At 65.2% G+C, this 111,872-nt stretch carries 113 protein-coding genes, 1 tRNA gene and 3 pseudogenes (1 of these 117 only partly in view); 56 read left to right on the forward strand and 61 right to left on the reverse strand.

The features are described 5' to 3' along the window. Positions 1–983 carry the 5' portion of a nucleobase:cation symporter-2 family protein gene (locus tag BN940_RS02490; protein WP_242404254.1) on the reverse strand. 391 nt of this gene lie to the left of the window's left edge, so the window shows 983 of its 1,374 coding nt (coding positions 1–983); it begins with the start codon at positions 981–983; its stop codon lies off the left edge, out of view. Positions 984–1,331: 348 nt separating this feature from the next. On the opposite strand from BN940_RS02490, the gene BN940_RS02495 reads away from it, so the two are divergent. Beyond that, positions 1,332–2,807, forward strand: coding sequence for a sensor domain-containing diguanylate cyclase (locus tag BN940_RS02495; RefSeq protein WP_173424573.1), 1,476 nt, complete (start codon positions 1,332–1,334; stop codon positions 2,805–2,807). Positions 2,808–2,937: 130 nt separating this feature from the next. On the opposite strand, the gene BN940_RS02500 is transcribed toward BN940_RS02495, so the two are convergent. Next, on the reverse strand, positions 2,938–3,555 hold the full coding sequence (locus tag BN940_RS02500; RefSeq protein WP_043679785.1) for an FmdE family protein: 618 nt from the start codon (positions 3,553–3,555) through the stop codon (positions 2,938–2,940). 355 nt (positions 3,556–3,910) lie between these two features. Between BN940_RS02500 and acnA the strand changes: the two genes are divergently transcribed. From acnA to BN940_RS02510, 3 genes are all read left to right on the forward strand, one after another. Then, a complete protein-coding gene (acnA, locus tag BN940_RS02505; protein ID WP_043679788.1) occupies positions 3,911–6,586 on the forward strand; it encodes an aconitate hydratase AcnA in 2,676 nt (891 codons plus the stop codon). Between the two features lie 107 nt (positions 6,587–6,693). Next, the gene (locus BN940_RS20065) at positions 6,694–6,816 is read left to right on the forward strand and encodes a hypothetical protein (RefSeq protein ID WP_276808529.1); all 123 of its coding nucleotides are present in this window, start codon (positions 6,694–6,696) and stop codon (positions 6,814–6,816) included. Continuing rightward, complete coding sequence (locus BN940_RS02510; RefSeq protein ID WP_043679791.1) at positions 6,813–8,207, forward strand: MFS transporter; 1,395 nt, start codon at positions 6,813–6,815, stop codon at positions 8,205–8,207. The genes BN940_RS20065 and BN940_RS02510 overlap by 4 nt, the downstream gene beginning before the upstream one ends. Before the next feature lie 61 nt (positions 8,208–8,268). Here BN940_RS02510 and BN940_RS02515 read toward each other — a convergent pair whose 3' ends face one another. Then, positions 8,269–9,108, reverse strand: a complete 840-nt coding sequence (locus tag BN940_RS02515; RefSeq protein ID WP_043679794.1) for an aldo/keto reductase — start codon at positions 9,106–9,108, stop codon at positions 8,269–8,271. Between the two features lie 94 nt (positions 9,109–9,202). Here BN940_RS02515 and panB point away from each other — a divergent pair, with 94 nt between their 5' ends. The 5 genes from panB (at position 9,203) to BN940_RS02540 (ending at position 15,010) form a co-directional block, all read left to right on the forward strand. Further along, on the forward strand, positions 9,203–10,030 hold the full coding sequence (panB, locus tag BN940_RS02520; RefSeq protein WP_043679797.1) for a 3-methyl-2-oxobutanoate hydroxymethyltransferase: 828 nt from the start codon (positions 9,203–9,205) through the stop codon (positions 10,028–10,030). 172 nt (positions 10,031–10,202) lie between these two features. Then, positions 10,203–11,174, forward strand: a complete 972-nt coding sequence (locus BN940_RS02525) for a LysR family transcriptional regulator (RefSeq protein ID WP_052355545.1) — start codon at positions 10,203–10,205, stop codon at positions 11,172–11,174. Between the two features lie 88 nt (positions 11,175–11,262). Then, a complete protein-coding gene (gene rmuC / locus BN940_RS02530) occupies positions 11,263–12,687 on the forward strand; it encodes a DNA recombination protein RmuC (protein ID WP_084330467.1) in 1,425 nt (474 codons plus the stop codon). Then, positions 12,684–13,790: a 5'-methylthioadenosine/S-adenosylhomocysteine nucleosidase gene (locus tag BN940_RS02535; protein WP_242404255.1), complete on the forward strand. Its 1,107-nt coding sequence runs from the start codon at positions 12,684–12,686 to the stop codon at positions 13,788–13,790. Before rmuC ends, BN940_RS02535 begins: the two co-directional genes overlap by 4 nt. A 140-nt stretch (positions 13,791–13,930) precedes the next feature. Then, complete coding sequence (locus tag BN940_RS02540) at positions 13,931–15,010, forward strand: magnesium and cobalt transport protein CorA (protein ID WP_084330468.1); 1,080 nt, start codon at positions 13,931–13,933, stop codon at positions 15,008–15,010. Between the two features lie 136 nt (positions 15,011–15,146). Here BN940_RS02540 and BN940_RS19485 read toward each other — a convergent pair whose 3' ends face one another. Genes BN940_RS19485 through BN940_RS02570 form a run of 7 tightly spaced genes read right to left on the reverse strand, consistent with a single transcriptional unit; the run spans position 15,147 to position 22,963 of the window. Beyond that, on the reverse strand, positions 15,147–15,272 hold the full coding sequence (locus BN940_RS19485; protein WP_198408286.1) for an MFS transporter small subunit: 126 nt from the start codon (positions 15,270–15,272) through the stop codon (positions 15,147–15,149). A 9-nt stretch (positions 15,273–15,281) separates the two neighbouring features. After that, positions 15,282–16,700: an L-lactate MFS transporter gene (locus tag BN940_RS02545; RefSeq protein ID WP_043679800.1), complete on the reverse strand. Its 1,419-nt coding sequence runs from the start codon at positions 16,698–16,700 to the stop codon at positions 15,282–15,284. Further along, positions 16,697–17,083 carry a formate dehydrogenase subunit delta gene (locus BN940_RS19645; protein WP_084330469.1) on the reverse strand — a complete coding sequence of 129 codons (387 nt, stop codon included), beginning with the start codon at positions 17,081–17,083 and terminating at the stop codon, positions 16,697–16,699. The genes BN940_RS02545 and BN940_RS19645 overlap by 4 nt, the downstream gene beginning before the upstream one ends. After that, positions 17,080–17,943, reverse strand: a complete 864-nt coding sequence (fdhD, locus tag BN940_RS02555; protein WP_043679802.1) for a formate dehydrogenase accessory sulfurtransferase FdhD — start codon at positions 17,941–17,943, stop codon at positions 17,080–17,082. Before fdhD ends, BN940_RS19645 begins: the two co-directional genes overlap by 4 nt. A gap of 10 nt (positions 17,944–17,953) precedes the next feature. Next, positions 17,954–20,827, reverse strand: a complete 2,874-nt coding sequence (gene fdhF, locus BN940_RS02560) for a formate dehydrogenase subunit alpha (protein ID WP_043679804.1) — start codon at positions 20,825–20,827, stop codon at positions 17,954–17,956. Positions 20,828–20,836: 9 nt separating this feature from the next. Beyond that, positions 20,837–22,477 (reverse strand): formate dehydrogenase beta subunit, encoded by a 1,641-nt coding sequence (locus BN940_RS02565; RefSeq protein ID WP_148304865.1) that lies wholly within the window; start codon positions 22,475–22,477, stop codon positions 20,837–20,839. A gap of 3 nt (positions 22,478–22,480) precedes the next feature. Further along, positions 22,481–22,963, reverse strand: a complete 483-nt coding sequence (locus BN940_RS02570) for an NAD(P)H-dependent oxidoreductase subunit E (RefSeq protein WP_043679810.1) — start codon at positions 22,961–22,963, stop codon at positions 22,481–22,483. A gap of 194 nt (positions 22,964–23,157) precedes the next feature. Here BN940_RS02570 and BN940_RS02575 point away from each other — a divergent pair, with 194 nt between their 5' ends. Both BN940_RS02575 and BN940_RS02580 read left to right on the forward strand, forming a co-directional pair. Beyond that, a complete protein-coding gene (locus BN940_RS02575; protein ID WP_043679813.1) occupies positions 23,158–24,279 on the forward strand; it encodes a substrate-binding domain-containing protein in 1,122 nt (373 codons plus the stop codon). A 44-nt stretch (positions 24,280–24,323) separates the two neighbouring features. Further along, positions 24,324–25,271 carry an AEC family transporter gene (locus BN940_RS02580; RefSeq protein WP_043679815.1) on the forward strand — a complete coding sequence of 316 codons (948 nt, stop codon included), beginning with the start codon at positions 24,324–24,326 and terminating at the stop codon, positions 25,269–25,271. A gap of 72 nt (positions 25,272–25,343) precedes the next feature. Here BN940_RS02580 and BN940_RS02585 read toward each other — a convergent pair whose 3' ends face one another. From BN940_RS02585 to BN940_RS02605, 5 genes are all read right to left on the reverse strand, one after another. Next, a complete protein-coding gene (locus BN940_RS02585) occupies positions 25,344–25,862 on the reverse strand; it encodes a cupredoxin domain-containing protein (RefSeq protein ID WP_043685611.1) in 519 nt (172 codons plus the stop codon). 194 nt (positions 25,863–26,056) lie between these two features. Beyond that, positions 26,057–27,100, reverse strand: a complete 1,044-nt coding sequence (locus BN940_RS02590; RefSeq protein WP_043679818.1) for a YcjF family protein — start codon at positions 27,098–27,100, stop codon at positions 26,057–26,059. 96 nt (positions 27,101–27,196) lie between these two features. Further along, positions 27,197–27,607, reverse strand: a complete 411-nt coding sequence (locus tag BN940_RS02595; protein ID WP_043685614.1) for a YgiW/YdeI family stress tolerance OB fold protein — start codon at positions 27,605–27,607, stop codon at positions 27,197–27,199. 152 nt (positions 27,608–27,759) lie between these two features. Further along, on the reverse strand, positions 27,760–29,151 hold the full coding sequence (locus BN940_RS02600; RefSeq protein WP_043679821.1) for an ATP-binding protein: 1,392 nt from the start codon (positions 29,149–29,151) through the stop codon (positions 27,760–27,762). Then, positions 29,148–29,816 (reverse strand): response regulator transcription factor, encoded by a 669-nt coding sequence (locus BN940_RS02605; RefSeq protein WP_043679824.1) that lies wholly within the window; start codon positions 29,814–29,816, stop codon positions 29,148–29,150. The genes BN940_RS02600 and BN940_RS02605 overlap by 4 nt, the downstream gene beginning before the upstream one ends. Before the next feature lie 162 nt (positions 29,817–29,978). Between BN940_RS02605 and queG the strand changes: the two genes are divergently transcribed. Then, positions 29,979–31,028, forward strand: a complete 1,050-nt coding sequence (gene queG, locus BN940_RS02610) for a tRNA epoxyqueuosine(34) reductase QueG (RefSeq protein ID WP_043685617.1) — start codon at positions 29,979–29,981, stop codon at positions 31,026–31,028. Between the two features lie 6 nt (positions 31,029–31,034). Here the strand turns inward: queG and arfB are convergent, their stop codons facing one another. Further along, complete coding sequence (arfB, locus tag BN940_RS02615) at positions 31,035–31,445, reverse strand: alternative ribosome rescue aminoacyl-tRNA hydrolase ArfB (RefSeq protein WP_043679827.1); 411 nt, start codon at positions 31,443–31,445, stop codon at positions 31,035–31,037. Next, positions 31,442–32,122: a pseudouridine synthase gene (locus BN940_RS02620; protein ID WP_084330471.1), complete on the reverse strand. Its 681-nt coding sequence runs from the start codon at positions 32,120–32,122 to the stop codon at positions 31,442–31,444. Before BN940_RS02620 ends, arfB begins: the two co-directional genes overlap by 4 nt. 170 nt (positions 32,123–32,292) lie before the next feature. On the opposite strand from BN940_RS02620, the gene BN940_RS02625 reads away from it, so the two are divergent. Then, a complete protein-coding gene (locus BN940_RS02625) occupies positions 32,293–33,201 on the forward strand; it encodes a LysR family transcriptional regulator (RefSeq protein WP_043679831.1) in 909 nt (302 codons plus the stop codon). A gap of 56 nt (positions 33,202–33,257) precedes the next feature. Here BN940_RS02625 and BN940_RS02630 read toward each other — a convergent pair whose 3' ends face one another. The 4 genes from BN940_RS02630 to BN940_RS02645 are packed head-to-tail and all read right to left on the reverse strand — an operon-like array spanning position 33,258 to position 36,251. Then, on the reverse strand, positions 33,258–33,980 hold the full coding sequence (locus BN940_RS02630) for an amino acid ABC transporter ATP-binding protein (protein ID WP_043679834.1): 723 nt from the start codon (positions 33,978–33,980) through the stop codon (positions 33,258–33,260). Beyond that, complete coding sequence (locus BN940_RS02635) at positions 33,981–34,682, reverse strand: amino acid ABC transporter permease (RefSeq protein ID WP_043679837.1); 702 nt, start codon at positions 34,680–34,682, stop codon at positions 33,981–33,983. A 10-nt stretch (positions 34,683–34,692) separates the two neighbouring features. Then, positions 34,693–35,394 carry an amino acid ABC transporter permease gene (locus tag BN940_RS02640; protein ID WP_043679840.1) on the reverse strand — a complete coding sequence of 234 codons (702 nt, stop codon included), beginning with the start codon at positions 35,392–35,394 and terminating at the stop codon, positions 34,693–34,695. A 26-nt stretch (positions 35,395–35,420) separates the two neighbouring features. Beyond that, positions 35,421–36,251 (reverse strand): ABC transporter substrate-binding protein, encoded by an 831-nt coding sequence (locus tag BN940_RS02645; protein WP_043679844.1) that lies wholly within the window; start codon positions 36,249–36,251, stop codon positions 35,421–35,423. Positions 36,252–36,825: 574 nt separating this feature from the next. On the opposite strand from BN940_RS02645, the gene BN940_RS02650 reads away from it, so the two are divergent. Further along, positions 36,826–38,106, forward strand: coding sequence for an aminotransferase class V-fold PLP-dependent enzyme (locus BN940_RS02650; protein ID WP_043679847.1), 1,281 nt, complete (start codon positions 36,826–36,828; stop codon positions 38,104–38,106). A 378-nt stretch (positions 38,107–38,484) separates the two neighbouring features. Here the strand turns inward: BN940_RS02650 and BN940_RS18210 are convergent, their stop codons facing one another. Both BN940_RS18210 and BN940_RS02655 read right to left on the reverse strand, forming a co-directional pair. After that, the gene (locus BN940_RS18210; protein ID WP_242404256.1) at positions 38,485–38,991 is read right to left on the reverse strand and encodes a DUF6088 family protein; all 507 of its coding nucleotides are present in this window, start codon (positions 38,989–38,991) and stop codon (positions 38,485–38,487) included. 174 nt (positions 38,992–39,165) lie between these two features. Further along, positions 39,166–40,680, reverse strand: a complete 1,515-nt coding sequence (locus tag BN940_RS02655) for an IS5 family transposase (RefSeq protein ID WP_148304855.1) — start codon at positions 40,678–40,680, stop codon at positions 39,166–39,168. Positions 40,681–40,877: 197 nt separating this feature from the next. Between BN940_RS02655 and BN940_RS02660 the strand changes: the two genes are divergently transcribed. The 6 genes and pseudogenes from BN940_RS02660 to tnpC all read left to right on the forward strand — a co-directional run bounded on the left by BN940_RS02660 (position 40,878) and on the right by tnpC (position 43,388). Then, positions 40,878–41,183 (forward strand): type II toxin-antitoxin system RelB/DinJ family antitoxin, encoded by a 306-nt coding sequence (locus tag BN940_RS02660; protein ID WP_043679849.1) that lies wholly within the window; start codon positions 40,878–40,880, stop codon positions 41,181–41,183. Next, positions 41,180–41,470, forward strand: coding sequence for a type II toxin-antitoxin system RelE/ParE family toxin (locus BN940_RS02665; RefSeq protein ID WP_043679852.1), 291 nt, complete (start codon positions 41,180–41,182; stop codon positions 41,468–41,470). The genes BN940_RS02660 and BN940_RS02665 overlap by 4 nt, the downstream gene beginning before the upstream one ends. Before the next feature lie 191 nt (positions 41,471–41,661). Continuing rightward, entirely contained in the window at positions 41,662–41,994 is a 333-nt protein-coding gene (tnpA, locus tag BN940_RS18215; RefSeq protein WP_148304866.1) for an IS66-like element accessory protein TnpA, read from the forward strand. Beyond that, positions 41,991–42,326 carry an IS66 family insertion sequence element accessory protein TnpB gene (gene tnpB / locus BN940_RS02670; protein ID WP_043679855.1) on the forward strand — a complete coding sequence of 112 codons (336 nt, stop codon included), beginning with the start codon at positions 41,991–41,993 and terminating at the stop codon, positions 42,324–42,326. The genes tnpA and tnpB overlap by 4 nt, the downstream gene beginning before the upstream one ends. A gap of 218 nt (positions 42,327–42,544) precedes the next feature. Next, positions 42,545–42,688 (forward strand): annotated as a pseudogene (locus BN940_RS20200) (transposase domain-containing protein); the annotation flags it as partial. Between the two features lie 92 nt (positions 42,689–42,780). Continuing rightward, positions 42,781–43,388 (forward strand): annotated as a pseudogene (tnpC, locus tag BN940_RS20205) (IS66 family transposase). Here tnpC and BN940_RS19300 read toward each other — a convergent pair. Then, positions 43,315–43,641 (reverse strand): hypothetical protein, encoded by a 327-nt coding sequence (locus BN940_RS19300; RefSeq protein ID WP_162177827.1) that lies wholly within the window; start codon positions 43,639–43,641, stop codon positions 43,315–43,317. The pseudogene tnpC and the gene BN940_RS19300 overlap by 74 nt on opposite strands. A gap of 449 nt (positions 43,642–44,090) precedes the next feature. Here BN940_RS19300 and BN940_RS02680 point away from each other — a divergent pair, with 449 nt between their 5' ends. From BN940_RS02680 to BN940_RS18230, 9 genes are all read left to right on the forward strand, one after another. Further along, on the forward strand, positions 44,091–44,279 hold the full coding sequence (locus BN940_RS02680; protein ID WP_338075599.1) for a type II toxin-antitoxin system RelE/ParE family toxin: 189 nt from the start codon (positions 44,091–44,093) through the stop codon (positions 44,277–44,279). Positions 44,280–44,281: 2 nt separating this feature from the next. Next, positions 44,282–44,569 (forward strand): HigA family addiction module antitoxin, encoded by a 288-nt coding sequence (locus tag BN940_RS02685; RefSeq protein ID WP_043679858.1) that lies wholly within the window; start codon positions 44,282–44,284, stop codon positions 44,567–44,569. A gap of 19 nt (positions 44,570–44,588) precedes the next feature. Then, complete coding sequence (locus BN940_RS02690; protein WP_043679861.1) at positions 44,589–44,879, forward strand: HigA family addiction module antitoxin; 291 nt, start codon at positions 44,589–44,591, stop codon at positions 44,877–44,879. 44 nt (positions 44,880–44,923) lie between these two features. Next, positions 44,924–46,603, forward strand: coding sequence for a hypothetical protein (locus tag BN940_RS02695; protein WP_043679864.1), 1,680 nt, complete (start codon positions 44,924–44,926; stop codon positions 46,601–46,603). Continuing rightward, positions 46,600–48,087 (forward strand): hypothetical protein, encoded by a 1,488-nt coding sequence (locus tag BN940_RS02700; protein WP_043679866.1) that lies wholly within the window; start codon positions 46,600–46,602, stop codon positions 48,085–48,087. The genes BN940_RS02695 and BN940_RS02700 overlap by 4 nt, the downstream gene beginning before the upstream one ends. A gap of 81 nt (positions 48,088–48,168) precedes the next feature. Further along, positions 48,169–48,384, forward strand: a complete 216-nt coding sequence (locus BN940_RS02705; protein ID WP_052355549.1) for a plasmid partitioning protein RepB C-terminal domain-containing protein — start codon at positions 48,169–48,171, stop codon at positions 48,382–48,384. Further along, positions 48,381–48,653, forward strand: coding sequence for an integrase core domain-containing protein (locus BN940_RS18225; RefSeq protein WP_158386223.1), 273 nt, complete (start codon positions 48,381–48,383; stop codon positions 48,651–48,653). The genes BN940_RS02705 and BN940_RS18225 overlap by 4 nt, the downstream gene beginning before the upstream one ends. Before the next feature lie 94 nt (positions 48,654–48,747). Then, complete coding sequence (locus tag BN940_RS18775; protein WP_148304867.1) at positions 48,748–49,332, forward strand: hypothetical protein; 585 nt, start codon at positions 48,748–48,750, stop codon at positions 49,330–49,332. Positions 49,333–49,733: 401 nt separating this feature from the next. Next, entirely contained in the window at positions 49,734–50,690 is a 957-nt protein-coding gene (locus BN940_RS18230) for a DNA-methyltransferase (protein WP_162177836.1), read from the forward strand. Here the strand turns inward: BN940_RS18230 and BN940_RS18235 are convergent, their stop codons facing one another. The 11 genes from BN940_RS18235 to BN940_RS02760 form a co-directional block, all read right to left on the reverse strand. Beyond that, positions 50,691–51,353, reverse strand: a complete 663-nt coding sequence (locus BN940_RS18235) for a hypothetical protein (protein ID WP_084330474.1) — start codon at positions 51,351–51,353, stop codon at positions 50,691–50,693. A gap of 539 nt (positions 51,354–51,892) precedes the next feature. Next, the gene (locus BN940_RS02715) at positions 51,893–52,573 is read right to left on the reverse strand and encodes a membrane protein (protein ID WP_043679871.1); all 681 of its coding nucleotides are present in this window, start codon (positions 52,571–52,573) and stop codon (positions 51,893–51,895) included. Beyond that, positions 52,570–52,833: a hypothetical protein gene (locus tag BN940_RS02720; RefSeq protein ID WP_043679874.1), complete on the reverse strand. Its 264-nt coding sequence runs from the start codon at positions 52,831–52,833 to the stop codon at positions 52,570–52,572. The genes BN940_RS02715 and BN940_RS02720 overlap by 4 nt, the downstream gene beginning before the upstream one ends. Positions 52,834–52,904: 71 nt before the next feature. Beyond that, the gene (locus tag BN940_RS02725; protein ID WP_052355550.1) at positions 52,905–53,270 is read right to left on the reverse strand and encodes a hypothetical protein; all 366 of its coding nucleotides are present in this window, start codon (positions 53,268–53,270) and stop codon (positions 52,905–52,907) included. 16 nt (positions 53,271–53,286) lie between these two features. After that, entirely contained in the window at positions 53,287–53,748 is a 462-nt protein-coding gene (locus tag BN940_RS18780) for a DnaT-like ssDNA-binding protein (protein WP_043679877.1), read from the reverse strand. Between the two features lie 257 nt (positions 53,749–54,005). Next, on the reverse strand, positions 54,006–55,154 hold the full coding sequence (locus BN940_RS02735) for a major capsid protein (RefSeq protein ID WP_043679880.1): 1,149 nt from the start codon (positions 55,152–55,154) through the stop codon (positions 54,006–54,008). A 107-nt stretch (positions 55,155–55,261) separates the two neighbouring features. Next, positions 55,262–56,017, reverse strand: coding sequence for a DUF6651 domain-containing protein (locus tag BN940_RS02740; RefSeq protein WP_043679882.1), 756 nt, complete (start codon positions 56,015–56,017; stop codon positions 55,262–55,264). A gap of 349 nt (positions 56,018–56,366) precedes the next feature. Next, positions 56,367–57,419: a phage minor head protein gene (locus tag BN940_RS02745; RefSeq protein ID WP_043679885.1), complete on the reverse strand. Its 1,053-nt coding sequence runs from the start codon at positions 57,417–57,419 to the stop codon at positions 56,367–56,369. 10 nt (positions 57,420–57,429) lie between these two features. Then, positions 57,430–58,827, reverse strand: coding sequence for a DUF4055 domain-containing protein (locus tag BN940_RS02750; protein WP_043679889.1), 1,398 nt, complete (start codon positions 58,825–58,827; stop codon positions 57,430–57,432). Positions 58,828–58,829: 2 nt separating this feature from the next. Next, the gene (locus BN940_RS02755; RefSeq protein WP_043679891.1) at positions 58,830–60,083 is read right to left on the reverse strand and encodes a terminase large subunit domain-containing protein; all 1,254 of its coding nucleotides are present in this window, start codon (positions 60,081–60,083) and stop codon (positions 58,830–58,832) included. 15 nt (positions 60,084–60,098) lie between these two features. Further along, complete coding sequence (locus BN940_RS02760) at positions 60,099–60,614, reverse strand: HGGxSTG domain-containing protein (RefSeq protein ID WP_052355551.1); 516 nt, start codon at positions 60,612–60,614, stop codon at positions 60,099–60,101. Between the two features lie 127 nt (positions 60,615–60,741). Between BN940_RS02760 and BN940_RS02765 the strand changes: the two genes are divergently transcribed. Genes BN940_RS02765 through BN940_RS02770 form a run of 3 tightly spaced genes read left to right on the forward strand, consistent with a single transcriptional unit; the run spans position 60,742 to position 61,765 of the window. Continuing rightward, positions 60,742–60,954: a hypothetical protein gene (locus BN940_RS02765; RefSeq protein WP_043679894.1), complete on the forward strand. Its 213-nt coding sequence runs from the start codon at positions 60,742–60,744 to the stop codon at positions 60,952–60,954. A gap of 29 nt (positions 60,955–60,983) precedes the next feature. Then, on the forward strand, positions 60,984–61,148 hold the full coding sequence (locus BN940_RS19185) for a hypothetical protein (protein WP_158386225.1): 165 nt from the start codon (positions 60,984–60,986) through the stop codon (positions 61,146–61,148). 44 nt (positions 61,149–61,192) lie between these two features. Continuing rightward, positions 61,193–61,765 carry a DUF3489 domain-containing protein gene (locus BN940_RS02770; RefSeq protein ID WP_043679896.1) on the forward strand — a complete coding sequence of 191 codons (573 nt, stop codon included), beginning with the start codon at positions 61,193–61,195 and terminating at the stop codon, positions 61,763–61,765. Between the two features lie 25 nt (positions 61,766–61,790). On the opposite strand, the gene BN940_RS18240 is transcribed toward BN940_RS02770, so the two are convergent. From BN940_RS18240 to BN940_RS18785, 17 genes are all read right to left on the reverse strand, one after another. Next, positions 61,791–62,261 (reverse strand): DUF6998 domain-containing protein, encoded by a 471-nt coding sequence (locus tag BN940_RS18240; protein ID WP_084330477.1) that lies wholly within the window; start codon positions 62,259–62,261, stop codon positions 61,791–61,793. Between the two features lie 30 nt (positions 62,262–62,291). Beyond that, a complete protein-coding gene (locus tag BN940_RS02775) occupies positions 62,292–63,545 on the reverse strand; it encodes a site-specific DNA-methyltransferase (protein WP_043679899.1) in 1,254 nt (417 codons plus the stop codon). 28 nt (positions 63,546–63,573) lie between these two features. Continuing rightward, positions 63,574–64,974, reverse strand: coding sequence for a site-specific DNA-methyltransferase (locus BN940_RS02780; RefSeq protein ID WP_043679902.1), 1,401 nt, complete (start codon positions 64,972–64,974; stop codon positions 63,574–63,576). Between the two features lie 70 nt (positions 64,975–65,044). After that, entirely contained in the window at positions 65,045–65,431 is a 387-nt protein-coding gene (locus BN940_RS02785; protein WP_043679905.1) for a hypothetical protein, read from the reverse strand. A gap of 221 nt (positions 65,432–65,652) precedes the next feature. Further along, positions 65,653–66,492: a DUF6694 family lipoprotein gene (locus BN940_RS18245; RefSeq protein ID WP_084330478.1), complete on the reverse strand. Its 840-nt coding sequence runs from the start codon at positions 66,490–66,492 to the stop codon at positions 65,653–65,655. Between the two features lie 83 nt (positions 66,493–66,575). After that, complete coding sequence (locus BN940_RS02790; protein WP_043679908.1) at positions 66,576–66,971, reverse strand: DUF6362 family protein; 396 nt, start codon at positions 66,969–66,971, stop codon at positions 66,576–66,578. Beyond that, on the reverse strand, positions 66,968–67,438 hold the full coding sequence (locus BN940_RS02795) for a crossover junction endodeoxyribonuclease RuvC (protein WP_043679910.1): 471 nt from the start codon (positions 67,436–67,438) through the stop codon (positions 66,968–66,970). The genes BN940_RS02790 and BN940_RS02795 overlap by 4 nt, the downstream gene beginning before the upstream one ends. Before the next feature lie 119 nt (positions 67,439–67,557). Then, a complete protein-coding gene (locus tag BN940_RS02800; protein WP_043679914.1) occupies positions 67,558–69,822 on the reverse strand; it encodes a phage/plasmid primase, P4 family in 2,265 nt (754 codons plus the stop codon). After that, on the reverse strand, positions 69,806–70,081 hold the full coding sequence (locus tag BN940_RS02805; RefSeq protein WP_052355553.1) for a hypothetical protein: 276 nt from the start codon (positions 70,079–70,081) through the stop codon (positions 69,806–69,808). The genes BN940_RS02800 and BN940_RS02805 overlap by 17 nt, the downstream gene beginning before the upstream one ends. Continuing rightward, positions 70,078–70,815, reverse strand: a complete 738-nt coding sequence (locus tag BN940_RS02810) for a hypothetical protein (RefSeq protein ID WP_043679919.1) — start codon at positions 70,813–70,815, stop codon at positions 70,078–70,080. Before BN940_RS02810 ends, BN940_RS02805 begins: the two co-directional genes overlap by 4 nt. Then, positions 70,812–71,294, reverse strand: a complete 483-nt coding sequence (locus BN940_RS02815; RefSeq protein WP_043679922.1) for a DUF6511 domain-containing protein — start codon at positions 71,292–71,294, stop codon at positions 70,812–70,814. Before BN940_RS02815 ends, BN940_RS02810 begins: the two co-directional genes overlap by 4 nt. Before the next feature lie 9 nt (positions 71,295–71,303). Next, on the reverse strand, positions 71,304–71,960 hold the full coding sequence (locus BN940_RS02820; RefSeq protein WP_043679926.1) for a hypothetical protein: 657 nt from the start codon (positions 71,958–71,960) through the stop codon (positions 71,304–71,306). A 6-nt stretch (positions 71,961–71,966) separates the two neighbouring features. After that, the gene (locus tag BN940_RS02825) at positions 71,967–72,794 is read right to left on the reverse strand and encodes an ATP-binding protein (protein WP_043679936.1); all 828 of its coding nucleotides are present in this window, start codon (positions 72,792–72,794) and stop codon (positions 71,967–71,969) included. Then, entirely contained in the window at positions 72,794–73,555 is a 762-nt protein-coding gene (locus tag BN940_RS02830; RefSeq protein ID WP_043679938.1) for a BRO-N domain-containing protein, read from the reverse strand. Before BN940_RS02830 ends, BN940_RS02825 begins: the two co-directional genes overlap by 1 nt. Before the next feature lie 2 nt (positions 73,556–73,557). Then, positions 73,558–74,034: a hypothetical protein gene (locus tag BN940_RS02835; protein ID WP_043685628.1), complete on the reverse strand. Its 477-nt coding sequence runs from the start codon at positions 74,032–74,034 to the stop codon at positions 73,558–73,560. An 11-nt stretch (positions 74,035–74,045) separates the two neighbouring features. Then, positions 74,046–74,282 carry a hypothetical protein gene (locus BN940_RS19650; RefSeq protein WP_043679939.1) on the reverse strand — a complete coding sequence of 79 codons (237 nt, stop codon included), beginning with the start codon at positions 74,280–74,282 and terminating at the stop codon, positions 74,046–74,048. Between the two features lie 141 nt (positions 74,283–74,423). Then, positions 74,424–76,694, reverse strand: a complete 2,271-nt coding sequence (locus tag BN940_RS18785; RefSeq protein ID WP_148304868.1) for a hypothetical protein — start codon at positions 76,692–76,694, stop codon at positions 74,424–74,426. 327 nt (positions 76,695–77,021) lie between these two features. Here BN940_RS18785 and BN940_RS02850 point away from each other — a divergent pair, with 327 nt between their 5' ends. Genes BN940_RS02850 through BN940_RS02870 form a run of 5 tightly spaced genes read left to right on the forward strand, consistent with a single transcriptional unit; the run spans position 77,022 to position 80,416 of the window. Further along, on the forward strand, positions 77,022–77,465 hold the full coding sequence (locus BN940_RS02850) for a DUF2924 domain-containing protein (RefSeq protein ID WP_043679949.1): 444 nt from the start codon (positions 77,022–77,024) through the stop codon (positions 77,463–77,465). Then, entirely contained in the window at positions 77,462–78,838 is a 1,377-nt protein-coding gene (locus BN940_RS02855) for a recombinase family protein (RefSeq protein ID WP_043679951.1), read from the forward strand. Before BN940_RS02850 ends, BN940_RS02855 begins: the two co-directional genes overlap by 4 nt. Beyond that, positions 78,838–79,197 carry a hypothetical protein gene (locus BN940_RS02860; RefSeq protein WP_043679954.1) on the forward strand — a complete coding sequence of 120 codons (360 nt, stop codon included), beginning with the start codon at positions 78,838–78,840 and terminating at the stop codon, positions 79,195–79,197. The genes BN940_RS02855 and BN940_RS02860 overlap by 1 nt, the downstream gene beginning before the upstream one ends. Before the next feature lie 9 nt (positions 79,198–79,206). After that, on the forward strand, positions 79,207–79,668 hold the full coding sequence (locus BN940_RS02865; protein ID WP_043679956.1) for a hypothetical protein: 462 nt from the start codon (positions 79,207–79,209) through the stop codon (positions 79,666–79,668). A gap of 55 nt (positions 79,669–79,723) precedes the next feature. Continuing rightward, positions 79,724–80,416: an SOS response-associated peptidase gene (locus BN940_RS02870; RefSeq protein WP_043679960.1), complete on the forward strand. Its 693-nt coding sequence runs from the start codon at positions 79,724–79,726 to the stop codon at positions 80,414–80,416. A gap of 17 nt (positions 80,417–80,433) precedes the next feature. Here the strand turns inward: BN940_RS02870 and BN940_RS18255 are convergent, their stop codons facing one another. The 3 genes from BN940_RS18255 to BN940_RS02885 form a co-directional block, all read right to left on the reverse strand. Further along, positions 80,434–80,646 carry a hypothetical protein gene (locus BN940_RS18255; RefSeq protein WP_043679962.1) on the reverse strand — a complete coding sequence of 71 codons (213 nt, stop codon included), beginning with the start codon at positions 80,644–80,646 and terminating at the stop codon, positions 80,434–80,436. 39 nt (positions 80,647–80,685) lie between these two features. Continuing rightward, a complete protein-coding gene (locus tag BN940_RS02880) occupies positions 80,686–81,561 on the reverse strand; it encodes a restriction endonuclease (RefSeq protein ID WP_043679964.1) in 876 nt (291 codons plus the stop codon). A gap of 301 nt (positions 81,562–81,862) precedes the next feature. Next, a tRNA-Phe gene (locus BN940_RS02885) sits at positions 81,863–81,938 on the reverse strand. A 134-nt stretch (positions 81,939–82,072) separates the two neighbouring features. On the opposite strand from BN940_RS02885, the gene hemA reads away from it, so the two are divergent. The 6 genes from hemA to BN940_RS02915 all read left to right on the forward strand — a co-directional run bounded on the left by hemA (position 82,073) and on the right by BN940_RS02915 (position 87,817). Then, positions 82,073–83,350 (forward strand): glutamyl-tRNA reductase, encoded by a 1,278-nt coding sequence (gene hemA / locus BN940_RS02890; RefSeq protein ID WP_043679966.1) that lies wholly within the window; start codon positions 82,073–82,075, stop codon positions 83,348–83,350. A gap of 83 nt (positions 83,351–83,433) precedes the next feature. Next, positions 83,434–84,513: a peptide chain release factor 1 gene (prfA, locus tag BN940_RS02895; RefSeq protein ID WP_043679968.1), complete on the forward strand. Its 1,080-nt coding sequence runs from the start codon at positions 83,434–83,436 to the stop codon at positions 84,511–84,513. Positions 84,514–84,591: 78 nt separating this feature from the next. Beyond that, on the forward strand, positions 84,592–85,413 hold the full coding sequence (gene prmC / locus BN940_RS02900) for a peptide chain release factor N(5)-glutamine methyltransferase (RefSeq protein WP_043679972.1): 822 nt from the start codon (positions 84,592–84,594) through the stop codon (positions 85,411–85,413). A 169-nt stretch (positions 85,414–85,582) separates the two neighbouring features. Further along, positions 85,583–85,924, forward strand: coding sequence for a Grx4 family monothiol glutaredoxin (gene grxD, locus BN940_RS19655; RefSeq protein ID WP_043679974.1), 342 nt, complete (start codon positions 85,583–85,585; stop codon positions 85,922–85,924). Then, a complete protein-coding gene (locus BN940_RS02910) occupies positions 85,921–86,529 on the forward strand; it encodes a UbiX family flavin prenyltransferase (protein WP_043679976.1) in 609 nt (202 codons plus the stop codon). Before grxD ends, BN940_RS02910 begins: the two co-directional genes overlap by 4 nt. A gap of 34 nt (positions 86,530–86,563) precedes the next feature. Continuing rightward, a complete protein-coding gene (locus BN940_RS02915) occupies positions 86,564–87,817 on the forward strand; it encodes an HD-GYP domain-containing protein (protein WP_052355554.1) in 1,254 nt (417 codons plus the stop codon). Here BN940_RS02915 and BN940_RS02920 read toward each other — a convergent pair. Together BN940_RS02920 and BN940_RS02925 are read right to left on the reverse strand one after the other, a co-directional pair. Further along, entirely contained in the window at positions 87,807–89,051 is a 1,245-nt protein-coding gene (locus BN940_RS02920; protein ID WP_052355555.1) for an MFS transporter, read from the reverse strand. The genes BN940_RS02915 and BN940_RS02920 overlap by 11 nt on opposite strands. Before the next feature lie 25 nt (positions 89,052–89,076). Beyond that, positions 89,077–90,267, reverse strand: a complete 1,191-nt coding sequence (locus tag BN940_RS02925) for an MFS transporter (RefSeq protein WP_043679979.1) — start codon at positions 90,265–90,267, stop codon at positions 89,077–89,079. Between the two features lie 245 nt (positions 90,268–90,512). Between BN940_RS02925 and BN940_RS02930 the strand changes: the two genes are divergently transcribed. The 3 genes from BN940_RS02930 (at position 90,513) to BN940_RS02940 (ending at position 94,023) form a co-directional block, all read left to right on the forward strand. After that, positions 90,513–91,601: a TRAP transporter substrate-binding protein gene (locus tag BN940_RS02930; protein WP_043679981.1), complete on the forward strand. Its 1,089-nt coding sequence runs from the start codon at positions 90,513–90,515 to the stop codon at positions 91,599–91,601. A gap of 119 nt (positions 91,602–91,720) precedes the next feature. Beyond that, on the forward strand, positions 91,721–92,332 hold the full coding sequence (locus BN940_RS02935; RefSeq protein WP_043679984.1) for a TRAP transporter small permease subunit: 612 nt from the start codon (positions 91,721–91,723) through the stop codon (positions 92,330–92,332). 2 nt (positions 92,333–92,334) lie between these two features. Beyond that, positions 92,335–94,023, forward strand: coding sequence for a TRAP transporter large permease (locus BN940_RS02940; RefSeq protein WP_043679987.1), 1,689 nt, complete (start codon positions 92,335–92,337; stop codon positions 94,021–94,023). 105 nt (positions 94,024–94,128) lie between these two features. On the opposite strand, the gene BN940_RS02945 is transcribed toward BN940_RS02940, so the two are convergent. After that, entirely contained in the window at positions 94,129–96,723 is a 2,595-nt protein-coding gene (locus BN940_RS02945; RefSeq protein WP_052355557.1) for an EAL domain-containing protein, read from the reverse strand. 330 nt (positions 96,724–97,053) lie between these two features. Here BN940_RS02945 and BN940_RS02950 point away from each other — a divergent pair, with 330 nt between their 5' ends. After that, positions 97,054–98,256, forward strand: a complete 1,203-nt coding sequence (locus BN940_RS02950; RefSeq protein ID WP_043679989.1) for a glycine C-acetyltransferase — start codon at positions 97,054–97,056, stop codon at positions 98,254–98,256. Between the two features lie 98 nt (positions 98,257–98,354). Next, the gene (tdh, locus tag BN940_RS02955; protein ID WP_043679991.1) at positions 98,355–99,380 is read left to right on the forward strand and encodes an L-threonine 3-dehydrogenase; all 1,026 of its coding nucleotides are present in this window, start codon (positions 98,355–98,357) and stop codon (positions 99,378–99,380) included. On the opposite strand, the gene BN940_RS02960 is transcribed toward tdh, so the two are convergent. Then, positions 99,381–100,382 (reverse strand): asparaginase, encoded by a 1,002-nt coding sequence (locus BN940_RS02960; RefSeq protein WP_043679994.1) that lies wholly within the window; start codon positions 100,380–100,382, stop codon positions 99,381–99,383. Continuing rightward, on the reverse strand, positions 100,382–101,671 hold the full coding sequence (locus BN940_RS02965) for a Glu/Leu/Phe/Val family dehydrogenase (protein WP_043679996.1): 1,290 nt from the start codon (positions 101,669–101,671) through the stop codon (positions 100,382–100,384). Before BN940_RS02965 ends, BN940_RS02960 begins: the two co-directional genes overlap by 1 nt. A gap of 264 nt (positions 101,672–101,935) precedes the next feature. Here BN940_RS02965 and BN940_RS02970 point away from each other — a divergent pair. From BN940_RS02970 to BN940_RS03005, 8 genes and pseudogenes are all read left to right on the forward strand, one after another. Next, a pseudogene (locus tag BN940_RS02970) lies at positions 101,936–102,631 on the forward strand (phosphoadenylyl-sulfate reductase); the annotation flags it as partial. Positions 102,632–102,846: 215 nt separating this feature from the next. Continuing rightward, positions 102,847–103,758, forward strand: coding sequence for a sulfate adenylyltransferase subunit CysD (gene cysD / locus BN940_RS02975; protein ID WP_043679998.1), 912 nt, complete (start codon positions 102,847–102,849; stop codon positions 103,756–103,758). A gap of 31 nt (positions 103,759–103,789) precedes the next feature. After that, positions 103,790–105,088 carry a sulfate adenylyltransferase subunit 1 gene (locus BN940_RS02980; protein ID WP_043680001.1) on the forward strand — a complete coding sequence of 433 codons (1,299 nt, stop codon included), beginning with the start codon at positions 103,790–103,792 and terminating at the stop codon, positions 105,086–105,088. A 104-nt stretch (positions 105,089–105,192) separates the two neighbouring features. Continuing rightward, the gene (locus BN940_RS02985; RefSeq protein WP_043680003.1) at positions 105,193–106,104 is read left to right on the forward strand and encodes a LysR substrate-binding domain-containing protein; all 912 of its coding nucleotides are present in this window, start codon (positions 105,193–105,195) and stop codon (positions 106,102–106,104) included. 143 nt (positions 106,105–106,247) lie between these two features. After that, on the forward strand, positions 106,248–107,462 hold the full coding sequence (locus BN940_RS02990) for an ABC transporter substrate-binding protein (RefSeq protein ID WP_052355559.1): 1,215 nt from the start codon (positions 106,248–106,250) through the stop codon (positions 107,460–107,462). 102 nt (positions 107,463–107,564) lie between these two features. Beyond that, positions 107,565–108,440: a branched-chain amino acid ABC transporter permease gene (locus tag BN940_RS02995; RefSeq protein ID WP_043680006.1), complete on the forward strand. Its 876-nt coding sequence runs from the start codon at positions 107,565–107,567 to the stop codon at positions 108,438–108,440. 7 nt (positions 108,441–108,447) lie between these two features. Beyond that, positions 108,448–110,385 carry a branched-chain amino acid ABC transporter ATP-binding protein/permease gene (locus BN940_RS03000; protein WP_043680008.1) on the forward strand — a complete coding sequence of 646 codons (1,938 nt, stop codon included), beginning with the start codon at positions 108,448–108,450 and terminating at the stop codon, positions 110,383–110,385. Continuing rightward, positions 110,379–111,098 carry an ABC transporter ATP-binding protein gene (locus BN940_RS03005; protein ID WP_043680011.1) on the forward strand — a complete coding sequence of 240 codons (720 nt, stop codon included), beginning with the start codon at positions 110,379–110,381 and terminating at the stop codon, positions 111,096–111,098. The genes BN940_RS03000 and BN940_RS03005 overlap by 7 nt, the downstream gene beginning before the upstream one ends. On the opposite strand, the gene BN940_RS03010 is transcribed toward BN940_RS03005, so the two are convergent. Continuing rightward, on the reverse strand, positions 111,080–111,796 hold the full coding sequence (locus BN940_RS03010) for a Crp/Fnr family transcriptional regulator (protein WP_043680013.1): 717 nt from the start codon (positions 111,794–111,796) through the stop codon (positions 111,080–111,082). The genes BN940_RS03005 and BN940_RS03010 overlap by 19 nt on opposite strands. Between the last annotated feature and the right edge of the window lie 76 nt (positions 111,797–111,872).

A 111,872-nucleotide genomic window follows, 5' to 3' on the forward strand; every position in this document is an offset into this window, starting at 1 on the left:
CTGGTGGCGACCACGTAGCGGCTTTTGACGCCGGTGACGGCGACCAGGCCCACGTTCTGGGCGAAGGCGCTTTGCGTGAAGGAGCCGAAGACCGGCGCCATCACGCTGGAGATCATGTCGGCGCGCAGCCCGTCGCCCAGGCGGTGCGAATCGATCCGGGTGTCGATGATGTCGCCCACCGCCAGGATGTCGGCCGAGGTCTCCACCAGCACCACCAGGATGACGATGAACATGGACACGATCGCGGCGGGGTGGAATTCGGGCCAGCCGAAATGGAACAGGGTCGGCAGGGCGAAGGCCGGGCCGTCGGTCGCCCGGGAGAAGTCGGTCATGCCGGCGCCCCAGGCGATGACCGTGCCCAGCGCCATGGCCAGCAGGATCGACAGGCGCGAGATCGCCGCGTTGCCCAGCTTGCTGAGCAGCAGCACGATGAGCAGGGTGACGGCGGCCAGGCCGATGTTGGCCGTGCTGCCGAAGTCGGCTGCGCGGGGATTGCCGCCCATGGACCAGTGCGCCGCCACCGGCATCAGCGACAGGCCGATGGTGGTGATGACCGAGCCCGTCACCAGCGGCGGGAAGAAGCGGATGATGCGGGAGAAGACCGGCGTGATCAGCAGGCCGAGCAGGGCCGCCGCCATGACGGCGCCGAAGACCGAGGGCAGGCCGCCGCCGGCCGTCAGGATGGCGACGATGGTGGCCACGCTGGCGAAGGACACGCCCTGGACCAGCGGCAGCTGGCAGCCGAAGAACGGGATGCCCAGCGTCTGCAGCAGCGTGGCCAGGCCGCCCATGAACAGGCAGGAAGCGATCAGCACGCCGATTTCCGCGCCGCCCAGGCCGGCCGCCTGGCCGACGATCAGCGGCACGGCGATGATGCCGCCGTACATGGTCAGCACGTGCTGGAACCCATACATGAGGTTGGCCGTCAGCCCCAGGGTTTCGTCTTCGGGGCGCGGCGGCGCGGTGCGGGCGGGTGTGTTCAAGGCGGTCTCCATCCTCGTCGTTCGTCGTGGACCGGATGCGGCGCGCGCCAAGGCGGCGGGCCGGTCCGGTGGCGCCGCCTCCGGCGGCGCCGGGACGGTCGGTCGTGCATGAGGTCGACGGGCTTATTGTGAACCGCGGGCCTGGATTCCGGATCGCGGCCCCTTCATATTGCCCATCTTCAAGTCTTTATTCGGGCCGCTGTCCATTGGTGTTTTCTCTAGGGGGCGGCGGGCGGAGCCTCGCGCGGAGGTCCAGCCGCACGGCGCTGGGCTTTCCAGCCGTCGCCGCGGGGTTTCCACAGGGTTTTCATTTAGAATGCCAGCTTTCCCTGTGTGAGCGGAACCAGGATGAACGAAGAGCGATCGGCGCCGGCCGGAGGGCGGTTCCCGGATGCCGGCATGCCGGACTTCTTCGAGGCCACGCCCATGGCCTTGTGGCTCGAGGACTACAGCGCCCTGCATGCGCAGTTCGAGCGCTGGCGCGCCGAAGGCGTCACGGACCTGCGGTCCTGGCTGCTCCTGGATCCCGATCGGCTGCGGCACTGCGCCGGCCTGATCCGCATCCGGCGCGTCAACCGCCAGGCGCTGACCCTGTTCGGCGCCGCCAGCCAGACCGAGCTGATGGACCGGCTGGGGGACGTCCTGCGCGACGACACCTTCGAGGGCCTGGCCGGCGAGCTCGACCAGCTCTGGCGCGGCCAGGGCGGCTTCCACAGCCAGACGGTGAACTACACGCTGGACGGCCGGCGCCTGGATCTTTCGCTCAAGGCCGTGGCGCTGGCCGACGAGAGCCGGCCCTGGGACCGGATCCTGGTGGCCATGGAAGACGTCACGCCGCTGCAGGAGGCCCGCCGCCAGGCCCAGGCGAGCGCGCGCGACGCCCGCGAATTCTTCCAGCAGGCGCCCGTGTCGCTCTGGGTCGAGGATTTCAGCGCCATCAAGCGCCTGTTCGACGAACTGCGCGAGCAGGACATCAGCGACTTCCGCACCTTCCTGGACGTGCATCCCGATTTCATCGACCGCTGCCTCCAGGAAATCCGCGTCATCGACGTCAACGACTACACGCTGGAGCTGTTCAAGGCCGATTCACGGGAACAGCTGATCGAGCGCGTGGGCGACATCTTCCGCGAGGAATCCCGCCTCTCCTTCGCCGAGCAGCTGGTCGAGCTGTGGCACGGCCGGCTGTTCCACCAGAAAGAGGTCCAGAACTGCACCCTGGCCGGCGACGTGCTGTACATCCACCTGCAGCTGTCGGTGTTCCAGGGGCACGAGGAGGACTGGAGCCTGGTGCTGGTCTCGCTGACCGACATCACCGCCCGCAAGAAGGCCGAGGCCTACCTGGAATATCTGGGCAAGCACGACGTGCTGACGCAGCTGAAGAACCGTTCGTTCTTCGTCGACGAACTGGGCCGCCTGCAGCGCAAGCGCGCGCCGCTGGTGTCCTTCATCGCCCTGGACCTGAACAACCTCAAGCAGGCCAACGACGAGGGCGGCCATGCGGTGGGCGACGACCTGCTGCGCCGCTTCGGCGAAGTCCTGAACAAGGCCGTGGACCGTCCCGGCCAGGCCGCCCGCATCGGCGGCGACGAGTTCGTGGTGCTGCTGCCCGGCTGCGACGAGGCGGCGACCCGCAAGGTGCGGGACAACATCCATTCCCTGATCGAGCTGAACAACCAGTATTACGGCGGCATCCCGCTCAGCGTCTCGGCCGGCGAGATCACCTGCCGCGATCCCGCCGCGCTGGAGCAGGCCTTGAGGGAAGCCGACCGGGCGCTGTACGAGGACAAGCGCCGCTATTACACCACCCACGAGCGGCGCCACTGACCGGCCCGGTATCCGGCCGGATCATGCCGCCGGTGCGCCTCGCCGTGCAACGGCATCGTCCCCGGCTTCCCGTCCCGTGCTCCGGCCGAATGAGCGGCCGCGGATCACGCCGCCGGTGCGCCTACGGCCATCAGGCGGCGCGCGGCAGCGGGCTGACCGAGATCAGGCCGGGCTGGTCCACGGCTTCCAGGATGCGGCGCACGCGGTCCTGCCAGAGGTGCGCGAAATCCTGCTTTTCCGTGTCGGTGGCGATGCCGGACAGGATCTTCTGCAGCATCGGCATGGCGGCCGGCGAGCCCGGCACGCCCTGGGCGCTGAAGGACACCGCCACGCGGTCGCCCGTGTCGCGGCGGGTGAAGACGATCTCGCCCGGGACGTCGCCCTGGAAATGCAGCAGGTTGCGCCGGTCGTGCTGGCCGGCCAGGCCCTTGAAGCCCGTGTCCGCGGTGGCGCCCGTGACCAGGCTGACCACGTTGGCGATGACGCCGGTGACGCCGTTGGTGGCGCCGTCGGCGAAGGTGACGTCGATGTCGCCGCGCTGCGGGATCGAGCCGGGGTACAGGGCGCGCAGCGCGCGCACCGTCATCAGCCAGGCGCCGGCGACGGTGGGGCAGGAATGGCCGGCCAGGCGGACGGCGTCTTCGTAGCCGTATTCGATCAGGCCGTCGTCGGATGCGCCCAGCAGCTGGGCGAGCGGGTCGTGCAGCGCGATGCGGGGGGCCTGGGCGAAGAATGCGGGAAATGCCATGGAAAGGGCTCCGGAAAAACGTGTATCGGACCAGTGTAGACCGGTGCCGGAAGGAAAGCCGGCTTAACCCTGGGCGGCATCCGGTCGTTGGGTCGTTGAGTCGTTGAGTCGTTGGTCGCGGGGCCGTCGGGCCGCCGGGTCGCCGGGCGCGCGGGCCGGATGCCGGGACTGGCTGCGAGGATTGGTCGCGGGGCCGCCGGCAAGGGATCGGACGCAAAGTCACCGCCGCCGGCAGGGCCGGGTAGCGGACGGGGGCGGGATGCGGTGTAAGATGAACCGGATCAAGAGCGGCCTGTGGCCTACGCCCGGAGACGGTCCGGCGGGTCCGGGCTGGAACCGACAAGGAGGACATGCCATGGCACACCCCAACAGTTTCGGCGCGCGCGCAACCCTGGATGTGGGAGGCAAGTCCTACCGCATCTGGCGGCTGGATGCCCTGAAGGACCACGGGCTCGATCCCGGACGCCTGCCCTACGGCCTGAAGATCCTGCTGGAAAACCTGCTGCGCACCGAGGACGGCGTGGCCGTGCGGCCCGACGAGATCCGCGCCCTGGCCGGCTGGGATCCCGCCGCCGAGCCCAGCCGCGAGATCGCCTTCACGCCGGCGCGGGTCGTGCTGCAGGACTTCACCGGCGTGCCCGCCCTGGTGGACCTGGCCGCCATGCGCGACGCCATGCGGGCCCTGGGCGGACAGCCCGACCGCATCAATCCCCTGGCGCCGGTGGAGCTGGTCATCGACCACTCGGTGATCGTCGACGACTTCGGCAACAACCAGTCCTTCCGCCGCAACCAGGAAATCGAATACCGGCGCAACGTCGAGCGCTACAAGTTCCTGCGCTGGGGCCAGACGGCCTTCGACAATTTCCGCGTCGTGCCGCCGGACACCGGCATCGTCCACCAGGTCAACCTGGAACACCTCGCGCGCGGCGTGTTCACGCGCGAGATCGACGGCGTGACCGAAGCCTATCCCGACACCTGTGTGGGCACGGACTCGCACACGCCCATGGTCAACGGCCTGGGCGTGGTCGCCTGGGGGGTCGGCGGGATCGAGGCCGAGGCCGCCATGCTGGGCCAGCCCATCTCGATGCTGATCCCGCGCGTGGTCGGCTTCAAGCTGTCCGGCGCCCTGCCGGAAGGCACCACCGCCACCGACCTGGTGCTGACCATCACCGACATGCTGCGCAAGCACGGCGTGGTGGGCAAGTTCGTCGAATTCTACGGCCCGGGCGTGGCCGCCGTGCCGCTGGCCAACCGCGCCACCATCGGCAACATGAGCCCGGAATACGGTTCCACCATCTCCATCTTCCCGATCGACGAGGAAACCCTGGCCTACCTGCGCTTCACCGGCCGTCCGGCCGAGCAGGTCGCCCTGGTCGAAGCCTACGCCAAGGCCCAGGGCCTGTGGCACGATCCCGCGCACGAGCCGCAGTATTCCGAGCGCCTGGAACTCGATCTGGGCACCGTGGTGCCCTCCATCGCCGGCCCCAAGCGGCCGCAGGACCGGATCGCGCTGACCGACGCCAAGCCCGCGCTCGCCAAGTCCCTGGCCGCGCTGCCCGGCGCGCCGAAGTCCAACCCCGCCGTCGTGCGCCTGCCGGACGCGGGCGAATTCCCGCTCGACCACGGCGCCGTCGTCATCGCGGCCATCACCTCGTGTACCAATACCAGCAACCCGGCCGTCATGATGGCGGCCGGCCTGCTGGCGAAGAAGGCCGTGGCGCGCGGGCTGCGCCGCAAGCCCTGGGTCAAGACCAGCCTCGCGCCGGGATCCCGCGTGGTCACGGACTACTACGAAAAGGCCGGCCTGACGGCCTACCTGGACCAGCTGGGCTTCAACCTGGTCGGCTACGGCTGCACCACCTGCATCGGCAATTCGGGCCCCCTGATCCCCGAAGTTTCCGAGGCCGTGCGCGCCAACGACCTGGCGGTCGTCTCGGTGCTGTCGGGCAACCGCAACTTTGAAGGCCGCATCCACTCCGAGGTCAAGCTCAACTACCTGATGTCCCCCCCGCTGGTGGTGGCCTACGCGCTGGCCGGCACCATGGACATCGACCTGCTCAACGACCCGCTCGGCCAGGACGCCGAAGGCCGGGACGTCCGCCTGCGCGACATCTGGCCGTCGTCCGAGGAAGTCCAGGAGGCGATCCGTTCGTGCATCTCGTCCGACATGTACACGCGCGGCTATGCCGGCGTGTTCGACGGCGGCGCGCTCTGGCGCGACCTGGACACCCCCGAGGGCAGCCTGTTCCATTGGGAGGAAGACTCCACCTACGTGCGCAATCCGCCCTACTTCGAGGGCATGCCGCGCCAGCCGCAGCCGGTGGCCGACATCCGCGGCGCGCGGGTGCTGGCGATGCTGGGCGATTCGGTCACCACCGACCACATCAGCCCGGCCGGCTCCATCGGCAAGGACACGCCCGCCGGCCAGTACCTGCGCGCGCACGGAGTCGAGCCGCAGGACTTCAATTCGCTGGGGTCGCGGCGCGGCAACCACGAAGTCATGATCCGCGGCACCTTCGCCAACGTGCGCCTGCGCAACCAGATCGCCCCGGGCACCGAGGGCGGCTGGACGCGCGACTTCACCCGCGACGGCGCACCCGTCTGCACGATCTTCGAGGCCTCGCAGAACTACCTGGCGGCGGGGACGCCGCTGGTGATCCTGGCCGGCAAGGAATACGGCTCCGGCTCCTCGCGCGACTGGGCGGCCAAGGGCACGGTGCTGCTGGGCGTGCGCGCGGTGATCGCCGAATCCTACGAGCGCATCCACCGCTCCAACCTGATCGGCATGGGCGTGCTGCCGCTGCAGTTCCCCGCGGGCCAGAACGCGGCCTCGCTGGGGATCCGCGGCAAGGAGACCTTCGAGATCACCGGGGTGGAGGCCTTCAACGGCGGCGTCACGCCCAAGACCGTGCACGTGCGGGCGGGCGACGTCGAATTCGACGCCGTGGTGCGCATCGACACCCCGACCGAGGCCGCCTACTACCGCCACGGCGGCATCCTGCAGTACGCCCTGCGGCAGCTGCTGGAATAACGCTCGGGGACGGGACCGCGCGGGCCGCGCGGCGGCGGCCCGATGCCGCCCGGGGCTCCCGGCGGGTCCCGGGCGTCTCGGGCGTCCCGGTGCGCCCGGCGCCTCCCATGGCGTTCCAGGGCGCCGGGCCGGCCGGGCTTGCCGGCCGCCTTGTCTACAATGCGGGCTTCGGCCCGCATTTTTCCGCCCTCTTTTCCGCCATCGGGCCGGCTTTTCCGGTCGACGCATGAATCCATCCCCTTCCGCTTCCTGGGGCGCCCTGCTGCGAGGCCGCAACGGCCTGCGCTCCCTCGCCCTGGCCGGCGGCGTGGCGGTGCACGCGGTCAACGTGTTCATCGCCACCACCATCCTGCCCTCGGTCGTCCGGGACATCGGCGGCCTGCCCTGGTACGCCTGGAACACCACCCTGTTCGTGGCGGCCTCGATCATGGGCTCCTCCTGCGCTCCGCTGGGCATCCGCTGGTACGGCCTGCGGCGCTCCTTCCTGCTGGCCCTGGCCGTGTTCATGGGCGGGACCGTGGTCTGCGGGCTGGCGCCCGGCATGCCCTGGCTGCTGCTCGGCCGGGTGGGGCAGGGCCTGGGCGGCGGCATGCTGCTCAGCCTGAGCTACGCCACCGTGCCCCTGGTCTTCGACCAGGACCTGTGGCCGCGGGCCATGGCGCTGATTTCCGGCATGTGGGGCGTGGCCACCCTCGCGGGGCCGGCCATCGGCGGGCTGTTCGCCGAGGCCGGACACTGGCGCTGGGCCTTCTGGGCGGTGCTGCCGGTGTGCGGGCTGCTGGGCGCGCTGCTGGTGACGCAGCTCGGGCCCGCGGGCCGGGACCGCGGCGCGCGGCTGGAGGCGCCGCTGCTGCGTATGGGGCTGCTGGTCGCCTCCGTGCTGGTGGTGTCGGCGGCCAGCCTGTCGCCGTCCTGGATCGCCCAGCTCGCCGGGGTGGCGGGCGGCGTGCTGCTGATCCTCTGGCTGGCGCGCATCGACGGGCGGGCGCGCCAGCGCTTCCTGCCCGGGGGCGCCTGGGTGCTGGGCCATCCCCTGGGCCGCCGCTACGCCATGATCGGCCTGATGAGCCTGGGCGTGACGACGGAAGTCTTCGTGCCCTATTTCCTCCAGGTCCTGCACGGGCAGTCGCCGCTGCACGCGGGCTACCTGTCGGCGCTGATGTCGGCCGGCTGGACCTCGGGCACCCTGGCGAGCTCGGGGCGCGGCCCGGCCTGCGTCGGCCGCCTGCTGGTGCTGGGGCCGATCCTCTCGGCGGCGTCCCTGGCGGGGCTGTACGTCTTCATGCCCGATCCGGCTGCGCCGACGGCGCTGCTGGCCGCGCTGCTGCTGGGAGTGGGCATGGGCATCGGGCTGTGCTGGCCGCATCTGCTGACCGGCGTGTTCCGGGCCGCGCCGCCGGACCAGCAGAGCATCGCCTCGGCGGCGATCACGACCCTGCAGCTGTACGCGATGGCGCTGGGCGCCAGCGTGGCGGGCATGGCCGCCAACGCCGCCGGCTTTACCGACCCGGGCGGCTGGCAGGGCGCGCGCCAGGCCGCCTGGGCGGTCTACGGCGTGTTCGTGTTCGCGCCGGCCCTGGCGATCCGCCTGGGATGGCGCGCGCGCCGCGACGGCATCTAGCGCGCCGGCGGCGCGAGCCGGCCGAGGCCGGCCCCGGCCGGGGCTTGGCTTGCCGTGGCAATCACTTCAGCAGGTGGAACGTTTCGGGATCGGGGCCGATGCGGCCGTCGGCGCGGTCCAGGGTGGCGATCCGCTCCATCGCGGCCTCGTCCAGGTGCAGGTTCCAGAGATTGAAGTTTTCCTGCAGCCGTTCGGGGCTGGAGGATTTCGGGATCACCATGTGGCCCATCTGGATGTGCCAGCGCAGGATCACCTGGGCCGGGCTGGCCTGCAGCCGATGGGCCAGTTCCAGGAACACGGGGTCGCGCAGCGCCTGGCCCTGGCCGAGCGGGCTCCAGGCCTCGGTGCGGATGTCGTGGTCGGCGTGGTAGGCGCGCAGTTCGGCCTGCTGGAAGCGGGGGTGCAGCTCGATCTGGTTGAGCACCGGCAGCACGCCGGTGGCGTCCAGCAGCCGCTGCAGGTGCTCCTGCTGGAAATTGCAGACGCCGATGGACCGCGCGCGGCCTTCGTCGCGCAGCTGGATCAGGGCCTCCCAGGTTTCCACGTAGCGCTTCTGCTTGGGTACCGGCCAGTGGATCAGGTAGAGATCGACGTAGTCCAGCCCCAGGCGGTCGAGGCTTTCCTGGAATGCCGCCTTGGTACTATCGTGGCCATGGCGGTCGTTCCAGACCTTGGTGGCCACGAACAGATCCTCGCGCGGCACGCCGCAGCCGGCGATGCCGCGGCCGACTTCGGACTCGTTGCCGTAGATGGCGGCGGTATCGATGGAGCGGTAGCCGGCTTCGACGGCGGCATGGATCGCCGGGACGACGGCATCGCCGGTCAGTCTCCAGGTGCCCATGCCCAGCTGGGGCGCGCGGCGGCCGTCGTGAAACGTGATATACGGTTGATTGGTGGACATGCAGGTCTCCTGTGAAGGCAGCCCCTTGGCTGCGGCAGGCCTGGTTGGCCAATGAGGGCCAACCGATGATGAACGAATCTTTGGAGTCAGTCGAATGAGTGTACATAGCCAGGCGCAGCGCGTCACCGTGCCCCAGCTCGTCTCTTTCAAGGGCGAGCGCAAGATCGCGGCGCTGACCGCCTACATCGCGCCCATCGCGCGCCTGCTGGACGAGGCCGTGGACATGCTGCTGGTGGGCGATTCCACGGCCATGGTCGGCTACGCGCTGCCCGACACGCTGTCGATCACGGTGGAGACGATGGCCGCGCACACCGCCGCCGTGGTCCGGGCCACCCATCACGCCTGCGTGATCGCCGACATGCCCTTCGGCAGCTACCAGCAGTCCCCGGCCCAGGCCTTCGCCAACGCCGCGACCCTGCTGGCGAACGGCGGCGCCGCGGGCGTCAAGCTCGAAGGCGGGCAGGCCCTGGCCGACACCACCCGCTTCCTGGTCGAGCGCGGCATCCCGGTGCTGGCCCACGTGGGGCTGATGCCCCAGTACGTCCACACCATGGGCGGCTTCAAGGCCCAGGGCATGAGCGAGGCCGCCGCCCGCCGCATCCTGGACGATGCCCGGGCGCATGCCCAGGCGGGGGCCTTCGGCGTGGTGCTGGAAGGCATCAGCGAGCCGCTGGGGCGCGAGATCACGGCGGCGCTGCAGATTCCCACCATCGGCATCGGCGCCTCGCCCGCGTGCGACGGCCAGATCCTGGTGACCGAGGACATCCTCGGCCTGAGCGGGGACCGGATTCCGAAATTCGCCCGGCGTTTCGCCGATGCGGGGCAGGTGATACGGCAGGCGGCGCAGGATTACGCCCAATCCGTGCGGGAGGAGACCTTTCCCACGCTAGATCATTGCTTTGGCGTACGAACCGGGAGGTAATATTCGGTATAACAGTCATTGCCAGATATTTCGCCTGGGCCGTCACCGGCTGATCCGGGCGGTTTCTGGCCGCCAGGCCGCCCAAGGCGGAACGCGCCCTTCGCGGACGCGAGCCGAAGGCGCGCCCGGTGAATTTTTTGGATGGGGGCAGGGACGGCCCGCATCGGGTGCCATGGAAATACGCCAACTCGAGGCTCTGAACGCCATCGTGACCAGCGGCAGCGTCACGGCGGCGGGCCGTATGCTGGGCCGTTCGCAGCCCGTCGTCAGCCGCCAGGTCAGCGATCTGGAAGCCGAACTGGGCTTCACGCTGTTCACGCGCACCCGGCCCGCCATCACCCTGACCGAGCAGGGGGCCGAGTTCTACCAGGAAGTGCGCGGCATCCTGGCCGACCTGCACCAGCTGGAATCGCGGGTCCAGGGCATGCGCAACGGCCAGGTCCGCCCCTTGCGCATCCTGGTGTCGGTCGATCTCGCGCGCAGCCTGCTGCCCGAGGCCCTGGCGCGGATGGACCGCTTCAGCCCCGTCTTCCGCCAGAAGCTCATCATCGAGGAAGTCGTCCACGAGGCGCCCGCCGGCGCCCTGGCCGAGGGCCGGGCGGACTTCGCGCTCATCAACCTGCCCATCGACGCCGAGGGCCTGCGCGCGCACTGGTGCGGCCAGGCGCCCTGCCTGCTGGCGCTGCCGGCCGCGCATCCGCTGGCGTCCCGGGACATGGTCCAGCTCGAGGAAATCCGCAACACCGACGTCATCACGCTGCTCAGCCGCTACCGCATGCGCTACCACCTGACCAGCAGCCTGGCGCAGGCCACGGCGGGCGAGGCGCGGCGCCACATCGAGGTCGGCAGCCAGCAGACGGCGCTGTCGCTGGTGCGGCTGGGGCTGGGCGTGGCGCTGATCGACCCGTTCTCGATCCGCGGCGCGCAGCTCGACGGCATCGTGCTGCGGCCCCTCCAGACCGACATCAGCTACATGATCGGCGCCGTTTCCCAGGCGACGCACGAACTGCCGGAAGGCGCCCTGCGCCTGATCCAGGGACTGCACCTGCATGTCCAGAGCAGCATCCCCCACTACGTCGATACCGATCCCAGCGGGCTGCGCCAGGGGATCTCCAGCAAGGCCGAGATCCTGCGCTCGGCCTGAGCGCCCCGCCGCTCTTCGGCCCGATTCCAGAGGCGTGCCGGCTTGTGCGATGATGTCGGGTCTTCTTCATGCGGCATAGGACGGCATCGTGATCCCGTTGTCCCCGGAAATCCTGGCGGCGCTGGCGCTGGCCCTGCTGGTCGGCGCGGCGGCCGGCGCCTGGCCCGCGCGGCGGCGCCTGCTGGCCCGCACGGCGGAGGCCGCCCGCCAGGCCGAGCGCGCCGACCATCTGCAGGAGCGGGTCGGGCAGCTCGAACGGGACCTGGCCGGCCAGGCCGGCGCGCTGGAGGACTGGCGCACCCGGGCGCAGGACGGCCGGCTGGAACTGGCCCGGCTGCAGGCCGCCCACCAGGAAAAGCTCGCCGCCCTGGCGGACCTGCGCCAGGCCTTCGAGCAGTCGCGGGCGGCCCTGAAGACCGAATTCCAGCAGCTCGCCAGCCAGGTGCTGGAGGAAAAGAGCCGCGGCTTTTCCCAATCCAGCCAGGACACGCTCGACGGCCTGCTGCGGCCGTTCCGCGAGCAGATCGACGGCTTCCAGCGGCGCGTCAACGAAATCCACGACGCCTCGGTGCGCGGCCAGGCCCGGCTGGACGCGGAAATCCGCCGCGTCCTGGACGTGGGCCTGAAGATGAGCGGCGAGGCCCAGTCCCTGGCCACGGCCCTGAAGGGCGACAAGAAGACCACCGGCAACTGGGGCGAAGTCGTGCTGGAACGCAGCCTGCAGCTGGCGGGGCTGATCGCGGGCGACCACTACCAGGCCCAGGCGCCCTTCCGCGACGAGGCCGGCAATCGGCGCCAGCCGGATTTCGTCGTGCACCTGCCCGACGGCAAGCACCTCATCATCGACAGCAAGGTCTCGCTGGTGGACTACGACCGCGCCGTGGCGGCCGACACGCCCGAGGCGCGCGAGGCCGCGCTGGCCGCGCATGCGCGCGCCGTGCGCCATCACATCGACGACCTGGGCCGCAAGGACTACAGCGGCCTGATCGGCATGAAAAGCCCCGGCTTCGTGCTGATGTACATGCCGATCGAGCCGGCCTACATCGAAGCCATGCGGCACGACCGCGAGCTGTTCGACTACGGCTACCGCCGCAATGTCGTCCTGGTGTCGCACACCACCCTGATGCCCATCCTGCGCACGGTGGCCACCCTGTGGATGCTGGCGCGCGGCAACGAGCAGGCCCGTGCGCTGAGCGAGCAGGCCGGCGGGCTGTACCGGCAGGTGGAGGTGGTGGCCGACCGCCTGCAGAAGCTCGGCCATGCCCTGGGGGCGGCGGCCACGCACTACAACAGCACGGTCACGGCGGTGACGGGGCAGCGCGGCCTGTATGGCAAGGTCGGCCGCTTCGCCGAGCTGTCGGCCAAGGCCGGCCGGTCGCTGCCGCCGCTCGAACCCCTGCATGCGGACTTCGAGGTCCAGCGGCTGGACGGCGTGGCGTCCGGCCCGGAATGCGTGCCTGGAGCGGGAAACCCGTCCGAACCCCTTCTTTCCCCCTCGGAGCCGAACCCATGATGTGTCATTCCGCCCCGTGCCCGGCACCGGAATCCGGCCGGCGCCCTCGTCCCGTTTCCCGGCTGCGGCCGGCGCCGCGCGCCGCCGCGTGCCGGGCCGCCGCCCTCCTGCTCTGGGCCTGTGCGTGGCTGGGCGCGGCGGCGCCGGCTGCCACGGCCGCCGCGCCCGCCGGGTCCGGTCCGGCGGCGGCCGTCCAGGCCGCCGGGCGGCTGGACGAAGCCCCGCGCATGGCGATCCTGTCCGCCTTCGCGCCGGAGCTGGAGCTGCTGCGCGCCCGTCTGCAGGACCCGCGCGTCCACGCCGTCCAGGGCGTCGAGTTCATCACCGGCCGCCTCGAAGGCAAGCCCGTCGTGCTGTCGCTCAGCGGCATCAGCATGGTCAATGCCGCCATGAACACCCAGCTGCTGTTCGACCGCTTCCACGTCACGCACCTGATCTTCAGCGGCATCGCGGGCGGCGTGAATCCGGATCTGCGCATCGGCGACGTCAGCGTCCCGGAGCGCTGGGGGCAGTACCTGGAAGTGGTCATGATGCGGGAAACCGCGCCGGGGCAGTATCGTGCGCCAGCGTCCAAGGGGACCTTCCAGTTCGCCCCCTACGGCATGATGCAGCCGCGCGCCGTGCGCGTGCGGCCGGGCGGGGATGCGGACGGCGTGGCGGGCGGTGTGGCGGACGCGCGTTCGGCGGGCGGCGGGACGGGCATCCAGGAAAAATTCTGGTTCGAGGCCGATCCGGGCATGCTGGCCGTGGCGCGCGGCATCCAGTCCGTGCCCCTGCGCGCCTGCGACCGCGAGGACCGCTGCCTGGACGAGCGCCCGCGCCTGGTGGTCGGCGGCAACGGCGTGTCCGGCCAGGCCTTCGTGGACAACGCGGATTTCCGCCGCTACGCCTTCCGCACCTTCCAGGCCAACGTGCTGGACATGGAAAGCGCCGCCTGCGCCCAGGTCGCCTGGCGCGCGGGCGTGCCCTTCATCGCCTTTCGCTCGCTCAGCGACCTGGCCGGCGGCGGGCCGGGCGAAAATGAAATGGACGCCTTCCTGCACATCGCCGCGGACAACGCCGCGCAGGTGCTGCTGGCATTCCTGCGCGCCTGGCCGGGCTAGAAGCCGCCCGCCGCCGGGCATGAGGCATGCGCCCGCGGCCGGGAAGCATTCCAGGAGCATTCCAGGAGTACGCAAGGAGCATCCCGGGAGTACGCGGGATGCATGCGCGGACCCTTCCAGGAGCATTCGAGGAGAGCACGATGAATCCGCCGACACCCGCCGATGAGGCGGCGGCCCGGCCGCCATCCGACGCCGGCGCCGCTGCCGCGGATGCTGCCGATACCGCCGGCGCCCGCCTGGAAGCGGCCTTCCGGCACGCCGCCGTGGCCTCCACCCTGTACCTGCCCGGGCAGCCGGACCGCGACGTCGGCCTGGCCGAACTGGGGACGGCCGCGGCCGGATCCGGCCTGCTGTGGGTCGGCCTGAAGGAGCCCGACGAGGCCCTGGTGCGTGACGTGGGCCGGCGCCTGGGTCTGCCCGGCCGCGCCATCGAGGAAATCATCTCCCCGCACCGGCGCCCGAAGATCATCGAATACGACCAGCTGACGCTGGTGGTCGTGGTGACGGTCGAGATCGTCCAGGACCGGCCCGGCTTCGGCGACACCCAGCTGCTGATCGGGCCGGGCTACCTGCTGACGATCCGCCGCCACGCGGAAGGATCGTACCGGGAACTGCGCAACCAGCTGGCCGAGTCGCCCGAATTCCTCAGCCGGGGCAGCGATTACGTCGCCTCCACGCTGCTGGACCTGCTGGCGGACCGTTATGTCGAGGCGCTTGACCACATGGAGGGCCGGGTCGAGAATGTCGAGCACCAGTTCCTGCTGCGCGGCTTCCGCGAAATGGACATCCGCCGCCTCTACCGCCTGCGGCGCGACCTGCTGCGCATGCAGACGGCGATCGCGCCGCTGGTGGAGATCTGCCGCCGCCTGGCCCGCGTGGACATGCGCAACATCGGCTCCGACAGCCGGGCGTATTTCAACGAGGTCGCCGACCGCATCCAGCGCATCGTCGAATCCATCGCCGGCCTGCGCGAGGCGCTCGCCTTCGCCTTCGAGGCCAGCATGATGATCAGCCAGATGCAGCAGACCGACATCACCCGCAAGCTGGCCGCCTGGGCCGCCATCCTGGCCGTGCCCACGGCGGTGGCGGGCATCTACGGCATGAATTTCAATCACATGCCGGAACTCGGCTGGACCTACGGCTATCCGGCGATGCTGGCCGGGACGGGCGCGGTCTGCGGGCTGCTGTACTGGAAGTTCCGCCGGATCAAGTGGCTGTAGGGTCCCGGGCTGCGGCCGCCAGGGCCGTCCACCGGCGAGGAGGGAACCGCCCGGCGGTGCGGCGCGCCGCCGGGCGAGGGTCGCGGGGCCCGGCGCCGCCGCGGAGGCCGGCGCCGGGCGTCCTCCCGGTCCGCGACTAGTGGAACAGGGCGCTCGCCTTGAGCAGGGTTTCCCAGATGCCCAGCGCCAGCGGGATGCCGACGTAGAGCCAGAACAGCGCGATCAGGGCGGGCGAAGGGGTGCGTGTCGTCGTGGCGGTCATGGAAGTCTCCTATTTCTGGTGGGCCATCTGATGGGCCAGGCCGGCGCCCAGCGGTGCGGCGTCGGCCTCGGCGGCCATGTGGTGGTGCGAGGCGACCGGACGGACCAGCAGGTTGCAGATGAAGCCGACGACCAGCAGGCCCGCCATCAGGTACATCGTGACCGTGTAGGACTGGCCCGGCGGGACGCCGTGGTCCACCTGGTACTGGCGGATGTAGTTCACCAGCACGGGGCCCAGCACGCCGGCGGCGGCCCAGGCGGTCAGGAGGCGGCCGTGGATGCCGCCCACGTAGCGGGTGCCGAACAGGTCGGCCAGGTAGGCTGGGATGGTGGAGAAGCCGCCGCCGTACATCGAGATGATGATGGCGTAGAACAGCACGAACAGGGCGACGTTGCCCGAGGCGCCCATGCCCGGCACCAGGAAGTACAGCACCGCGCCCAGCACGAAGAAGATCCCGTAGGTGACCTTGCGTCCCAGGTAGTCCGAGGTGCTGGACCAGAAGAAGCGGCCCAGCATGTTGGCCAGCGACAGCAGGCCCACGAAGCCGGCCGCCGCGGCCGGCGTGATGGCGCCGCGGAAGCTCTCCTGGATCATCACCGAGGCCTGGCCCAGCACGCCGATGCCGGCCGTCACGTTCAGGGTCAGCGCCCACCACAGCAGCCAGAACTGCGGGGTCTTCAGGGCCTGGTCGATGTGGACGTGGTTGCGCGAGATCATGGCCTTCTGCGTGGCCGGCGGCGTCCAGCCCTCGGGCTTCCAGTCCGGCGCGGGGATGCGGATGGCGCAGGCGCCGATCATCATGGAGGCGAAGTACAGCACGCCCATCACCAGGAAGGTCTGGGCCACGCCCAGCGAATCCGGCGTGCGGAAGTGCTCCATCAGCGCCACCGACATCGGCGAGGCGATGAAGGCGCCGCCGCCGAAGCCCATGATGGCCATGCCGGTGGCCATGCCGCGCTTGTCCGGGAACCACTTGATCAGGGTCGAGACCGGCGAGACGTAGCCGATGCCCAGGCCGATCCCGCCCAGGACGCCGTAGCCCAGGTACAGCAGCCAGAGCTGGTGGGTCGAGATCCCGACCGAGGACACGATGAAGCCGCCGCCGAAGCAGCAGGCCGCCACGAACATGGCCTTGCGCGGCCCGACGTCCTCCAACCACTTGCCGGCGAAGGCGGCCGACAGGCCCAGGAACAGGATGGCGAGGCTGAAGATCCAGCCCAGGGCGGGCAGGCCCCAGTCCTCCGGCGCGGGCTGCTGGATGCCGATGAGCCGGGTCATCGGGCCGTTGAACACCGAGAAGGCGTAGGCCTGGCCGATGCACAGGTGGACCGCCAGGGCGGCGGGCGGGATCATCCAGCGGTTGAAGCCGGGCGGGGCGGTGATGCGTTCCTTGCTGAAGAATCCGCTTTGGTTTGTTTCCGTACTCATGAAGTCTCCTCCTGGGTCGAATGCCCGGTATGTCTGCGTGGGTGCTGCTGAGGTCGGAAAGGGAGATCGGTGGCCGGCGGCGGACCGGAGGCCTGCGCGGTGGGGCCGGGCGGGGCGGGCGGCGGGGCGGGCGCCCTGCCCGGATGGAGGCGTTCGCGGTGCAGCGCGATGGCTTCCCGGCACAGGGGCGACAGCGCGGTGTCGCCCCATTGCCCGTCCGGGTGCGTGCCGAGATAGTCCAGCAGGGCGCGCCGCATGCGCGGGTCCCAGAATCGCCGGATGTGGTCGGCGATGCTGTCGATGCCGGCGGCCCGGTCGGGCATGGCCTCGAAGAACAGGCCGATGCGGTTGGCCAGGCGGATCAGGTGCTCGATGTTGGTCACGGGCGGCTCTCCTCCGGGTCCAGGTCCAGGTAATCGGGCCGGCTGTAGACCGTGCAGCGGCCATCGCGCGCGAAGCCGGCCAGCATCATGGGGGCCTCGCGGGCCAGCCGCACGGCCAGGGTGGTGGGGGCCGAGACGGCGACCAGCGCCCGGATGCCGGCGGCGTGCGCCTTCTGCACCATCTCGAAGCTGGCCCGGCTGGAGATCACCACGAACCCCAGGCCGGGGTCCACCGGCTCGCGCAGCAGGCGGCCGATGAGCTTGTCGAGCGCGTTGTGCCGCCCCACGTCCTCGTAGGTCCAGGCCAGGCGCCCGTCGGGTTCGGCCCAGGCGGCCGCGTGGGTGGCGCCGGTCAGGTTGTGCAGCGGCTGGCGCCGGCGCAACTGGTCGAGCGCGGATTGGACCGCCCCGATCGCCCAGGGCCGCCGCGGCGCGGCCAGGGGAGGCAGGTCGCGGCGGATCTGCGCCAGGCTCTGCACGCCGCACAGGCCGCAACTGGTGCTGCCCGCCAGGGTGCGCCGGCGCAGCTTCAGGGCGTGCAGCCGGGCGTTGACGATGCGCAGCCGCACCACCAGGCCGTCGGGCGCGGATTCGACGTCGATGTCCAGCACGTCGGCCGGCGAGCGGACGATGCCTTCGGTGTAGGAAAAGCCCAGCGCCAGTTCGTGGAGATGCAGCGGCGAGGCGAGCAGCGCGGCGTGCGCGATGCCGTTGTATTCCAGGGCGACCGCCTGTTCGCAGGCGATGGCGTCCTGCGCGGCCGTCGCCCGGCTGCCGCCGACGCGCAGGATGTCGTCCATCGCCAGGCCGGCGGACGGGTCGGGGAAGTCGGACAGGGGATCGAAGTCTGCGGGGTGCATGCGGATCTCCTCAGGCGCCGGCGGGCGCGGCCTGGGGCTGGCGGGCCTCCAGGAGCTCGTCCTGGCGCCGGTCGTGCGCCGCCCAGTCCCGCTGCCAGGCCGACGGCGCGGTGACCTTGCGCACCTGGACGGCGGTGACCTTGTATTCCGGGCAGTCGGTCGCCCAGTCGGTGTTGTCGGTGGTGAGGACGTTCGAGCCGCATTCCGGGAAGTGGAAGGTGGTGTACACCACGCCCGGCTGGATCCGGTCGGTGACGGTGGCGCGCAGCACGGTCTCCCCGGCGCGGCTCTCGATGGCGACGCGGTCGCCCTCGACGATGCCCCGGTCCTCGGCGTCGTGGGGATGGATCTCCAGCACGTCCTCGCTGTGCCAGGCGTTGTTGGCGGTGCGGCGGGTCTGCACCCCGGCGTTGTACTGCGACAGGATCCGGCCCGTGGTCATCAGCAGCGGGAAGCGGCGCGTGGAGCGCTCCTCGGTCGGGACGTACTGCGTGATCATGAAGCGGCCCTTGCCGCGCACGAACTCGTCCACGTGCATGATGGGCGTGCCTTCCGGGGCCTCGTCGTTGCAGGGCCACTGGACGCTGCCGCCCAGGGCGGCGATGCGGCCGAAGGACACCCCGGCGAAGGTCGGCGTCAGGCGGGCGATCTCGTCCAGGATCTCGCCCGGATGGGCGTAGTGCATGGGATAGCCCATGGCGTTGGACAGGGCGCAGGTGACTTCCCAGTCGGCCAGGCCGGCCTTGGGCGCCATCACCTGGCGCACCCGCGAGATGCGGCGCTCGGCGTTGGTGAAGGTGCCGTCCTTTTCCAGGAAGGACGAGCCGGGCAGGAAGACGTGCGCGTACTTGGCGGTCTCGTTCAGGAACATGTCCTGGACGATCACGCATTCCATGGCCTGCAGGGCCGCCACCACGTGGCGGGTGTTGGGATCGGACTGGGCGATGTCCTCGCCCTGGCAGTACAGGCCCTTGAACGAGCCGCCGTGGGCCGCGTCGAACATGTTGGGCAGCCGCAGGCCCGGCTCGGACTGCAGCGGGACGCCCCAGGCGCGCTCGAATTCGGCGCGCACGGCGTCGTCGGACACGTGGCGGTAGCCGGGGAACTCGTGCGGGAACGAGCCCATGTCGCAGGAGCCCTGGACGTTGTTCTGGCCGCGCAGGGGGTTGATGCCCACGCCCTCGCGGCCGATGTTGCCGGTGACCATGGCGAGGTTGGCGATGCACATGATGGCCGTGGAGCCCTGGCTGTGCTCGGTGACGCCCAGGCCGTAGTAGATCGCGGCGTTGCCGCCGGTGGCGTACAGGCGGGCGGCGCCGCGCAGGTCGGCCGCGGGCACGCCGGTGATGGATTCGGTGGCCTCGGGGGCGTGTTCCGGGCGGCGGATGAACTGCATCCATTCGTCGAAGGCCCGGTCCTCGCAGCGGGCGCGCACGAATTCGTGGTTCACCAGGTCTTCGGTGACGATGACGTGCGCCATGGCGTTGAGCACCGCGACGTTGGTGCCCGGGCGCACCGGCAGGTGGTAGTCGGCCTTCACGTGCGGCGCGTCGACCAGTTCGATGCGGCGCGGGTCGATCACGATCAGCCGCGCGCCCTGGCGCAGGCGGCGCTTCAGGCGCGAGGCGAAGACCGGGTGGGCGGCGCTGGGGTTGGCGCCCAGCACCACCGCCACGTCCACGTGCATCACCGAGTCGAAGGTCTGGGTGCCGGCCGATTCGCCGATGGTGGCCTTCAGGCCGTAGCCGGTGGGGGAATGGCAGACGCGGCCGCAGGTGTCGACGTTGTTGTTGCCCATGGCGGCGCGCACCAGCTTCTGGACGAGGTAGGTTTCCTCGTTGGTGCAGCGCGACGAGGTGATGCCGCCGACCGAGTCCACGCCGTACCGGGCCTGGATGCGCCGCAGTTCCGAGGCGGCGTGGCCGATGGCTTCGTCCCAGGAAACCTCGCGCCAGGGGTCGGTGATCTTGGCGCGGATCATGGGCTTGGTCAGGCGGTCGGCGTGGGTGGCGTAGCCCCAGGCGAAGCGGCCCTTGACGCAGGAGTGGCCGCGGTTGGCCTTGCCGTCCTTCCAGGGCGTCATGCGGATCACCCGGTCGCCCTTCATCTCGGCCTTGAAGCCGCAGCCCACGCCGCAGTAGGCGCAGGTGGTGATGACCGCGTGGTCGGCCTGGCCCTGCTCGATGACGGTGTTCTCGGTGAGCGCCGAGGTCGGACAGGCCTGGACGCAGGCGCCGCAGGACACGCAGTCGCTTTCCAGGAAGCCGTCGTCCTGGCCGGCGACGATGCGCGAATCGAAGCCGCGCGCCTGCACGGTCAGGGCGTAGGTGCCCTGGACGTCGTCGCAGGCCCGCACGCAGCGGCTGCAGACGATGCACTTGGACGGGTCGTAGGTGAAATAGGGGTTGGAAGCGTCGGCGGCGTCGTCCAGGTGGTTGGCGCCGTCGAAGCCGTAGCGCACGTTGCGCAGCCCCACCACGCCGGCCATGTCCTGCAGCTCGCAGTCGCCGTTGGCCGGACAGGTCAGGCAGTCCAGCGGGTGGTCGGAGATGTAGAGCTCCATCACGTTGCGCCGCAGTTCGTGCAGCTTGCCGGTCTCGGTGCGCACCACCATGCCGTCCTCAACGGGCGTGGTGCAGGACGCCGGATGGCCGCGGCGGCCTTCGATTTCGACCAGGCACAGGCGGCAGGAGCCGAAGGCCTCCAGGTTGTCCGAGGCGCAGAGCTTGGGGATCTGGATGCCGGTCTCGGCGGCGGCGCGCATGATCGAGGTGCCGGCCGGGACGGTGACGGTCTGGCCGTCGATGGTCAGGGTGACGGTTTCGGTGGACAGGGACTCGGGCGTGCCCATGTCGCGGTCGCGTTTCAGGACGGTTTCCAGCATGGCGGGCTCCTAGGCGGGCTGCGAGGCGGTCTGGGGAACGGAGGCGGGGGACAGGCCGAAGTCCTCGGGGAAATGGCGCAGGGCGGACAGCACGGGGTAGGGCGTCATCCCGCCCAGCGCGCACAGCGATCCGGCCATCATGGTGTCGCACAGGTCGCGCAGGAGTTCGGCCCGGGTCTCGCGGTCCCGGCCGTCGCGGATCGCGCGGATGACCTCGGTGCCGCGCACCGAGCCGATGCGGCAGGGCGTGCATTTGCCGCAGGATTCGATGGCGCAGAATTCCATGGCGTATTCGGCCAGGGCGGCCATGTCGGCCGTGTCGTCGAAGGCCACCACGCCGCCGTGGCCCAGCATGGCGGAAATCGCCAGGAAGGCCTCGTAGTCCAGCGGCGTGTCCCACTGGGATTCGGGCAGATAGGCGCCCAGCGGGCCGCCCACCTGGACCGCGCGCAGGGGACGCCCCGAGGCGCTGCCGCCGCCGAAGCCGTACAGCAGCTCGCGCAGCGTCAGGCCGAAGGCCTTTTCGACCAGGCCGCCCTGGCGGATGTTGCCCGCCAGCTGGAAGGGCAGGGTGCCCCGCGAGCGGCCCATGCCGAAGTCGCGGTAGGCCTGCGCGCCGCGCGCCAGGATGAAGGGCACCGTGGCCAGCGAGATCACGTTGTTGATCACGGTGGGGCAGCCGAACAGGCCGCGCACGGCGGGCAGCGGCGGCTTGGCGCGCACCAGGCCCCGGCGGCCTTCCAGGCTTTCGAGCAGCGAGGTTTCCTCGCCGCAGATGTAGGCGCCCGCGCCGCGCCGCAGCTCGATGTCGAAGGCGCGGCCCGAGCCCCGGATGTCGTCGCCTAGCCAGCCGGCCTCGCGCGCGGCGCGCAGGGCGCCGGCCAGGACCCGTTCGGCCTGGGGATATTCGGAGCGGACGTAGATGTAGCCCCGCGTGGCGCCCACGGCCAGGCCGGCGATCGCCATGCCCTCGATGAGCGCGCAGGGGTCGCCCTCCATCAGCAGGCGGTCGGAGAACGTGCCCGAGTCGCCTTCGTCGGCGTTGCAGACGATGTATTTCTGCGCCGCCGGGGTCTGCAGCACGGTGCGCCACTTGATGCCGGTGGGAAAGGCCGCGCCGCCGCGGCCGCGCAGGCCGGATTCGGTGACCGCGTCGACGATGGCCTCGGGCGCCATGTCCAGCGCCCGCCGCAGCCCGGCGAAGCCGCCGTGGGCCTCGTAGTCGGGGATGCTCAGCGGGTCGATCAGGCCGACCCGGGCGAAGGTCAGGCGCTCCTGGTTCTTCAGGTAGGGGATGTCTTCGGTCGGGCCGTGGCACAGGGGATGGGCGCCGCCCGCCGCGGCCGCGCCGCCTCGGGTGGCACCGCCCGGGGCGCCGTCCGTACAGGGAGTACAGGCCGCGTCCAGGATGGACGGGACGTCTTCCGGTGCGACGGAGCCGTAGGCGATCCGTCCGGCGGGCGTCTCGACCTCGACCAGGGGTTCGAGCCAGAGCAGGCCGCGCGAGCCGTTGCGCACGATGCGCAGGTCCAGGCCGCGGCGGGCGGCTTCCGCGCGGAAGGCGTCGGCCACCGCGTCAGCCCCCATGGCCAGGGCGGCGGTGTCCTGCGGGACGTAGAGGATGCGTTCCATGGTTCGGATGTGTTCCATGGCTCAGGCCTCCCGCGCCGCCGCCAGCAGGGCGTCCAGTTTCTCGGGGGTGACGCGCGCGTGGGGGCGGCCATCGATCATGACGGCGGGCGACTGGGCGCACAGGCCCAGGCAGTACACCGGGGCCAGCGAGACTTCGCCGGGATCCCCGGCGGCGACGCGCGCCCGGGCGTGCTCGTACAGGGCGTTGCCGCCACAGGCCTGACAGGATTCGGCGCGGCAGACTTCGAGCTGCGTGCGCGCCGGCGGCGTGGTGCGGAAGTGGCCGTAGAAGCTGATCACGCCGTGGACCTCGGCGCGGGACCGCTGCAGGGCGGCGGCGATCTGCGGCACGGCCGGCTCGGGAATCCAGCCCAGGGCGTCCTGCACGTCGTGCAGGATCGGCAGCAGGGCGCCGGGCCGGCCGGCGTGCCGGGCGAGGATGTCCCGCACCAGCGGGTGGGCGTCGTGCGGGGCTGCGTCGGCATCGGACCGGATGGTGTCCATGGCTTCGTCTCCGGCGCATGATCGGCGGGCATGCGCTTTAATAGGTTTATTCGTGCATATATAATTCAGTGCCGTTGATTTACTCTACTCTTGAAAATAATTTGATTTCAATAAGATAATAAAAACATATTTGGATCATGGTTGCTTTTTTATAGGCAATCGAATTCATATTAATAAGACTTTCAGGAGGAGACATGGCGGTTTACCGGTTCAAACCCCGGCTGCATTCCGAATGGGTGCTGGAAAAGCAATCCGGGGAAATACTGCCCATGGGCGAGGTGCTGCGGCTGCTGGCCGCCGTCGACGAGCACGGCCACATCGCGGGGGCCTGTCAGGCGCGCGGGATGTCCTACCGGCATGCCTGGGGCATCCTGCGCAAGGCCGAAGCGGAATTCCAGGCGCCGCTGATCGAAACCTCGCGGCGGCGCGGTTCGCGTCTGACCAGCTTCGCGCAGCACCTGCTGTGGGCCAACCGGCGCATCGACGCGCGCCTGGCGCCCACCTTCGAGAGCCTGGCGTCCGAGCTGCAGGAAGAGCTGCAGCGCCTGTATTCCGAGGAAATGTCCGTGCTGCGCCTGCATGCCAGCCACGGCTTCGCCGTCGAGGGCCTGATGCGCCTGGCCAACGACCACGACATGCTGCCGCTGGAACTGCGCTACCGCACCGGGATCGAGGCGCTGGCCTCGCTGGACCGCGGGGAATGCGACCTGGCCGGATTCCAGGTGCCGCTCGCGGAATACGAAAAGCCGATCCTGCAGCACTACAGGCGCTGGCTCGATCCGGACCGCATGCTGCTGCTGCACCTGGCGGAGCGCAACACCGGGCTGTTCGTGCAGCCCGGCAATCCCAAGCGCATCCGCTCGGTCAGCGACCTGGTGCGCCCGGACGTGCGCTTCGTGAACCGGCAGATCGGCTCCAGCACGCGCTTCCTGGTGCATCTGATGCTGGATCGCCTGGGCATCGACTCGAAGGACGTCACCGGTTTCGACAGCGGGGAATTCACGCACATGGCCATCGCCGCCCACATCGCCAGCGGCATGGCCGACGTCGGCATCGGGGTCGAGACCGCCGCCTGGCGCTGCGGGCTGGAATTCATCCCCCTGGCGCGGGAGCGCTATTTCTTCGGCATCAACAAGGAACTGGTCGGCACCCAGTCGCTGCAGCGGCTGCTGGACCTGATGAACGGCGACGCCTACCAGGCCTACGTGCGGGATCTGGTGGGCTACGACTGCAGCCTGCTGGGGCAGGTGCAGACCCTGGAACAGGCCTTCGGGCCGGATTTCCGCATCGCCGTGAGCGTGAAGCGGCCATTGTAAAATGCCCCACCCGGCGCTGCGCCCTCCGGCGATTCCTTCCCTCCATGCTGAACATCCTTGCCATCATCGGGCCGCTTTTTGCGGCCATCGCCATCGGCTTCGCGGCCATCCGGCTCGGCTTCTTCAGCAAGGACGACGTCCGGGTGCTGGGCCGCTTCGTCATCCAGCTCGCCCTGCCGGCCTTGCTGTTCAAGGCGCTGGCCGAACGCTCCCTGGACGAGATCTTCAACCTCGGCTACCTGGGCGCCTACGCGCTCGGTTCCGTGGCCTGCCTGGCGCTGTGCACGGCCGGCGCCCGGCTGTTCCTCGGTCCCCTCTCCCGGCCCGCGCTGGGCATGATCGCCGTCGGCAGCTCGCTGTCGAACAGCGGCTTCATCGGCTTTCCCCTGGTGCTGCAGTTCCTCGGCCACGATGCCGCCGTCGCCCTGGCGCTGTGCATGCTGGTGGAAAACCTCGTGGTGCTGCCCATCGCCCTCATCATCGCCGAGCCGGCGGGCGATGGCGGCGGCGGGCGCCTGCGCGTGCTGCTCGGCCTGCTCCGCGGGCTGCTGCGCAATCCGCTGATCCTGGCCATCCTGGGCGGCTTCGCCTGCTCGCTGCTGCAGCTGCGGCTGCCGCTGCCCGTGGCGCGGGTCGTCGATCTATTCGCCGGCGCGTCCGGCCCGGTGGCGCTCTTCGTCATCGGCGGCACGCTGGTCGGCCTGCGGCCGGGCGGCGACCTGCCGCGCATCCTGTGGGTCAGCGCCGGCAAGCTGATCCTGCATCCGCTGGCCGTCGCGCTGGCCCTCTGGGCGTTCCTGCCCGGCGACCCCCTGCTGCAGGCGGCCGGCGTCATCATTGCCGCCCTGCCCATGTTCAGCATCTTTCCCATCATCGCGCAGAAATACGACGAGCAGTCCTGGTGCGCCTCGACCCTGCTGGTTGCGACGCTCGGCTCGTTCGTGACCCTGAGCGTCGTGCTGTGGCTGGTGGGCGCGTCCCTGCGCGGGTGAGGGCCGGCGGAAGTCCTGGCGGGGACCTGTGCGTCCATGGGCTCGTGCGGCCGTTCGTTGCGGGGCGTCCGTCTATTCGATCAGGAACTGGCCGCGCATGCCGGCTTCGTAGTGACCCGGGATCGTGCACGCGAAATCGAGCGTGCCCGGCTGGCCGAACGTCCAGACCAGTTCCCCGCTGCGGCCTGGCTCCAGCGTGAGCGCGTTGGCCTCGTGATGCGCCGGCATGCCGGGGTGGGCGCGCATCTCCTGGGCGTGCGCCAGGATCTCATCGAGTTTTCCCAGGACGAATTCATGGGACAGCCTGCCGGCGTTGTGCAGCCGCAGCCGCACGGTCTCGCCCGGCCGCACCGGGATCCGGTCGGGGTGGAAGCGCATGGCGTCGTCCATGGCGATCTCGATGACGCGCTCGGGCTGGGCGTGTTCCTGCGCGTGCGCAGGCGTGTGGGCGGGCGCGTGCGCGGGCATGTGTGCCGCCGCCGGCGGGGGTGCCGGTGCCGCGTGCATGTCGTGCGGGGCGCCCTCCTGCGCGCGGGCGGCGCCCGTGGCGAGAAGGAGCGCGGCGAGGAGGACGAGTGGCTGGGTGCGCATGGGGAGCTCCTGGTGCGGGCCCGGCGAGCAGGCGGTTTCGACGCGCATGCGGGCTTGCCACGCGTGCGGGTTCGATGAGCGGGCGGCTGCGTCGAGCATGCGGTTCCGACGAGCATAAACCCTGTCGCCGCCGTGGGCGCGGGAATCCCCCGCGGACGAGTCGGGAACCGGGGCGGCGCGCCTCCGTTCCCCGGTCAGCCGCCGCGCACCATCTGCAGGATCCGGGTGGTCGTCAGGCCGCGCGACATGTCCTGCATCTGCGGCAGGTACCGGTCCTGCATCCGGCGGCCGTCCGCCATCACGTGCTGGTAGGCGTCGCGCAGCATCTGCGTGCTCAGCGTCCGGCCGCCGGCGTAGTACTGGTGCGCGACGTGGCCCAGCGCGTAGGTGGAGGCGAAGCTCATGCCGCTGCTGACCGCCTGGCGGCCCAGGCCGCCGAGCAGGCCCCCGCCCACCTTGCCCAGCAGGCCGCCGAGCAGCTTGCGGCCCGCCTGTTCCAGGTACTGCGAGGTCAGGCCCACGCCCAGGGTGGCCAGCAGGTCCTTGATGTGGCCGCGGTCCAGCTCGTAGCCGTGGCTCTGGCCGATCTGGTAGACCAGCCGCATCTGCAGCGGGATGATGGCCAGCGTGGACAGGTTCTCGGGCAGCAGTTCGATGGCGCCGTTGAGGATCGCCGCATTGAGGATCTTGCCGTCCATCTCCGCCGCCGACAGCGCGCCGGGGCGGCGTTGCGCGGCGGTGCCGGACGGCGCATCGGGCATATCGGTCGCATCGGGCGCGGTGGTCGCATCGGACGCAGCGGGATGCGGCGCTTCTCCCCCCGCCACGGTTGCCGGCGCCGCCTCGGCCATCACGGACGCCGCGTCCAGCGGCGCGGCCGCCAGCGCGTCGGCCTGCGCGTCGAATTCCGCCGGCGCCTGGCCCAGCGCCTCGCGCAGGCGGGCGAGGAAAGCCTGTTCCGGCGCGCTGGTCCGGCCGTCGGCCTCGCATACGCAGACGGCCATTTCATAGGCCAGCTGGCGCGCCTCGCCGCTCGCCAGGCTGGGCAGCACGTCGGCGAGCTGCACCCGGCGCATCAGCACCTCCTGGTACAGGCCGGGCAGGTTGATCCGCTGGTCCTGCGCCAGGCCTTGCGCCACCTGGCGGATCTGTTCGCGTTCGCGATCGTGCTTGTCGCCGTCGGCGTACGAGGCCAGCAGGCAGATGGTGAGTATGGCGCGGATTTCTTCGGTGTTCATCGGGTTCCTTCATCGATCCGGAGGGGGGCCGCGGGGGGCCTGGAGGCAAAAGGACGGGCGCGCGCCCGTCCGTATCGGTCGTGTCGCTCGCCGGGTTCAGGGCAGCAGGATGACGCGCTCCACCTCGAACTCGTCCTTGCGCAGGCCCTTGTCGAACTCGCCCACCAGTTCCACGCGCTGTTCGGCGCTCACGGTCTGCCCGGCCGGGAAATCCTCGGCGTCGATCTCCACGATCATGCGGCCCGTCGCGTCCTCGAAGGTGTAGCGCTCGTCGCCCTCGAAGGACACGAGGCGGCCCTGCAGCCGGGCGGGCTGGTCGTCGCGGCCGGTGTCGAGCAGCTGCTTGACCGTCGTCAGCGGGATGGAGCTGGGCCCGGAGTAGCCGCCCGGGGCGGCGGCCTTGGGGGCGTTGCTGGGGCCGGTGTAGCCCGTGGGCTGGGCGATGGCGGTGGCGGCGCCCAGGGCCAGGGCCGCGGCGGCAAGAAGGGACAGGGAGGGATGGCGCATGGTTTCGATTCCTTTCTTTCGGCGCACGTGCAGGTGCATGTACATATGTGCGTCTGCGTCTGCGTGTGCATGAGAAGCCGCGATTCGCGGGACGACTCCATTGGACAGGACGAAGCTGAAGGCAATCTGATGCGGCCTGGTGCGGGCGGGCCCTAGTCCGGCGGGAAATCCAGCACCGCGCCCAGGCCACGGCCCTCCAGCCCGTCCTCGAAGCGCAGGGACGCGCCGTGCAGCGCCGCGATGCGTGCCACGATGGACAGGCCCAGGCCGTTGCCCGCCTGTCCGGTGCCCAGCACCCGGAAGAACCGCTCGCCCAGGCGCGCGCGCTGCTCGGGCGGCACGCCCGCGCCGTCGTCGCGCACGGCCAGGCGCGTGCCGCCTTGCGGCAGCCGCGAGGATTCGATGCGGATGCGGCCGCCCGCGCGGCCGTAGCGCGCGGCGTTGTCGATCAGGTTGCGCAGCGCGCTGGCCAGCAGCGCGGGCGCCGCGCGCAGCCGCGGCGCCGCCAGGGCGCGCTCGATCCGCATGTCCGGCGCCATCGCTTCCAGCTGCAGGCCGTCGAGCAGCGCCTCCAGGTCCACGGATTCGAGCGCCGCGGGCTCGGCCCGCGGCTCCAGGCGGGCCAGCGCCAGCAGGCTTTCCACCAGCGCGGTGCAGCGGTCCAGGTCGGCGCGCAACTGCCGCAGGTGGGCGTCGGGCAGGCGCAGTTCGCGTTCGATGAGCTGCACGCGCATGCGCAGCGCGGCCAGCGGCGTGCGCAGTTCGTGCGCCGCGTCGGCCGTGAAGCGCCGCTCGCTGTCCAGGGCCGTGGACAGGCGTGCCAGCAGCGCGTTGAGCGCGTCCAGGATCGGCAGCAGTTCGCGCGGCGGGTTCGGCGCCCGCACCGGCGTCAGGTCGTGCGGCGACTTGGCGTCGATGAGCATGGCCGTCTCCTCCAGCGGCCGCAGCAGGCGCCGGATCAGGAGCCAGCTCAGCAGGCCCAGCATCGCCAGCAGCCCCAGGGCCGGCCAGGCCAGGTTCTCGGCCATGTCCTCCAGCAGCTCCAGGCGCTCCTCCATCGGCTGGGCCACCTGGGCGGTGACGCCGCCCGGGCCGGGGCGCACGTGCACGCGCCAGAACTCGTCCTCGACCCGCACCGTGGCCATCGTCTTGCCCCGTGCATCGGGCAGGAAGGCGGTGTGCGGCGTGTCCTCGCCGCGCAGGAGCACGCGGCCGTCGGACGCCACGAGCTGGTAGTACATGCGCAGCTTCAGGGTGTCGCCGCGCTCCGTGCGCGGCCCCCGGATGCCGTCGGCGGCTTCTCCCGGCAGGCCGATCCGCAGGACCAGGCGCGAGCCTTCTTCCAGCGCGTCGTCGAAGACCTCGCTGGTGGCGAACCAGGCCACGCCGACCACGATGGCGAGGCTGGTCAGCCACAGGCCGATGCTGGTCCCCATCACCGCCAGCAGCAGGCGCCGCCGCAGCGACCAGCCGCCGCGCGCCGGCGGGGCGTCCCCAGGCCCGCCGGGCCGGCGCCGGGTCCAGGGCCATCGAAGGGATCTCATGCGGGGCACAGTCCGTAGCCCTGGTTGCGCACCGTCACGATGAACCGGTTGCCCAGCTTCTTGCGCAGGTTGTAGACGTGGACCTCGATGGCGTTGCTCTCCACTTCCTCGCCCCAGCCGTACAGGGCTTCCTCCAGCTGGGCGCGGCTCAGGATGTGGGCGGGGCGGCGCATCAGGGCGTGCAGCACGGCGAATTCGCGCGCGGTGAGCGTGACCGGCGCGCCGTCCAGCGTCACACGCTTGGCGGCGGGGTCGAGCGCGACGGCGCCATGGCGCAATTCGGGGGTGTCCTGCGCCGCGCCGCGGCGCAGGGCCGCGCGCACCCGGGCCGACAGCTCTTCGAGGTCGAAGGGCTTGACCAGGTAGTCGTCCGCGCCCAGGTCCAGGCCCTGCACGCGGTCGGCCAGCGTGTCGCGCGCGGTGATCACGATCACCGGCAGGCGGGCGCGCGGCGATCCGGCGCCGCGCAGGGCCTGCAGCACGGCGTCGCCGTCCAGGCCGGGCAGGCCCCGGTCCAGCAGGACGCACTGGTACTCGTGCGCCGCCAGCGCGGCGGCGGCCTGGTCGCCGCGCTGCAGCCAGTCCACCGTGTAGCCGTCCATCCGCAGCCACGACTGCAGGGAATCGCCCAGCGAGGGGTCGTCTTCGATCAGGAGGATGCGCATCCGGGCATCTTACGATGGAAAGATGAAGCGAAGCTGATGCGCGTGCGCGGGCCTTCGGGCCGCGGCATGGCCGATGCCTGCCGGGGTTTTCCGGACCATGGGCCGGGGAGGCGATTTCCCTATAATTTCCCGATGAACGGCAACAATCAGTGGAGCCGCCAGATCCGGGCCTGGGCACGGGAGCTGGGGTTTTCCGACATCGGGGTTTCGGGGGTGGACCTGTCCTCGGCCGAGCCGCACCTGCTGCAATGGCTCGCCCGGGGCTATCACGGCGACCTGCACTACATGGAGCGGCACGGCCTCAAGCGCGCGCGTCCGGCCGAACTCGTGCCCGGCACGGTGAGCGTGATCACCGCGCGCATGCCTTATCTGCCGCGCGACACCGCGCCCGACTGGCAGGCCCGCGAATGCGCGCGGCTGGCCGATCCCGGCGAGGGCGTGGTGTCGCTCTATGCCCGGGGGCGCGACTACCACAAGGTCGTGCGCGCGCGCCTGCAGAAGCTGTGCGACCGCATCGAGGCGCTGGTCGGTCCGTTCGGCTACCGCGTCTTTTCCGATTCGGCGCCCGTGCTGGAAAAGGAACTGGCCAGCCGCAGCGGCCTGGGCTGGCGCGGCAAGCATTCCATGGTGCTCTCGCGCGATGCGGGCTCGATGTTCTTCCTGGGCGAGATCTTCGTGGACTTCGCGCTGGAGCCCACCGATCCGGTGAGCGCGCATTGCGGCACCTGTACCGCCTGCATCGACGTCTGCCCCACGGGCGCCATCGTGGCGCCCGGCGTGGTGGACGCGCGCCGCTGCATTTCCTATCTCACCATCGAGAACCACGGTCCCATCCCGGAGGAACTGCGCCCGCTGATGGGCAACCACATCTACGGCTGCGACGACTGCCAGACGATCTGTCCCTGGAACAAGTACGCGCAGACCTCGACGCTGCCCGATTTCGACGAGCGCGCGCCGCTGGTCGGCCGCCGGCTCGTCGAGCTGTTCGCCTGGGACGAGGAGACGTTCCTCAAGCGGACCGAGGGCGGGCCGATCCGGCGCATCGATCACGAGCGCTGGCTGCGCAACATCGCCGTGGCGCTGGGCAATGCGCTGCGCGAAGCCGATGCGGCCCAGGCCCGCGAACTGCGCGCCGCCCTGCTCGGCCGCGCCGACCATGAAAGCGCCCTGGTGCGCGAGCACGTGGCCTGGGCGCTGGCGCAGCGCGCCTGAACACGGTCAGTCCGTCGCCACCTTGGCGCGCAACTGCTTGAGGGCGCTGCGTTCGGTCTTTGCCTGTTGACGTCGGCGCCTGGCCCCCTGCGTGGGTCGCGTGGGGCGCCGGGCCTCGGGGATGTCGCCGGCACGGTCGATCATCTCCTGCAGGCGCGCCAGCGCCTCCTGCCGGTTCTGCGCCTGGTTGCGGCTGGATTGCGCCTTGATCACGATGATGCCCGCCGCCGTGATGCGATGATCGCGCAGGCCCAGCAGCCGCTCGCGGACGGATTCGGGCAGCGTGGAAGCATGAATGTCGAAGCGCAGATGGACGGCGCTGGAAACCTTGTTGACGTTCTGGCCTCCCGCGCCTTGAGCGCGGATGGCGGTGAATTCGACGTCGTGCGCCTGGATCGGATATCGGTGTCGTGTCATGGGCGGGGCTTGCGCGACATCGCTTTGGCCCGGTACATGTCGGCGTCGGCTCGCAGCAGGGCGCTGGTGCCGGGTGGCGGATCGACCTCGCGCCACATGCCGGGCCGCAGGTCTTCGAGGCGCCAGGGCCCGATGCGCGTGCGCACCAGGCGCAAGGTCGGCAATCCCACAGCCGCGGTCATGCGCCGCACCTGGCGGTTGCGGCCTTCGCGGAGGGTGATCTCCAGCCAGGCGGTCGGGATGCTTTTGCGGAAACGCACCGGCGGATCGCGCGGCCAGAGCCGCGGTTCCCCCAGCAGGCGGGCCTGGGCGGGCAGGGTGGGGCCGTCGTTCAGCTCCACGCCGGTCCGCAGGCGTTGCAATTGAGCCTCGGCCGGCTCGCCTTCGACCTGCACCCAGTAGGTTTTTTCCATCTTGTGCCGGGGATCGGCGATGCGCGCCTGCAGGCGGCCGTCGTCGGTCAGCAGGAGCAGGCCTTCGCTGTCGCGGTCCAGCCGCCCGGCCGGGTAGACGCCGGGCACGTCGACGAAGTCCTTCAGCGTGGCGCGTCCCTGGTCGTCGCTGAACTGGGTCAGCACGCCGAAAGGCTTGTTGAACAGCAGCAGGCGGGGCTGGGCGGGCGGCGCCTTGGCGGCCGGCCTGCCGGCCGCCGCCTGCGATGGACGCTTGCGCTTCATGGCGCCGTCTCCGGTGGATGGGTCGTGGCGGCTGCGCCGTGGGGCGCCGCCGTCCGGTCATGATACTGCCCGAGGCCGTTCAGCGGCGCCGGAAGCCGCGGCCGGGCTCGTTTCGACTGGGATAGACTACGCTGAAGCACAGGACTCGAAGGCGGATCTCCGGCACGGCCATGTTGACGTTCAAACAGATAGAAGCGCTTTATTGGGTGGTGGAACTGGGTGGGTTCGCCAAGGCGGCGGACAAGCTCAATACCACCCAGTCGGCGATCACGAAACGGATCAAGGAGCTGGAAGCCGACTTCGATGTCCAGATCTTCGACCGCTCATCGAAAAAAGCGGTCATTACGCAGAAGGGCCGCGAGATCTTCGAGATGGCCGACGACCTGCTGTCGCTGCGCGACGTGATGCTGATCAGGCTCAAGGGGCATCACACGTTTTCCGGCACGCTCCGGCTGGGGATCACCGAAATCACCGCCATGACATGGCTGCCCGATCTGATGCGCCAGATGAAGATATTCTTCCCGCAATTGAAGGTGGTCCCGATCATCGGCATGGCTGCGGAATTGCACAAGAACCTGCTCGAGGCGCGTCTGGACATGGCCTTCCTGCATGGCGACCTGCGCGGCCCGCTGCTGCAGGCGGAGCCGCTCGGGGTCCTGAAGTTCGCCTGGATGGGCAGCCCCGAGCTGATTTCCAGCGACAAGGTATACACGCCGGAGGAAATTTCGCGGATGTTCCTGATTCGCCAGGATCAGGAGTCCGGGTTGAACGCCGTCTATGACGAATGGCTGAAACCCCATAGGGCGGAACAGAATCTTTTCACGATCAACAGCCTGCTGGCCATGGCGGGCCTGACGGTGGCCGGTTTTGGCGTGTCGTGCCTGCCACTGGACTATTTCTATGGCCTGGTGCAGCAGAGAAAACTGATCGTTGCCCAGACCACCAAGCCCATGCCCCAGTCCCAGTATTGCTCGATGTACATGAAGAACATGAACAGCGTGCTGTACCAGGAGGTCGCGGACCTGGCCAGGGAGCACTGCAATTTTGCCGTGCCTTACGGCTCGGCCGTCATGAACTGATTTGACCCGATATGAGCTGATGTGCACGCCTGATGTGCACTACTGATGTGCACCGGTCAGTGCCTGATGTCGGACAGGAACTTGAGCGCCCGGTCGGACGCCGGCCGCGTGAAGAACTGGTCGGGAGGCGCCATTTCGACGATCCTGCCGGCATCCATGAACCATACGACGTCGGCGACGTCCCGGGCGAAGTTCATTTCGTGGGTGACGCACACCATGGTCATTCCGTCTTTCGCCAGCGACTTCATCACCAGCAGCACTTCGTTGACCATCTCCGGATCCAGCGCGCTGGTGGGCTCGTCGAAAAGCATGATCCGGGGCTGCATGGCCAGGGCGCGGGCGATGGCGACGCGCTGCTGCTGGCCCCCGGAAAGCTGCCCGGGGAATGCTCCCGCCTTGTGGGACAGCCCCACACGCTCCAGCAGCGCCATGGCCGTCTCCTTGGCCTGTTTCCGGTTCAGCCTTCCGAGCATGACGGGCGCCATCGTCAGGTTGTCCAGCACGCTCATGTGGGGGAAGAGATTGAATTGCTGAAACACGAAGCCGATATGGCTGCGCAGTTCGTCGATCGAACGGCAGCTGTGGACGGGCGTCTTGTCGACGTAAATCGCTCCTTGCTGAATGGATTCGAGGCGATTGATGGTGCGGATCAGGGTGGATTTGCCCGATCCCGACGGCCCGCATATGACGACGACCTCGCCCTGCTTGACTTCCGCATTGATGTCGTCGAGGGCGTGGTAGTCCCCGTACCATTTGCCCACGTTTTCAAATTGAATCATTCAGGCCACCTGGATTGCTGATGTGCGTTTGATCTGGATGCGGTTTTCGATCAGCTTCACGAAACCGCCGAGAATCAGATTGAGGGTGAAGTACGTGAGCGCCAGCAGGGAAAAGACCTCGAATGGCTTGGTCAACAGGATGTTGTTGATCTGCGCCGCCGCGAACGTCAGTTCGTGCACGCTGATGACGAATCCCAGCGAGGTTTCCTTCACCGTCGAAATGAACTGGCTGAGCATGCTGGGCAGCGTGTTGTACAGCGCTTGCGGCAGGATGACGCGCCGCATGGTCCGGGTGTAGCTCAGGCCCAGCGAACGGCCTGCTTCGAGCTGGCCCGCGGGCAGGGCCTGGATGCCGCTGCGGATGATCTCGGCCAGGTAGGCGCTTTCGTAGATCACCAGGGCGGTGACCATGGTGGCCGCGCCTCCCACCGGCCGGCCGATCAGGATGGGCACGAAGAAATATGCCCAGAAAATGAACATGATCAGCGGCAGGCCCCTGACGATGTAGACGACGGCGGTGCTGGGCCAGTAGAAAATCCGTATGGAACTGATCCGGCCCAGCGCAAGCGCGATGCCTAGCGGGAAGGCCAGCGCCAGGCTCATCAAGGCCAGGCCGACGGTCGCCGCCAGGCCGCCTATCGCGCCATTGGGATACTGACCCACCAGCAGGAGCAGCCAGTTGTCGAAAATGATATCCAGCATGTTTGCCTTGTCAGCTTCTGGCCGCGGCAGAGCGGTGTTTTGAGATGCAGGCGCCCCCCAGCATCAGGACGAGAGACACGGCCAGGTACAGGGCCGTGACGACGAGATAGACCTCGAAGGTCTTGAAGGTGGCGGATTCGATTTCGCGTCCGGCGCCGGTCAGTTCGATCAGGCCGATCGCCATGGCGAGGCTCGTATTCTTGAACAGCAGCAGCGTCTGGTTCATCAGCGACGGGATGGCGATGGCGAACGCCTGCGGAAGCACGATCTTGCGCATCGAGCGCAGGTAGCTCAGGCCCAATGAGCGCGAGGCTTCCATCTGGCCGTCCGGGATGGCGCGGATGGCGCTGCGCAAGTCTTCGGCGACATAGGCGGCCGTCACCAGTCCGATGGCGATCGTGGAAAACAGGAATTCTCCGCCCCATTGGTTGATGGCGTCGTTCAGCCCCGCCGGCAGGACGGCCGCGACCCCGAAATACCACAGCAGAATGTGGACCAGCATGGGCACGTTGCGGTGAAACGCCACATACAGCGCAATGGCGTAGTTGAGGGGGCGGATGTCGAGCATGCGCAGCGTGGCCAGCACGCTGCCCAGCCCGAACGCCAATAGCCAGGCGAGGGCGGTCATTTCGAGCGTCGTCAGCAGCCCCCCGAGAATGAGGGCGGGGTAGCCGTTGCCGAGCAACGCCGCAAAATCCAGTGTGTAGTTCATGAAGCGACCGCCCTTCCTTTATTCGACTAGCCCTTGATTTCCTCGAACTTGAATGTGCGCTTCGTGTAGAACTTGGTGTCCTTGCCGAACCATTTGTCGAAGATCGCCTGGGCTTTTTGGGAGGCTTCCAGCTGGGCCAGTGTGTCGTTGACTTCCGCCAGCAGTTCCTTTTCGCCCTTGCGCACGCCGATGCCCCACGGCTCGGTGAACAGCGGCTTGTCGATCATCTGGGTCTTGCTGCCCGTTTTCCGTGATTCCTGCTCGAATTTCAGCAGCATGAGCTCGGATCCGACGAAGCCGGAAACCTTGTTTTGCTGCAGCGCCAGGTACGAGGTCGGCGGATCCTTGAACGTCACGGTCGTGACGTTCGGGATCAGGCGCTTGGCGCCGGCTTCCGAAGACGAACCGCTGACCGCGCTGACCCGTTTTCCCGACAGGTCCGCAGGCGTCTTCAGCGTATCGGCATCGGAACTGCGGATCAGGATTTTCTGCGGGCTGACGTAGTCGGCGTAGCTGTAATCGATCTGCTGGGCCCGGTCGGGAGACCAGCCGAGATTGGCCGCCACGACGTCCACCCGGCCGGCGACCAGTTCGGGGATGCGCGCCGCCACGGCGATCATCTTGATTTCCAGCTTGACGCCCAGATGGTCTGCGATTTCCTGGCAGAGATCGACTTCGTAGCCGACGACCTGGCGTGTCTTGGGATCCTGGAAGCTGAAGGGTTCCGACGTCCCCAGCGTGCCGCAGACGAGCGTGCCGCGGCTCTTGACGTCATCCAGCGCGTTGGCCGATGCGGCGCAGCTGGCGCCCAGGGCCAAAGCGATGGCGGTGGCTTTCAATGCGATTTTGAATTTCATGCGTCTCTCCGGTGCTTGATGATTATGATCGATCGATCCGCCTGCGGGGCCGAACCGGCTTTCCGCGTTCCCGGCGGATCGCTTCGATGAAGGCGCCGTGCAAAAGAATATCTCGCATGGCCATTGGATCCCATCAAATCGATCCAGCGTGCATCATGCAAAAAAATGCGGAAGCGCAAAAGGGAATTAATTTGAGGTTTTCCCATTCCTAAAAAGAATGTTTGTTCTTGCGCGGATCCGTGGGCCTGTTCATGGGGAATAATTTCCATATGAATCATGATGTTATATGGAATCTATATTCAAATTGAAGAGGGGGTGGGCACTCTTTTCAGGGGCTGCATTGGCCGCTGCTGGATATGAATTCTAGGGTATTCCCTAGGAGTGCGGAGGGCCGTGATGGCCATGCCCATGAACCTCCCGAACCGGTCGTCCGGCGGGTTCGGCCCGGCGGATGAGCCGGTGGTTCCACATATCGCTTTATTTCATCTATTTGGATATAAAAATCTCCCTTTCATCGAACTTGGATCGGTTTCATAATCGCCGACATTCCGTGAAACCATTTCAAGAGCGTCTTATGTCCCTTTCTCAAGGCCAATTCCTTCCTGAAGACCTCATGTCCGAGATCAAAAGCAGATTCCATCAGGTGGATCACGACCATGCGGGCCAGAAGCGCCTGTATTTCGACAATGCCGGCGGAGCGTTTCGATTGAAATCCGTGCTGGAGCGCCTGGCCGAACTGGATGCGATTCCGGACAACATCGAGCGCGTCCACACGGTGGCGCGCCGCCTGCAGGATGTCCAGGCCAGGGGCGAGGCGGACTTCCGCTGCTTGCTGAACGCGAAAGGGGGCAGCATCCATGCGGCCCAGACGGCTTCTTCGGTCATGTTCGACATGGTGCGCGCCGTCGCGGAAAACGTGGCCGGGACCAATATGGTGACCACCGTGCTGGAACATCCTTCGGCGTTCGATGCGATGTCCCTTTATGCGCAACGGTCGGGCAGGGAACTGCGGGTCGCGCAGAGCAATCCGCGTACCGGCGGCATCGACGTCGACGCGATCGTGCAATTGATCGACCAGGACACCTGCCTGCTCAACGTGATCTGTGCATCCAACATTTCGGGCGCGAAGCTGGACCTTGAGGAAATCGTCCGGCGGACGCGCGCCATCAAGCCGGATCTCTACATTCTCGTCGATGCCGTGCAACACGCGCCTCATGGTCTGATCGATCTCCAGCGCACGCCGGTGGACGGCATCAATATTGCGCCGTACAAGATTTTCGGCGTGCGCGGCTCGGGGATGGCCTGGCTGTCGGATCGGGCCGCCGTGCTGCCGCACCACAAGCTCCAGGGGAAGAACGCCGATGCCTGGGGCCTGGGCAGCGGCACGCCTTGGCAGTTCGCGGCCATGACGGAGATCGTCTCGTATGTCTGCTGGCTGGGCGGGAAGTTCACCGACAGCCGCGATCGCCGCGACTTGTTCGCAAGCGGAATGACCCGCATCGAACTGCACGAGCGCGCATTGTTGTCACGGTTGCTGGAAGGCAGCGGATCGGTCGAGGGGCTGCGGCATATTCCGAAGGTGAAGGTGCATCTCGATCATCCCGACCTGAGCAAGCGTGATCTCATCGTCATGATCGACCTGGGCGGTCTCGATTGCTCGGAAGCCGTCCTGGAATACGAGCGGCGCGGCGTGGTGGTCTATCAGCGGACCGCCGCCAGCATCTATTCAAAACGGATGCTGGATTCATTCGGGCTCGGCGGAGGCGTACGCATATCCCCCCTGCACGTGCATACGCCCGAGGACATAGACGTGTTTCTCCGGGTCACCGCCGAAATGGCGGACGCGCTGGCCTAAATGCCGCGGCGCCTGGGGCCGCTGCCGATCCTGCAAGGGCTTCCGGCGTCCAGACGACCCTCATGCGTGGCCGGCCATCTGGGCGCAGCCGGCTCCCGGCGCATCACGCGGGGTTCCGCCAAAACAAAACGCCCGACTGAGAACAGTCAGGCGCCAATTCTGGTGGCCCGGGGCACGATCGAAAAATGATCGTAAGCCAGCATGGATAAAGGACCTTTTCAAAAGTGGTTGATACCGAGGGAACATTCTAGGGAATAGGGGTCTCCGTTCGCAAGTAGGCTAATGCTACGGCTTGCAAAACATCAGGGCGGGAGGTGATTTTGTCTGCCATCAAGTCCTGGCGGATGGCATCGCCTTGTGTATCGGCAAGCAGTTGAGTCAATCGCTTGACGATACGGGGTTTGTCCGCAGGCAGGGTGTCCTTGAGCCAGTGCAGTGCTTGCACGACGCGCATGGCGGGCCGATCGGCCCAATGCAGGCGGTTCGGAGCGGTGAGCTTGAAGTGATGGTCAGATTATCGAGCTGGATGGTGCGCCGGCGTGCGTCGGTATGGATGGTGACATGTGCGGGCACCGCGTCCGCCAGGCCCTGGTCGTTGGCAGCGGTCATGCCATCAACCAGCAGGCGCAGTTGGTCGCGGCGTGCGATCGAATCCACCACGGCACGGTAGTCCGGGGCCGCTGTCTTCTTGGTCTGGTTGTTCTCCCTGGGCCGGTCGTACAGGTCACGGTCAATGCGACGAAGCTGGCCAGCCGCGGACCAAGCGTTGGAGCGCCTTATCCACGGCATCACGACCGTCAAAGTGAGAAAAATCGGCCGGCACCCACACTCGACCGGGAGCGGCCGCGTCGATGTCGGTCTGAGTTGGGCTTTGATATCGTTCATAGGGCACCCTGGTCCGATATTTGTATATGTTTTTCGGACAGAGGAGTTAGGGCGTACGAGGGCCAGAGCAACGCTTGCACAGCAAGATGGACAAGTTGGGAAAGTGATGCACACGACTGTGCAGATTGGATGAGCTTGTACAGAGTCGTCCCTGAAAAATTCATTTGTCCTGTTTCAGGCCGAATTTCCGGCGATCCGAGGCCACGGATTTCGATAGGGCAGGCAGCCCACCGGATCAACCCAATCGCCTCTTGAGCCCATCATGGGCATCAGGCGTTGAATCTGACGACCAATCCACGCAATAAATCGGCACAAAAATAAAGGGCCGATGCCCTTGCGGGCAATCATGCGCAGCAGCCACTTGATATTGAAGCCTGCCGCGCACAACACCGCATGGATCGCATCACCCGTTTGGCCTTTCAAATGACAGCGATTCATTCCATGATCGCTTTTCAGATGCCCAATGACCGGCTCCACCGCCTGGCGCCGTTTAAGCATTCGGCGCTCCTGGTCGGTGAGACGTTTGAATTTGCCTCGGTGTTTAAGGCTATATTCCGGGATCTCGGCATCAACGCCTCGATAGCCCAGATCCGTGTAGACGGTCTGCGGAGCCACGTCCACCGCCTCCATCAGGATGCGGGACTGCTCCAACTGCTCGGCCAGTGTGTGGCCATCGTACGGATTGCCAGGGAAGCTGCGTGCTCCCACGATCAGATTCCCCTTCAAGGTGGTGACAATGCCCACCTTCACTCCAAACTCATAGGGCGTACGGGCCTTGCCCTTGCTGATGCACTCCACCTCATCGGCGTGCCAGCTGTAGACCTTGTCTTTTCCCTTCACCTTCGCGCCCCGACGGCTCTGAGCCGCGATCTTATGTGCGCGAGCCAATAACGGGTCCAAGGCGTCCTGGATGCTCTGCGCCAGCACTGTCTTGTTGCGCTCAATGTCACGCGCCAGACGGCCCAGAATCGTGCGCTGGCGCTTGATCGTCTTATGCATGCGCCGATACTGCTTGGCATGCGCATAGCGGCCCGCTTTCCTGGCCAGCTCCCGGCCTTCCTTGGCGTAGCTCTGCTTTAACGCAATGCCGTGCGCCTTGGCCGCGCAGGCGATCTTCTGGCGCGCCACCTCCAGCAAACGGCTGTCGGTGGGATGCGCCACCGCCTTGGCTTGCACGGTGCTGTCCACTATCACCGACTGCATCGCCGTGCGCTCGATCAGCCCCAGCTTGATGGCCACCACCAAAGTCTGCACCAGCAGCTCTTCGACGCCTTCCTCACCCAACAGCCCCCGGAATCGGCTGATGGCGCTGGGATCGCACGGCAGGCGATTCTCGAAATACTCCTGCCCCGAAAAATACTGCCAGGTGGGTGCATCGCTCCAGCGTTCGCAGACGCCTTCATCGCTCTCGTTGAAGGTGTGCTTCAGATACAGCAGCGAAATCATCAGCCGCATCGGCAGCCGGGGACGCCCCGCGTTTGAATGGCCGGCCCCTACCACGGCCATCGTCGGGCCAAACAGATCAATATCCTCAACCTGCCGGCCGGTGCGCACCTGACGCGCAAAACGGTGTGCGACAGCCGCCTCCAGTTCCTGCCAAGGAATATGCGTGGCAAGCACCGCCAGGGGTTTACGCAGATCAATCATCTGGTCCAGGCGGCTGCGGAAAAAATCGTCAATCTGGCTCATGCGGTTTCGGGGCAATCTCCCAGAAAATGAGCCCCAGCGGGCTGTTTTTGGGGGATTTGATAGTCTGGAGTGGCTTTATTTTACAATAAAATCAATGAGTTATTTATAATTCAGGGCCGATTACAGATTTCCTTGATGATGTAATGCAATTGAATTACAATCATGATGGCTCAAGCCTATCCCACAGGAGGCTCGCTATGTCCGCCAGTGCATTGGTTCAAACTCGCATCGACCCCGTTCTGAAAGAACGGGCCACGGAAGTGCTCAACAACATGGGCCTCACCGTGTCGGATGCTGTGCGTATTCTATTGACCCGTGTGGCCAATGAAGGGACGCTGCCGTTCAACTTTGCCGTTGATCCGGCGGCGCACGACGCCTGGTTCCGCGCCAAGGTTCAAGAGGCCTTGAGCGACCCGCGTCCTGCCGTGTCCAACGAAGAGGCCTCTGCCCATTTCGCCAAACGCCGCGCCGCCGCCATGCGCAAAGCCGAGGGCAAGGCGTGAAGGTCGAGTGGTCGGAGTTTGCGATGGAAGACCGCGACAGGATTTTCGATTACATCGAGTCGGAAAGCCCCAAAGCAGCGGTATTGGTTGACAGTCGTATCGAAGAACAGGTCAATCGGCTTGCACAGTACCCGGAGTTCGGCCGGCTTGGCCGCGTTGAGGACACCCGAGAACTGGTCATCGGTCAGACGCCCTATATCGCGCCTTATCGCATCTATGGGGATGTCGTGCGCATCCTGCGCGTGCTGCATGGGGCGCAACAATGGCCGGATGATTTTGGTGATTGAATAGCACCCCCAAAGTTGGGCCGCGCGCATCGCATCATTGGCGGGATGGTACACCTGGGCCGGGCCTGCCCCACGAGCGCAAAGGCCACGTGCGCTTTTATGTCAGGGCCGCCAAGGGTAAGCACCCGGTGAATCCATCTTGAGCCCTCCGGGTCGCTTCCGATAGTGTCCACCATTTTTAGGTGGACACCATGAGCAAGGCAGAATTGGCTCCGCTGCGCCAGCGGCGCTCTTATCCGAAGGACTTGAAGGCTCAGATTGTGGCCCAGTGCAGTCAACCCGGCGTGTCAGTGGCCGGCGTAGCACTCTCGCACGGCATCAACGCAAATGTGGTTCACAAATGGATTCGACAGGCCGAACGACAGCCCGCAACGGCGTTTGTGCCGATCATGCCCGCGGGTGTACCTGGTGTAGGTCATCATATCGAGATTCATCTGGCGCGTGGTGCTGTGCAGGCGACGGTGCGCTGGCCGGTCAGCGACGCCGGGGCGTGCGTGTCCTGGCTGCGCGAGTGGCTGCGATGATTCGCATTGAAGCCATCTGGCTGGCCACCGAGCCGCTGGACATGCGCGCAGGTGCGGGCACAGCGCTGGCGCGCGTGGTGACGGCGTTTGGCGCGGCTCACCCGCATCATGCGTATTGCTTCGCCAACCGGCGGGCCAATCGCATGAAGGTGCTGGTGCACGACGGCATTGGCGTGTGGCTGGCGGCCCGACGCCTGAACCGGGGCAAGTTCGTCTGGGCCGATGCAACGCACGGATCCCGTGTCGGACTGGACACCGAGCAGTGGCATGCCCTGGTGCTGGGCCTGCCGTGGCAGCATGTGGGATCAGCGGGCACGATCTCGGTGCTGTAAATCAGGCAAGATGCCGATACTGTCACCGAGCCAACTGCGGCATACTGCGGCCCATGGATTCGGCAACATCCCTCGATCACCTCGATGAGCAACAGCTACGCACCTTGGTCCAGCAACTGATGGGCGACGTGGCCGTGCGTGACGGGCAGCTTGCCACACAGGATCAACTGATCCACACCAAGCAGACGCATATCGATCAGCTCACCCACGAACTGGCGATGTACAAGCGCTGGCGCTATGGCAAGCGCAGCGAGCAGCTCAATGCCGCCCAGCTCAGTGTGCTGCAAGAGACGATGGACGAGGATCTGGCGGCCATCGAGGAAGAACTGGCCGCCTTGCGCGATGAGCCTGCGGCTACGCCCCAGAAACCGCAAGCACCGCGCCGTCTGCGGTTGCCTGTCGAGTTGCCGCGCACCGACATCCACCATGCCTGGTCGATGCGCTCAAGGCCGAGATGCTGGGCCGTACGGTGCTGCATGCCGACGAGACACCGGTGCAGATGCTCACGCCCGGCGCGGGCAAGACCCAGCGGGCGTATCTGTGGGCGTACACGTCCACATCCTACGACAGCCTGCGTGCGGTCATTTATGACTTCGCACCCAGCCGTGCCGGGGCGCACTGCCGCACCTTCTTGCAAGACTGGCGCGGCAAACTGGTCACGGACGATTACTCCGGCTACAAGGCCGGGTTCGCCACCGGCATCACGGAACTGGGCTGTCTGGCCCATGCCCGGCGTAAGTTCCATGATCTGCACGTCAATCATCAGAGCCAGATCGCCGCCCAGGCACTGGAGCTGTTCGGTGGGCTGTACGGGGTTGAACGTGAGGTGACAGAACTGCCCGCCGATGAGCGCAAGCGGATACGGCAGCAAACAGCCGTACCCATTGCCAATACCTTACATCAGTGGCGATCGCCCAGCGCCAGCGTGTACCTGACGGATCGGGGACGGCGCGGGCAATGGCTTACAGCTTAAAACGCTGGGAGGCGCTCACGCGCTACCTGGATGATGGCGATGCACCGATCGACAACAATTGGGTGGAATGGCGCGCAGGTAGCGATTGATGATCCGTGAGTCGAGGAGTGCGCCTTTGAGGTATGGGAGGCGCTTCTTGGCGTAGGTGGTGAAGGCGCCGGCTACTGACGTGCGAAATGGTCCGCTGCCAACTGCCGAGCCTTGTTGCCGGATTTCGGTGCGTAGCTCGGCCTGAGCGTTGTTCGCAGCCGCCTCCGAAGGGAAGCCACTGCGGTATTCGTCCTGGCCCTTGATGCGTAGTCGAAACGACCAGCCGTTGCCTTCGCGAAAAGGTTTAGCCATGCCGCACCTCCACATGGGAGGTGGTGCGGAGGGGGGAGGTTTGGTTCATCACAATTCCTGTGGGAGTGGAATTGCGTATAGGCAAACTCGCGAGATGACGGCCGGAAAATGGCACAACACCGCACCGAAGCGCACCCGTCCACCAATGGAATTGACAGAAAAGTGACAGACCAAACAAAAAGCCCAGCGCATCGGCTGGGCTAAGTGTTTGATTCTACTGTAAATTCTATGGTGGTGGGGTCGGGGCCTAGATCACAACGGGTTCTCCATGCAAAATAGGCATGGTTTGAACGGGTGAGTAGTCGGGATGGTTTCTAGAAAACGTTGCGTGTTGCGCAACGTACGGTTAGGATGGGAATGATCAAGTCATTTCGCCACAAAGGCCTGCGTCATTTTTTCGAGCGGGTAGTGCCGCAGGCATCCAGGCAGGCCATGCCAAGCGTTTGCGCATGCAGCTGACTGCTTTGGATACGGCGACCACAATTGACGACATGGATTTACCTGGTTTTCGCCTCCATCCGCTCAAGGGTGACCAGAAGGGCCGCTGGGCCGTGACTGTCAACGGGAACTGGCGTGTGACGTTTGAGTTTGCCGATGGTGATGCGTATGTCATCGATTATGAGGATTATCACTGTTGAACATGTACAACCCCCCGCATCCTGGCGAGTTTATTACCGAGGTTTATCTCGCGCCTTACGGGGTCAGCACGCGGGCGCTGGCGTTGCGTCTGGATGTTGCACCATCAACGGTCAGCCGGATGCTCAAGGGCACCAGTCGCGTGACTCCTGATATGGCCCTGCGCCTGTCCAAGGCGCTGGGTCGCAGTGCCCAAAGCTGGCTGGCGATGCAGGATGCGCATGACCTCTGGGTTGCCGGGCAGCACTCAGATCTGTCCGGCGTCAGCAAGTTGGAATTGGTTGAAGCCTGATTTGGTGCCTACCGTGCAAATGCACAATCCACCTCACCCAGGCAGGCTGCTGAAAGAGGACATGCTGCCTGCGGTGGATCTCACCGTGACCGAGGCTGCCACGCGGTTGGGTGTGTCGCGCGTACAGTTTTCCAGGTTCATCAACGGACGATCTGGCGTGACGCCAGAGCTTGCGCTGCGGCTGGCCAAGTGGATTCCAGCCCCTACGGCCATCATGTGGCTACAGATGCAGGCCGATTATGATTTATGGCAGGCCGAGAATTCCGGGCGCGTGCTGGATGTGACGGCAGCGCAGCATACTCATGCATAGATAAAGATGATCAAATTATTTAATAACATCCAATCGAGATTTCTATGAGCGTAAACGTCTACTTGCGGGAAAATCTTGGGTCAATTTCCCGTAAAAATATTACTATCGCACCCGGCATTGATGAAAAAAAACTCAACAATGCGGTCAAGGCCTTCGGCTATTCCGGCAGCCCGAGCAACGTAGTAGCACTGTTCGACAATACGTTATTCGGCAGTGGTAAAGATGGCCTATTGTTCACGGGCGAACAATTAATCTATCGAGCGAGCTTTGCCGATCCTATACACATCAGCTATAGCTCTATAGCTTCCATTGAACATGTGCAAACCAAAGTTGGCAGCAAACAGGATAAGGTGGAAGATTCGATTCTGGTAACCCGTAATGACGCTACCAGCGTGGTCATCAAGAGTTTGCTTGAGTGTGATTATGCAGCTTTGGCCTCTGTATTGCAGGGTCTGCACAGCAACTTCCAAGAGTTCAAGGAAGAGAGGCAGCTGATCCCCATTGATGAAATGCAAGAGTCGGTCAAGGTGGCTTACGTAAAAGCCATCGTGAATATGGCGTATGACAACGACGCGGTCATTGATGCCAAGGAGTTCGCGGAAATCCTGCTGCTAATGACTCGTCTGAACCTCAGCACAGAATCCCGCTTTGACCTACGTGTTTATATGGCGGACGCCGAGCAAAGCATAGCCTTCGACGTACTACTGGCCCAGATAGAAAGCGAATGCCCGGACGGGCAGATCAAATCGTTACATATTTCTTTGGTCAAGGATCTGATCAATCTTTTCTTCTGCACAGGCGGTACATCCACCGCTGATTTTGCCTTTCTGCAGAAAAATCGCGCTTTGCTAAAGGTAACCGATGAGGAGATCGAACTTACCGTTATGGCGATCTGCAATGATCACGACATGCTCAAAGAAGACGTGACGGATGATCAGGTTGTCAGCGCTTTAAAGTCGCTCTCTGCGAAGGCTGCAGCAGTGGGTACTCCTCTTGCCGCGGTGTACCTGTCTGGCTCGGTCGTAGGTATGTCAGCTGCTGGGCTAACGTCTGGGCTGGCCACCTTAGGTATGGGAGGCATGCTGGGATTGTCGAGCATGGCAACGGGTATCGGGGTAGCGGTATTGATCGGCGTGGGTGCCTACGCGGGCGTGCGCAAGTTGACTGGTGCCAACGAGCTCACCCGCTCCAAGCGCCGAGAATTGATGCTCAATGAGGTGATTAAGCAAACCCAAACTACTATTTCCCTGTTGATTCAAGACATTAACCACATCACAGTGCGGCTGAATCAGGCCATACTCGAGCACGGTTCTCAGGAGCAGCAGATCAGAAAGCTTATGGCTCTGATGAGCCAAATGACAAGTGCTGGCAAGGTGCTCACCGGCAAGTCCGATATCGCCCAGAATAGCGCTACTAAACTCCGTTGTGCGAAGTTCTTGGATGAGGGCAAACTAAGGATGCTGACCAAAGAGCCAACCAAGGCTGAGCTGTGCGACTTTATCCGAGGCTTCTATGAAGAACGTTCCTTTACCCAGGAAAAGGATGGTCAAAAAATTGAGGTTATGCGGCTAGTGGTTAAACCGGATGTTGCCACCAAGGATTTAGAGAACCTGGCAAAGGCCTTTGAGGCCATTGGTTACTTCAACGTGAACGATGTAATCAAGGGTGCTGCCGCAGATGTTGCTGGCAAGGCTAAGGACAAGTTCGCCGGCATCTTTTCATGAATAAAAAGACCCCCTTAATCGATCAAGCCCAAGCCCAATTGGTGCAGAAGCATCAGCTGGATACAGCCCAGCGCCAGGTGGGGCACCTCGGAGGGGCGCTAGATGAGATATTGGGCGGGCAAGCTGAGAATTCGCAAGAACTTGAATTGATGCTGGCTCAAGCGGAAGCCATCATCACTGAAAGCCATGTGGTTTTCGAGGTAGATGCGCAGGATGCAAATCTAGTGGATAGCAGTCTGTATGTGCAGAGCTACGAAATGTTGGCTCGGCCAACTATCGAAACTCTGGATTATATCGAGTTCACCGACGGAGTGGATTGGCAAGGCTACTTGGATCAGGTTGATGCCTACGCGAATCGCAACCAAATTGATTTCAGGCAGGATCCGTTTCGGGATTTGATGAGCGTCAGCCAGCGTATTGCCTTGGAGAAGCGGATTAAGGACGAGTTTTCGTTCAAGGGAGCGAGTTGCGATAAGTATGATTACATGCTCGCAGGTGCTTGTGGCTTGATCGGCGGATTGATTGATGTACTGTTCGTTGGTCTGCCTGGACAGGGAGTTCTTCCCAAGTTCACAGATGACATGACGGACAAAGCGGTACAGAAATTCGCCTCATGGAATGGCTGGACAGGCCCGAGAGAAGGTAAAGATCCAGCGGCTAGCGCTATAGGCTTTCTTGAACGACGGTACAAGGTTAATTACGATCATCGTCATGGTGGTGATGTGGGCGGCTCGTTCAACATGAGCACTCGCAATCATCATCTCAAGAGCCTAGCTCACTCACCGGATTTAGTAGGGTTGTTCTTTTCTATTCTGGCTCAGTTCACCAGCACGGCCCATTTCGTTGACAATGGTAAGCTTATCAGCATTGATACCAAGACCTTTGAGCTGAAGGGATCTAACCTGGTCTCCAAGCTATTTTCCGGGTTTGTGAACTGGCTTGGGCATCTGTTCTCCGATGTGGCCGGATCATCTGGCGCTCAAGAGCGTGGATCGGGGATTCCCATCCCGTTCTATTCCCTACTGCAGTTCATAAATGTGGGGGAATTCGGACAACACAGGCAGACCTTTGCCAAAGTTGCTGTGCAGGTATTCGAACAAGGATACGACTTCCGTCATGGGTTGGCTTTAGCGATACCTGTACTGGTTTCCGAACTACTGACACGCGTTACTTGGATGGCCAAACGGCGGTTTTATCACAAGAGGTCCTGGGCCGAGTGTATGCCTATTGCTAACGACCCGGAGCTTCGACGAATGCTGTTGATCGCTCATGGAGTGCTGTGCCTGATGGATGGGGCTGATGCGGCGATCCGATCTGGAGGTAACATGATCCAGTTTTTGCTCCGCAGTAATCTGGTGGCGTGGATTCGGTTTGGAACCCTGGCCTTGAAGGAGCTGAAAGCCTGGTGCCAAAATGGCAGGATGGATGTAGAAGCAGTTGACGCATACCTCGAAAGTGAGTACAGGCGTCTCCTGCTGGGCTAGTGCCCTATTCGCTGCGATGGCAAGCTCCTTGCTGGTTCGACAGGTGAAACCGCGCAAGTGCCCAGAGTGATAGCTGACCAGATGGCCAAGATGGAACGCGAGATGGGGTACATCCAGGAACAGTTCAATCTAGCCGAGCAGACCTATGGGCAGGATGTGCTCAACCTGGTGCTGGCCAAGGGGTATCTGGCAAAGCTCATGGCCAACGAAGCGGTGCTGCGCCATCTGACGAAGAAACACCCTGACATGCTGAGTGAATTCGACAGCATTGTGCGGTTGGTGATGCTGGAGAAGTGAAGCAGTGGACCGTCGGGCGCTACAACCGTACCGTGCGTTATGATTGGTTGGCTAAGGACCTGTTTAGCAGCCTGGAGGAAGTACAGCAAGGGACCACCGAATGGGTCTGGACCTACAACAACAAGCGCACCCACAAGTCATTGGGCAGATTGATTATTATCCGGAAACAAAATCTCCATCCGTTAGCATATTCTGCGAAAGCCTGCTGCTGGAGATGGGAAATTACCATGCGGGACTGGGTGGTCACGGTCAACCAGGATGTCCAATGATATTAACGTTATCGAAAATAAAGTTTCTTTCATTTATGATTTTCCGCTTGGAATGCAAGTGATTTGCCGACGGTAGAGGGTCGATGGTATACGAATGAGTATTTTAAGAACACTAGATTCCGATGAGTTCGCGAAGCTAATCCGTATTGATCAAGTTGTACCAAAAACTCGATATTGCAACTATTTACTGAAACAGCTTCAATATCGACTCACTGATAGTAAACCAGAGTTAAATCCAGGTGCGGTGCTGGCGGCAATCCGTGAACTTGAAGGTGGTATTTCTTGCGGTACAAAAGAAGCTAAAGAGTACAAGCGTAAGCCTCTGGCAGGACTGTGGCACAAGCATTACATTGAGCCGGGGATTGGGTCGGCACTGAAAAACATAAAAAATGCCTTACAACGAAGTTCTCCGATGTTCTCCAGCGACGAGGTGGATCCGTGGGCGGCATCTGGAGAGATGACTCAAGAAATCTTGAATATGGGGATAGTGGAACGGAAAAGGCGCCACCAATACACTGGAGAGTGGTTAATCTTCGCAAAATATAAAGATGAAAATTACTACCTATGTATCGCCAACCATGACACAGGCGACCACTATATTCGATCCAAAATCGATCAGTACTGCATGTCCGAATTTTCTTGGCTCTCTCGCGTTTTGTGTGGAAAGTCCTGTGCCTGAAGGCGACTTTGATAAGGCAATTACTACGGTGCAAAACGGGAGCGCGTCATAGACGCCTATTAGGCGTTGGCATCTATAGGGCGATTCAGTGCGGATGCGAGCAAATGGCGCTGCCCGGGCATACTAAATGTACCGATCCTATGTATGCCTGAAGGCACAGAGATCATTCTTTTGCTGCAGACGCAGATTGACACGACGTACTTGGGGATGTCTTGGTCTTGCTGCTACTAGCTTTTGGACTGGTGCGGACGACTTGATGATTCGTGTACTTGATGGCAACTTATGGCAAACAGGGATGACCAGGCCTCTTGCAGGGGCATGGACTACAATCCGGCTTGCCTCGTCTAGGGTAGGCAGTACATGCCTTTTATGCTGGTGACCTGCACATAGGAGATTCGTAATTGGCAGATTTGAAGGCATTAGCACTCGACTATCAACATCGCACATTTCGTCACACCGGCATAGTTCATGCAGATTGCTTTGAGTGGCTGGGAAGGCTGCCTGAAGACTCGTTGCATGCAGTCGTCACTGACCCGCCCTATGGTGTGAAGGAGTACGATTTTGACCAACTGGAGAAGAAGGAAAATGGCAACGGGGGTATCTGGCGCATCCCTCCTTCGTTTGACGGGCATGTGCGTTCACCCCTGCCACGTTTTACTGCACTAGATAGGAAGGAGCGCGCATCGGTTGACCGTTTTTTCTATGAGTGGGGTACGCAAGTCATGCATGCATTGCGTCCTGGCGGCCATGTGCTACTTGCCAGCAACTCCTTTCTTTCGCAACTTGTATTTGGCGCATTGGTTCGCAGCGGCTTAGAGTTCCGGGGCGAGTTCATCCGGCTTGTGCGTACCTTACGCGGCGGCGACCGCCCCAAGAACGCAGAGGGTGAATTTCCTGATGTGTGCTCTATGCCCCGAGGGTGCTATGAGCCATGGGGTATTTTCCGCAAACCGATTCCTGCCAAGATGACAGTTGCTGAATGCTTGCGCACCTATCAAACAGGCGGATTACGACGACTGGCCGATGGCAACCCGTTCACGGATGTTGTGGTCAGCGAACGAACTCCGAAGCGAGAGCGTGAAATTGCCAACCATCCTAGCATCAAACCGCAGTCGCTGATGCGCCAATTAGTACGTGCTGCGCTTCCGCTGGGGGAGGGGGTAATCGCTGATCCCTTCTTGGGCTCCGGCTCAACGGTTGCGGCAGCTGAAGCGTTAGGGCTGCATTGTGTCGGCATCGAGCGATATCAAGATTATTTTGATATGGCTGGTGAAGCCATTCCGCTGCTTGCAATGTCTGATGTACACGCCTTCGTCACGAAGGAGGTGGGGCTGGAATCTCAGCTCCATCTCATTTGACTACATCGGTTGGTCCGGCGCGTTGTAGATCCAGTTCGCCATCATTTTCTGATATCCGGAGGTGGTGACGCTTGCTGTGATCGTACGGCGGCTGGTTGCTGATCTTCCCGAGAAACTCCAATCGGCTTTGGTGAGCTGCGCACCGACAACACGCAGAAAACGGAATGGTAGGGCAGGACGGCCCTTCGTGCCAGCATCTACAGGACGATTACTGTCGTACATGAACACCATTAACCAGGTATCTTCTGCGTTATGCCCCTGCCAGCCTCGGAGATAGCGTGATCCTTTGACCTCGATGCCTTCCGTGCCATGCTGTAATGAATCTCCGGGATAGCGCCCAGCGGGTAGCATGTCGGGGTGACCGTTGTGATAAGTATTCTTCACGATACCTGGGGAGTGTTTTGGCAGGTTGGCGCTCATGAACTCGCCGACCATGCTACTGAAGTTCGCTGGCATGAGCATCGCTTCCAGTCGCTGCGTATTGTTTTCATACAATCGCACATTCACCATCTGGATGAAGCCAAGAAAATCATTCATTGCAGCGCAGAGGTGCTCAATCGTTACGCCGCATGGGATGCTTGCGCGAGAGTTGAAGTGTTCAATTCGCACAGGCTCAGGATTACAGGCATCGTATTGAAGTTGTTCTTGTGGCGTCAATGTCATCAGGTGGTAGCCTCAATCTATCAAATTGATAGAATCGTATCCTGAAATAACGTTGTGCGATACCCCCCCCTTTTTTTTGGCTGACTCGTTAGGCCTGTTGATCGCAGTAGATGGAGGGGAACGAAATGCTTGTTGCGGGAACATCAGCATCTTTCGCAGGCCGGGGTATTTTATCGACTACATATAGCTATCCAGGTTTCGTTGTGCGCGATGATCTGCCTGGTAACTCCTACAGGGCTGGCCTCCATCTCCTGGGTGCTATTCCACCAGATCGGCTTGGCAATGTCGCAGTAGTCACCGCTCTTGGCCGCGCACCCAACGACGAGCATGACGACGGACAGCACCATCGTCCAGTGCATCAATTTCCTGAGCCACATGGTCGGCCCTCCTTTTCATGCCTAGGTTTCTTCGGGCAGTATCCAGATCTGCTGACCGTTTGGCAGACCGACCCCCGGCGGCATATGCACCGACAAGGACAAGCAGAGCGGCTCCGGCCATCAGCAGCCACCCCTGGAGACGAGCCCAAATCGACGTCCACATCACAGCGTCCCCGCCTGGTGGCGACGGATCTGCGCCCAGGCAATGAAGATGGCGATGGCCACAAGCGTGACGCCGATGCCCATACGCACGGCCGAGCCACTGGTGAGGTGGCCGTTCGCCTGGCTGATGGCGTCAGACACCTGTGGCAAGACGTCTGCGATCTGGGCGATGCCCATTCCACCGGTGGCGGTCGCACCGATGGTCTCGCGAGTGACAGGGACGGGGCCCGCTGCCTTTTTGGGTGGTTCGATGCCAGACAGGGCCAGCCCTTTGTCGACGGTTTGGATGTCGTACCATGTGTTGGGTGTGGCTTGGCCTCCGTGACCGTTCTCGTGCCGGATAATCGCCTCAGTCACCGCCTTGATATCCCGATAGGACTGCATATCCAGCCGATCATCGGCGCTCCGACCGATCTGGCTGGCGACAGCCTGGACGTAGGCCTGCGTGTCATTTTCGGACGAGGGGGCCCAGCGGCTGATGATTTGGCGCACGGTGTGAAGTCCGTGCTTGTCCTGGTAGGTAATCAGTGTCCTTGCCAGGGCCCGGATACCGTAGGCAGCGGACACGAACTGGCAAAACGCCTTATCGGTGCGCTGTTTGACTGGCACCAGTCCCTGCCAGGGATCGCCCCAGCGCAGGTTCCCAGGATTGTGATTGCGGATACCGCGTGGCTTTTTCATTTGATGACTCCGTGTTTGATGGAAGCCCAGGCTGCGACCACTGCCGTGACGGCAGCGGCAATCCAGCCGATGGGGCGGGCGAGTTTGCCAATGCAGTGCAGTACCTTGAAAGCACCGTTCAGGCTCTGGAATACGTCCACGATGCCTGCGGTGTCGGCTTCAATGCGCCTGACCACCTCGCAGAGTTCCTGGATCTGCTCGGTGTGCAGGCGCTGCTGCGCGAGGATCGAGTCGATCTCGTCCTTGCAGGGATTGGTCATGGGGGTCCTCTATAGAAAACAGACAACAGCAAAGAAGTGGCAGGTGGCCGCTGGCCCTTGATTGGCTGCGCCTACCTGCGCACCTGCAGCACATACAGCACCGGCACGTCATAGGGCTGGATGGCCTGGACGTTTAGGATGGAGAAAACACTGCTGCCAATAACCACCTTGTCGGTTGTGGTTGGGGCTTCCAGGCCGTCTGCACCCAGGTAAATTTCCCGGTCCTGGGACTGAATTCGGGTGCCGTCGATGACGTCCTGCTCATAGTTCAGCACCACCCCTACGGCCAGCTTGTCGATGATGGTTTCCTCCGTCATCTGATTGGTGGCCGGGTTGTATTCACCGGGGATGACTTGGCGCAGGGTGATAGGCCCGCCAAACTTCTCCAGCAGCTTGGCGGCGGACTTGGCCTTGGCGGCGTAGTCGATTGTGGGCATGACAGCCTCCTTGGCCTCAGGCCCGTTCCAGGCGCGTGGTGATGCCGCCTGCGATCAGGCCGCGCAGCAGGTCGTCGACCACGGCATAGCGGATCTGGCCGTCACCACTTCCTTCGGAGTAGACGGTGGTCAGCGGCCCAATGGTTTCCTGGCGCACTCCCAGTGGGGCCACGTCGCTCAATAGCGGATTGCTCAATGCCCGCAGTGCCAGTTCGCAGGTGGCTGCAGCGACTCGGCGTTCAGGCCAAGGGTGGCCCCGTCTGGGCCAGGCCAGAGGCTGCTGGGGCTGATCGGGTTCGCCCTTGAAGGTGTAGCGGGCGTCCAGATACTGGGTGGCTCGGCGCAACGCCGCTTCCTTTTCAGTAGTGTTGGCCTGGGCCCAGTCCGCGTGCCCAAAGGCCGTGTGGTATTGGTCGGCGTCATCCACCGAGACGTAGCTTTCCATCGAAGGCGAGCTGATATCGGTGTCAAGCGCCATCGCCGTGATCCTCCAAAGCTGTCTGCGTGGCTGACGAATCACCCTTGGCAGAACGGTGGGCCGCATCAGCCGCCTTATTGCCTGCCTGGATGGATTCTTGTCGCCACCCCTTGAGCAGCCAGGGTTCAGTGTCACCGCCTGGAACTTCGGCTCGGATAGGTCCCCCTGGCCGTGCGGGGGCGTCGCGCACCAGTACGACCAGGCCAGTGGATGTGGGCTGCCCAGAGGCAGCCTTGGATTTATTGGCTGCCATGGCATTACCCCAGAAGAATGGCGATGTGCTCAGGCTTGACCGCCTTCACGCCCCAGGCCAGGCCCACCTCGTAGCGCACTTGGCGGTACTGGCGGTAGACAGCCACCTGAAACGACAAGCCGGAGATGGGGTCGGTAACTTCCAGCACGTCGTCTGCCGCATCACCGCCTTCGGGCATAGCCGGGGCTCGGGTGACCAGGTGAATGGCCGAGCGATGAAAGCCCAGATTGGCCGCGTAGCTCGCCTGCACGGCGATGGGGGCGTCATCGGCTACCGGCACCAGAAGCCCCGGGGCATTGATGACGAAATCCCCGGCATCCAGGGCGCTGGCCACCACATACAGGCGTGTAGTATCGGAGTCGAATTTGAGTACGTCGCCCGCGAGGATGGTGCCCGTGCCGGTATCGGCCCCGATGGTGGTGGCCCCAAGGGCTGCGCCAGAGGCCTCGTTGACCAGGTGTCCTGCGCTTGTACCCTTAGTGTGGCTGCGGGTGCCTGCGGAGTTGTGGATGTCCAAGCCTTCGACGCGCCCGACGATGCCCCGGCGCAGTAGTTCATCGGTGCCCGCTTCGTTGGCTTTGAACAGCACCGACTGCTTGCCTCGGATATTGGCAATGGCAGCAGAGCCCAGCACGAGTTGGCGGTCAGTTGCGGGGGCCCCGTTTTCGTCCAGGATGCGCAGCAGCCCAGCAAAGTCAGTAAAGTCGTTGGCTGTGCCAAAGGGTGTGGTGCCAGCCACGCCAATGGCCCGTGAGGCGTGGACGTAGAGCGCGCCCAGGTCTTGCTCGACCTCGTTGACCAAAGATCGCATGGCTTGCGTGAACTGGTCGCGCAGCACCTGGTTGTACTGGCCGGAATGGCCAACGGCCAGCTGCTCCTCGCCGTTCCAGCGCACGGAGGCGCTGCGCGACTTCTGGATCGTGAGCGTGCCCACGCCGATGGTTTGATCGCCATCGTTGGGGGCGGTCACGCCCGGGGCGATGTCGGCGGGTGTCACGGGCGGGGCAACCGGGTAGCTGACAGCCTGGCCCAGCGCTGCGCGGGCGGCGCTCGAGTTGCGAGTGACCGCCGGAATAAAGCCCACCATTTCACGCGAGACGATGTCGAGCGCCTCGTAGAGGGTGGGGATCAGATCGTTCAGGGTATTGGCCATGATGGCTCCTTGCAGGAAGATTCAGAGGAAAAAAAGGGGGCTGGCCAACGGGTGATGGCCGGTGATAAGTGCACAGGAGGGGGAGGTGCTGATGAAGGTGCTGCTGACTACGCGGTGACGGTGCCGCCATCGCGCACAAAGCCCGCCCGATCCTTCGGAGTCAGAGCATCAAAGGCGCTGCGAGACAGGGTCTTGGCCCCCGGCTTTCCAGCCTGTGCCAAGGTGGTGTTCAGGCCCGATGCGCCAGAGCCCTTTAAAATGTCGTCGCGCCGGGGGTAGCGCTCGACCAGCACTTCCATGGCTTCATCGAAGTCGGCCAGATCGCCAGGTCGCACCCGGCTGTAGATCTTCTCGCCCGAGGCGTCATAGGCCACCGTGCGACCGTCCTCAAGACGGAACGCCGCCCCAAAGAACGCCCGGGCAATATCGGGCGGGATGGCGAGCTTTTTGGCGATGAAGGGCGAGCGCTCAAAGCTGCCGCCAATCTTTTCGTCCACGAGCTGCTGCTCGAGTGTCTTGGCGCGAGCCTCGGCCTCGGTGAGCTTGCCTTCGAAGACTTTGCTGATTTCGGCTTTGACGGCATCGAGTTCGCCTGCGTCGACGAGCTTTTTCTGACGCAGGCTCTCGACGGTGGCCAAGGCTTCCCGGGCTTTGTCGGGGTCCTCGATGCCATCGAAGTTTTTTAGGCGGGTGGCATTGGCCTCGACCTGGGTCTTGGCGTCCTTCAGTTCTCGGGTGAGCCGTGCGATAGAGGCCAGACTTGCCTGGGCATCAAAGGCGATCTCCTTGCCATCGTCATGGATGTAGACGGGGTGGCCGTCTTGCAAGGCCACATGGCCTGCATCATCAAGCTTTAATTTCATGATGTGAAATTCCAATAAAAAAGCCACCAGGCGGTGTGTGTGGTGGCGGTGTGGGGGAAAACCATTGGCGTGGTGCGGCCTGGTCCAGGCGACAGATGCGCCAGCAGACCTGCAGTGGGTAACTTCAAGGCGGTTTTAGGTCGGGCCTAAAGGGCATCATGCGTAGTCCCATAACGTGCTTTATGTCTAATTCGCCTGTTAGGCTAGGCCTAAAATGCGGTAATTTTTCATTAATCAGTGGGTAACTCGCAAAATGACGGCCAAGCTGCCCACTGACTTACCCACTGGTGCTTGCGCTGGTCGATAAATGTCCTGATAACGCGGAAATGGTCGATTTCGCACCGAAAAGTTATCCACTGGCCACCTTCTCTTTCAGTGCATCAATCGTCAATGGCCGACCGCGCATATCCAGCAATTCAGCCAGCGTCAGATGGCCGTTGCGCCACAGATCGGCTCGTCCTGGGCCAAAGTACTCATCCTGAAACGCTTTGGATTTGCCCTGCAGCCAGTGCTCGAATGTGAGCTTGGCATCAACCTGGCCGTCCATGCTTGCCCTGGTTGATCCAGTGAAATCATCCACGTCCAATCCCAATTCCTGTAAAGGCACCAGCACGGCAGTGGCCACGCAGCGACAGCCAAAGTGGCTTGCCCCCGGTCCCCCTTCCCAGGGCAGATCGTGGTCGAGTGGTCGGTGATCCAAGCCGTAGCGTTGGCCGTCACGGGCTGCACAAAACAAGCACGTTCTGCCATCGAGCGTGGCGAGCCACCGCAGACCCCGCACCACGTCCTGGTTGGCTTGGTAGGTCGCTTCGCGCACCTGGTTGGCCAGCGCCATGATGCTGGTGTGCACCAGTTGCCTGGCTTGCCTGCGGCTTACGTCCAAGATCCCTGGCGTGGCCCGGGCTCCGATGATGCGGGCGGCGATCTCATCGGTGCTCTGACCGCTCACAAACCCCAGCCGCAGCTCCCTGGCAAATGCCTGCTGTGTGCTGCGGGCCTGGGCTTGCCACCAGTCTTTGGCGGGGCTGCCCAGAATCAGCAAGTCAGCGATTTTCGGTATCACCGGTGCGGCAATGCCTATGGCCTGCGGCATGATTTGCCGCAATGCCGTGGTATTGTCCGCTGCCAGCACCGGCGCGTAATCTTGCAATGCCTGGGTTTGTAGGGCTTGCAGCTGGCGGTAGGCCTGCTCAATCTGCTTTTGGGCTTGCTGGATTTGTTTTTCCAGGGTGCTGCGACGGCGAGGGCGCGTAGCCAGGGTTTGACGCAATGCGATAGCCAGGGCGTCCAGGATGGCCTGGGCGTCGTTGGACAGGCCCGCGGCAAGACGCAAGGCGTCCACCTGCTGGTCGATCATGCGCCTGGTAATCGCTTCGTGCAACCCAGTTTCAACCTTTCCCATCGATCTTTCCTTATCCCACTTCGCCATCAGGCTGGGCCCCGATGCGGGCCTGTTCGATCTCCCAGGTCAGATCGTCGGACACCAGCCCTCGGCGTTGTGCCTCGGCAAAAAGCGTGGCATCCGACAATTTGCCACCGAGAGACATTTGCAGCAGTACCTGCATGGACTCCGTGGGCGCGAAGTCCGGGTCCAGGTTGGCGTGAATACTCAGATTTCCACCTTCCTCGCCCAGATTCATCCAGCGGGCAAACCAGTCCAGCACGATGTCCAAGGCGTCCTCCAGGCTTTGGGCCATGACACCTAGGCGGCTGATCTCGCGCGCCGCTTCCTCGCGGGCCTGAGCGGCTGTCATCGTGGCGTCGGACCGCTGCAAGAGCTTGGCCCCCGCCTGGCGAATGGTGTCCTCCAGGTCTTTGAGTGCCTGGCGACCGGCGGCAATGGCGGCACCCGAGTGCTCCACATAGCGCGCATCACCGCCTGGCGGTAGATTGATGGCAGAGTTGGCCCCGATCACCACATCGCCATCAGTGACGCCCACTAGGGCGAGGATTGGCACGCAGGCCGTGTCGATCAGACGATCCATGGAGGACTGCAGCCACCAGTGCTTGGCGTTCAGTTGGGCCAGCTCCAGCAAGGGCGGCTCGGCCGTCATAAACCCGGTGCGTTTGGTGTAGAGCGCAACCAGTGGAATGTCGGCCAGAGGCTTGCCCGCAGACATGAGCGTACGGGACGCTCTTTGCCAGCGCCCCTGGGCGTCCTTGCGCCAGGTGTGCGCCGCCCCGGGCTCAAGCACCAGGATCTGCTCGGTCCACTGCATGGCGTATTCGCTCGCGGCCTCGTGGACAAATTCCCTGATCCGCACTTGGGTCAGGCGCTCAGTCCCGCCCACCAGTTCGCTTTGCCAGCCAATCACCTGGTCGTGGCGCACGAGCTTCACGTAGGGGCGAAGGCCAGCAGCGCGTTCCTGGCTGCGGGTGGCTACGCCCGCCAGGTTGGCATCCATCTCGGGGGCCAGCACCAGCGCAAAGGAGATGCCAAAGGCGAGCGCATCTTCAAACCACAGGCGGGCAAACTCCTGCAGGCTGCGCCGCTCCATGTCCACATCCGGAATGATGTCGGCGAGGATGGCCTGCGGGATGTTGTCCCCGTACTGAAAGGGCTTCGTGAAGACGCGCCCCACCATCGTGCCCACGGTTTCGGAAAACGCCGGGTAGAGGGTGGCCGTTTGCAGGCGCACGGCATAGTCCTCGTCGGCTTCCAGGCGGCGCTTGGGCAAGTAGCGACGGCCAGCCGCTCGCATCCCGGCGGTGCCTGCCAGGAGGGCATCGATCAGCGGCCAGTGCGTGGCCATTGCCTGGACCTCGGGTGCGGTACGGGCAACGGCAGGGGTGTCTGTGTCGGTGGTCATAATCAGTACAAGGACATCGAAGATTGACTGGCGCTGCGGCGCACCAGTGGCCAGCGATGAGACAGGAAGTAGCCTGCCGCATCGACGGCGTGATCGAACCCGGTGCGTTTATCCGGTTCGCCGTCCTCGGTGTAGGCCTGCTGCTCCAAGGCGGTGCACAGCGTCGGGCAGCGGTCGGTGTTGATCAACCAGCGTCGCTCGCCCGTATCGTTCAGGATCAAGGCGTTTACGGCATTCACCCGATCTCGCACGGCGGGGTTGCTCGCGTTTGCACGGACCGTCAGCCCTGCCGTGCGCAGGATGGAAATATCGGATTCGGCTGCGTTGACCGTCCGCCTGGCTGCGCCCGAGGCATCGGGGTAGATGGTGACGGGGTGCCCGCGCTTGGTAAAGCGAGCGACCAGGATTTGGGCCATGGCTGGGGTGTCGCGCACGCCCACGATTTCGTCTACCGTAATGGGCTGGTTCTCCCGAATGACCGATACGGCGGCCGTCATGTTGAGCACGTTAAAGTCCATGCCGATGTGCACGGGTTCGTCTGGGCGCAGCTGTGCGGGCGTGTGGTTCAGTTTCCGGCTGAAGTCCGGATACACCGAACCCGAGGCCATATTTACAAAGCGCCCGTCCAGATAGGCCTCGATTAGCTGGGGCGGATAGCGCATGCGCAGCGACTCGATGTAGCCCTCGGGCAGATTGGCGGCATTGCTGTGGGTGCTGGCGGTCACCAGTTCGTAGCCGGGGCGCGTCTCTAACGCAAAGAGCTGATAGGTCGCCCGAAACCCTTCCGGAGTGGTCGCCACCAGGATGCGATTTTCGCTGCCGTCGGGAAACTTCTGCCGGATGCGGGCCATGATCTTGCGCCAGACGTCCAGCGCGGCCTGCGTTTTGAGCGTATCGAACTCGTCGATGAAGGCGTGGCCGATCTCAAAGCCGATGATGCGCTCGGGCACATCCATCGTGCGGCAGATGATCCGGCCAAAGCCTGCGATGTAGATGACGTGCTCGGTGCGGTGGATACGAAAGCGCAAGCCCGCCTCGCCCAGGATGTCGCTGATACGCGGATACAGGATGTCGCGCACCAGCGGATAGGTCGGCGCAAAGTAGCCCATGTCTACCTTGGGGTACTTGAACTTTTGCTCCAGCATCTTCAAGACCAGGGTATTGGTCTTGCCCGCCCCAAAGCCCGAGACCATGGCGACAAAGCGTGCGTCAGACGAAAAAAAACGACCCTGCGGAGTCGTCAGTCGGATTTGCATGGAATGCCGTGGCCCTTAATCGGACCCGCCTGTCTGACTACCGGCCTGGATCTGGATCACGATGGGCTCGGTCTGTTCGGTGGCTTCTGAGTCGGTTTTCATGAGTTCCATCCGGGTTTTCTCCAGGCTCTCGATCCTGCCGCCAATGCGGTCGATGAGCGCCGCGTAGTCGCGCCGCTTGTAGCGTTTTTCAGCGGTGGGCTGGTTTTCGCCGCCGATCTTGCGGGCCACGATTTCTTCCAGCTCGGGCTTGTCGCGGGCGGCCTGCTCGGCAGCGAGCGCCCGCACCAGGCGCGTGCGCCAGAGCCGGATCTCATCGTCCACCTTGCCCAGCTGGATTTCTTTCCAGCGGGCTTTTTCCTCATCGGTCAGCACCGTGCCGTAGATGCCGTGCTTGGCGGCGTTCTGGTTGCCTTTGGCAGGCCCCGTGCTGGCTCCTCCGTGAAATTTGCAGCGCCGTTTGCCCTCCAGGGGCCATTGCTGGCAGGGGGTTCCTGCGCGGGTTTTTGCCCCGCATCGTTCTCGGGTCATGGACGACTCCTTGTATCAATCTTTATCAATCAAAATCGCTGAAAGCCCGCATGGATGCTTGGCTTTGATGGTGTGAAGCGCGAATCTACAGGTGTCGCAACGAACACCACCAAGTAGGAGCTCCACCATGAAAAACCAAGCCATCAACGCCCAAGCCCAAAACGAATTTGTCGCCCTGGTGGGCGAAATCCAGGCGCGCATCACACGCCTGCAAGGGGCCCTCGACAACCACTTCGACCTGAACCCCGAGGACATCAACTGGGGCCACGTTGGCGACTTGACGCAGCACCTGGAAGTCCTCACCAACTTGACCGACCGGGTTTTTAACGAAGGCAAATAAGCCAAGCACGAATGCACAGGAGTACGACCATGGCCACAGTCACCATCGAGCGCAAGACAAGCACCGAGGAGAACGTCTCCCTGCGCCACGTCTGGTACGACATCCTCGTTGATGGCCAGTACGTGGCCAGCCGCGACGATGTTTGCGACGCCCTGGACTTGAAAGAGCAGCTCGAAAAATCCCAAACCAACTGATCCCCCCCTGGGCCAGCCAGACTGGCCTAACAAGGAAAACAACCATGACCAAACTGACCACAACCCAACTCGCGATCCTGCACCGTGCAGCCCAAGCCCAGGGCGATGGACGCATTTACTGGTATCCCGACAATCTGAAGGGCGGCGCACGACAAAAGGTCATCAGCGCCCTGGCCAAGCAAGAGTTGATTACCGACGTCGATGGTGCCTGGCATGTCTCGGATGCGGGCTACCAGGCACTGGATGAGCAAGGAGGCGGCGATGTGGCTACAAAAACGCACCACGCCCCCGTTGAAGCAGACCCAGAATTGGATCAAGCCGTCCAGGCGGCGCAAAGGCAGTGGGCAGCGGGCGATGCGCCCCAGCCCGCTAGAGGCCCCGCCGCCGCAGCGCCACAGCGCCCGACGTTGGCCCGGGCAGGCAGTAAGCAGGCGCTGGTGCTGGAGTTGCTACAACGCCCCGAAGGGGCCAGCATTGCGCAGATCATGGACGCCACGGGCTGGCAAGCGCACACGGTGCGCGGCACCTTCGCTGGGGCCTTCAAGAAGAAGCTGGGCCTGGCCATCACTTCGGACAAGGCGCAGGGCGAGGAGCGGGTCTATCGGATTGGTGAATAGCGGACAGTGCGATGTTCGGGGGCGCTCAATCGGAGGCGCCCCATACTTGTTGCCCGATAGATTTAAATTTCTTGATGGTCAGCGTGCCTCGTTCATTTCTTGCTTTGCTGCCTGGGCGTTGCAAGGCCTCGGTGATGGCTTGCCGATCTGCTTCATAGATTGCGTGCGTGGTGTACGCCTGATCCATCAAAACGAGTACGACTGCGTCCCAGGGTTTATCAAGATCCAGTGATCCGAGCCGTTGCCCAGATAGATTCTGGGGATCTGGCAGACAACGGGACTTGACCTGGATTTGGCGTCCGTGAGGATCAATCGCATCGAAGCCCGCTTCCCGGGCGGCCGCCAAGTCGAGTCTCAAGAGCCGAGATGCCTCAAATTCTCCAATTTCTCCGGTGATGCCCAGCGGTTTGCCCGTCAAACGGTAATACTCAATGGCAATCGCCTTGGCCTGCTTTAATAAAGCGGTGATGCGGTTCTGATCGGTTGTGGGGGTCATTGCAATCGGTCCGAATGTTATGCCTGACTATTATGCCAATACGTTTGCCGCCAGATTATCGAATACCACCCCATCGGCCTCGCGAGAGGCCGTTTGCCCTGTGAACTCTTGCCAGCGGCGCACGATCACATCTACGTACTTTGGATCGAGCTCAATGAGCCGTGCCGCACGGTCAGTTTTCTCGCAGGCAATGACTGTGGTGCCAGAGCCGCCGAAGGGATCGAGCACAACGTCACGGGTTTTGCTGCTGTTGCGCACCGCCCGCTCGACCAACTCCACCGGCTTCATGGTGGGATGCAGGTCGTTTTTGGCGGGCTTTTTGATCTGCCAGACATCTCCCTGGTCGCGTGCCCCACACCAGTAGTGGTCGGTGCCGTCCTTCCAGCCGTAGAGAATCGGCTCGTACTGGCGCTGGTAATCGGCACGGCCCAGCGTGAAGGTGTTTTTCGCCCAGATGATGAAGGTCGACCATTTGCCACCAGCCGCCCGAAACGCGGCTTGCAGCGTATCCAGTTCCGATGAGGACATCGCGATATAGACAGCACCCTTGGTAACGGAGAGCAGGTTCGTGGAGGCTGCGATCAAAAATCCCTGAAAATCCTCGCCCAGGTTGTCGTTCAGGATCGGGCGGTTCGTGCCGCGCATCTTATCCTTGGCGGAGTTGGCGTAGTTCACGTTGTAGGGAGGATCGGTAAAGGCCATGTCGGCCAAGCCGCCATCGAGTAGCCGCGCGTAGTCCTCAGCCTTGGTGGCGTCCCCGCATAGCACGCGATGTGGGCCGCAGATCCAGAGGTCACCGGGTTGCGTAATCGGGTTTTCCTGAACCTCGGGAACAGCATCCTCGTCAGTCAGACCCTCGTTGCCCTCTGCGCCATCGGCCAGCAAGTTTTCGAGCTCCTCGTCATCGAAGCCCAGGAGATTCAGGTCAAAGTCGAGCCCCTGCAAGTCTCCCAGCTCCAGGCGTAGCAGTTCCTCATCCCAGCCTGCATTCATCGCCAGTCGGTTATCGGCCAGGATGTAGGCGCGCTTCTGGGCGTCAGTCAGGTGCGAGAGTTCGATGACCGGGACAGTTTCTAGGCCCAGCTTGCGAGCCGCCAGCAGCCTGCCGTGCCCTGCGATGACGCCATTGTCCCCATCGACCAGGATCGGGTTTGTCCAGCCGAACTCCTGAATGGACGCTGCGATCTGGGCGACTTGGGCATCATTGTGCGTCCTCGCATTGCGGATGTAAGGAATCAAGGCGGCGACAGGGCGCAAATTGATGGACAAAAGGTCAATTGTCATGAACTTGTTTCACAATATGAAATTCGGATCACACAGACGACTGCATAGCAAAATCGCGCCTCAACCCAGCAACTTCTTCGAAAGGCTGCTCGGTTTGGGCCAAGGTGATGGGGACATCTGGATAAAGTCGGCGGAATCGCTCGATGGCCACATCCACGTATTCGGGGGCAAGCTCCACGGCCCGCATCTGGCGGCATGTGCGTTCTGCCGCAATGAGGCTCGTGCCAGAGCCACCAAAGGGCTCAAAGCAAATATCCCCAGGGCTGCTGTACGCCTGCAAGATGAATTCGGGCAGCGCTACCGGAAATACTGCAGGGTGGTCGATGCCTTCACCGATCTTGCCCTTCTGGCGCATCACGCGGATCACGCTGTCGGGGATGCGGGTGTCTTGCGTGGGCATACCTTTGTGCGTCCAGCCGCCGACTTCGCCATCGGGTTTGCGCATCGCGGTGGACGACCCATCAGCGCGCAGGTGCGTCTCCTGGCCCGCCCACTTGCAGGGCACGATCTTGTTGGGGCGACGCGCCTGGCGATTAAAGTGGAAGATGAACTCGAACGACGGTGCCAGCCGCCCGTTCCAGTCTCCCGGCATCCCAGGGCCCTGGTCCCAGACGTACCAGGCAAAGCGTCGCCAGCCTTGTTGGCGCATCCAGGCCAGCCACTGATCCCAATACGGGATGAATTCATTGTCTTGGTGCACGAGCCCGAGATTCACCAGCACCTGGCCGTCGGGGGCCATGGGCAGTGCCGTACAGACTGATTGCATCAGGGCGTCCCAGTCGGCAATGCCACCCGTGGTGTAGTTGCGTTGGTTGGCGTAGGGTGGTGAGGTAAAGCACAAGGCGGCATCGCTGCCATCCATGACTTGCGCAACGAGGTCCAGATCGCCCGCATCACCACAACCCAGCCGATGGTGGCCGATTTGCCAAATATCGCCCGTGCGACTGACTGCTTCTGTGGGGGTTGCGGGGATTTCATCGTTCTCGACGTCTCCATTCTCTCCGATGGTCTTGTCCTCATTGGCCACCCCCAGTAGTTGTGCGACCTCGGCATCCGAAAAGCCGGTCAGGTCCAGATCGACGCCCTCAAGGCTCAAGTCAGCCAGTTCGATGCCCAGCAGCTCCTCGTCCCATCCGGCGTTCAAGGCCAGTTTGTTGTCGGCAAGGATAAAGGCACGCTTTTGCGACTCGGTGAGGTGCGCGAGTTCAATCACCGGCACCGTATCCAGGTCGAGTTTGCGGGCAGCAAGCACCCGCCCGTGGCCTGCGATGATGCCGTGCCGACCGTCGACCAGGACCGGGTTGTTGAACCCGAACTCGCGGATCGAGGCAGCAATCTGCGCCACCTGCGCATCGCTGTGCGTTCTGGCATTGCGGGCATACGGAATCAGGGATTCGGTTCGGCGGTATTCGATGTGCAGATCAGGCATGGTGTGCAGGCATGAAAAAACCCACCGAGGCAACGCCAGGGTGGGCAGGTAATGAAATGAGTGGTTGCGGCTATCCGGATTTATCTGCAAGTCGTGCAATGCAGCCGGTGAGTATCTGGTGCAGTTCCTTGGCCTGATTGTGCAGGGCCGTCATCTGCGCGTGCATCGCCACGGTATCGAGAGCATTTTCAATCTGGTCAGTCGGGATGACGGCGTAGGTCTCCAGGCTCTGGATCATGCGCAGGGTTCTTGCACTTGCTGCTGAGAGCAGCACGACAGGTGGTGCCTCCGAGCTAAGCATCAAGGCGGGGACATGCTCGGCTCCGGCCGGGATATCGGCGGTGTCATCTGGGCATTGGATGTAGGTGGGCTGATTCACTGCTTGGCCTTGCTGACTTGATGTCACCAGTATGGCGATATCAGCGGGGAAGCCAAGGTCAGTGATGATTCTGGTCATGAAGGTGGGAGGCTTCTGGGTGCGGTGGCGCGGTTTCCTTGCCGCCCGCACTTCTGTCCAGAAGATAGCTGAAATTCTACGGGAAATTGCCGAAAGTGTTTCACGCTCGCCGGGGCTGAAAGTGGACAATCAAGGCAAAGTGAGGACAAACGGGGCAAGCGTTACCCCGCGTGGCTCAGGGCCTTCGAGAGATGTTGCTCCGTGTCCATCTGATTAAAAGGTCATTGTGATGATTTTCCGTAGCGCTTCAGCAGTTGATCAAGACGTTCTTCATCTCGTTCGCTGAAGCTGTCCGTCGAGAACAGCGCCTTTTCGTCGGCACCATCAAGGCGAGTGACGGTGACGGTCAGAACGGCATCAGCAGGCGACTTTACCTTACCCCATTCGCCGAACTGGTTGGGCGCAAGTGACCACGTCGCTTCTTCACCAGGCTCCAGACCACCGGAAATTTTGTAGTTGAAGGTTTCCTGTAGCCATGGCACAGCCCTATCCGGGCTTGCGAGTATGCCCCGGAAATAGGCGCGAGAGATCGGGTGAGACGTATCATTCCGAACAGTCATTTCGATGATGGGTTGGTCACTGCTGTAACGTTTGGGTTCCTTGTAAAACCGTGATCGAAGAACAATGAAGTTGGCGAGATCCTTCTTGGCTTCCTCAGCGGTACGCCGCTTCGCTTGCAGTTCATCAATCTCTTCAAGAGCCTGCGTTTTTGCTTGTGCTTCCCGCTTGAGACGAACCTCGTCAGCATAGGCAATGACTTCTGGACCGGTCTTGCCACTGATTTCGCTTTTCATCCTTTGTTGAAAGTCATCTATGGCCAAATCTTGGGCGGTTTCACCTGCCAGTGCGCTGGCAAAAATGTGCTTCACATCTATGCTGTTTGCTACCAAGGTTTTAATGGCGTCGTCGAAGGCAGTGCGTTGATCACTTGGTAAAGCGTCACGGACTTTTGCAACAGAAGTTTTCATGTTTTCGTCTGAAGACGTGTCTATGCGATGTTCGGTGCAGCTTGCTACAAGCGGCAAGATCAGGAACAAGACGGCTAGCCAGGAATTTTTCATGGGTTTGCTCCGTAGGATACATTTTGGAACCATTATATCGGTGCGTAGTACCGGTTATGAGTATTGCGTAGTGTGAACGTAAGTTAACGGGTGATGGGGGAGGGGTGCATCAGATTGAGAGCGATACATTCCAATGCCCGCTGCCAACGCCGCCACGCAGTGCTGCGGTCGCATCCAAAGCGTTTGGCGATGGCCTGCCAGGGGTAACCCTTGGCTCGCATCCAGACAAGGTGGCGCTGTTCGATTTCCAGCCACACCATCCAGCGCGAGGCCTCCAGCATCCGGTCAATCGCCTGCGGGCTGGGGGGAAAGTGGCGCTCTGGGGGATCGTCAGCGGCCATCGTCTCCCAGGCTTCTCGGATGATCATTGGCCACGCGTTGAAGTGGCCCTGCACTTGCATGGCAGGCAGCCGCCGGGAGGTGTCGATGGCTTCTTCCAGACGAAGTGCCACCTGCTCAGTGGTCCATGGCTTGCTCACATCCCCCCTCCCTGAGTAGCCAACGCCCAGTGCAGGATGGCCAGCGCATCGGCCTCGTTGTCGTCTGCGGGATCAAAGCCCCAGGTGTGGGCTGCCGCAATAACTGCCTCCTTGCCTGCGTTGCCTTTGCCGGTGGCGTGCTTTTTGATGGTGCCCACCGGTACCCCCTGGTACGGGATCTGGTGGTGTTCGCACCAGGCGGTCAGATGCGCCAGGAATCCGCCGTACGCGTGGGCGGCATCCACGCCCGCGTGACGCCTGACTTCCTCAAAGTAGACTGCGTGGATGACATCGGCTGTCTGCTTCACTTCGGTCAGCCACCGGCGAAAGCGTAGGTAGCGCATCCCGCCGCCCTCAAAACGCTGGGGCCGAAAGGATTCGCTGCCGCTCGTGGTGGTGCCGTCGACCAGACGCAGTGCCCAGCCGGTTGTCGTGCCCAGGTCCAGGGCGAGGATTGTGGTGATCATTTCCATGTCCTTTTTCTGCCGGGTGACGGATGTGACGGGTTCACCGGTTAAACCTCCTTACGCGCGCACGTGTAGCGTGTAAAGCAGTAGACCTGTCACATCCGTCACCCTGGCTGGATTCAGTCATCGCGATACGGGGTGTATCCCCGGTCTGGTTTTGGTTGCAATGCAATACCAGCGAGTGCCCGAATACCTCCGTGTAGACGGCATTTGTCGAATTTGCGAACAGCCATTTCTTCCGAGAATCGCTTCACGGACCCGACATACTCGCCAGCGCGTTCGGCCCACTCGCGCCAGTCGGCAAAGAGGTCGGATACGGCCTCACGGTGCGTTTTGCCGGTGAAGCATCGTTCATCCATCCACTGACCAAGGGCGTCCTCAGCCTCGAAGTATTCATCCGTGGCCTCGACCACAACTGCCGGGGGCTCCAAGCCGCCTCGCTGCCAGTCCAGGCACCCTTGGACGGCCCAGGCGAGAATTTCGTCGCGCTCGGCCAGGAGCTTCTCGGTCAACCGCCCATCGCGCCTGTCAGGTGGCACGGTGACGGTGAACGGAATCAGGTGCAGACGGCGGCGCATGGCCTCGTCGACGTTTCGGATGGACGGCTTGTGGTTGCCCGCGATGATGAGCTTGAACTGTGGCGTGTACTCGAAGAAGTCCTGGCGCATGAAGCGGGCGGAAATCTTGTCGCCGCCCGTGATGGCTTTGACCTTGGACTCGTTCCAGCGCCGTCCCTGTTCGGTCTCAATCGAGGACACCATCCTGGCACCGCGAAGCCCCGCGAGATCGGTGGGATGCCGGTCGCCTCGGACATCCATGAAGGTGTCCATGGCTGCGTTGGCTGCGTAGTCCCCAAGGATCGTCGTCACTACGTTCACGAACACCGACTTGCCGTTGGCCCCGGTGCCGTAGAGGAAGAACAAGGCGTGGGCAGCGGTGGAGCCCGTCAAGCAGTAGCCCACGACCCGTTGTAAGTACGCCTGCAGGTCTTGGTCGCCGCCTGTGACATCGTCCAGAAACGAGAGCCACAGTGTGGGCTTGCCTTTTGGTGTGGCGGTGGTGATCTTGGTCATGCGATCCTGCCTGTCGTGCGCCCGAAGGTGGCCCGTGCGCAGGTCCACCACGCCGCCTGGGGTGTTTAGCAGCCACACGTCGGCATCCCACTCATCGGTGGTGGCGGCGTGCCTGCGGTCGGTGCGTGCCAGGTGCTCGACGCCCCCGACGGTGCTGCTGGCTGCGAGCTTTGCAGCCAACCGGTGGGTGCTCGCTGACGTGGCGGCGTCACGGCAGATGGAGCGGATGAGGTGGCGCACGAGCAGCGTGTCGTCAGCCTGCCAGCGGCGGGAATCCCACACGAGCCATTTGCCCCATCCGGCCACATAGCACCAGTCCTCGGCGTAGGTTTCCGTGAAGGCCAGAGCCAGTGCATCGTCGGTCGCCCAGACGCTTGCCTGCTGGGTGGGGGCCGACGTGGTGGGCTTCATGTTCATGCGTGGGCCGTGGGCGATGAAGTCAGCTACATCGAACCCTTCCGCCAAGGCGTCCGCAGCATCCCACCCTTCGGGTTTGTCGTCGGGTGGCAGCAGTACGTCGCAGGACACGGCACCCGCTGCCAGGGCAGCCTGGGCTGCGGCGGTGGCGTACTCCCAGCCCGGTTTGTCGCGGTCGGGCCAGAGGATGACGGTTTTGCCTGCAAGCGGTGCCCAGTCGGTTTTCTCGACTGGTGCTTTGGCTCCGTTCATTGCCGTGGTCGCCACAAAGCCCACGTCGATGAGCGCCTGCGCACATTTTTCGCCTTCGACGAGGATGACCTCCTCTGCTGCCAGCATCCCCGGCTGGTTGTACAGGGGGCGGGGCTCGGGCGGTGCCATCTTGCGCCGTGTGGCATCCCAGGGACGAAACTCCTTCCTGCGCCCCGGTGGGTCGTAGCGGTAGACGACGGCCAGCAGGCGACTGTCAGCGTCGTGGTAGTCCCACTTGGCTGTCACTGGCCCCAGGTTGTCCGTGGGCGGTTCACGCCTGGCAGGCTGCGCAGGTGCCGCCGTGGCGTGGCCAGCCAGATCGGCTGCGTGGTTCAGGACCGCCGCAAAATCTATGCTGGCGTTGATCCCGGCGTACAGAGCGATCAGATCAAAGATGTCGCCGCCGTCGCCTGTGGCGCGATCTGTCCAGAGGCCTGCCTTCTCGCCTGCGAGCACGACCTCGAGGCTGTCTCCCTCGGAGCCGAACGTGTCGCCCACACGAAACTTGCCGTGGCGGATTTTGCCAGCAGGGAACATCGTGGTGAGCACCGATTCAAGACGGCTGAGCAAGGCCTGGTGAATCGCATCGCGATCCATGGCTTTTACTGTCTCAGGCATTACTGCGTCATTGAAGTCCAGCATCGCCGCCCTCCGTGCTGTCAGCTTGCTGATTGACGTTGTTGCGTTTGGCCCAGGCGAGCAGTTCGCTCAAGCGATAGCGCACGAGGCCCCCCATCAGGTAGTGCGGGATGCGAAAACGCGTGCGCATGGCGCGGTCGTTGAACCAGTAAAAGGGCAGGCAAAGCGCTGTGGAAGCCTCGCGTCCGTCGATCATGGGTTCGGCATTGATCCGATCAGTCGTCACATCGGGCTGAGTTTCATCTGCGATATTGCGTGTCATCGTTCTGTGCTCCAGCACCGGTCCTGCCAAGGGCACATCCGGCACTCAAAATGGGTTGCATCGTGGAAGGCGCGCGGCAACTGTTCACCGGCCTCAGTGGCTGTGATGACCTTCACTGCACGATCCGACATGCGCTGGGCAAGGGCCGCATCAAAGGGCACCAACTCGGTGTGGATCGCCATCGTGTCGGCGTTCACGGCTGTGAAAATGGCGGGGTTTTCGTGCAGGCCCAGATAGGCCTGGTAGACGGCGACCTGCGCGGCGTACACGGGCTTTGAGGTGACTAACCCTTTCTTGACGAGGTCCGTCCAGGATTTATTGCCCAGCGCCTTGTTCTCCCACAGCGCTGGGTAGGCAAAGCCTTCGGGCCCGCCCACGAATACGCCGTCGCAGTGGCCACGCATCTTGCCGCCCGCCACCGCGAAGCCGAACTGCTGGCCGTCCTGGCCTTCGGTGCGAAGGATGAAGCCTGCAGCACGCAGCCAGCGGATCATCATGTCCTCCATGACGTGGCCGCGCTCGAAGATGCGCATGATCCGCCCGGAGAACCCCCGGCCGTGATCGACGGGGGCCTTGGCGTATTCGTACTGCAGGGCGCGCTCGCAGGGCACCCCCAGGCGCGAGGCTCCAAGGTACTGGCGCGGTGTGGCGGCATCGCGCTCGGCCACCAGGGCATCATCGATCAATGCCTGCAGCCGTTCCGAGAGCGTGGCAGATGAATTGAAATCCATCATTTGGCAGCCTCCTTCCAGGGCAGATCGTCGGTCATGCCCGAAAAGGGGTTCTCATCCAGGGGGTCGGCTGCAGGGGCCACGCCCCGCACCGGCGGGTACTTGGCACTGTCGTGGTGGGCAGCCATGGCTGCCGCCCACCCGCCCACGATGGCTTCGATCACCTGCAGCGCCTCAGCTTCGCTGTACTCGCCCAGGGGCTTTGTGAAGCCGATGGCCTCTGCAGCTTGGCCGAAGGCCTTCAGGCACAGGCGCATCGCACCACGTTCGATGTCAGTGATGTTTTCCATCGCCGCCTCCCTGAGATTTGCCGAGCCGTCCTGCACTCTCAGCCAGTTGCCGTAAAGCCCATGAAAAATGTCTTGGCAGCGTTTTGAGCAGAAGACCCAATCGGTGGGATAGCGCCTGGGCTCGCCTGGCGCAAACCTGCCATCCGTGTGACCGAAGCCACGTGTAGACCGTGAACAAATCCAGCATTTCACGCGACCTCCTTACAGAGCCCAGGCAGGCTTGCCCGTTGCTGCCGGGGCGATGGCCTGTGTAGTGGCTGGGACGGTCGCTGCGGTGGGCTTGGCGACGGGCGCTGTGGTTGTGGGGTTACCAGCTGGGGCGGCCTTCGCGGGCACGCCCATGAGCTTGGCGTACTGTGGGTGGTCGGGTTCGATGGCCACGTGGATGACGTTCCTGTCGTCTCCACGGCCATCTTTTTCGATGTCGATGCGAGCCAGGAACTCGATGCCGTCCAGATCAGCAAAGCCCTGGATGCGTCGCGCGGCTGCGGCCTGCGGGCTTTCGTCCTTGGGGTGGACATTGCGTGCCGAGTTCAGCACGGCGCGAATGAATGTGCGCCCCATCTGGCCCCAGGTCGGGCCTTTGCGCGAGTGCAAGCCGATCAAAGACCAGACCTTGCGTTTGGCATACTCACCGGAAAGGACAACATATTCGCAAGACAGGTATACCGATCCGGTCTCGAAGGTCTCGGTCGCGTAGCCCCCGGTCCAGCCCTGGGCAGGATCGTCGTAACCGCCGGGGCGGATCGTCATGCGCACCGGCAAGATGGTGCCCTTGGGGATCAGGTCGAACCCAGATTGCTGCGATTCGGCGTCATTGAAGTCGTTCCAGGACGTGGCGCTATTGTTGGTCGTCATGGTGGATTACTCCTTGGATTCGGTAGATTGGGCGGGCAGGGTGGTGCCGGTGCATTTGGCGATCAAGGCACCGAGGTCAGGCGGTTCAAGTAGATCCAGGCGACCAGAGCGGTCTTTGGCAGGAAGCCCGTAGGGATTGACCGTGTGGCAGACAAAAGCGCGGTAGGACGAGCCATCTTCGGCCTTGATTTCGGCCAAGGTGATGACTTCATCGACGATGCCGGGAAGCTCAGAGGCGGTTTTGCTGCCCTCGATTTGCGGCACGAAGATGCGCCGGTTGAAGTCGTCTGTGCGTTCTTCCAGGATCGCCACGAAGACCACGTTTTTGCCCCGGGCGTGTTGCAGGTGGGTCAGCGCCGTCACCATTTCCTGACCCAGGAGGCCATAGGCACCTCGGCTATCGGGCTTGCCGGTGCGTTCCGAAAACGCCTGTGGCTGGGTCTTGGCCCAGACCATGGCAAGGCGCGACAAGACGGTGAGGCTATCGACAAAGTACGTGGTGTACTTATCCAGCTGCGTGGGGTCGCCGTAGCGTTCGCACACTGCTTGGTAATGCGCTTCGGAAAAGGCCGAGTCGGGCGGTAGTGCCCGATTGGGCCCAGCCAAGAACACCACAAGGTCGCGGAATTCCGGCCAGGTGGCAGGGCGCACGCAGTCGCCCCGCCAGTCCTTGACAGCCAGATCGCCCGCCTCGAGATCGACGAATAAAGTGCTGGTCTCAGGTAAGGTTTTGAGCAGCGTAGTCTTGCCGATGCCAGCCTTCCCGAACAAGGCGATCTTGGCACCGCTGTGTTCGGCCATGCGTTCGTCGGCGCTGATGATGGGGAGTGTCATTACGCCACCTCCGCCAGCAGATCAGCCACAGCAGGGTTCCAGAGGATCTGGTAGCCCGAGTGGCCGTTCCTCGAGTAGGGCATAGCCTCGGCCCATTGCTGGCCGTCGTCAGTTAGCTCCCACTCATCACGGTCGTTGCGCAGTTGCATACCGTGCTGGGCAAGCAGCTGGTTGGTCGCCTTGGGCGATTTGCCGATGAGTTTGCCCAGTTGCGTCGCATTCAGTGCGCAGATCGGTTCGTCGTTGGCGGGCAGCGCACGGCGCAGGGTTTCGACAGCAAGCCCCGTGTTTTCCGAGATGCATGTCAAGGTGGCTGCCATGGCAATGCCGTGCTTGACGCCGGGGACCTTGGCCACGGCCTCACCCATCAAGAGCAGCGCCTGGACCTGATCCTGGGTGGGCGATGGCAGCGCGGCCAGCGATCCGGGTGCGGCGTAGTGACCAGTCTGACGGATAGTGGGCAGCACATCGTGCGTGACCCAACGTTTGAATTTTCTGGCCTTCTTCATCTTGCTGCCGAAAACAAGGCAGTACACGCCAGATTCATTGATATGGTTTGTCATCTGGTTGCGGCCAAGGGTGTCGATGACCTCACGTTTCGTTAGGTCATCTTCTTCAACGTGATCAGTGATCGCTTTTGACGGATTGCTGTAACCCAAGATTGCGCAGACATCGCTGGCGACAAACCAGGGGGCGCCGGACTCATCGAGCTGAATGCGAACGTGCTGGTTTTCAAAGGCAAAGGGCATGGTCGCGGACATGGTCAGTCCTCCATGACGGTCAGGGTGAAGGTGGGCTTGCCAGCCTCGACGGTGCGGGCGGGGGCAAACTGCTCGCGCAAGGCCGGTGGCCAGGCGGTGTACTTGGATTCAGGCACTGAGAGCTTCACATCAATGAAGTCCTCGACGCGGTCGCCAGAGGCGGTGATGCGCCGTGCGATTTCGGCGAGCTTCGCCTGATCCCAGCGGACTTTCTTGGGCAATTCCGCCTTGATGGCCACGGCACCGTCAGCGATGTGGGCGGTGCCGAAGTCTCGCCCAGTGGCTGCCAGAGCGGCCTGGGCTTGCATGGCATAGCGTTTGATAAGAGCCGTATCGACCTGGGCCTTGGCCTTTTTGATCAACGCCGCCTGGTAGTCCAGACCCAGCACCAGCTCTTGCAGGCGGGTCGCGTCCAGGCGGGTGAGATCGGTTTGCAGGAGCCGAACCAGATCGGCGGGGAGAATGGTGATGTCGTTCATCGCTGCCCCCATTACTGGTACGCCCGAGCCGAGGTCGAGCAGCGCGAGACGCGCAGCTCGTAGGCCTCGACTTCGCAGAGCAAGTACGTAACCCGAGAACCTAACTTGCAGAAGATGGGACCCAGGGACTGCTGACGCCAGCGCTGCAGGGTTTTGACGGACAGTCCCCAGCGAGTGGCCAGTTCGTATTCGTCAAGGGCAAGGCGGTGGGTTTTGCTCGGGTGTGCGGAGGGAGTAAGGCTTTTCATGGAACTGCTCCTGTTTGAAAGGAGCTTCCATTGAGCCTTTTTGGGCCTCGTGAATTGACGCGATATTCACGCGATTAACACGCGATTAACACGCGGCTTTGATTTATATAGAAATTGTCAGAACTGATCTTCGAGTATGACCTAGTCGTCCTCAGTTGCCTCTGGCGTGTAGTAGGAAGGCAACCCAATGTTCAATTCCCATGTGTGTGCGCGATTTTCTCGATCAGCGCCACGGATGTAAGTCTTCCATTCTGGTGCAGTCTTGAAAAAGTCTGAAAAATATCGAAACTCGATATTTGCCTGCCCTTGAATGACCCTTAGGCCAAGTTTCTGACGGCCGTTATTCCATGCATCCACGAGTACGCGAACAACCGCAATCCAGTCTGGCTTGTTTAGGGTCCAAGGTTTCTCCCACGGGCCAACTAGCTGAGCGGTACGGCGGTCGATCTCGATAAGCCGCGGCGCGTCCACGCTCTCGCCCAGGCGTTGTCCGCGTTGGATGTCGCCGTGCGCCAGAGAAAAATCAATGTGTCCTCCACCGTCTGTCTGGCGGAATAGTTTTTCCAATGGGATGACCAATCCAGGCCCCAGGTAGCTACATATTGGCTGGGAGGTGGATGTCAGAATGATGCTGTAGCCATAGTTGCCCCTGCGCATTTCTGCATCCATCTTGTTAGCGTGCTTTGCATCGCACAGACGGGTTACTAGAAATACGGGCAGATGAAGCCCGCAGAACGGATAGTCGCCAAGAATCCGAGGCTCATCGGCTTCATTTGAGGCGACAAGTGGACGGTCGCTCAATGAGCTCTCGAGCAGGGTCAACAGCCTCTCGCGCAGGAATCCTTTGTTGATGCCGTATCGGGTGACGTCGCTGTCCGTCAGGTCGAATCGCTCTTCAGTGAATTCATCCTCAGCCCAGATGGATGTACTGTTGCTGCGTACAGGAAGCGTTTGAACACGCTCGTCTTCCCCATCGGTCGAGATGCGCAGCGTGACTTCCCGGCCAGGCTTTTTACGGCTGAGCATGCCCGTCTTCAGTAGCTCTGACGGAATCAGGTTCAGAGATCGTAGAAAATATCCGTCGACGACATCGTTTTTGATATCGAGGAGCCGCATTTCCGCTTCGAACTGCGTCAGGTCGGACCCGGGAGCCGGTGGGTCGATCAAGGACAGGATGCCCACTGATTGCAAAAGGTCTTCGGCAACCCGGCGTAGACGCGGGTCTGGATGGGTAAAAATTGAACATTTGCCATCGGCATTGACGGTGATATCCAGTGACCGAAGGCTATTCTCGCCGTGCAGCGTTACCTCGAATGACAGTACAGCCTCGCGCACTTCTGCTGTCGACGCGATTGGGTTGTTGTCCCCGAAGTGATCGTGGACAACGTCCCACAGATTTTCATCGCTCGATAGGTCGATTGTCATGTTGTGCCGTGACCGGCCTAGTGCAATGGTCAGGCTGACGAGCCACGCCTTGTCGACTCTCGCGCCTGGAGAGCTTGCCTGAGTAAGGTCGACGCGTTGCTTCAAAATATTCAGGTCGTAGTAAGCCGTATTCACCGGGCTATCCGATAGCGCCATCCCGAGCCCCTGGTCTGCCACCTCGTCGGCCAGTTGCTTGGCTAAACTTTGACGTGCACAGAGCACATGGATTTGTTTCTTGCTTGGGTCGTAGACGACCGTGGCTTCCAGGGCAGGGATGTACTCGTGGATGCTGCGCTTACGCTGTCGGATTTCCCGAAGGATGCGCATCTGGCCAGGGTGGTACAGCACCAGGTAGTGCAGCTGCTTGGATACCCCATCCTGGTTGTCCTCGACCTCAAAGTGGATCATTTCGCATTCATCGGCTGCGCTGGCGTCGAGTTGTAGCGCCTGGATGACGGCGCTTTGCAGGCTCTCAGTTGCTTGATCGTCCCAGGAGAAATCTGTGCTGCAGTCACCCAGAACATTGAAACTGCTATACCGTTTATGCCTGTAGAAGTGACGGGTCATGCAAATCGCTTCCATCTGGTCAAAGACCGTGGGAGCGTGAACGCGAAGCCAGACCAGTTGGGCGTATCTGTCTGCCGATCTATCAAAAGCCGGTGTGCTGCTGGTTGCGTCGGGGGGCGGCAGATGATGGTGGGCGTGTCGTAGCAGTGAGTCGATATAGACTCCGAGCATCTGAATGAAACGACTGGCGTCGTCGTTTGTGCCTGCGAGGTCTGCCGGGGTGAGCGTGGCCAGCTCATCGAGGATTCCATGGCGGATTGCGTCGCCGTCCTGCACTCCCGATGCGGTTACGGCTGTCATGGCCTTCTTGAGGCACGCGTATTCGCTCAGGGTGGATAGTGTTTTCATGGTGGCCACGTTCAGCCAACTGAGCAGCTCGACCAGGCTTTTTGCGTTTCCGAGCTTCTTCTTTTTTGCCATTTGTCTATCTTCTCCTCTTGGTCGATCGTTACACCCTGCAGTATATCGACGCAATCGTATGCTTACCCCGCATTGCGATTCTGATTGGAGGTTTTCCGGGATCATGGAAGCAATTTCGATGACTTGAAACTGCCAGCCAATGAACCCCGTAGAACTCCCCTATCCACAGAAGATGTCGCCTGCTGACCGTGCACGCGAGCTTGTCCAGATTCTGGCCGTGGCTATCACCCGCATCAGTGGCGTTGATCGCACAGAGAGCGAAGTTGGGCTTGGCTTCTCGCCCGAGCGAAGCGTTCATACAACCTCCTATCAAGATGAGGAGTTGTCGTGAACGATAACGATTCCGTCGCCGCCCGCGTGGCCGAACTGCCGTCCTTGCCGATGGCCAGTCTCTGGGCCCTGTGGGACAAGTATTTCGATGCCCGCCCCCAGTACCCCAACCGCAGTCACATCCAGTCGCGCCTGGCCTACAAGATCCAGGAGGAGGCCTACGGGGGACTGAATCCGGCCACGCGCAAGCGCCTGGAAGCCATCGGGGCGAGGCATTCCAAGATCAAGGTGCGAGCACCGGCCAAGACCCGAGCATTTGCCCCAGGCACGGTGTTGGTGCGCGAATGGGGCGAGGCAGAGCATCGTGTGACCGTCACCGCTGACGGTCGATTTGACTACGACGGCCAGACCTTCAAGAGCCTGACAGCAGTGGCCCGCCACATCACAGGTGCCCACTGGTCTGGGCCCCTGTTTTTCGGGTTGACCGGGGGTGGGCGATGAATACGGTTGCCCAGAAGGCCACACGCAAACGCTGTGCGGTGTACTGCCGGGTGTCGACGGACGAGCGCCTGGATCAGGAGTTCAACTCCATTGATGCCCAGAAGGAGGCGGGCCACGCCTACATCGCCAGCCAGCGCTCGGATGGCTGGATCCCGGTGGCAGACGACTATGACGATCCCGGTTACTCGGGTGGCAACACCGAACGCCCAGGCTTGAAGCGCCTGTTGGCGGACATTGAAGCCGGGGCCATCGACATCGTGGTGGTCTACAAGATCGACCGATTAACGCGTAGCCTCGCAGACTTCTCCAAGATGGTCGAAGTGTTCGAGCGCCAGCAGGTGTCCTTCGTATCCGTTACGCAGCAGTTCAACACCACGACCAGCATGGGACGGTTGATGCTCAACGTCCTGCTGTCCTTTGCGCAATTCGAGCGTGAGGTGACTGGCGAGCGCATCCGCGACAAGATTGCTGCGGCCAAGAAGAAGGGCCTGTGGATGGGCGGGGTGCCACCATTGGGCTACGACGTAGTGGATCGCCAGCTGGTCGTGAACCAGGCTGAGGCCAGCGTGGTGCGCCGCATCTTTGCCGAGATGCTGACCATCGGCTCCCCGACGGTTATTGCCCAACGGCTGGCTGGTGAAGGAGTGACGACCAAGGCCTGGACGACCAAGGCAGGCGTTCATCGTGCAGGCACGAGGATGGAGAAAAAGTACCTGCACAAGTTGCTGAGAAACCGCATCTATCTGGGCGAACTGTCGCACAAAGGCTCCTGGTATCCAGCAGCCCACCCGGCCATCATCGACCAGGGCCTGTGGGATCAGGTGCATGCGGTGCTGGCTACAGATGGTCACGAGCGTGGCATCGAAACCATGACCCGTAGGCGCATTGACGCGCTGCTGCGCGGCATCCTGTACGACGCATCCGGAGATCGGATGTACCCGACCTATACGCGCAAGGCCGGTCGTCAGTACCTGTATTACATCAGCCAGCGCATCTCGCGCTACGGGGCGGCAGGCCGGAAGACACTGCGCCTGCCTGCCGCAGAGATTGAAGCCGCTGTGCTGGGTCAGATCCGGTCGGTGCTGGCAAGCCCAGAGGCCATCGCGGCAGTCGTCCAGGAGGTTCGACACCAGGACCTGCCGGTCGATGAGGCCATTGTGGTGATGGCGATGGGTAATCTCAGCCAAGTGTGGGATCAGCTTTTCCCCGTCGAGCGCCACCGGATCACGAACCTGATGATCGAGCGCGTGGATCTGGTCGATGGTGACGAAGGGCAGGGCATTCGCATTGCCTGGCGGGAACTGGGCTGGCGTGCTTTGATTGCCGAGTTCGCCGGAGGCACCATTGGGGCTGAAATGGTGGAGGCAGAGTGATGGAGGCGCTGCAGACATTCACCTCGGTGACCTTTACCCGCACGAAGGGCAGGCTGCAGGCCGATGGCGGGAGCCCCCGACATGATGCCCGGATTGTCGAGGCAATTGCCCGGGCGCACTTCTGGCAAGGGCTCCTGGACGAGGGGATGTTTGCCAGCATCAGCGATCTGGCTCGCGCAGAAGGTCTGCAGCCCACGACAGTGGCCAGACTCCTGCGTCTGACGCGTCTGGCCCCCGATGTGATCGAGTCAGTCATGGTAGGTGAGCAGCCGCGCAGGCTCTCACTCTACTGGTTGCAGCGCCACGACATCCCGATGGCGTGGGGGCAGCAGCAGGCCGTGTTGAATGCATTGAACTGAGGGGCGGATATGAACAAGGACCAGGGCAAACAGATGGGGCAGCCCAAGACCCGAAACCTGCCTGCCCCAGCGGGTGGTGTGCGGATGGAAACCTTCATCCCCTGGACGCTGGTCAAGCGGGGAGCCAAGAAGGAGGTCATCACGCCACTGGATGCCCCGCAGGCGTTTCAGATGCAGGCAAAGCAGGCGCAGAGCGAGGCGGGGGCTGACGGAGAGACCCCGCTGCTGCGGTCGCTGGGCCTGGCACATCACTGGCAGCGGCTGCTCGACGAGCGAAAGGTGGCGTCGGTGGCCGAGATCGCCCAGGTTGAAGAGGTTGACGTCACGCAGGTACGCCGCTTGCTGCGCCTGAATCTCCTGTCCCCCCAAGTCATCGAGTTGCTGATGCAATCCAGCAACGCCCGTCTGGATGAAGTCATTCGGACACGCTGGCCAGCAGGCTGGGTGCAACAAGTGGAGGCAGCTGCGTAGTCCACAGGCCTGATTCCAGGGTCGTAACTGCCCTGGAATTTGCGACAATAGTCTGATGTGCAATCGATACGTCACGCCCAGCCAGGCTGAGATCGAACGGGACTGGCATGTCGGCCGTCAGAATCCGCCTCAGTGGTGGGAACCTGAAATTCATCCGCGTTCCCCCGGGCTCTTTATTCGAGCATCGGGCGGCGGCAGTGAACTGGTGTTGGGGCAGTGGGCGCTGATCCCGCATTTTGCCAAGACGGCCAGGCTGCCGTACCAGACCAACAACGCCCGCGCTGAGGAACTGGCCAGCAAGGCGAGTTTCCGCCAGCCCTGGCTACGTGGCCAGCGATGCATCATTCCGGCGGCGTCATTCGATGAGCCGTGCTGGGAAACGGGCAAAAATGTCTGGTGGCGCTTCCGGCGGGCAGATGGTGCGCCGTGGGGGTTGGCAGGCTTATTTAATGCATGGACTGATCCGACGACCGGCGAAGTGATCGAGAGCTACACGATGTTGACGCTCAATGCCGACCACCATCCGTTGATGCGCCGGATGCACAAGCGCAAAGCAGATTGGCCCGCTGATGCGCAGGACAAGCGCTCAGTCATCCCGATTGAGATGGCCGACACTGATCAGTGGTTGTCTGGGTCGATGGAAGATGCGAAGCAGCTTTTGCGGCTGGCGCCTGTGGATGTGTTTGATGCGGCACCGATAACTGCACCAACCAGCGGTGGAGGGCTGGTTCAGGATACCTTGCTATAGTGGATTCTGTCAGTGAGCTATCTCTTCCCGCCGAACAGCATCTTCAGCAGATCCCAGATGCTGAACGTGGTGCGTGAATACACGCGGTTGTAGGCTGCCCGTTTAGGATTGGTCAACCAGCCCCAGCCGCGAGGAGCCTTCAGGCCCAGGTTATGGCGGACAAACCGCTTGGGCGATGTTCGCGCCGAGACCATCCGCTTGAGTGACGGTTTGCGTAGGCCAAATTTCATAGTCGCTATCTCCTGATATCCGGATTGCTTTGGCCGTTCCTATTGCGCGGAGAACTCTGTAAAAAAATCACTATCGACTTCGTAGGTGGTCACTGGCTTCAACCCCAGTTCCAGATTCTCCAGCATGTCGATCAGCTTCTCGCTGTCGACCAGCTCAATGGGGGGAGCGCCATCACGACTGGCTTCGCGGCGAGCTTCGGCTGTGAAAGTTCCCGTGGTAATGATGATGCCCTTGTCGGCGCGGCCCGACATGGCACCTCTAAAGTCTCGCACGATGGACGGCGTGACAGAATTGGCGTAACGCTTGCATTGAAATAGCACTTTGAAGGACACCAGCGGGTTGACCTGCAGGATGCCATGGCCGTCGATGCCGCCATCGTTGCTTTGGCCGGTGACCTCGACATGGATGAATCCGGCCTCGCGCAGCAGGCGCTGTGACAGGCGCTCGAATCCGGCGGGCGGTAGATTGCGCATGATGTCCAGAATGGCCGCTCGGTAGTCCCCCGTCGGGGTTTCGGCTTCTTCGACGGTCTGTTCTTCCATCGAGACGGTATCGGCCGTCTTTGTGCGGCGTTGCTCCTGGAAGATTGCAACCCAGCGACGGAAGATGTCGTGGGCCTGTTCATAGGTCAGTGTGGTGGCGCGTCCGCGCTCGGTCAGGCTCCAAATCCCGCGTCTGGATGAGCCCAGCAGCCCTTCCTTCGTTAAATAGAACCGCGCCCAGGCGACCTGGTTCTTGAAGCGTGGTTGGCCAGAGGATGTCAGCTCGTTTTGGGCATCGTCGGATACCGCGTGGTCGGCCGCGATTTGGTCGACCACCTCGTCGGGCGATCCCGAGCCACCCAGCTTGCGCAGTGCGTCCAGTAGCGGTCCGAACCAGTTGACGAACTGCGCACCTTCGTTGTGGCCTCCCATGCCTCGATCCTTGTTCTATTCTTGGACCGAGATATCGTATCACCAGAGTTGAATACGGGTCGCCCCCGCCCACCAATCTCCAGCACCAACCCGAAGCCCCGAAACCCGCATAAACCCTAGATGTGACCTCGCGCGCGCTCGCGAGGCAAACAGATAAAAACCGAGAACAGAGAGGCCAGACGGGCCTAAAATCGGGTCGTGCAGCACCCTCACGCTCGCGAGCCCAACCCGCGAACCCCCGCCAACACTGCCCCTCCAGCCAACAAAAAACCCAACGGAGAACCGTTGGGTTGATTGCAACTGGTGGCCCGGGGCGGAATCGAACCACCGACACAAGGATTTTCAATCCTCTGCTCTACCGACTGAGCTACCGGGCCAAGACGCAGAATCATACATGAAAATTTGATCCTGTGCAGGCAAGCGATGTCCGGAAGCGACGGTCGGCGTTCCAAGTCGGGCGGCAACGCCCTATAATACAAGCCATCTTCTCGTGCAACTTTTTCCTGCGGGCATGTCCGTCGACGTCCTGACCTTTGGCCTGAACCACGTTTCCGCACCGGTCTCGGTGCGGGAGCGCGTGTCGTTTCCGCTCGAACTGGTCAAGCCCGCCCTGGCGGCCCTGCGGTCCGCCTTCGGCAGCGGCGTGCGCGAGGCCGCCATCCTGTCCACCTGCAACCGCACGGAAATCTACTGTGCGGCCGATCCGGGCGTCGCGCCGGAACTGCCCGCCTGGCTGGCGGAATTCAACCGCCTGGAAACCGGCCTGCTGGCGCCGCACCTCTACCAGTACCAGAAGAACGACGCCGTGCGCCATGCCTTCCGCGTGGCCAGCGGCCTGGATTCCATGGTGCTGGGCGAGCCGCAGATCCTCGGCCAGATGAAGGACGCCGTGCGCACGGCCGAGCAGGCCGGCACGCTGGGCACGCTGCTGCACCAGCTGTTCCAGCGCACCTTCTCCGTCGCCAAGGAAGTCCGCTCGCAGACGGCCATCGGCGCGCATTCGGTGTCCATGGCCGCCGCCGCCGTGCGCCTGACCGAACGCGTGCTGGGCGACCTGTCCTGTAGCAACGTGCTGTTCATCGGCGCGGGCGAGATGATCGAACTCTGCGCCACCCATTTCGCCGCGGTGCGGCCGCGCCAGATCGCGGTGGCCAACCGCACGCTGGAGCGCGCCGAGACCCTGGCGGCCCAGTTCGACGCCCGCACGCTGAAGCTGTCGGCGCTGCCGGACCACCTGGCCGAATTCGACGTGGTCGTCTCCTGTACGGCCTCGTCCCTGCCCATCCTCGGCCTGGGGATGGTGGAAAGGGCCGCGCGCGCGCGGCGCCACCGTCCCATGGTGATGGTGGACCTGGCCGTGCCGCGCGACATCGAGCCCGAGGCCGGCCGCCTGGCCGACGTCTACCTGTACACCGTCGATGATCTGGGCCGCATGGTGCAGTCGGGCACCGACGCGCGCCGCGCCGCCGTGGTCCAGGCCGAAGCCATCATCGAAGCGCGGGTGCGGCATTTCATGCACTGGCTCAGCAACCGCGAAATCGTGCCGGCGATCATCGACTACCAGCAAAGCGCCGACGCCCTGCGCCTGGCCGAACTGGACCGCGCCCGGCGGCTGCTGGCGCGCGGCGACGATCCCGAGGCCGTGCTCGAACTGCTCGCGCACAGCCTGACGCACAAGTACATGCACGGCCCGCTGGCCGCCCTGAACCGCAGCGAAGGCGCCGAGCGCGACCAGCTGCTGGCGCTGCTGCCCCGCCTGCTGCCCGAATCCGGCGCCCGCCGCCGGTAGCGCCGATCTCCCCCTCTTCGTGCCGATCCGGTCCCGCGCGGGCCGGGTCCTGGCTTCCTTGTGATTTCCCGGAACCTCCCTCCATGAAAAGTTCGATGCGCAGCCGTCTGGAACAGCTCAGCCACCGCCTGGCCGAGATCGACGCCCTGCTGGCCGAGCCGGATAGCGCCGACGACATGGACCGCTTCCGCAAATGGACGCGCGAGCGCGCCGAGCTGGAGCCCGTGGTGCGGGTGTTCGAGTCCTGGCAGCGGGCGTGCGACGACCGGGACGCGGCGCGCGAGATGCTTTCCGACCCCGACATGAAGGCGCTGGCCGAGGAAGAGCTGTCGGGCGCCGACGCGCGCATCGAGGCGCTGGAAGCCGAATTGCAGATCCTGCTGCTGCCGAAGAATCCGGACGACGACCGCAGCGTCTTCCTGGAAATCCGCGCCGGCACGGGCGGAGACGAAAGCGCCCTGTTCGCGGGCGACCTGCTGCGCATGTACACCCGCTACGCGGAAATGCGCGGCTGGCGGGTGGAACTGATGTCCGAGAGCGCGTCCGAGCTGGGCGGCTACAAGGAAGTCATCGCCCACGTCGAGGGCGACGGCGTCTACGGCCGCCTGAAGTTCGAGTCCGGCGCCCACCGCGTCCAGCGCGTGCCCGAGACCGAGTCCCAGGGCCGCGTGCACACGTCCGCCTGCACGGTGGCGGTGATGCCCGAGGCCGATCCCCAGGCCGACATCCGCATCGATCCCAACGACCTGCGCATCGACACCTTCCGCGCCAGTGGGGCGGGGGGGCAGCACATCAACAAGACCGATTCGGCGGTGCGCATCACCCACCTGCCGACCGGCCTGGTGGTGGAATGCCAGGACGACCGTTCGCAGCACCGCAACAAGGACAAGGCCATGCAGGTGCTGGCCGCCCGGCTGAAGGACCGCCAGCAGCAGGAAATCCACGCCCGCGAAGCCGCCCAGCGCAAGAGCCTGGTGGGCTCGGGCGACCGCTCGGAGCGCATCCGCACCTACAACTTCCCGCAGGGCCGCGTCACCGACCACCGCATCAACCTGACGCTGTACAAGCTGGCGCAGGTGATGGACGGCGATCTGGGCGAGCTGACCGACGCGCTGCTCGCCGAGCACCAGGCCGAGCAGCTCGCGGCGCTGGCGCTGGATTGAAGCGATGGGAAGCGCGATGGGAATCCGGCCGGACCCCCGGGGCGGGCGCATCGCCGCGATGCGCGCGGGACGCCGGACATGATCCGGACTCTGCGCGAATCCCTGGCGGCCAGCCCGCTGCCGCGCCTGGAAGCCCAACTGCTGTGGCAGCGGGTGCTGGACGTGCCGCGCGCCTGGCTGATCGCGCACGATGCCGATCCCCTGCAGCCGGCGCAGCTCGACGCCTACCGGGCGCTGGAGGCGCGCCGGATCGCGGGCGAGCCCATCGCCTACATCCTGGGCCGGCGGGAATTCTTCGGCCGCGACTTCCTCGTCACCCCGGCGGTGCTGATCCCCCGGCCGGACACCGAGCTGCTGGTCGAGTGCGGTCTGCGGGCGATCCGGGACGTGCGCGCGCCTTGCGTGCTGGATCTGGGCACGGGCAGCGGCATCGTGGCGGTGACCCTGGCGCTGGAGCGGCCCGATGCCCGGGTGCGGGCCACCGACCGCAGCGCCGAGGCCCTGGCCGTGGCGCGAAAGAACGCATGCGCCCTGGGGGCAAAACTATTGTTTTCACACGGGAATTGGTACGATACCGAGTTGGGTTCGGTGCGTTTCGATCTGATCGTCTCGAATCCTCCGTACATCGACGCGCGGGATGCGCACCTGGGGCAAGGCGACCTGCGCTTCGAGCCTCCGGACGCCCTGACCGACGGAGCCGATGGCCTGCGGGCCCTGCGCGAAATCGTGCGGGGCGCGCCGGACCATCTGGGCCCGGGCGGGATCCTGTGCGTGGAACACGGCTGGGACCAGGCGGCGGCCGTCCGGTCCCTGTTTTTGCGCCACGGGTTCGCCGACGTCGCCAGCGAGCGGGATCTGTCCGGCATCGAACGCGTCACCCGAGGCTGTTTGCAGGCCTGATTTTTTTACCGCCAGGCCGTCCTGGGGCACAGCTCAGGAGCGCGGCGTGGAGGTTCATTTTTGCCGCCAGGCCGCCCCGAGGCACAACCGGGGGCGCGGCGTGGGGGTTCATTTTCTGCCGCCAGGCCGTCCCGAAGCTGGCGTGGGGGCATTTTCAAGCGAGACCACCATGAGCGAAGCAGTCCAATCCGAAGTCCAGAATTTCATCCGTGAAACGGTCACCGGCCACCCGGTCGTCCTGTTCATGAAGGGCACGGCCCAGTTCCCGCAATGCGGCTTTTCCGGCCGCGCCATCCAGATCCTGAAGGAGACCGGCGTCACCAAGCTGGTCACCGTCAACGTGCTGGAAGACCCCGAAGTCCGCCAGGGCATCAAGGACTACGCCAACTGGCCGACGATTCCCCAGCTCTACGTCAAGGGCGAATTCATCGGCGGCACCGACATCATGAACGAAATGCACCAGAACGGCGAACTGGCCCAACTGCTGAAGGACGCCGGGGCCATCGAGTGAATCCCCCCCGGCGGCTGGTCGTCGGCATCAGCGGGGCGACCGGCGTCCGGTACGCCACCCGCCTGCTGGAAATCGCGCGGGCGCACGGCGGGGTGGAAACCCATCTCGTCATGTCGCCCTCCGGGGTGCTGAACGTGCGCCATGAACTCGGCCTGGATCGCCAGGCCGTGCATGCGCTGGCCGATCACGTCCACAGCCATCGGGACGTGGGCGCGGTGCTGGCCAGCGGCAGTTTCCGCACGGCCGGCATGGTGGTGGTGCCCTGTTCGATGCGCACGCTGGCGGCCGTGGCGCATGGCCTGTCGGACAACCTCATCACCCGGGCGGCGGACGTGACCCTCAAGGAACGCCGCCGGCTGGTGCTGATGGTGCGGGAAACCCCCTTCAATCTCGCGCATCTGCGCAACATGACGGCAGTGACCGAAATGGGCGGCGTGATCTTCCCGCCGCTGCCGGCATTCTATCTGCGCCCGGTTACACTGGATGAACTGATCGACCATACCGTGTGCCGCGTGCTGGAGCTCTTCGACATCCATGTGCCCGGGCCGCGCTGGGAAGGCCTCGACGACCCGGGCGTCCCCCCGCGGAGCGGCGGGGCCGTCTGATGCGCCGCCGCCACCCGTTTCCTGGAACTCGCCCATGATCAAGAAAGTCCCCGTGTCCCAATTGTGCATCGGCATGTACGTGCATGACCTGGGCGGCTCTTTCCTGGACCACGCCTTCTGGCGCTCGCGTTTCCTGATCCAGAACGAGCGCAAGCTGCGCCGCCTGCAGGAATCGAGGCTGGAATGGGTGCTGATCGACACCAACCGGGGGGTGGACATCCCCACCGCCGAGCTGGCCACCGCCACCGCCGCCGCCGCGCCCGTGCCGCAGAGCGGCTCCCAGGGCGCGCCGGCCGCCCAGGGCGCGGCGCAGCCCGCCGCGAAGGCGGCCGAGGCCGCGCCGCCGTCCGCCACGCCGGAGCAGCAGGCCTTCGACGACGCCCGCGACATCCTCGACGGCTCGCGCGAACAGGTGCAGCAGCTGTTCGCCGACGCGGAGCTGGAAGGCAAGATCGACCTGCGGCAGATCGAGGGCCTGGTGCAGGACATGGCCGACTCCATCGAGGGGCATCCGGACGCGCTCACCAGCCTGGCGCGCATCAAGCGCGCCGACCAGTACCTGTACGCGCACTCCGTGGCCGTGGCGGCGCTGATGACCTCGCTGGCGCGGACCCTGGGGCTGTCCGACGAACAGGTGCGCCTGGCCGGCATGGCCGGCCTGCTGCACGACATCGGCAAGGTGCGCGACCCGGACGAGACGCCGGGCAAGCTCGGCCGTCCGATCCAGCCGCCCCAGGAACTGATGCGCAAGCATCCGCAAAGCGGCGCCGAGGTGCTGCGCCGGGATCCGGGCGTGCCGCCCGAGGTCATCGACGTCTGCCTGCACCACCACGAGCGCATCGACGGCAAGGGCTTCCCCGACGGCCTGGCCGGCGGCGACCTCAGCCTGCTCGCCCGCATGGCGGCCGTCTGCAATTACTACGACGAGGTCACCTCGACGCGGCCCTTCAAGAAAGGCTGGGACCCGGCCTTCGCGCTGTACAAGATGCTGAAGTCCGAAGGGCAGTTCGACATGGACGTGCTGGGCGCCTTCGTGCGCACGGTGGGGCGCTATCCGCTGGGCTCCATCATCAGCCTGACGCAGAGCGAACTGGGCCTGGTGGTGGCGCAGAACCCCCATGCGCCCGAGCTGCCCGTGGTCAAGATCTTCTATTCGATCCGCTGGAGCCACGCCATCCCGGAGCGGCGGGTGGACCTGTCCGATCCGGACTGCCCCAGCCGTGTCCTGCCCGTGGTCGCGCCGGTGGACTGGGCCCAGTCGGGCCTGCCCGTGCCGCCTATCGTGTAGCGTCCCGGGGTGTAGCGTTCCGGGGCCGCGTGCGCAGGCCGATCAGGACCGACAGGACGATGCCGGCCGCCGCGAAGGCGGCGGTGGCGGTCCAGGTCCACTGCCAGTCGCCGCCGGCCCGGTTGACCACCCAGGCCACGAAGGGCGGCCCGGCGAACTGCCCCAGGGACGAGCATTGCTGCATCCAGCCGATGGTCGCCGAGGCGGTCCGCGGGGTGGGCGTCAGCGTCAGGCCCAGCACGAACAGGGTCGTGGGCACCAGGCCGCCCATCATGGAAAACACCAGCACGGCCACGAACTGGCCCGAGGCGGGCAGGCCGGCGCCGAAGGCGGCCCAGGCGCACAGGATCATGGTCGCCAGCCCCGTGACCAGCAATTGCCAGGCTGCCACGCCGTGGTGCAGCAGCCGGCCGGCCGACAGGTTGCCGATGGCGTTGGCGCCCGCCACGATGGCCGTCAGCAGCCCGGCCGTCGTGCCGCCGACGCCCTGGGCGGCGTAGATGGTGGGCAGGAAGCCGATCACCGCCATCCACTGGCCCGCGTACAGGCCGAAGATCAGGGCGACCAGCCAGACGTTCACCGACCCCAGGGTGGCGCGCACCAGCTGCGCCACGGAATCGTGGGGACGGCCGGGATCGGCGGCGGGGTCCGGCGGCACCAGGCGCAGGGTGAGCAGCAGGCAGCCCAGGGTCAGCGCCGCCAGCAGCCACCACAGCAGCTGCCAGCTGCCCAGGCTCAGGATCCAGGATCCCGCCAGCAGGATGACCACGGTGCCCAGCGGCATGTAGCTGCCCCACAGGCCCATGATGCGGCTCAGCCGGTCCGGCGGCACCAGGCGGCGGATCAGCGCCGGGATCGGCATGGCGATCATCAGGACGCCGCAGCCCTCCGCGGCGCGGAACAGCAGCACCAGCAGGCTGGAATCCAGCCAGGCGCCCAGCATCGAGGACACCGCCAGGATGGCCAGGCCGGCCACGATGCAGCGGCGCAGGCCGATGCGTTCGGCCGCCAGCGCCACCGGCAGGCCCAGGATGAGCCCGCCCAGCTGCACCGCCGACAGCAGGAAGCCCGATTCCACCAGGCTGAGCCGCAGTTCGGCCTGCAGCTGGGGCAGGGCCGGCGGGACCTTCCAGATGTGCAGCGCGGCGCACATGCCCACCAGGACCAGGAACAGGGCGGCGCGCACGGCGGCATGGGTCTCGGAGGGGCGAGGTTCGGGGACGGTCTGCGGCATGGGTCGGAGCCTGTTCGTGTGCGTCCTAGGGAGAGGCGGTCCTGCGGGGCAGCCAGCGCCAGAACATCCAGGCGGCGACGAAGCCCAGGGCGCCGATGGCGGTGATGCCGCTGGCGAGCGACAGCGCGGCGGTGAGGGCGGACAGCAGCAGGGGGCCGCCTCCGCCGCCGAGATCGGTGATCAGCCGCCAGATGCCCAGGAAGCGGGTGCGGTCGGCGGGGGGCGAGGCGTCGGCGCCGATGGTCATGATGATGCCCGAGCCGATGCCGTTGCCCACGCCCAGCACCATGCTGACCGCCAGCAGACCGGCGAACCCGGTGGTCCAGGGGATGGCGATCAGGCTGACGCCCATGATCAGCATGCAGGGCAGGGCCACCCACAGGCGCCCGCGCAGGTCCATGATGCGGCCGGCCGGATAGAACAGCAGCATGTCCACGCCGCCCATGATGCCGTAGATCAGGGCGGTCGCCGTGGCGTCCAGGCCGATCTGGTCGGCCCACAGCGGGATGACGATCTGGCGGCAGGAGCGGATCGCCGAGACCAGCGCCGTGGCCACGCCCAGCGTCAGGAAGACGCCCGCGTGCACGCGGGCCAGGCTTGCGAGGGACAGGGGCGGGGCGCTGCGGTTCACGGCGCGGTCGCGCGGTTCGAGGTCGGGGATGGTGAAGGCCAGGATGCCGGTGCCCACGAAGGCCAGGATGGCGGCCCAGTAGGCGCCCGGCAGGTCCATCAGGTGGATGAAGCCGGCGGCCATGAAGGGGCCCGCGAACAGCCCCACCCGCATGGTGCCCCCGAGGGTGGACATGGCGCGCGCGCGCATGGTGGCCGGCACGGCCTCGATCAGATAGGTCTGGCGCGCCAGCAGGAAGACGGAGCTGGCCAGGCCGATCATCAGGACGCCCAGGCCCAGCACCCAGGGGGAATGGGCGACCAGGCACAGGGCCAGTGCCGCCAGGCTGAAGACGGCCGCGCCGATCATGGCGTGGCGTTCGCCGTAGCGGTTGGTCAGCATGGCGGCCGGCAGGTTGGCCATCATCGAGCCGATGCCGATCAGGGCCACGATCAGCCCGGCCTGCGCCGAACTGGCGCCCAGGTCGCGGGCGCTCAGCGCGAGGACGGGGTAGATGGCGCCTTCGCCCAGGCCAAAGAGCAGGGAGGGGCCGAACGCCGGGATGGCGATCCGGGCCAGGCTGAAGGAATCGGAAGAGGGTGGCACGCCGACGGGTCGTGATGACCAAATCGGCATTGTCGCATACGGGGCGCGGAAATGCCCGGAAAGGGCCTGCGTAGGTGGGTTTCCCTATTGCTCTCGTGGAAATTGGCAGATTCAATCGGGAAAAACACTAGGCGTTATTACTGATTGCGGGATCCTTGAGGTTTCGTGCATCATGCACGCGCTCTCGTCCGTTTACAAAACGGCACATCTCAACGGTTTACCAACCAACTTAGGGGCTCTCTCTCATGCAACGTCGTTCCTTCCTCAAGAAGGCTGCCCTCGGCGCGGCCGCTGGCGGCGCCACCCTGGCCGCTCCCGCTTTCGCTCAGGAATCACCCGCCATTTCCTGGCGCCTGGCATCCAGTTTCCCCCGCAGCGCCGACGCCATCTATTCCGGCGGCGAAAACGTCGCCAAATACGTCTCCGAGGCGACCGGCGGCAAGTTCCAGATCCGCGCCTTTCCCGGCGGCGAGATCCTCCCCGCCCTGGGTGTGCTCGACGGCGTGCAGAACGGCACGGTCGAATGCGGCCATACCGCGTCCTACTACTACTTCGGCAAGGACCCGGCCCTGTGCTTCGACGGCGCCGTGCCCTTCGGCCTGAACACCCGCCAGTACAACGCCTGGGTGCGCCATGCGGGCGGCCTGCAGGTGCTGCGCGAACTGTTCGCCAAGTTCAACATCGTGAACTTCCCGTGCGGCTACACCGGCACCCAGATGGGCGGCTGGTTCCGCAAGGAAGTCAAGACGGTCGACGACCTCAAGGGCCTGAAATTCCGCACGGCGGCCTTCGCCGGCGCAGTCCTGATGAAGCTCGGCGTGGTGCCGCAGCAGATCGCCGGCGGCGACATCTATCCGTCCCTGGAAAAGGGCACCATCGACGCGGCCGAATGGATCGGCCCCTACGACGACGAAAAGCTCGGCTTCCACCGCGTGGCGCCGTTCTACTACTTCCCGGGCTGGTGGGAAGGCACGCTGCAGGTGTCCCTGTACGTCAACAAGGACAAGTACGAAGCCCTGCCCAAGCACTACCAGGCCGTGCTGGACCAGGCCTCCGCCCTGGCGACCAACACCATGATCGCCACCTACGACGCCGAGAACCCCAACGCCCTCAAGCGCCTGATCGCCGAAGGCGCCAAACTGCGCGCCTTCCCGAAGCCCGTCATGGACGCCTGCTACAAGGCCGCCCAGGAAACCTACGCGGAACTGTCCGCCAAGGATGCGGGCTTCAAGAAGATCCACGACGCCTACATGGGCTTCCGCGACCACGAAATCCCGTGGTTCCGGATCGCCGAAGGCAGCTTCGACCAGTACATGGCCTCGGCGGCCAAGTAATCGACGCCTCGTGCCGGCCTGCTTTTCTTGAAGGCCGCTCATGACCGGATCACGCGCCAGCCCCCCACGAGGGGGCTGGCGCGTGTCCGGACGCAACCCTTTTTTCATCGGCTCTCACCATGAATGCACTTCTCGCCCTGTCGCGAGCGATCGACGCCGTCAATCGCCGCGTGGGCCGGGCCGTGACCTGGCTGATCCTGCTCGCGGTACTCGTCAGCGCCACCAACGCGACGGTCCGCAAGCTGTTCAACGTCAGTTCCAACGCCTGGCTCGAACTGCAGTGGTATCTGTTCGGCGCCATCTTCCTGCTGGCGTCCGGCTATACCCTGCTCAAGAACGAACACGTCCGCGTCGACGTCCTGGCCTCGCACTTGTCCCGGCGCACCCAGCTCTGGATCGAAGTGGCCGGCGTGCTGCTCTTCCTGCTGCCCGCCTGCGGGCTCATCATGTGGCTGTCCTGGCCGTTCTTCATGGACGCCTACGTCAACCACGAACAGTCCTCCAACGCGGGCGGCCTGATCCGCTGGCCGGCCAAGCTGCTGATTCCCATCGGCTTCGCCCTGCTGGTGGGCGCGGGCGTCTCGCACCTGATCAAGTGCATCGGCTGCCTGCTCGGCCGCTGCCCCGATCCCCGCGACGTGCACACGGGCAAGTCCGCCGAGGAACTGCTCGCCGAAGAAATCGCCCGCGAGGCGCAACAGCGCGAGGCCGCCTCGCATGAGAGGCACTGACCATGGAAGCATTGTTTCTGGCTTATATGGCGCCGATCATGTTCGGCATGCTGGTGATCCTGCTGCTGCTGGGTTTCCCGGTGGCCTTCTCGCTGGCGGCCAACGGCATCCTGTTCGGCCTGATCGGGATCGACCTGGGCCTGCTGTCCCCGGCCCTGTTCCAGGCCCTGCCGCAGCGCGTGTTCGGCGTGATGGGCAACGAGTCCCTGCTGGCGGTGCCGTTCTTCACCTTCATGGGGCTGATCCTGGAGCGCTCCGGCATGGCCGAGGATCTGCTGGAGACCGTCGGCCAGCTGTTCGGCCCGCTGCGCGGCGGCCTGGCGATCGCGGTCATCCTGGTGGGCGCGATGCTGGCGGCGACCACCGGCGTAGTGTCCGCCTCGGTGATCTCGATGGGCCTGATCTCGCTGCCCATCATGCTGCGCTATGGCTATGACCGCCGCCTGGCCACGGGGGTGATCGCGGCCTCCGGCACCTTGTCGCAGATCATCCCGCCGTCGCTGGTGCTGATCGTGCTGGCCGACCAGCTGGGCCGCTCCATCGGCGACATGTACAAGGGCGCGTTCCTGCCGGGCTTCGCCCTGACGGGGCTGTACATCCTGTACGTCGTCCTGATGGCGCTGTTCCGGCCCAAGCTGGCGCCGGCCATTCCGCCCGAGGCGCGCACCTTCGTCGAGCCCAACGGCGGCCACGGCATTCCCTCGCTGCTGGTGCTGATGGCGCTGGCCGTGGCGATTTCCGTCGGCGGCGTGGAGCTCCTGCTGGACGACGGCGCGCACGTGGACGAGCTGATCGTCACCAGCATCCTGATCTGGGGCGTGGCGGCCTTCGTCATGGCCGGGCTCAACAAGATCCTGCGCCTGGGCCTGCTGTCGCAGATCGCCGAGCGCGTGACCTTCGTCATGATCCCGCCGCTGGCGCTGATCTTCCTGGTGCTGGGCACGATCTTCATCGGCGTGGCCACGCCGACCGAAGGCGGTGCCATGGGCGCGGTCGGCGCGCTGGTGATGGCCATGATCAAGCGGCGGCTGAACTTCAAGCTGCTGCGCCAGGCCATGGACACCACCACCACGCTGACCTGCTTCGTGGTGTTCATCCTGATCGGCTCCTCGGTGTTCAGCCTGACCTTCCGCGGGGTCAACGGCGACCTGTGGGTCGAGCACCTGCTCACCGGCCTGCCGGGCGGCGAGATGGGCTTCCTGATCGTGGTCAGCATCCTGACCTTCTGCCTGGCCTTCTTCCTCGACTTCTTCGAGCTGGCCTTCATCATCGTGCCGCTGATCGGGCCGGTGGCGGACAAGATGGGCATCGACCTGATCTGGCTGGGCATCCTGCTGGCGGTGAACATGCAGACGTCCTTCATGCACCCGCCGTTCGGCTTCGCGCTGTTCTACCTGCGGTCGGTGGCGCCCAAGGAAGACTACCAGGACCGGGTCACCGGCAAGACCATCGCCAAGGTCACCACCGGCCAGATCTACTGGGGCTCGATTCCCTTCATCGTGATCCAGATCGCCATGGTCGTCCTGGTGCTGCTGTACCCGGGCATGGTCACCCACTACAAGGCCGACCGGCCCCAGGTCAACATCGAGGACGTCAAGCTCGACATGGGCAACTTCGGCGGCTATGGCGCCGGGGCCGAGGGCGAGACGCCGGCGACCTCGGACCAGGACTACAACAACATGTTCAAGTAGGGCGCTTCGCGCCCGTCCGGCCCCGCTGCGGCGGGGCGGGCGCCCGTTCCTCAGGCCCGGCAATCGAACCGCCGGGCCTTTTGTTTTGCCCGTTCCCCGAGGCCCTCAGGCCGGGCCGCCGGCCTCGTGCCGGCGCCGCGTGCGCACCACGTCCAGCCAGGCTTCCAGCGGCATGGGGCGGGCCAGCAGGTAGCCCTGCAGGGCGTGGCAGTCGTGCTCGAACAGGAAGCGGGACTGCGCCTCGGTTTCCACGCCCTCGGCGACCACGCGCAGATTGAGCTGGTCGGCCATGGCCAGGATCAGCTGGACGATGGCGATGCTGTCGCTGTCGTTCGGGATGTCCTGGACGAGGCTCTTGTCGATCTTCAGTTCGTACAGCGGCAGGCGCTTCAGGTAGGCCAGGTTGGAATAGCCGGTGCCGAAGTCGTCGATGGAAAAGCGGATGCCCAGCAGGGACAGCGCCTGCATGCGCCGGGCGACGGCCTGCATGTCCTGGATCAGCACGCCCTCGGTGATCTCGAAGATCAGCCGGTTGCCGGGCACGCCCTTGCTTTCCAGGGTGTCGCGGACGTATTCGGTGAACTGCGCCTCCATCAGCTGCCGCGGGCTGACGTTCAGCGACAGCGGGTAGGTTTCGCCCAGTTCCCGCAAGGCGAGCAGGGCGTCGCAGGCGAACTGCAGGGACCAGGCGCCCAGCAGGCTGATGAGGCCGGTTTCCTCGGCGATGGGGATGAACAGGGCGGGCGAGACCGGTCCGCGGGTCGGGTGGGTCCAGCGGGCCAGCAGTTCGCCGCCGGTGACGCGCCCGTCGTGGCCGAACTGCGGCTGCACGTGCAGGGTGAGGACGGGCGTGCCGATGGCCTGCAGCAGGTCCTGCTCCAGCCAGAGCCGCTGCTCGACCTCGGATTGCAGGCCTTCCTCGTAGAACGTGACCTGGTTGCCGCCGTGCTGCTTGGCGCGGTGGGTGGCCATGTCGGCCTCGCGCATCACGGTGTCGGTGGTCTGGCTGTCGGCCTGGATCAGGGTCAGGCCGATGCTGGCGGTGACGTAGGCGGGCCTGCTCTGGATGGAGAACGCGCTGTTGCAGATGGCGAGCCGCACCTTCTCGCCCACGTGCATGGCGTTGCGCGCCGCGTCGTTGACGTTGCCGCCCAGGCCGTCGAGCAGCACGACGAATTCGTCGGCGCTGACGCGCGACACCAGGTCGCGGTCGCGCACGCTGGTGCGCAGGCGGTCGGCGATGCCGCACAGCACCTCGTCGCCGGTGGCGTGCCCTTGCATGTCGTTGATCCGCTTGAAGCCGTCCAGGTCGATCAGCAGCAGGGCGCCGATGGAGCGGCCCTGCCGGGCGGACTCGATCATCTGCGCCAGGTGCGCCAGCGCCGTGCGCCGGTTGGGCAGGCCGGTCAGCGTGTCGTAGACGGCCAGGTGGTGGGCGGTCTCCTCGGCGCGCAGGCGTTCGGTGATGTCGGTGGAGACCGTGCAGATGGCTTCCAGCGCGCCGTCCGGGCCGCGCATGGGCGCCTTGATCGCCAGGAAGGTGCGGGGCTCGCCGTGCGGCGGCCGGATGGTCATCTGGCTCACGCTGCGTTCCCGGGTGTCCACCACGGCCTGGTCGTTGCGGTGGATGCTGGCCAGGGAATCGGCGTCCTTCAGGGTGTCGTCGTCGCGCAGGCCGATCAGCCTGCCCTCGGCCACGCCGAGGAATTCCTCGTGCTTGCGGTTGGCGAAGGTGTAGCGGAAGTCCAGGTCCTTGATGCTGACCGAGGCGTCGATGGCGTCCAGGATCGCGTCCAGGCGGCGTTCGGTGCGCCGCAGGCGCTGCCGCTGGCGGCTCATCTGGATGCGCAGCAGCAGCGTGATGGCCAGGGTCAGCGCCAGCAGCGCGCTCAGGCCGGTGATGATCCAGACGCCGTGGCGGCCCAGCAGGGACAGGGACTGCGGCAGGCGCCAGCCGTCCAGGGTGCGGTAGTAGAACGATTCGGGGTCGGCCTGCCAGGCGCTGAGATGGCGGTCGATGGCCGCCAGGACCTCGGGGTGCCGGCCCTTCGGCATGGCGTAGTAGGCCTGGGTGGGCTGGAAGACGATGGGGGTGGCGACGAGCTGGTAGGTGTGCGCCAGCATCCCGCCGATGTAGAAGTCGGCCGCCACGGCGTCGCTCAGGCCGGACTGCACCCGCTGGAAGCCGGACTCCAGGTTCTGGACGGCGTCGGCGCGGGCGTCGATGTCCAGGCCCGAGAAGGTCGTCTTCAGGTAGTCCTGCTGCGTCGAGCCGGCCAGGACCGCGATCGACCGGCCTCCCAGGTCCTGGATCGAGCGCAGGGCTTGGCCCGGCCGCGCGTAGACCTGGGACCAGCTGTGCAGCGCGGGAACGTGATGCAGGCCGAAGGTCTCGGCGCGTTCCAGGGTGTAGTAGACGTCGGGCAGCAGGTCGATCCTGCCCTCGGCGAGCAGGCGCATGCATTCCTCCCAGGCGCAGGCCTGAGTGCGGATCTTCCAGCCTTCCTGGCGGGCGATCTCGTTCAGCAGCTCGCCCAGGATGCCGGCCGGACGGCCGTCGCGGGCGATGTAGACGTCGGGCTTCTGGTCGTAGATGCCGACTTCCAGCGTCAGGGCGCGCGCGGCCGGCACATGCATGCCCAGGCACAGCGCCAGGGCTGGCAGGAGGATGCCGCGGTGCGTGCGGTCGCGAGAAGCCATAGGATTCGGTCCGATGTCCGGATGGGCCGCGCACGGCCATCCCCATGGCGGGAGGAGATCCGGCGCGCCCCGGCATGAGGCCAAAAGAGGACATCATAGTGCCGCGCGGACGAGGGCAAAGTGTTGCACAGCCCGCAGGATTGTCATCAGTTGTCGAGATTGTGAACAATTCCGAAATGCCGGCGGCCCCGCGCGCGCGGGTCGTGTGCGGGACGTGTATGGGACGTGTATGGGGCGTGTACGGGGCCGCCGGTTGCGTCGATGCGCGGCCGGCGGCGTACAATGCCGGCACGCTTTCCCATTCCGATATATTCCCCCAAAAGGTGGATCATGTCCCAGCGATTCCTTGCGGATGCGCGCGCCCGGATCGGGCAGCTGCGCGAAGACGGCTTCTACAAGTCCGAGCGCGTCATCGCCGGCCAGCAGTCCGCGCGCGTGCGGCTGGCGGGCGGCGCCGAGGTGCTGAACTTCTGCGCCAACAACTACCTGGGCCTGGCCAACGATCCGCGCCTGATCCGGGCGGCCGCCGAGGGCCTGGCCGCCGACGGTTTCGGCCTGGCGTCGGTGCGCTTCATCTGCGGCACCCAGACGGGCCACAAGGCCCTGGAAGCCGAACTCGCCCGCTGGCTGGGGATGGGCGACGCCATCCTGTATTCCAGCTGTTTCGACGCCAACGGCGGCCTGTTCGAGGCCCTGCTGGACGAGCAGGACGCCATCGTCAGCGACGCGCTGAACCACGCCAGCATCATCGACGGCATCCGCCTGTGCAAGGCGCACCGCTACCGCTATGCCAACAACGACATGGCCGACCTGCGCGCGCAGCTGCAGGCGGCGCGCGACGGCGGGGCGCGGCACGTCATGATCGCCACCGACGGCGTGTTCTCCATGGACGGCATCGTCGCCGACCTGGCGGCGATCTGCGATCTGGCCGACGAATTCGACGCGCTGGTGATGGTGGACGATTCCCACGCCGTGGGCTTCATGGGCGCCGGCGGGCGCGGCACGCCGGAGCATTGCGGCGTCGCGGGCCGGGTCCACATCCTGACCGGGACGCTGGGCAAGGCGCTGGGCGGGGCCTCGGGCGGCTACGTCGCGGCCGACCCCGTGGTCGTCGAGCTGCTGCGCCAGCGTTCGCGCCCCTACCTGTTTTCCAACACGCTCGCACCGGCCATCGTGGCGGCGTCCCGGCGGGTGATCGAGCTGCTCCAGGACGACGAAGGCGCGGAACTGCGCGCCCGCGTGCACCGCAACGGCGCGCACTTCCGCCGCGAGATGCAGGCGCTGGGCTTCGACCTGGTGCCCGGCGAGCACCCCATCATCCCGGTGATGCTGGGCGACGCCGCCCTGGCCGGCCGCATGGCCGACGCCCTGCTGGAGCAGGGCATCTACGTGATCGGCTTTTCCTATCCGGTGGTGCCCAAGGGCCGCGCCCGCATCCGCACCCAGATGAGCGCGGCCCACGCGCCCGAGGACATCGACCGGGCCGTCCAGGCCTTCGCCCGCGTCGGGCGCGACCTGGGCGTCATCGGCTGATCGAACGTTTGTTGCCGCCGGGCCGCCCCAAGGCGCAAGCGCCCCCCTCGGGGGGCAGCAAGCCGAAGGCGCGGCGCGGCGTATTTTATGGAGTCTCCATGAGAGCCTTGGCCAAAACGCAGCCCGCCGCCGGGCTGGAAATGGTGGATGTCCCGAAACCCGTCATCGGGCACAACGACCTGCTGATCCGCATCCGCAAGACCGCCATCTGCGGCACCGACATCCACATCTGGAAATGGGACGACTGGGCCGCGCGCACCATCCCCGTGCCCATGCACGTCGGCCACGAATACGTGGGCGAGGTCGTGGAGATCGGCCAGGAAGTGCAGGGCTTCCGCATCGGCGACCGCGTCTCGGGCGAAGGCCACATCACCTGCGGCCACTGCCGCAACTGCCGCGCCGGCCGCCGGCACCTGTGCCGCAACACCCAGGGCGTGGGCGTCAACCGCCCCGGCGCCTTCGCCGACTACCTGGCGATCCCGGCCTTCAACGCCTTCCGCATCCCGGACGACGTGTCCGACGACCTGGCCGCCATCTTCGACCCCTACGGCAACGCCACCCACACGGCGCTGGCCTTCGACCTGGTGGGCGAGGACGTGCTGATCACCGGCGCCGGCCCGATCGGCGCCATGGCGGCGGCGATCGCGCGCCACGTGGGCGCGCGCAACGTCGTCATCACCGACGTCAACGACTACCGCCTGGACCTGGCCGCCCGCATGGGCGCCAGCCGCACGGTGAACGTGGCCCGCGAGGACCTGCGCGACGTGATGCGCGAGCTGGGCATGACCGAGGGCTTCGACGTGGGCCTGGAAATGTCCGGCGTGGCCAGCGCCTTTTCCTCGATGCTGGACCAGATGAACCACGGCGGCAAGATCGCCATGCTGGGCATCCTGCCCGACGGCGTGGGCATCGACTGGAGCCAGGTGATCTTCAAGGGCCTGGAGATCAAGGGCATCTACGGCCGCCAGATGTTCGAGACCTGGTACAAGATGGTCGCCATGCTGCAAAGCGGCCTGGACCTCTCGCCCATCCTGACGCACCGCTATCCGGTGGCGGACTTCCGCCAGGGCTTCGAGGCGATGCTGTCGGGGCAAAGCGGCAAGGTCGTCCTGAGCTGGGACTGATTACAACCGCCGCAGCAGGTCGCCGATCCCGGCGCGGTCCATCCCGCGCGCCAGCGCCAGGCGCAGCGCGATGCGCGCCTGCAGGGGATTGAGCGCATGGGCCGCCAGCGGGCCGCTGGCGCCGGAATCCGTGACCAGGCCGTCCGGCACCCGGCTGGCGCGCACGCAGACCAGCCCGCGGCGGGCCGCCAGGGCGCAGCCCTGCGCGGCGGCCGGGCTCAGGCTGCCGTTGCCCATGGCCGCCACCACGATGCCGCGCGAGCCGGCCCGGATCGCGGCGGCGTAGGGATGGGCGGGCGCGTCCTGGTAGTCCAGGACGATGTCCACCGGCGGCAGGGCACGCAGGCCGGCCAGGGAAAATTCCGCCGTATCGGGCAGGTCGGGGCGCAGGACGTAGCGCACCTGGCCGTCGGTGACCGCGCCCAGGACGCCCGCGCCGTCCGCGCCGAAGGCATCCACCCGGGTGGTGTGGCGCTTGGCCGCATGCCGCGCGGCGACGATGCGGTCGTTCATGGCCACCAGCACGCCCCGGCCGCGGCTGGCCGGATCGGCCGCCGCCAGCAGGGCGTTGACCAGGTTCAGCGGCCCGTCGGCGCTCAGGGCCGAGGCCGGGCGCATGGCGCCGACCAGCACCACGGGCTTGGGGCTGCGCACCGTCAGGTGCAGGAAGAAGGCGGTTTCCTCCAGGCTGTCGGTCCCGTGGGTGACGACCACGCCGTCCACGTCCGCGGCGCGCGCGTGGCGTTCCACGGCGCGCGCCAGGCGCAGGACCCGGGCGGTGGTCAGTTCCCGGCTGTCCACGTTGAACGGCTGCTCGCAGCGGATGTCGGCCACCTCGGCCGCGCCGGGGATCGCCGCCAGCATGGCCTCGATCCCCTGGGTGACCCGGTAGCCGGTCAGCGTGCGGGCGTCGCCGGCCGTGGCGGCGATGGTGCCGCCCGTGCCGATCAGGACCAGGCGCGGCCGCGCCGGACGCGGCCGCATCGGGGCGCGTGGCTGCATCAGGGATACAGGCCGCGCACCTGGCGGGCTTCGAGGATGCGGGTGCAGGCCACGATGAAGGCCGCCGTGCGCAGCGACACCCCGTGCTGGCGCGCGACGCCGGACATGGCGGCGTAGGCGGCGCGCATCATGGCTTCCAGGCGGTGGTTGATTTCCTGCTCCGTCCAGAAGAAGCTGGAGAAGTCCTGCACCCATTCAAAGTAGCTGACCGTGACGCCGCCCGCGTTGGCGACCACGTCCGGGACGATGACCGTGCCCTTGGAGGAAATGATGTCGTCGGCCTCGGGGGTGGTCGGGCCGTTGGCGCCTTCGACCAGGATGCGGGTGTGGATCAGGTCGGCGTTGTCGCGGGTGATCTGGCCTTCCAGGGCGGCCGGGATCAGGATCTCGGTCTCCAGCGACCAGAATTCCTTGGGGCTGAGCGTCTGGGTGTCGGGCGCGCCCGCCACGCCGCCGTGTTCGCGCACGTAGTCGAACAGGGCCAGGACGTTCAGGCCGTTGGCGTTGTGGACGATGCCGGTGTGGTCGTAGACCGCGACGACCTTGGCGCCGGCTTCCTGGAACAGGCGCGCGGCGGTGCCGCCCACGTTGCCGAAGCCCTGGATGGCGATGCGCGCGCCCTTGATGTCGATGCCCGATTCGCGCGCGGCCTCGCAGGCCGTCACGTACACGCCGCGGCCCGTGGCCTCGACGCGGCCCAGGCTGCCGCCCAGCGAGATCGGCTTGCCCGTCACCACGCCGGTGGTGGTGGCGCCTTCGTTCATGGAGTAGGTGTCCATCATCCAGGCCATGATCTGGCCGTTGGTGTTGACGTCCGGCGCGGGGATGTCCTTGTTGGGACCGATGATGTCGTGGATTTCGCTGGTGTAGCGGCGCGTGATGCGTTCGAGTTCGCCCTGCGAGTGCTTGCGCGGGTCGATGCGGATGCCGCCCTTGGCGCCGCCGAAGGGCAGGTTGACGGCGGCGGACTTGACCGACATCCAGGCCGACAGGGCCATGACTTCGGACAGGGTCACGTCCTGGTGATAGCGCACGCCGCCCTTGCCGGGACCGCGCGAGGTGTTGTGCTGCACCCGGTAGCCCTCGAAGTGGGCGACCGAGCCGTCGTCCAGTTCGACCGGCACGTCCACGATCAGGATGCGCTTGGGACGCTTCAGGGTTTCGACCCAGCGCGCCAGGGAGCCCAGGTAGGGCGTGACGCGATCGACCTGTTCCAGATAGATGCCCCAGGGGCCGGGGTGGGCCGGATCCAGGTAGGAAGGCAGGACTTGGGAAATAGGTTCGGGCATGGTATGCGACCTTTTTGGTATGAGGTATGAGTGCAGAACGGACAGGGACATACTACCGGCCCCATTTTAGTGCCGCCGCGGCGTTCTGTGTCCGGAGCCGGGCGCCGCCGCGCCGACCGGTTATATCGAATCAACGTTTTTTTCGTTCCGCCGGCCGCGGCCGCGGAGCACACTGGATGCTTCCGCCGGCGGGAAGCCGGCTTCGTCCATTGGAGAAGAACCGTGCCGCCGACACCGCCGCTCCCGCCGACGCCGCTCGCGCCGTTGTCTCCGTCGTTGCCTGCGCCGCTGGCGGCGCGCTGGCAGGCCCTGCTGGCCGACCTGGCGCGCATCGCGGACGCGCATCCGGATGCGCTGCTGGCCTCGTCCATGGGGGTCGAGGATACCCTGCTGATCCACGCCGTGGCGCAGCTGCCCCGGCCGCTGGAAGTCTTCATGCTCGACACCGGCCGCCTGCACGCCGAGACCCTGGCCATGGTGGACGTCGTGCGCGCGCGCTACGGCATCGAGGTGCGCGTGATGCATCCCGATCCCGAGGCCGTGCGGGCCCACGTGGCCGCGCACGGCGAGTTCGCCTTCTACGAAAGCGTGGAATTGCGCAAGGCCTGCTGCGGCATCCGCAAGGTCGAGCCGCTGCGCCGCGCGCTGGCGGGCCATGCGGCCTGGATCACCGGCCAGCGGCGCGAGCAGTCCCTGACGCGCGCCGAACTGTCCGAGACCGAATGGGACGACACCTTCGGCCTGCGCAAATTCAATCCCCTGGCCTCCTGGACGGCCGACGAGGTCTGGGGCGTGGTGCGCGCGCTGGACGTGCCCTACAACCCGCTGCACGACCGCGGCTATCCCTCGATCGGCTGCGAGCCCTGTACGCGCGCCGTGCGCCCCGGCGAGGACCCGCGCGCCGGCCGCTGGTGGTGGGAGCAGCGCGACAGCCGCGAATGCGGCCTGCACGCCGGCAACCTGCGCGCGGCCGGACGGCCGGGGGTGCGCCCGCGCGACCCCCTCCCGGCGGACGCCGCGGGCCCCACGGCTACCGCGGACACCACGGCTACCGCGGACACCACGGCCGCCAGGGCCATCACGGACCCCCTGGATCCCCCGCGCTCCACGGACACCCCGAACACCCCGGACACCCCGAACACCACGGACACGGACATCACGGAAGCATCGACATCATGAGCACCGCCCTTCTCGCCCGCACCCACCTCGACTGGCTGGAATCCGAGGCCATCCACATCCTGCGCGAGGTCGCCGCCGAGTGCGCGCGGCCCGTGCTGCTGTTCTCCGGCGGCAAGGACTCCTGCGTGCTGCTGCGCCTGGCGGAAAAGGCCTTCCGTCCGGGCCGCTTCCCCTTTCCCCTGATGCACATCGACACCGGCCACAACTTCCCCGAGGTGATCGCCTTCCGCGACCGCCGCGCGGCCGAACTGGGCGAGGAGCTGATCGTGCGCGGCGTCGAGGACTCGATCGCGCGCGGCACGGTGGTGCTGCGCCACGCCAACGATTCGCGCAACGCCGCCCAGGCCACGACGCTGCTGGAGGCGATCGCCGAATTCGGCTTCGACGCCTGCATCGGCGGCGCCCGCCGGGACGAGGAAAAGGCCCGCGCCAAGGAACGCATCTGCTCGTTCCGCGACGAGTTCGGCCAGTGGGACCCCAAGGCCCAGCGGCCGGAGCTCTGGAACCTCTACAACACCCGCGTGCATCCGGGCGAGAACATCCGCGTCTTCCCGATCTCGAACTGGACCGAGCTGGACGTCTGGCAGTACATCGAGCGCGAAGGCCTGGACCTGCCCTCGATCTACTACGCCCATGAACGCGAGGTCGTGCGCCGCAGCGGCCTGCTGGTGCCCGTCACGCCGCTCACCCCGCCGCGCGAGGACGAGCCGGTCGAGCGCCTGAGCGTGCGCTTCCGCACGGTGGGCGACGTGTCCTGCACCTGCCCGGTGGCGTCCACGGCGGCCACGCCGGCCGCCATCATCGCCGAGACGGCGGTCACCACCATCACCGAGCGCGGCGCCACGCGCATGGACGACCAGACCTCCGAAGCGTCGATGGAACGGCGCAAGAAACAGGGCTACTTCTGACCGGCCGGCCCCAGACCAAGGAATCCCCACCATGAACGCAATCAACGAACAATGGCAGGCGGCGCCGGAAACCAGCGTGCTGCGCCTGATCACCGCCGGGTCCGTGGACGACGGCAAATCCACCCTGATCGGCCGCCTGCTCTACGACAGCAAGGGCGTGTTCGCCGACCAGCTCCAGGCCATCGCGGGCTCGAAGTACACCCGCGCGCCCGACAGCGAATTCGATCTGGCGCTGCTCACCGACGGGCTGGAGGCCGAGCGCGAGCAGGGCATCACCATCGACGTGGCCTACCGCTATTTCGCCACGCCGGCGCGCAAGTTCATCGTCGCCGACGCCCCCGGGCACGAGCAGTACACGCGCAACATGGTGACGGGCGCCTCCACGGCCGACGCCGCCGTGATCCTGATCGACGCCAGCCGGGCGAGCGACGGCCGGCTGCTGCCGCAGACCAAGCGCCACAGCACCCTGGCCCGCCTGCTGGGGCTGCGCCACATCGTGGTGGCGGTCAACAAGATGGACCTGATCGGCTGGGACCGCGCCGTGTTCGAGCGGATCCACGCCGCCTACCGGGACCTGGCCGAGCGCCTGGACATCCCGGCTTTCCACATCGTGCCGCTGTCGGCCCTGACGGGCGACAACGTGGTGCGGCCCAGCGAGCGCACGCCCTGGTATCAGGGGCCGCCGCTGCTGTCGCTGCTGGAGTCGCTGCCGGTGGATTCGCTGGACACCGAAGACCAGGCGCGCTTCTTCGTCCAGTGGGTGATCCGCCACAACGGCAGCGGCCCCGACGCCTTCCGCGGCTACGCCGGCCAGCTGCGGGGCGGCGCCTGGCGCGTCGGCGACGCCGTCCAGGTGCTGCCGAGCCGCGAATCCGCCCGCATCGCCGCCCTGCTGCGCGGCGCGCAGCCGGTGGACCAGGCCCTGCCGGGCGACAGCATCACGGTGGTGCTGGACCGCGACATCGACCTGTCCCGGGGCGACGTGCTGGTCGACGCCCAGGCGCAGCCGGCGCTGGAACGGGACTTCGAGGCGGACCTGTGCTGGCTGGACCAGCAGGCGCTGAATCCGGCGCGGCTGTACTGGCTGAAGCAGGGCACCCGCCTGACGCAGGTCCGCGTCCAGGCCGTGCGCACCCGGCGCGACATCCACGAACTGCGCTCGGTGGACTGGAACGGCACCCTGGCCATGAACGACATCGGCCGCGTGCAGCTGCGGGCCCGCGATCCCCTGGTGCTGGACGACTACGACGCGCAGCGCGCCACGGGCGCCTTCATCCTGATCGACACCGCCACCAACCAGACGGCGGCGGCGGGACTGGTGCGGCGCTGAACGGGGGCGCGGCGGGCTGGGGCGAATCCCGATGGGCGCGCCCGGCCGCTTCATGTCAGAATGGCGCGAGGTGGCCGGCGTCCGGCCCGTCGCCGTGAAGCCGCATGCTCCGATTCGCCCATCAGAACCTCCGCCTGCCCTCCCTGGCCACCATCCAGGCCTTTGAATCGGCCGCCCGGCTGGGCTCGTTCGGCCGCGCGGCCGAAGAACTCTGCGTCACGGCCAGCGCCATCGGCAAGCGCATCGGCCAGCTCGAAGCCGCGCTCGGCCAGCCCCTGTTCGACCGCGGCAGCCGCGGCGTCGTGCTGACCGCGGCGGGGCACGAATACCTGGACCAGATCGAGACCGCGCTGCACCTGCTGTCGGACATCTCCCTGCACCGCCGCTCGCGGCCGCGCGAGCGCATCCGGCTGGTCACCACGCCCACCTTCGGGCACTACATCCTCGGGCCGCACCTGCACGAATTCACCACGGCCCACCCCAACGTGGACATGAGCGTGGTGCTGTCCATTCCCTACCTGGACATCGGCCCCACCCAGGCGGACTTCTGGGTGCGTTTCGGCCTGGGCCGGTATCCGGGCACGATCTCGGAGCGCCTGACGGACGACACCGTGTTCCCGGCCTGCTCTCCCGGCTATCTCGAACGCCATGGCGCCCTGCGCCGGCCCGCCGACCTGGCCGAGGCGAACCTGCTGCGCTGCCCGCTGGACCCCTGGAAGCCCTGGTTCGACGCCGCCGGGCTGGACTGGCCCGAGCCCGAGGGCGGCGTGAGCTTCTTCGACGTGGGGCTGGCGATGGCCGCCGCGCGGGCGGGCCAGGGCGTCATCATCGCGCGCCGCAGCCTGGCGGGCGCCTGGCTGGACGACGGCACCCTGGTGGCGCCGTTCGGCATCCGCGCGGCGCCCGATTCCCACTACTACCTGTGCCGCGAGGCCTCCACGCCCATGACCGGCGCCCACCTAGCGTTTTCCCTATGGGTCAAGGCGCTCTGCGCCCGGATCTCCCAGTCTTTCTAGGCCTCGCGCCGGGGTGCGGAATTTCTTTCCACCCTGGCCCGATGCAATTTCCGACAGCGCCGCGGGGCGACCGATAGACTTTCGGCCGTGCATGCAAACACCGGCCGGCGCCTCCGTCGGCCGTATCCAGAACGGGAGACGACATGACATTCCACAAGACCTGCCTGGCCCTGGCCATCACCCTGTCCCTGGCGGCGACCGCCCAGGCGGCCGACACCATCAAGATCGGCGTATCCGGACCCTTCACGGGGGGCTCTTCCTCCATGGGCGTGAGCATGCGCGACGGCGTGCGCCTGGCCGCCAGGGACGTCAACGCCCAGGGCGGCGTGCTGGGGCGCCAGCTGGAGCTGATTGAGCGCGACGACGAGGCCAAGAACGAGCGCGGCGTGCAGATCGCCCAGGAGCTGATCAACCGCGAGCAGGTCGTCGCGACCGTGGGCTTCATCAACACCGGCGTGGCCCTGGCCTCGACCCGCTTCTACCAGAACGCCGCCATCCCGGCCATCGCCAACGTGGCCACGGGCTCGGTGGTCACGCAGCAGTTCCTGCCGCCCAAGTACGAGCACAACTACGTGTTCCGCATGTCCGCCGCCGACAACATCCAGGCGCCCATGATCGCCGCCGAGGCCGTCACCAAGCGCGGCTTCAAGAAGGTCGCCATCATGGCCGACTCCACCAACTACGGCCAGCTGGGCCGCGAGGACATGGAAAAGGCGCTGGACAAGCTGGGCGTCAAGCCGGTGGTGGTGGAGAAGTTCAACATCGGCGACGTGGACATGACCGCGCAGCTGCTGCGCGCCAAGGAAGCCGGCGCCGAGGCCCTGCTGACCTACGGCATCGGCCCCGAACTTGCCCAGCTGGCCAACGGCATGGCCAAGCTCGGCTGGAAGGTGCCGCTGATCGGCAGCTGGACGCTGGCCATGGCCAACTTCATCGACACCGCGCGCGCCAACGGCGACGGCGCCCTGATGCCCCAGACCTTCATCCAGAATCCCAACACGCCCAAGCGCAAGGCCTTCATCGACGCCTACGTGCAGACCTTCAAGCCCAAGCACGACCGGATCGAATCGGCCGTGTCCGCCGCCCAGGGCTACGACTCGGTGCTGCTGCTGGCGGCCGCCATCGAGCAGGCCGGCAACACCAAGGGCGCCGACATCCGCGCCGCCCTCGAAAGCCTGCAGAAGCCTGTCGAAGGCGTGATCATGACCTACAAGACGCCCTACTCGACGAGCGACCACGAGACCATCGACGGCCCCGAACTGGTCTACATGGGCGAAGTGTCCAAGGGCCGCGTGGTCTTCGCCCACCCCGAGGACGAGCAGCGCAGCGTCGCCAACGCCGGCCAGTCCGCGCAGTAACTCCGCCGCACCGGCGCATCCCGCCGCCCGGCGGGGTGCGCGCTCCGATGCGCGGTCCCGGGGCGCAGCCGCCCCGGACGGCGCGTTCCCGCTGGAAAGAACATGACGATTTTTCTGCAACTGGCCTATAGCGGCGTGGCCCTGGGCATGATCTACGCGGTCATCGCCTTCGGCTATCAACTCACCTACGCCACCTCCGAGACCCTGAACTTCGGCCAGGGCGACGCCCTGATGCTGGGGGGCCTGGTCGGCCTGACCCTGGTCGGGATGGGCGTGAGCTACTGGCTGATGATCCCCCTGGTGTGCATCTTCGGCATGGCGCAGGGCGCCGTGGTCGAGCGCGTGGCCGTGCGCCCCGCCATCCAGGCGCGCTCCGAGTTCGGCTGGATCATGGCGACCATCGCCCTGGGCATCATCTTCCGCAACACGGCCGAGAACATCTGGGGCCGCGACGCGCTGCATTTTCCCTCGCCCGTGTCCGAGACCCCCTTCAGCGTGCTGGGCGCCAACATCCTGCCGATGGAGCTGCTGGTGGTCGCGGGCGCGCTGCTGATCATGGGCGCCATCGAACTGTTCAACCGCACGTCGATCTACGGCAAGGCGGTGGTGGCGACCTCCGGCGACCGCGACGCGGCCGGCCTGATGGGCATCAACACCAAGCTGGTCATCACGTTCTCCTATGCGCTGTCCTCCCTGACGGCCGCCTTCGCGGGCGTGCTGGTCGCCCCGCTGACGCTCACTGGCGCCTCCATGGGCGCGGTGCTGGGCCTGAAGGCCTTCGCCGTGGCCATCGTGGGCGGCCTGAACAGCGGCCTGGGCGCCATCGTCGGCGGCCTGCTGCTGGGCGTCATCGAGACCACCACCGGCTTCTATCTCTCCACCGGCTACAAGGACGTCCCCGGCCTGATCCTGCTGCTGCTCGTCCTGACGGTGCGGCCCGCCGGGCTGTTCGGCAAGACCGCCATCAAGAAGGTCTGATCCCATCATGAACAAGAAGCATCTGCTGTCTTTCGCCGCGCTGGCCGCCGTGCTGGCGATGGTGCCGCTCGGCGTCGACAACCCCTATTACCTGCACCTGATCGAGACCATCCTGATCTACGCGGTCCTGCTGCTCGGGCTGGACATCGTGGTGGGCTACACCGGCCAGGTGTCGCTCGGCCATGCGGGCCTGTTCGGCATCGGCGCCTACACCGTCGGGACCCTGGTCCTGCACCTGGACATGCCGTTCTGGATCACGCTGCCCGCCGCCGTCGTGGTGACGGCGGGCTTCGGCGCGATCCTGGCCCTGCCGGCGCTGCGGGTCACGGGGCCCTACCTGGCCATGGTGACCCTGGCCTTCGGCACCATCATCCAGATCCTCATCAACGAGATGGACTTCCTCACGGCGGGGCCCCTGGGCATCAGCCTGGAAAAGCCCGTCGTCGCCGGCCACATGCTGAGCGGCCCGCAGTTCTTCTGGCTGGTGCTGGCGCTGCTGTCGCTGGCGGTGCTGTTCACCGAACGCGTCGCGCGCTCGCACTACGGGCGCGCCTTCGAGGCCCTGCGCGACAGCCCCATCGCCTGCGACTGCATGGGCGTGTCGGTCTACCGCTACAAGGTCGTGGCCTTCGTCATCAGCGCCGGCCTGGCCGGCCTGTCGGGCGCGCTGCACGCCTATTCGGAGCAGTACATCTCGCCCAACACCTACACCTTCGAGCTGATGGTGCTGTTCCTGCTGGCGCTCATCATGGGCGGGCGCAAGACCCGCTCCGGCGCGCTGCTGGGGGCGGCCATCATCGTGCTGCTGCCCAAGATGCTCGACGACGTGTCCACCTTCCGGCCGCTGGCCGTGGGCCTGGCGGTGCTGGTCACGGCCGGCGCCGTGATGGCGGTGCGGCGCGGCCGCGCCACGCCCGCGCGCATGGCGGCGCCGGTGATCGGCGCCCTGGTCCTGGCCGGCGGCTCGCTGGCGCTGGACCAGATGACCGACTGGCGGCTGTCGATCTTCGGCCTGATGATCCTGTTCGTCGTCTACTACCTGCCCGACGGCATCGTCGGCTTCGTGATGCATGCGCTGGGCCGGTCCCAGCCGGCGCCGGCCGCGGCCGAGCCGCCGCAGGCCGCGCCCGCGCCCGAGGGCGGCGGGCTGCCGGACGCCTCGCACGGCGTGCTGCTCTCGGTGGGCCAGGCGGTGATGCAGTTCGGCGGCCTCAAGGCGCTCAACGGCGTCGATCTGGAAGTCCGGCGCGGCACCATCCACGGGCTGATCGGTCCCAACGGCTCGGGCAAGAGCACCATGATGAACGTGCTCACGGGCATCTACGTGCCCACGTCCGGCTCCGTGGTCTTCGCCGGCCGCGACCTGGCCGGCCTGACCTCCGCGCAGATCGCCGCGCGCGGCGTGGCGCGCACCTTCCAGAACGTGCAGCTGTTCGGCGAGATGAGCGCGCTGGAGAACGTGCTGGTCGGGCTGCACCATTCCTTCGGCAGCGGACTGGCGGGCGTGGCGCTGCGCACGCCCGGCTGGCGGCGGGAAGAACGCCAGGCGCGCGCCCGCGCGCTCGGCCTGCTGGAATTCGTCGGCCTGGCGCCGCTCGCCCACGAAGAGGCGCGCAACCTGCCCTACGGCAAGCAGCGCCTGCTGGAGATCGCCCGCGCCCTGGCGCTCGATCCCCAGCTGCTGCTGCTCGACGAGCCGGCGGCCGGCCTGACGGCTCCGGACATCGAGGAGCTGCTGGGCATCATGCGCAAGCTCAAGGCGCGCGGCCTTACCGTGATCCTGATCGAGCACCACATGGACGTGGTGATGGGGGTCTGCGACGCGGTGTCGGTGCTGGATTTCGGACAGAAGATCGCCGAGGGGCTGCCCGCCGACGTGCAGGCCGACCCCCGGGTCGTGGAGGCCTATCTGGGCGGTGAACAGGCGGGAGCGCAGGCATGCTGAAGATCGAAAACCTGGAAGCCGGCTACGGCAAGGTCAAGGTGCTGCACGGCATCAGCCTGGACGTGCCCGCCGGCAAGGTCGTGACCCTGATCGGCTCGAACGGGGCGGGCAAGACCACCACCATGCGGGCCGTGTCCGGCATGCTGCGCCCCTCGGCGGGCACCATCGTCCTGGGCGGCCGGGCGATCCAGGGGCTGGAGTCCCACCGCATCGCCCGCCTGGGCCTGGCGCATTCCCCCGAGGGCCGGCGCGTCTTCCCCACGCTGAGCGTCACCGACAACCTGCTGCTGGGCGCCTTCCCGCGCCTGACCGGCAGCCGCACGCGCGGCGACGTGGCGCGCGACCTGGACCGCGCGATGGACCTGTTCCCGCGCCTGAAGGAACGGCGCACGCAGCTGGCGGGCACCCTGTCGGGCGGCGAGCAGCAGATGCTCGCCATGGCGCGCGCGGTCATGCTCGACCCCGAGGTCGTGCTGCTGGACGAGCCGTCCATGGGGCTGGCGCCCATCCTGGTGGACGAGGTGTTCCGCATCATCTCGCGCCTGAAGTCCGAGGGCGTGACGATGCTGCTGGTGGAGCAGTTCGCCGCCGCGGCGCTGGCGGTGGCGGACTACGGCTACGTGCTGGAGAACGGCCGCATCGCCGTCGAAGGCCCCGCGCAGCGGCTGCGCAACGATCCCGCCGTGGCGGCGGCCTACCTGGGCGGGCACTGAGCGGACGGGCACTGGGCGTCTTCGGCGCCCGTGTAGTGCTTCAGGCCGTCCAGGTCCAGCACCTGGACGGCGCCGTATTCGACCTTGAGCAGCTGCGCGGCTTCCAGCGCGCGCAGGGCCTGGTTGGTGCGCTGGCGGGAAATGCGCGCCAGGAAGCCGATTTCCTCCTGGGTGATTTCCAGGCGCATCGAATTGCCCGGGTACAGCAGCGGGTTGAACAGTTCCGCCAGGCAGCGCGCCACGCGCGCATCGGGGGCCAGCAGGCGGTCGTATTCGGCCTTGCCGATGAACTGCGCCACGCGCTCGTTCAGCTGGTGCAGCAGGTAGCGGTTGAAGGGGATGCTGGCGTCCAGCAGCCAGTAGAAGGTGTCGCCGCGCAGGCGCGCGATGGTGCTGCGGCGCAGCGCGATGATGTCGTACTTGCGCGCTTCCCGCTTCAGCAGCGAACCTTCGCCGATCCAGCCGCCGGCCGGCACCCCGGTCAGCGACGCCAGCTTGCCGTCGGCATTGCCCACCGACACCTTCACCAAGCCTTCGAGCACCCCGATCCAGGCGCAGGCGACCGCGCCCTTGTGCTCGACGATGGTGCCGGCCTCGACGTGCGCCACGGCGGTGTCCTGCAGGACGCGCGCCTGCTGTTCGTCGTCGAGCAGGTCGAACCAGGCGGCGCGCGCCGGCAAAGCCTGAGTCAGGTTCATGGGGACTTACCCTAGATCGAGATCGAATGTCATATGTGCGACAGTCGGCGGCCGGCCGCTGCCTGTACCTTAGTCC

This window comes from Castellaniella defragrans 65Phen, assembly GCF_000612685.1.
In the GTDB taxonomy this organism is placed as follows: Bacteria; Pseudomonadota; Gammaproteobacteria; order Burkholderiales; family Burkholderiaceae_B; genus Castellaniella; species Castellaniella defragrans.

Coding starts and splice junctions, on each gene's coding strand:
- BN940_RS02495 (WP_173424573.1), top strand. CDS start 1,332: ATGAACGAAGAGCGATCGGCGCCGGCCGGAGGGCGGTTCCCGGATGCC.
- BN940_RS02500 (WP_043679785.1), bottom strand. CDS start 3,555: ATGGCATTTCCCGCATTCTTCGCCCAGGCCCCCCGCATCGCGCTGCAC.
- acnA (WP_043679788.1), top strand. CDS start 3,911: ATGGCACACCCCAACAGTTTCGGCGCGCGCGCAACCCTGGATGTGGGA.
- BN940_RS20065 (WP_276808529.1), top strand. CDS start 6,694: ATGGCGTTCCAGGGCGCCGGGCCGGCCGGGCTTGCCGGCCGCCTTGTC.
- BN940_RS02510 (WP_043679791.1), top strand. CDS start 6,813: ATGAATCCATCCCCTTCCGCTTCCTGGGGCGCCCTGCTGCGAGGCCGC.
- BN940_RS02515 (WP_043679794.1), bottom strand. CDS start 9,108: ATGTCCACCAATCAACCGTATATCACGTTTCACGACGGCCGCCGCGCG.
- panB (WP_043679797.1), top strand. CDS start 9,203: ATGAGTGTACATAGCCAGGCGCAGCGCGTCACCGTGCCCCAGCTCGTC.
- BN940_RS02525 (WP_052355545.1), top strand. CDS start 10,203: ATGGAAATACGCCAACTCGAGGCTCTGAACGCCATCGTGACCAGCGGC.
- BN940_RS02535 (WP_242404255.1), top strand. CDS start 12,684: ATGATGTGTCATTCCGCCCCGTGCCCGGCACCGGAATCCGGCCGGCGC.
- BN940_RS02540 (WP_084330468.1), top strand. CDS start 13,931: ATGAATCCGCCGACACCCGCCGATGAGGCGGCGGCCCGGCCGCCATCC.
- BN940_RS19485 (WP_198408286.1), bottom strand. CDS start 15,272: ATGACCGCCACGACGACACGCACCCCTTCGCCCGCCCTGATCGCGCTG.
- BN940_RS02545 (WP_043679800.1), bottom strand. CDS start 16,700: ATGAGTACGGAAACAAACCAAAGCGGATTCTTCAGCAAGGAACGCATC.
- fdhD (WP_043679802.1), bottom strand. CDS start 17,943: ATGCACCCCGCAGACTTCGATCCCCTGTCCGACTTCCCCGACCCGTCC.
- fdhF (WP_043679804.1), bottom strand. CDS start 20,827: ATGCTGGAAACCGTCCTGAAACGCGACCGCGACATGGGCACGCCCGAG.
- BN940_RS02565 (WP_148304865.1), bottom strand. CDS start 22,477: ATGGAACACATCCGAACCATGGAACGCATCCTCTACGTCCCGCAGGAC.
- BN940_RS02570 (WP_043679810.1), bottom strand. CDS start 22,963: ATGGACACCATCCGGTCCGATGCCGACGCAGCCCCGCACGACGCCCAC.
- BN940_RS02575 (WP_043679813.1), top strand. CDS start 23,158: ATGGCGGTTTACCGGTTCAAACCCCGGCTGCATTCCGAATGGGTGCTG.
- BN940_RS02580 (WP_043679815.1), top strand. CDS start 24,324: ATGCTGAACATCCTTGCCATCATCGGGCCGCTTTTTGCGGCCATCGCC.
- BN940_RS02585 (WP_043685611.1), bottom strand. CDS start 25,862: ATGCGCACCCAGCCACTCGTCCTCCTCGCCGCGCTCCTTCTCGCCACG.
- BN940_RS02590 (WP_043679818.1), bottom strand. CDS start 27,100: ATGAACACCGAAGAAATCCGCGCCATACTCACCATCTGCCTGCTGGCC.
- BN940_RS02595 (WP_043685614.1), bottom strand. CDS start 27,607: ATGCGCCATCCCTCCCTGTCCCTTCTTGCCGCCGCGGCCCTGGCCCTG.
- BN940_RS02600 (WP_043679821.1), bottom strand. CDS start 29,151: ATGAGATCCCTTCGATGGCCCTGGACCCGGCGCCGGCCCGGCGGGCCT.
- BN940_RS02605 (WP_043679824.1), bottom strand. CDS start 29,816: ATGCGCATCCTCCTGATCGAAGACGACCCCTCGCTGGGCGATTCCCTG.
- arfB (WP_043679827.1), bottom strand. CDS start 31,445: ATGACACGACACCGATATCCGATCCAGGCGCACGACGTCGAATTCACC.
- BN940_RS02620 (WP_084330471.1), bottom strand. CDS start 32,122: ATGAAGCGCAAGCGTCCATCGCAGGCGGCGGCCGGCAGGCCGGCCGCC.
- BN940_RS02625 (WP_043679831.1), top strand. CDS start 32,293: ATGTTGACGTTCAAACAGATAGAAGCGCTTTATTGGGTGGTGGAACTG.
- BN940_RS02630 (WP_043679834.1), bottom strand. CDS start 33,980: ATGATTCAATTTGAAAACGTGGGCAAATGGTACGGGGACTACCACGCC.
- BN940_RS02635 (WP_043679837.1), bottom strand. CDS start 34,682: ATGCTGGATATCATTTTCGACAACTGGCTGCTCCTGCTGGTGGGTCAG.
- BN940_RS02640 (WP_043679840.1), bottom strand. CDS start 35,394: ATGAACTACACACTGGATTTTGCGGCGTTGCTCGGCAACGGCTACCCC.
- BN940_RS02645 (WP_043679844.1), bottom strand. CDS start 36,251: ATGAAATTCAAAATCGCATTGAAAGCCACCGCCATCGCTTTGGCCCTG.
- BN940_RS02650 (WP_043679847.1), top strand. CDS start 36,826: ATGTCCCTTTCTCAAGGCCAATTCCTTCCTGAAGACCTCATGTCCGAG.
- BN940_RS18210 (WP_242404256.1), bottom strand. CDS start 38,991: ATGAACGATATCAAAGCCCAACTCAGACCGACATCGACGCGGCCGCTC.
- BN940_RS02655 (WP_148304855.1), bottom strand. CDS start 40,680: ATGAGCCAGATTGACGATTTTTTCCGCAGCCGCCTGGACCAGATGATT.
- BN940_RS02660 (WP_043679849.1), top strand. CDS start 40,878: ATGTCCGCCAGTGCATTGGTTCAAACTCGCATCGACCCCGTTCTGAAA.
- tnpA (WP_148304866.1), top strand. CDS start 41,662: ATGAGCAAGGCAGAATTGGCTCCGCTGCGCCAGCGGCGCTCTTATCCG.
- tnpB (WP_043679855.1), top strand. CDS start 41,991: ATGATTCGCATTGAAGCCATCTGGCTGGCCACCGAGCCGCTGGACATG.
- BN940_RS19300 (WP_162177827.1), bottom strand. CDS start 43,641: ATGGCTAAACCTTTTCGCGAAGGCAACGGCTGGTCGTTTCGACTACGC.
- BN940_RS02680 (WP_338075599.1), top strand. CDS start 44,091: ATGCAGCTGACTGCTTTGGATACGGCGACCACAATTGACGACATGGAT.
- BN940_RS02685 (WP_043679858.1), top strand. CDS start 44,282: ATGTACAACCCCCCGCATCCTGGCGAGTTTATTACCGAGGTTTATCTC.
- BN940_RS02690 (WP_043679861.1), top strand. CDS start 44,589: ATGCACAATCCACCTCACCCAGGCAGGCTGCTGAAAGAGGACATGCTG.
- BN940_RS02695 (WP_043679864.1), top strand. CDS start 44,924: ATGAGCGTAAACGTCTACTTGCGGGAAAATCTTGGGTCAATTTCCCGT.
- BN940_RS02700 (WP_043679866.1), top strand. CDS start 46,600: ATGAATAAAAAGACCCCCTTAATCGATCAAGCCCAAGCCCAATTGGTG.
- BN940_RS02705 (WP_052355549.1), top strand. CDS start 48,169: ATGGCCAAGATGGAACGCGAGATGGGGTACATCCAGGAACAGTTCAAT.
- BN940_RS18775 (WP_148304867.1), top strand. CDS start 48,748: ATGAGTATTTTAAGAACACTAGATTCCGATGAGTTCGCGAAGCTAATC.
- BN940_RS18235 (WP_084330474.1), bottom strand. CDS start 51,353: ATGACATTGACGCCACAAGAACAACTTCAATACGATGCCTGTAATCCT.
- BN940_RS02715 (WP_043679871.1), bottom strand. CDS start 52,573: ATGAAAAAGCCACGCGGTATCCGCAATCACAATCCTGGGAACCTGCGC.
- BN940_RS02720 (WP_043679874.1), bottom strand. CDS start 52,833: ATGACCAATCCCTGCAAGGACGAGATCGACTCGATCCTCGCGCAGCAG.
- BN940_RS02725 (WP_052355550.1), bottom strand. CDS start 53,270: ATGCCCACAATCGACTACGCCGCCAAGGCCAAGTCCGCCGCCAAGCTG.
- BN940_RS18780 (WP_043679877.1), bottom strand. CDS start 53,748: ATGGCGCTTGACACCGATATCAGCTCGCCTTCGATGGAAAGCTACGTC.
- BN940_RS02735 (WP_043679880.1), bottom strand. CDS start 55,154: ATGGCCAATACCCTGAACGATCTGATCCCCACCCTCTACGAGGCGCTC.
- BN940_RS02740 (WP_043679882.1), bottom strand. CDS start 56,017: ATGAAATTAAAGCTTGATGATGCAGGCCATGTGGCCTTGCAAGACGGC.
- BN940_RS02745 (WP_043679885.1), bottom strand. CDS start 57,419: ATGGGAAAGGTTGAAACTGGGTTGCACGAAGCGATTACCAGGCGCATG.
- BN940_RS02750 (WP_043679889.1), bottom strand. CDS start 58,827: ATGACCACCGACACAGACACCCCTGCCGTTGCCCGTACCGCACCCGAG.
- BN940_RS02755 (WP_043679891.1), bottom strand. CDS start 60,083: ATGCAAATCCGACTGACGACTCCGCAGGGTCGTTTTTTTTCGTCTGAC.
- BN940_RS02760 (WP_052355551.1), bottom strand. CDS start 60,614: ATGACCCGAGAACGATGCGGGGCAAAAACCCGCGCAGGAACCCCCTGC.
- BN940_RS02765 (WP_043679894.1), top strand. CDS start 60,742: ATGAAAAACCAAGCCATCAACGCCCAAGCCCAAAACGAATTTGTCGCC.
- BN940_RS19185 (WP_158386225.1), top strand. CDS start 60,984: ATGGCCACAGTCACCATCGAGCGCAAGACAAGCACCGAGGAGAACGTC.
- BN940_RS02770 (WP_043679896.1), top strand. CDS start 61,193: ATGACCAAACTGACCACAACCCAACTCGCGATCCTGCACCGTGCAGCC.
- BN940_RS18240 (WP_084330477.1), bottom strand. CDS start 62,261: ATGACCCCCACAACCGATCAGAACCGCATCACCGCTTTATTAAAGCAG.
- BN940_RS02775 (WP_043679899.1), bottom strand. CDS start 63,545: ATGACAATTGACCTTTTGTCCATCAATTTGCGCCCTGTCGCCGCCTTG.
- BN940_RS02780 (WP_043679902.1), bottom strand. CDS start 64,974: ATGCCTGATCTGCACATCGAATACCGCCGAACCGAATCCCTGATTCCG.
- BN940_RS02785 (WP_043679905.1), bottom strand. CDS start 65,431: ATGACCAGAATCATCACTGACCTTGGCTTCCCCGCTGATATCGCCATA.
- BN940_RS18245 (WP_084330478.1), bottom strand. CDS start 66,492: ATGAAAAATTCCTGGCTAGCCGTCTTGTTCCTGATCTTGCCGCTTGTA.
- BN940_RS02795 (WP_043679910.1), bottom strand. CDS start 67,438: ATGATCACCACAATCCTCGCCCTGGACCTGGGCACGACAACCGGCTGG.
- BN940_RS02800 (WP_043679914.1), bottom strand. CDS start 69,822: ATGCTGGACTTCAATGACGCAGTAATGCCTGAGACAGTAAAAGCCATG.
- BN940_RS02805 (WP_052355553.1), bottom strand. CDS start 70,081: ATGACACGCAATATCGCAGATGAAACTCAGCCCGATGTGACGACTGAT.
- BN940_RS02810 (WP_043679919.1), bottom strand. CDS start 70,815: ATGATGGATTTCAATTCATCTGCCACGCTCTCGGAACGGCTGCAGGCA.
- BN940_RS02820 (WP_043679926.1), bottom strand. CDS start 71,960: ATGACGACCAACAATAGCGCCACGTCCTGGAACGACTTCAATGACGCC.
- BN940_RS02825 (WP_043679936.1), bottom strand. CDS start 72,794: ATGACACTCCCCATCATCAGCGCCGACGAACGCATGGCCGAACACAGC.
- BN940_RS02830 (WP_043679938.1), bottom strand. CDS start 73,555: ATGTCCGCGACCATGCCCTTTGCCTTTGAAAACCAGCACGTTCGCATT.
- BN940_RS02835 (WP_043685628.1), bottom strand. CDS start 74,034: ATGAACGACATCACCATTCTCCCCGCCGATCTGGTTCGGCTCCTGCAA.
- BN940_RS19650 (WP_043679939.1), bottom strand. CDS start 74,282: ATGAAAAGCCTTACTCCCTCCGCACACCCGAGCAAAACCCACCGCCTT.
- BN940_RS18785 (WP_148304868.1), bottom strand. CDS start 76,694: ATGGCAAAAAAGAAGAAGCTCGGAAACGCAAAAAGCCTGGTCGAGCTG.
- BN940_RS02855 (WP_043679951.1), top strand. CDS start 77,462: ATGAATACGGTTGCCCAGAAGGCCACACGCAAACGCTGTGCGGTGTAC.
- BN940_RS02860 (WP_043679954.1), top strand. CDS start 78,838: ATGGAGGCGCTGCAGACATTCACCTCGGTGACCTTTACCCGCACGAAG.
- BN940_RS02865 (WP_043679956.1), top strand. CDS start 79,207: ATGAACAAGGACCAGGGCAAACAGATGGGGCAGCCCAAGACCCGAAAC.
- BN940_RS02870 (WP_043679960.1), top strand. CDS start 79,724: ATGTGCAATCGATACGTCACGCCCAGCCAGGCTGAGATCGAACGGGAC.
- BN940_RS18255 (WP_043679962.1), bottom strand. CDS start 80,646: ATGAAATTTGGCCTACGCAAACCGTCACTCAAGCGGATGGTCTCGGCG.
- BN940_RS02880 (WP_043679964.1), bottom strand. CDS start 81,561: ATGGGAGGCCACAACGAAGGTGCGCAGTTCGTCAACTGGTTCGGACCG.
- hemA (WP_043679966.1), top strand. CDS start 82,073: ATGTCCGTCGACGTCCTGACCTTTGGCCTGAACCACGTTTCCGCACCG.
- prfA (WP_043679968.1), top strand. CDS start 83,434: ATGAAAAGTTCGATGCGCAGCCGTCTGGAACAGCTCAGCCACCGCCTG.
- prmC (WP_043679972.1), top strand. CDS start 84,592: ATGATCCGGACTCTGCGCGAATCCCTGGCGGCCAGCCCGCTGCCGCGC.
- grxD (WP_043679974.1), top strand. CDS start 85,583: ATGAGCGAAGCAGTCCAATCCGAAGTCCAGAATTTCATCCGTGAAACG.
- BN940_RS02915 (WP_052355554.1), top strand. CDS start 86,564: ATGATCAAGAAAGTCCCCGTGTCCCAATTGTGCATCGGCATGTACGTG.
- BN940_RS02920 (WP_052355555.1), bottom strand. CDS start 89,051: ATGCCGCAGACCGTCCCCGAACCTCGCCCCTCCGAGACCCATGCCGCC.
- BN940_RS02930 (WP_043679981.1), top strand. CDS start 90,513: ATGCAACGTCGTTCCTTCCTCAAGAAGGCTGCCCTCGGCGCGGCCGCT.
- BN940_RS02935 (WP_043679984.1), top strand. CDS start 91,721: ATGAATGCACTTCTCGCCCTGTCGCGAGCGATCGACGCCGTCAATCGC.
- BN940_RS02940 (WP_043679987.1), top strand. CDS start 92,335: ATGGAAGCATTGTTTCTGGCTTATATGGCGCCGATCATGTTCGGCATG.
- BN940_RS02945 (WP_052355557.1), bottom strand. CDS start 96,723: ATGGCTTCTCGCGACCGCACGCACCGCGGCATCCTCCTGCCAGCCCTG.
- BN940_RS02950 (WP_043679989.1), top strand. CDS start 97,054: ATGTCCCAGCGATTCCTTGCGGATGCGCGCGCCCGGATCGGGCAGCTG.
- tdh (WP_043679991.1), top strand. CDS start 98,355: ATGAGAGCCTTGGCCAAAACGCAGCCCGCCGCCGGGCTGGAAATGGTG.
- BN940_RS02960 (WP_043679994.1), bottom strand. CDS start 100,382: ATGCAGCCACGCGCCCCGATGCGGCCGCGTCCGGCGCGGCCGCGCCTG.
- BN940_RS02965 (WP_043679996.1), bottom strand. CDS start 101,671: ATGCCCGAACCTATTTCCCAAGTCCTGCCTTCCTACCTGGATCCGGCC.
- cysD (WP_043679998.1), top strand. CDS start 102,847: ATGAGCACCGCCCTTCTCGCCCGCACCCACCTCGACTGGCTGGAATCC.
- BN940_RS02980 (WP_043680001.1), top strand. CDS start 103,790: ATGAACGCAATCAACGAACAATGGCAGGCGGCGCCGGAAACCAGCGTG.
- BN940_RS02985 (WP_043680003.1), top strand. CDS start 105,193: ATGCTCCGATTCGCCCATCAGAACCTCCGCCTGCCCTCCCTGGCCACC.
- BN940_RS02990 (WP_052355559.1), top strand. CDS start 106,248: ATGACATTCCACAAGACCTGCCTGGCCCTGGCCATCACCCTGTCCCTG.
- BN940_RS02995 (WP_043680006.1), top strand. CDS start 107,565: ATGACGATTTTTCTGCAACTGGCCTATAGCGGCGTGGCCCTGGGCATG.
- BN940_RS03000 (WP_043680008.1), top strand. CDS start 108,448: ATGAACAAGAAGCATCTGCTGTCTTTCGCCGCGCTGGCCGCCGTGCTG.
- BN940_RS03005 (WP_043680011.1), top strand. CDS start 110,379: ATGCTGAAGATCGAAAACCTGGAAGCCGGCTACGGCAAGGTCAAGGTG.
- BN940_RS03010 (WP_043680013.1), bottom strand. CDS start 111,796: ATGAACCTGACTCAGGCTTTGCCGGCGCGCGCCGCCTGGTTCGACCTG.